At 61.0% G+C, this 111,487-nt stretch carries 117 protein-coding genes and 2 pseudogenes (2 of these 119 running past the window's edge); 63 read left to right on the top strand and 56 right to left on the bottom strand.

The features are described from left to right. The 15 genes from LOZ77_RS01760 to LOZ77_RS01830 all read left to right on the top strand — a co-directional run. Positions 1-688, top strand: a protein-coding gene (locus tag LOZ77_RS01760; RefSeq protein WP_230279141.1) for an IS630 family transposase whose coding sequence is annotated in 2 segments (ribosomal slippage) — positions 1-78 and positions 78-688 — 948 coding nt in all; it begins 259 nt to the left of the window's first position. Because the reading frame shifts where the segments join, the coding sequence is not laid out codon by codon here. 60 nt (positions 689-748) lie between these two features. Next, positions 749-1,108 carry a hypothetical protein gene (locus LOZ77_RS01765; protein WP_230280509.1) on the top strand — a complete coding sequence of 120 codons (360 nt, stop codon included), beginning with the start codon at positions 749-751 and terminating at the stop codon, positions 1,106-1,108. A gap of 151 nt (positions 1,109-1,259) precedes the next feature. Further along, the gene (locus LOZ77_RS01770) at positions 1,260-1,889 is read left to right on the top strand and encodes a hypothetical protein (protein ID WP_230280510.1); all 630 of its coding nucleotides are present in this window, start codon (positions 1,260-1,262) and stop codon (positions 1,887-1,889) included. A gap of 2 nt (positions 1,890-1,891) precedes the next feature. Beyond that, positions 1,892-2,128 carry a hypothetical protein gene (locus LOZ77_RS01775; protein WP_230280511.1) on the top strand — a complete coding sequence of 79 codons (237 nt, stop codon included), beginning with the start codon at positions 1,892-1,894 and terminating at the stop codon, positions 2,126-2,128. 45 nt (positions 2,129-2,173) lie between these two features. Continuing rightward, positions 2,174-2,488, top strand: coding sequence for a hypothetical protein (locus tag LOZ77_RS01780; protein WP_230280512.1), 315 nt, complete (start codon positions 2,174-2,176; stop codon positions 2,486-2,488). Positions 2,489-2,578: 90 nt separating this feature from the next. Next, a complete protein-coding gene (locus tag LOZ77_RS01785; RefSeq protein WP_230280513.1) occupies positions 2,579-3,484 on the top strand; it encodes a hypothetical protein in 906 nt (301 codons plus the stop codon). A gap of 198 nt (positions 3,485-3,682) precedes the next feature. Then, positions 3,683-4,315 carry a hypothetical protein gene (locus LOZ77_RS01790; RefSeq protein ID WP_230280514.1) on the top strand — a complete coding sequence of 211 codons (633 nt, stop codon included), beginning with the start codon at positions 3,683-3,685 and terminating at the stop codon, positions 4,313-4,315. 29 nt (positions 4,316-4,344) lie between these two features. Next, positions 4,345-4,854: a hypothetical protein gene (locus LOZ77_RS01795; protein ID WP_230280515.1), complete on the top strand. Its 510-nt coding sequence runs from the start codon at positions 4,345-4,347 to the stop codon at positions 4,852-4,854. Between the two features lie 46 nt (positions 4,855-4,900). After that, a complete protein-coding gene (locus LOZ77_RS01800; protein ID WP_230280516.1) occupies positions 4,901-5,299 on the top strand; it encodes a hypothetical protein in 399 nt (132 codons plus the stop codon). Positions 5,300-5,349: 50 nt separating this feature from the next. After that, positions 5,350-5,592, top strand: a complete 243-nt coding sequence (locus tag LOZ77_RS01805) for a hypothetical protein (protein ID WP_230280517.1) — start codon at positions 5,350-5,352, stop codon at positions 5,590-5,592. 5 nt (positions 5,593-5,597) lie between these two features. Further along, positions 5,598-6,191: a hypothetical protein gene (locus LOZ77_RS01810; protein ID WP_230280518.1), complete on the top strand. Its 594-nt coding sequence runs from the start codon at positions 5,598-5,600 to the stop codon at positions 6,189-6,191. A gap of 73 nt (positions 6,192-6,264) precedes the next feature. Next, positions 6,265-6,516 carry a hypothetical protein gene (locus tag LOZ77_RS01815; protein WP_230280519.1) on the top strand — a complete coding sequence of 84 codons (252 nt, stop codon included), beginning with the start codon at positions 6,265-6,267 and terminating at the stop codon, positions 6,514-6,516. Between the two features lie 59 nt (positions 6,517-6,575). Then, positions 6,576-8,066 (top strand): IS21 family transposase, encoded by a 1,491-nt coding sequence (istA, locus tag LOZ77_RS01820; RefSeq protein ID WP_081261070.1) that lies wholly within the window; start codon positions 6,576-6,578, stop codon positions 8,064-8,066. Continuing rightward, a complete protein-coding gene (istB, locus tag LOZ77_RS01825; RefSeq protein ID WP_048578302.1) occupies positions 8,063-8,830 on the top strand; it encodes an IS21-like element helper ATPase IstB in 768 nt (255 codons plus the stop codon). Before istA ends, istB begins: the two co-directional genes overlap by 4 nt. 75 nt (positions 8,831-8,905) lie before the next feature. Further along, on the top strand, positions 8,906-9,370 hold the full coding sequence (locus LOZ77_RS01830) for a transposase (protein WP_370638038.1): 465 nt from the start codon (positions 8,906-8,908) through the stop codon (positions 9,368-9,370). A gap of 181 nt (positions 9,371-9,551) precedes the next feature. Here LOZ77_RS01830 and LOZ77_RS01835 read toward each other — a convergent pair whose 3' ends face one another. Beyond that, on the bottom strand, positions 9,552-10,151 hold the full coding sequence (locus LOZ77_RS01835; protein WP_230281962.1) for a hypothetical protein: 600 nt from the start codon (positions 10,149-10,151) through the stop codon (positions 9,552-9,554). Here LOZ77_RS01835 and LOZ77_RS01840 point away from each other — a divergent pair. After that, positions 10,083-10,376, top strand: coding sequence for an AlpA family transcriptional regulator (locus LOZ77_RS01840; protein ID WP_255671149.1), 294 nt, complete (start codon positions 10,083-10,085; stop codon positions 10,374-10,376). The two genes, LOZ77_RS01835 and LOZ77_RS01840, sit on opposite strands and share 69 nt — an antisense overlap. A 120-nt stretch (positions 10,377-10,496) precedes the next feature. On the opposite strand, the pseudogene LOZ77_RS01845 reads toward LOZ77_RS01840, so the two are convergent. The 9 genes and pseudogenes from LOZ77_RS01845 to LOZ77_RS01885 form a co-directional block, all read right to left on the bottom strand. Further along, positions 10,497-11,723 (bottom strand): annotated as a pseudogene (locus LOZ77_RS01845) (IS256 family transposase). Positions 11,724-11,744: 21 nt separating this feature from the next. Further along, positions 11,745-12,712, bottom strand: a pseudogene (locus LOZ77_RS01850) (IS701 family transposase). A gap of 121 nt (positions 12,713-12,833) precedes the next feature. Beyond that, the gene (locus LOZ77_RS01855) at positions 12,834-13,997 is read right to left on the bottom strand and encodes an acyl-CoA dehydrogenase family protein (protein WP_230280520.1); all 1,164 of its coding nucleotides are present in this window, start codon (positions 13,995-13,997) and stop codon (positions 12,834-12,836) included. 14 nt (positions 13,998-14,011) lie between these two features. Beyond that, the gene (locus LOZ77_RS01860; protein WP_230280521.1) at positions 14,012-14,287 is read right to left on the bottom strand and encodes a hypothetical protein; all 276 of its coding nucleotides are present in this window, start codon (positions 14,285-14,287) and stop codon (positions 14,012-14,014) included. 248 nt (positions 14,288-14,535) lie between these two features. Then, positions 14,536-16,134, bottom strand: coding sequence for an NAD(P)/FAD-dependent oxidoreductase (locus LOZ77_RS01865; RefSeq protein WP_230280522.1), 1,599 nt, complete (start codon positions 16,132-16,134; stop codon positions 14,536-14,538). 3 nt (positions 16,135-16,137) lie between these two features. Next, on the bottom strand, positions 16,138-16,974 hold the full coding sequence (locus tag LOZ77_RS01870) for an SDR family NAD(P)-dependent oxidoreductase (protein ID WP_230280523.1): 837 nt from the start codon (positions 16,972-16,974) through the stop codon (positions 16,138-16,140). A gap of 501 nt (positions 16,975-17,475) precedes the next feature. Beyond that, a complete protein-coding gene (locus LOZ77_RS01875; protein WP_230280524.1) occupies positions 17,476-18,774 on the bottom strand; it encodes a cytochrome P450 in 1,299 nt (432 codons plus the stop codon). A 144-nt stretch (positions 18,775-18,918) separates the two neighbouring features. Beyond that, on the bottom strand, positions 18,919-19,677 hold the full coding sequence (locus LOZ77_RS01880; RefSeq protein WP_230280525.1) for an SDR family NAD(P)-dependent oxidoreductase: 759 nt from the start codon (positions 19,675-19,677) through the stop codon (positions 18,919-18,921). Beyond that, a complete protein-coding gene (locus tag LOZ77_RS01885) occupies positions 19,677-20,888 on the bottom strand; it encodes a cytochrome P450 (protein ID WP_230280526.1) in 1,212 nt (403 codons plus the stop codon). Before LOZ77_RS01885 ends, LOZ77_RS01880 begins: the two co-directional genes overlap by 1 nt. Before the next feature lie 148 nt (positions 20,889-21,036). Here LOZ77_RS01885 and LOZ77_RS01890 point away from each other — a divergent pair, with 148 nt between their 5' ends. Both LOZ77_RS01890 and LOZ77_RS01895 read left to right on the top strand, forming a co-directional pair. Continuing rightward, positions 21,037-21,396, top strand: a complete 360-nt coding sequence (locus tag LOZ77_RS01890) for a helix-turn-helix domain-containing protein (RefSeq protein WP_230280527.1) — start codon at positions 21,037-21,039, stop codon at positions 21,394-21,396. Next, a complete protein-coding gene (locus LOZ77_RS01895) occupies positions 21,396-21,971 on the top strand; it encodes a malonic semialdehyde reductase (protein WP_230280528.1) in 576 nt (191 codons plus the stop codon). Before LOZ77_RS01890 ends, LOZ77_RS01895 begins: the two co-directional genes overlap by 1 nt. A gap of 66 nt (positions 21,972-22,037) precedes the next feature. On the opposite strand, the gene LOZ77_RS01900 is transcribed toward LOZ77_RS01895, so the two are convergent. Genes LOZ77_RS01900 through LOZ77_RS01925 form a run of 6 tightly spaced genes read right to left on the bottom strand, consistent with a single transcriptional unit; the run spans position 22,038 to position 27,874 of the window. Then, the gene (locus LOZ77_RS01900) at positions 22,038-23,261 is read right to left on the bottom strand and encodes an acyl-CoA dehydrogenase family protein (RefSeq protein ID WP_230280529.1); all 1,224 of its coding nucleotides are present in this window, start codon (positions 23,259-23,261) and stop codon (positions 22,038-22,040) included. 21 nt (positions 23,262-23,282) lie between these two features. Continuing rightward, entirely contained in the window at positions 23,283-23,906 is a 624-nt protein-coding gene (locus LOZ77_RS01905; RefSeq protein WP_230280530.1) for a TetR/AcrR family transcriptional regulator, read from the bottom strand. After that, complete coding sequence (locus tag LOZ77_RS01910; protein WP_230280531.1) at positions 23,903-24,718, bottom strand: SDR family NAD(P)-dependent oxidoreductase; 816 nt, start codon at positions 24,716-24,718, stop codon at positions 23,903-23,905. The genes LOZ77_RS01905 and LOZ77_RS01910 overlap by 4 nt, the downstream gene beginning before the upstream one ends. After that, on the bottom strand, positions 24,715-25,881 hold the full coding sequence (locus LOZ77_RS01915) for an NAD(P)/FAD-dependent oxidoreductase (protein ID WP_230280532.1): 1,167 nt from the start codon (positions 25,879-25,881) through the stop codon (positions 24,715-24,717). Before LOZ77_RS01915 ends, LOZ77_RS01910 begins: the two co-directional genes overlap by 4 nt. 5 nt (positions 25,882-25,886) lie before the next feature. After that, positions 25,887-26,468, bottom strand: a complete 582-nt coding sequence (locus LOZ77_RS01920; protein ID WP_066849467.1) for a 3-phenylpropionate/cinnamic acid dioxygenase subunit beta — start codon at positions 26,466-26,468, stop codon at positions 25,887-25,889. Between the two features lie 17 nt (positions 26,469-26,485). Then, positions 26,486-27,874, bottom strand: coding sequence for an aromatic ring-hydroxylating dioxygenase subunit alpha (locus LOZ77_RS01925; RefSeq protein WP_066849469.1), 1,389 nt, complete (start codon positions 27,872-27,874; stop codon positions 26,486-26,488). 117 nt (positions 27,875-27,991) lie between these two features. Between LOZ77_RS01925 and LOZ77_RS01930 the strand changes: the two genes are divergently transcribed. Together LOZ77_RS01930 and LOZ77_RS01935 are read left to right on the top strand one after the other, a co-directional pair. After that, positions 27,992-28,204, top strand: coding sequence for a ferredoxin (locus tag LOZ77_RS01930; RefSeq protein ID WP_066849472.1), 213 nt, complete (start codon positions 27,992-27,994; stop codon positions 28,202-28,204). Positions 28,205-28,329: 125 nt separating this feature from the next. Then, complete coding sequence (locus LOZ77_RS01935; RefSeq protein ID WP_230280533.1) at positions 28,330-29,409, top strand: 12-oxophytodienoate reductase; 1,080 nt, start codon at positions 28,330-28,332, stop codon at positions 29,407-29,409. 9 nt (positions 29,410-29,418) lie between these two features. On the opposite strand, the gene LOZ77_RS01940 is transcribed toward LOZ77_RS01935, so the two are convergent. The 5 genes from LOZ77_RS01940 to LOZ77_RS01960 are packed head-to-tail and all read right to left on the bottom strand — an operon-like array spanning position 29,419 to position 34,059. Beyond that, on the bottom strand, positions 29,419-30,138 hold the full coding sequence (locus tag LOZ77_RS01940; protein WP_230280534.1) for an SDR family oxidoreductase: 720 nt from the start codon (positions 30,136-30,138) through the stop codon (positions 29,419-29,421). Then, positions 30,138-30,584, bottom strand: coding sequence for a nuclear transport factor 2 family protein (locus tag LOZ77_RS01945; RefSeq protein WP_230280535.1), 447 nt, complete (start codon positions 30,582-30,584; stop codon positions 30,138-30,140). Before LOZ77_RS01945 ends, LOZ77_RS01940 begins: the two co-directional genes overlap by 1 nt. A 39-nt stretch (positions 30,585-30,623) precedes the next feature. Beyond that, the gene (locus LOZ77_RS01950) at positions 30,624-30,923 is read right to left on the bottom strand and encodes a putative quinol monooxygenase (protein ID WP_230280536.1); all 300 of its coding nucleotides are present in this window, start codon (positions 30,921-30,923) and stop codon (positions 30,624-30,626) included. A gap of 23 nt (positions 30,924-30,946) precedes the next feature. Further along, a complete protein-coding gene (locus LOZ77_RS01955; protein ID WP_230280537.1) occupies positions 30,947-32,437 on the bottom strand; it encodes an aldehyde dehydrogenase family protein in 1,491 nt (496 codons plus the stop codon). Beyond that, positions 32,434-34,059: a GMC family oxidoreductase gene (locus tag LOZ77_RS01960; protein WP_230280538.1), complete on the bottom strand. Its 1,626-nt coding sequence runs from the start codon at positions 34,057-34,059 to the stop codon at positions 32,434-32,436. Before LOZ77_RS01960 ends, LOZ77_RS01955 begins: the two co-directional genes overlap by 4 nt. 131 nt (positions 34,060-34,190) lie before the next feature. Here LOZ77_RS01960 and LOZ77_RS01965 point away from each other — a divergent pair, with 131 nt between their 5' ends. Continuing rightward, positions 34,191-35,330 carry a sulfotransferase gene (locus LOZ77_RS01965; protein WP_230280539.1) on the top strand — a complete coding sequence of 380 codons (1,140 nt, stop codon included), beginning with the start codon at positions 34,191-34,193 and terminating at the stop codon, positions 35,328-35,330. Continuing rightward, the gene (locus LOZ77_RS01970) at positions 35,327-36,490 is read left to right on the top strand and encodes a hypothetical protein (protein WP_230280540.1); all 1,164 of its coding nucleotides are present in this window, start codon (positions 35,327-35,329) and stop codon (positions 36,488-36,490) included. The genes LOZ77_RS01965 and LOZ77_RS01970 overlap by 4 nt, the downstream gene beginning before the upstream one ends. Before the next feature lie 10 nt (positions 36,491-36,500). Here LOZ77_RS01970 and LOZ77_RS01975 read toward each other — a convergent pair whose 3' ends face one another. From LOZ77_RS01975 to LOZ77_RS01995, 5 genes are read right to left on the bottom strand one after another with little or no spacing between them, the layout of a single operon-like run. Further along, positions 36,501-37,277, bottom strand: coding sequence for a hypothetical protein (locus tag LOZ77_RS01975; RefSeq protein ID WP_230280541.1), 777 nt, complete (start codon positions 37,275-37,277; stop codon positions 36,501-36,503). Positions 37,278-37,282: 5 nt separating this feature from the next. Then, positions 37,283-38,116 carry an SDR family NAD(P)-dependent oxidoreductase gene (locus tag LOZ77_RS01980; protein ID WP_230280542.1) on the bottom strand — a complete coding sequence of 278 codons (834 nt, stop codon included), beginning with the start codon at positions 38,114-38,116 and terminating at the stop codon, positions 37,283-37,285. Beyond that, positions 38,113-40,476, bottom strand: a complete 2,364-nt coding sequence (locus LOZ77_RS01985; RefSeq protein WP_230280543.1) for a membrane-bound PQQ-dependent dehydrogenase, glucose/quinate/shikimate family — start codon at positions 40,474-40,476, stop codon at positions 38,113-38,115. Before LOZ77_RS01985 ends, LOZ77_RS01980 begins: the two co-directional genes overlap by 4 nt. A gap of 27 nt (positions 40,477-40,503) precedes the next feature. After that, positions 40,504-41,280: a hypothetical protein gene (locus LOZ77_RS01990; RefSeq protein WP_230280544.1), complete on the bottom strand. Its 777-nt coding sequence runs from the start codon at positions 41,278-41,280 to the stop codon at positions 40,504-40,506. Further along, positions 41,277-41,729 (bottom strand): nuclear transport factor 2 family protein, encoded by a 453-nt coding sequence (locus LOZ77_RS01995; protein WP_230280545.1) that lies wholly within the window; start codon positions 41,727-41,729, stop codon positions 41,277-41,279. Before LOZ77_RS01995 ends, LOZ77_RS01990 begins: the two co-directional genes overlap by 4 nt. Positions 41,730-41,922: 193 nt before the next feature. Between LOZ77_RS01995 and LOZ77_RS02000 the strand changes: the two genes are divergently transcribed. Next, the gene (locus LOZ77_RS02000) at positions 41,923-42,453 is read left to right on the top strand and encodes an ester cyclase (protein ID WP_230280546.1); all 531 of its coding nucleotides are present in this window, start codon (positions 41,923-41,925) and stop codon (positions 42,451-42,453) included. Positions 42,454-42,554: 101 nt separating this feature from the next. On the opposite strand, the gene LOZ77_RS02005 is transcribed toward LOZ77_RS02000, so the two are convergent. The 15 genes from LOZ77_RS02005 to LOZ77_RS02075 all read right to left on the bottom strand — a co-directional run bounded on the left by LOZ77_RS02005 (position 42,555) and on the right by LOZ77_RS02075 (position 55,597). Beyond that, a protein-coding gene (locus tag LOZ77_RS02005) for an IS630 family transposase (protein ID WP_230279791.1) occupies positions 42,555-43,615 on the bottom strand; the annotation gives its coding sequence in 2 pieces (ribosomal slippage) (positions 42,555-43,123 and positions 43,123-43,615; 1,062 coding nt in all). Between the two features lie 87 nt (positions 43,616-43,702). Then, positions 43,703-44,455: an SDR family NAD(P)-dependent oxidoreductase gene (locus LOZ77_RS02010; RefSeq protein ID WP_230280547.1), complete on the bottom strand. Its 753-nt coding sequence runs from the start codon at positions 44,453-44,455 to the stop codon at positions 43,703-43,705. After that, on the bottom strand, positions 44,452-45,300 hold the full coding sequence (locus tag LOZ77_RS02015) for an alpha/beta fold hydrolase (RefSeq protein ID WP_230280548.1): 849 nt from the start codon (positions 45,298-45,300) through the stop codon (positions 44,452-44,454). Before LOZ77_RS02015 ends, LOZ77_RS02010 begins: the two co-directional genes overlap by 4 nt. A gap of 1 nt (position 45,301) precedes the next feature. Beyond that, on the bottom strand, positions 45,302-45,850 hold the full coding sequence (locus LOZ77_RS02020) for a VOC family protein (protein WP_230280549.1): 549 nt from the start codon (positions 45,848-45,850) through the stop codon (positions 45,302-45,304). 16 nt (positions 45,851-45,866) lie between these two features. Then, positions 45,867-46,268, bottom strand: coding sequence for a MaoC family dehydratase (locus LOZ77_RS02025; RefSeq protein ID WP_230280550.1), 402 nt, complete (start codon positions 46,266-46,268; stop codon positions 45,867-45,869). Beyond that, positions 46,265-46,717: a hypothetical protein gene (locus tag LOZ77_RS02030; protein ID WP_230280551.1), complete on the bottom strand. Its 453-nt coding sequence runs from the start codon at positions 46,715-46,717 to the stop codon at positions 46,265-46,267. Before LOZ77_RS02030 ends, LOZ77_RS02025 begins: the two co-directional genes overlap by 4 nt. Before the next feature lie 12 nt (positions 46,718-46,729). Beyond that, a complete protein-coding gene (locus LOZ77_RS02035) occupies positions 46,730-47,893 on the bottom strand; it encodes an acyl-CoA dehydrogenase family protein (RefSeq protein WP_230280552.1) in 1,164 nt (387 codons plus the stop codon). Between the two features lie 50 nt (positions 47,894-47,943). Then, positions 47,944-48,708 (bottom strand): SDR family oxidoreductase, encoded by a 765-nt coding sequence (locus tag LOZ77_RS02040; protein ID WP_230281951.1) that lies wholly within the window; start codon positions 48,706-48,708, stop codon positions 47,944-47,946. After that, positions 48,708-49,433 carry an alpha/beta fold hydrolase gene (locus LOZ77_RS02045; RefSeq protein WP_230280553.1) on the bottom strand — a complete coding sequence of 242 codons (726 nt, stop codon included), beginning with the start codon at positions 49,431-49,433 and terminating at the stop codon, positions 48,708-48,710. The genes LOZ77_RS02040 and LOZ77_RS02045 overlap by 1 nt, the downstream gene beginning before the upstream one ends. Next, on the bottom strand, positions 49,433-50,374 hold the full coding sequence (locus LOZ77_RS02050) for a VOC family protein (RefSeq protein WP_230280554.1): 942 nt from the start codon (positions 50,372-50,374) through the stop codon (positions 49,433-49,435). Before LOZ77_RS02050 ends, LOZ77_RS02045 begins: the two co-directional genes overlap by 1 nt. A 30-nt stretch (positions 50,375-50,404) precedes the next feature. Beyond that, on the bottom strand, positions 50,405-51,244 hold the full coding sequence (locus LOZ77_RS02055; RefSeq protein WP_230280555.1) for a fumarylacetoacetate hydrolase family protein: 840 nt from the start codon (positions 51,242-51,244) through the stop codon (positions 50,405-50,407). Positions 51,245-51,264: 20 nt separating this feature from the next. Then, positions 51,265-52,038 (bottom strand): SDR family NAD(P)-dependent oxidoreductase, encoded by a 774-nt coding sequence (locus LOZ77_RS02060; RefSeq protein ID WP_230280556.1) that lies wholly within the window; start codon positions 52,036-52,038, stop codon positions 51,265-51,267. Between the two features lie 10 nt (positions 52,039-52,048). Continuing rightward, the gene (locus LOZ77_RS02065) at positions 52,049-53,755 is read right to left on the bottom strand and encodes a class I adenylate-forming enzyme family protein (RefSeq protein WP_230280557.1); all 1,707 of its coding nucleotides are present in this window, start codon (positions 53,753-53,755) and stop codon (positions 52,049-52,051) included. 64 nt (positions 53,756-53,819) lie between these two features. After that, positions 53,820-54,599, bottom strand: coding sequence for an SDR family oxidoreductase (locus tag LOZ77_RS02070; RefSeq protein ID WP_230280558.1), 780 nt, complete (start codon positions 54,597-54,599; stop codon positions 53,820-53,822). Then, on the bottom strand, positions 54,596-55,597 hold the full coding sequence (locus LOZ77_RS02075; protein ID WP_230280559.1) for a zinc-binding dehydrogenase: 1,002 nt from the start codon (positions 55,595-55,597) through the stop codon (positions 54,596-54,598). The genes LOZ77_RS02070 and LOZ77_RS02075 overlap by 4 nt, the downstream gene beginning before the upstream one ends. Before the next feature lie 312 nt (positions 55,598-55,909). Between LOZ77_RS02075 and LOZ77_RS02080 the strand changes: the two genes are divergently transcribed. From LOZ77_RS02080 to LOZ77_RS02120, 9 genes are all read left to right on the top strand, one after another. Continuing rightward, on the top strand, positions 55,910-58,660 hold the full coding sequence (locus LOZ77_RS02080; RefSeq protein ID WP_230280560.1) for a LuxR C-terminal-related transcriptional regulator: 2,751 nt from the start codon (positions 55,910-55,912) through the stop codon (positions 58,658-58,660). An 82-nt stretch (positions 58,661-58,742) separates the two neighbouring features. Next, positions 58,743-59,672, top strand: a complete 930-nt coding sequence (locus LOZ77_RS02085) for a 3-keto-5-aminohexanoate cleavage protein (protein ID WP_230280561.1) — start codon at positions 58,743-58,745, stop codon at positions 59,670-59,672. Between the two features lie 105 nt (positions 59,673-59,777). Then, positions 59,778-60,779 (top strand): LLM class flavin-dependent oxidoreductase, encoded by a 1,002-nt coding sequence (locus LOZ77_RS02090; RefSeq protein ID WP_230280562.1) that lies wholly within the window; start codon positions 59,778-59,780, stop codon positions 60,777-60,779. A 6-nt stretch (positions 60,780-60,785) separates the two neighbouring features. Then, complete coding sequence (gene cofH, locus LOZ77_RS02095) at positions 60,786-63,098, top strand: 5-amino-6-(D-ribitylamino)uracil--L-tyrosine 4-hydroxyphenyl transferase CofH (RefSeq protein WP_230280563.1); 2,313 nt, start codon at positions 60,786-60,788, stop codon at positions 63,096-63,098. A 22-nt stretch (positions 63,099-63,120) separates the two neighbouring features. Next, entirely contained in the window at positions 63,121-63,771 is a 651-nt protein-coding gene (gene npdG, locus LOZ77_RS02100; protein ID WP_230280564.1) for an NADPH-dependent F420 reductase, read from the top strand. 2 nt (positions 63,772-63,773) lie between these two features. Further along, positions 63,774-64,529 carry a coenzyme F420-0:L-glutamate ligase gene (gene cofE, locus LOZ77_RS02105; protein WP_230280565.1) on the top strand — a complete coding sequence of 252 codons (756 nt, stop codon included), beginning with the start codon at positions 63,774-63,776 and terminating at the stop codon, positions 64,527-64,529. After that, complete coding sequence (gene cofD / locus LOZ77_RS02110; RefSeq protein WP_230280566.1) at positions 64,526-65,452, top strand: 2-phospho-L-lactate transferase; 927 nt, start codon at positions 64,526-64,528, stop codon at positions 65,450-65,452. The genes cofE and cofD overlap by 4 nt, the downstream gene beginning before the upstream one ends. Continuing rightward, on the top strand, positions 65,452-66,015 hold the full coding sequence (gene cofC, locus LOZ77_RS02115) for a 2-phospho-L-lactate guanylyltransferase (protein WP_230280567.1): 564 nt from the start codon (positions 65,452-65,454) through the stop codon (positions 66,013-66,015). Before cofD ends, cofC begins: the two co-directional genes overlap by 1 nt. Before the next feature lie 77 nt (positions 66,016-66,092). Continuing rightward, positions 66,093-67,013, top strand: a complete 921-nt coding sequence (locus LOZ77_RS02120; RefSeq protein WP_230280568.1) for a TIGR03619 family F420-dependent LLM class oxidoreductase — start codon at positions 66,093-66,095, stop codon at positions 67,011-67,013. Positions 67,014-67,032: 19 nt separating this feature from the next. On the opposite strand, the gene LOZ77_RS02125 is transcribed toward LOZ77_RS02120, so the two are convergent. Both LOZ77_RS02125 and LOZ77_RS02130 read right to left on the bottom strand, forming a co-directional pair. Continuing rightward, positions 67,033-67,872 (bottom strand): SDR family NAD(P)-dependent oxidoreductase, encoded by an 840-nt coding sequence (locus tag LOZ77_RS02125; RefSeq protein ID WP_230280569.1) that lies wholly within the window; start codon positions 67,870-67,872, stop codon positions 67,033-67,035. Then, a complete protein-coding gene (locus LOZ77_RS02130; protein WP_230280570.1) occupies positions 67,851-69,002 on the bottom strand; it encodes an ecdysteroid 22-kinase family protein in 1,152 nt (383 codons plus the stop codon). The genes LOZ77_RS02125 and LOZ77_RS02130 overlap by 22 nt, the downstream gene beginning before the upstream one ends. Before the next feature lie 174 nt (positions 69,003-69,176). On the opposite strand from LOZ77_RS02130, the gene LOZ77_RS02135 reads away from it, so the two are divergent. Genes LOZ77_RS02135 through LOZ77_RS02150 form a run of 4 tightly spaced genes read left to right on the top strand, consistent with a single transcriptional unit; the run spans position 69,177 to position 72,475 of the window. Then, positions 69,177-69,989: a nuclear transport factor 2 family protein gene (locus LOZ77_RS02135; protein ID WP_230280571.1), complete on the top strand. Its 813-nt coding sequence runs from the start codon at positions 69,177-69,179 to the stop codon at positions 69,987-69,989. 11 nt (positions 69,990-70,000) lie between these two features. Beyond that, complete coding sequence (locus tag LOZ77_RS02140) at positions 70,001-71,662, top strand: FAD-dependent oxidoreductase (RefSeq protein WP_230280572.1); 1,662 nt, start codon at positions 70,001-70,003, stop codon at positions 71,660-71,662. Continuing rightward, the gene (locus tag LOZ77_RS02145; protein WP_230280573.1) at positions 71,587-72,294 is read left to right on the top strand and encodes an SDR family NAD(P)-dependent oxidoreductase; all 708 of its coding nucleotides are present in this window, start codon (positions 71,587-71,589) and stop codon (positions 72,292-72,294) included. Before LOZ77_RS02140 ends, LOZ77_RS02145 begins: the two co-directional genes overlap by 76 nt. Further along, positions 72,257-72,475 (top strand): hypothetical protein, encoded by a 219-nt coding sequence (locus LOZ77_RS02150; RefSeq protein ID WP_230280574.1) that lies wholly within the window; start codon positions 72,257-72,259, stop codon positions 72,473-72,475. Before LOZ77_RS02145 ends, LOZ77_RS02150 begins: the two co-directional genes overlap by 38 nt. 45 nt (positions 72,476-72,520) lie before the next feature. Here LOZ77_RS02150 and LOZ77_RS02155 read toward each other — a convergent pair whose 3' ends face one another. The 3 genes from LOZ77_RS02155 to LOZ77_RS02165 are packed head-to-tail and all read right to left on the bottom strand — an operon-like array spanning position 72,521 to position 75,610. Beyond that, complete coding sequence (locus LOZ77_RS02155) at positions 72,521-73,579, bottom strand: LLM class flavin-dependent oxidoreductase (RefSeq protein ID WP_230280575.1); 1,059 nt, start codon at positions 73,577-73,579, stop codon at positions 72,521-72,523. Continuing rightward, a complete protein-coding gene (locus LOZ77_RS02160; protein ID WP_230280576.1) occupies positions 73,576-74,643 on the bottom strand; it encodes an oxygenase in 1,068 nt (355 codons plus the stop codon). The genes LOZ77_RS02155 and LOZ77_RS02160 overlap by 4 nt, the downstream gene beginning before the upstream one ends. Before the next feature lie 31 nt (positions 74,644-74,674). Beyond that, complete coding sequence (locus tag LOZ77_RS02165; RefSeq protein ID WP_230280577.1) at positions 74,675-75,610, bottom strand: Rieske (2Fe-2S) protein; 936 nt, start codon at positions 75,608-75,610, stop codon at positions 74,675-74,677. A gap of 146 nt (positions 75,611-75,756) precedes the next feature. Between LOZ77_RS02165 and LOZ77_RS02170 the strand changes: the two genes are divergently transcribed. Next, positions 75,757-76,425, top strand: coding sequence for a TetR/AcrR family transcriptional regulator (locus tag LOZ77_RS02170; RefSeq protein ID WP_230291466.1), 669 nt, complete (start codon positions 75,757-75,759; stop codon positions 76,423-76,425). Positions 76,426-76,446: 21 nt separating this feature from the next. Here the strand turns inward: LOZ77_RS02170 and LOZ77_RS02175 are convergent, their stop codons facing one another. Genes LOZ77_RS02175 through LOZ77_RS02190 form a run of 4 tightly spaced genes read right to left on the bottom strand, consistent with a single transcriptional unit; the run spans position 76,447 to position 79,467 of the window. Continuing rightward, positions 76,447-77,478 (bottom strand): LLM class flavin-dependent oxidoreductase, encoded by a 1,032-nt coding sequence (locus tag LOZ77_RS02175; protein ID WP_230280579.1) that lies wholly within the window; start codon positions 77,476-77,478, stop codon positions 76,447-76,449. Then, entirely contained in the window at positions 77,478-77,858 is a 381-nt protein-coding gene (locus LOZ77_RS02180) for a limonene-1,2-epoxide hydrolase family protein (protein ID WP_230280580.1), read from the bottom strand. Before LOZ77_RS02180 ends, LOZ77_RS02175 begins: the two co-directional genes overlap by 1 nt. A gap of 2 nt (positions 77,859-77,860) precedes the next feature. After that, positions 77,861-78,178 (bottom strand): 2Fe-2S iron-sulfur cluster-binding protein, encoded by a 318-nt coding sequence (locus LOZ77_RS02185; RefSeq protein WP_230280581.1) that lies wholly within the window; start codon positions 78,176-78,178, stop codon positions 77,861-77,863. A 20-nt stretch (positions 78,179-78,198) separates the two neighbouring features. Further along, entirely contained in the window at positions 78,199-79,467 is a 1,269-nt protein-coding gene (locus LOZ77_RS02190; protein ID WP_230280582.1) for a sulfotransferase, read from the bottom strand. A gap of 133 nt (positions 79,468-79,600) precedes the next feature. Here LOZ77_RS02190 and LOZ77_RS02195 point away from each other — a divergent pair, with 133 nt between their 5' ends. Genes LOZ77_RS02195 through LOZ77_RS02245 form a run of 11 tightly spaced genes read left to right on the top strand, consistent with a single transcriptional unit; the run spans position 79,601 to position 88,323 of the window. After that, positions 79,601-80,386: an SDR family NAD(P)-dependent oxidoreductase gene (locus LOZ77_RS02195; RefSeq protein ID WP_230280583.1), complete on the top strand. Its 786-nt coding sequence runs from the start codon at positions 79,601-79,603 to the stop codon at positions 80,384-80,386. Between the two features lie 11 nt (positions 80,387-80,397). Further along, the gene (locus LOZ77_RS02200) at positions 80,398-80,904 is read left to right on the top strand and encodes a VOC family protein (RefSeq protein WP_230280584.1); all 507 of its coding nucleotides are present in this window, start codon (positions 80,398-80,400) and stop codon (positions 80,902-80,904) included. 2 nt (positions 80,905-80,906) lie between these two features. After that, positions 80,907-81,689: a tyrosine-protein phosphatase gene (locus LOZ77_RS02205; RefSeq protein WP_230280585.1), complete on the top strand. Its 783-nt coding sequence runs from the start codon at positions 80,907-80,909 to the stop codon at positions 81,687-81,689. Continuing rightward, on the top strand, positions 81,686-82,549 hold the full coding sequence (locus tag LOZ77_RS02210) for an NAD(P)-dependent oxidoreductase (protein WP_230280586.1): 864 nt from the start codon (positions 81,686-81,688) through the stop codon (positions 82,547-82,549). Before LOZ77_RS02205 ends, LOZ77_RS02210 begins: the two co-directional genes overlap by 4 nt. A gap of 30 nt (positions 82,550-82,579) precedes the next feature. Continuing rightward, complete coding sequence (locus LOZ77_RS02215) at positions 82,580-82,963, top strand: carboxymuconolactone decarboxylase family protein (RefSeq protein WP_230280587.1); 384 nt, start codon at positions 82,580-82,582, stop codon at positions 82,961-82,963. Between the two features lie 6 nt (positions 82,964-82,969). Next, entirely contained in the window at positions 82,970-83,794 is an 825-nt protein-coding gene (locus tag LOZ77_RS02220) for an SDR family oxidoreductase (RefSeq protein ID WP_230280588.1), read from the top strand. 4 nt (positions 83,795-83,798) lie between these two features. Continuing rightward, positions 83,799-84,602, top strand: a complete 804-nt coding sequence (locus tag LOZ77_RS02225; protein WP_230280589.1) for an SDR family NAD(P)-dependent oxidoreductase — start codon at positions 83,799-83,801, stop codon at positions 84,600-84,602. Continuing rightward, complete coding sequence (locus tag LOZ77_RS02230; RefSeq protein WP_230280590.1) at positions 84,599-85,768, top strand: sulfotransferase; 1,170 nt, start codon at positions 84,599-84,601, stop codon at positions 85,766-85,768. Before LOZ77_RS02225 ends, LOZ77_RS02230 begins: the two co-directional genes overlap by 4 nt. Continuing rightward, a complete protein-coding gene (locus tag LOZ77_RS02235; protein ID WP_230280591.1) occupies positions 85,765-86,541 on the top strand; it encodes an SDR family NAD(P)-dependent oxidoreductase in 777 nt (258 codons plus the stop codon). Before LOZ77_RS02230 ends, LOZ77_RS02235 begins: the two co-directional genes overlap by 4 nt. After that, positions 86,538-87,791, top strand: coding sequence for a hypothetical protein (locus tag LOZ77_RS02240; protein ID WP_230280592.1), 1,254 nt, complete (start codon positions 86,538-86,540; stop codon positions 87,789-87,791). The genes LOZ77_RS02235 and LOZ77_RS02240 overlap by 4 nt, the downstream gene beginning before the upstream one ends. Next, a complete protein-coding gene (locus LOZ77_RS02245; protein ID WP_230280593.1) occupies positions 87,781-88,323 on the top strand; it encodes a VOC family protein in 543 nt (180 codons plus the stop codon). The genes LOZ77_RS02240 and LOZ77_RS02245 overlap by 11 nt, the downstream gene beginning before the upstream one ends. Here the strand turns inward: LOZ77_RS02245 and LOZ77_RS02250 are convergent. Then, positions 88,320-89,135 carry an SDR family NAD(P)-dependent oxidoreductase gene (locus LOZ77_RS02250; protein WP_230280594.1) on the bottom strand — a complete coding sequence of 272 codons (816 nt, stop codon included), beginning with the start codon at positions 89,133-89,135 and terminating at the stop codon, positions 88,320-88,322. The genes LOZ77_RS02245 and LOZ77_RS02250 overlap by 4 nt on opposite strands. A gap of 120 nt (positions 89,136-89,255) precedes the next feature. On the opposite strand from LOZ77_RS02250, the gene LOZ77_RS02255 reads away from it, so the two are divergent. The 5 genes from LOZ77_RS02255 to LOZ77_RS02275 all read left to right on the top strand — a co-directional run bounded on the left by LOZ77_RS02255 (position 89,256) and on the right by LOZ77_RS02275 (position 94,497). Beyond that, on the top strand, positions 89,256-90,026 hold the full coding sequence (locus tag LOZ77_RS02255) for a hypothetical protein (RefSeq protein ID WP_230280595.1): 771 nt from the start codon (positions 89,256-89,258) through the stop codon (positions 90,024-90,026). Further along, complete coding sequence (locus LOZ77_RS02260; protein WP_230280596.1) at positions 90,023-91,348, top strand: MFS transporter; 1,326 nt, start codon at positions 90,023-90,025, stop codon at positions 91,346-91,348. Before LOZ77_RS02255 ends, LOZ77_RS02260 begins: the two co-directional genes overlap by 4 nt. A 173-nt stretch (positions 91,349-91,521) precedes the next feature. Then, positions 91,522-92,268, top strand: a complete 747-nt coding sequence (locus LOZ77_RS02265) for an electron transfer flavoprotein subunit beta/FixA family protein (protein ID WP_230280597.1) — start codon at positions 91,522-91,524, stop codon at positions 92,266-92,268. A 36-nt stretch (positions 92,269-92,304) separates the two neighbouring features. Continuing rightward, on the top strand, positions 92,305-93,234 hold the full coding sequence (locus tag LOZ77_RS02270) for an electron transfer flavoprotein subunit alpha/FixB family protein (RefSeq protein WP_230280598.1): 930 nt from the start codon (positions 92,305-92,307) through the stop codon (positions 93,232-93,234). A gap of 30 nt (positions 93,235-93,264) precedes the next feature. Then, positions 93,265-94,497: an NAD(P)/FAD-dependent oxidoreductase gene (locus LOZ77_RS02275; RefSeq protein WP_230280599.1), complete on the top strand. Its 1,233-nt coding sequence runs from the start codon at positions 93,265-93,267 to the stop codon at positions 94,495-94,497. Between the two features lie 46 nt (positions 94,498-94,543). On the opposite strand, the gene LOZ77_RS02280 is transcribed toward LOZ77_RS02275, so the two are convergent. After that, a complete protein-coding gene (locus LOZ77_RS02280) occupies positions 94,544-95,416 on the bottom strand; it encodes an alpha/beta hydrolase (protein WP_230280600.1) in 873 nt (290 codons plus the stop codon). A gap of 121 nt (positions 95,417-95,537) precedes the next feature. Here LOZ77_RS02280 and LOZ77_RS02285 point away from each other — a divergent pair, with 121 nt between their 5' ends. Together LOZ77_RS02285 and LOZ77_RS02290 are read left to right on the top strand one after the other, a co-directional pair. Then, complete coding sequence (locus tag LOZ77_RS02285; protein WP_230280601.1) at positions 95,538-96,725, top strand: DUF1214 domain-containing protein; 1,188 nt, start codon at positions 95,538-95,540, stop codon at positions 96,723-96,725. A 26-nt stretch (positions 96,726-96,751) separates the two neighbouring features. Further along, entirely contained in the window at positions 96,752-97,975 is a 1,224-nt protein-coding gene (locus LOZ77_RS02290; RefSeq protein ID WP_230280602.1) for a cytochrome P450, read from the top strand. A gap of 27 nt (positions 97,976-98,002) precedes the next feature. Here the strand turns inward: LOZ77_RS02290 and LOZ77_RS02295 are convergent, their stop codons facing one another. Next, positions 98,003-98,461: a nuclear transport factor 2 family protein gene (locus LOZ77_RS02295; protein WP_230280603.1), complete on the bottom strand. Its 459-nt coding sequence runs from the start codon at positions 98,459-98,461 to the stop codon at positions 98,003-98,005. Between the two features lie 120 nt (positions 98,462-98,581). Here LOZ77_RS02295 and LOZ77_RS02300 point away from each other — a divergent pair, with 120 nt between their 5' ends. From LOZ77_RS02300 to LOZ77_RS02310, 3 genes are all read left to right on the top strand, one after another. Then, positions 98,582-99,655 (top strand): TIGR03857 family LLM class F420-dependent oxidoreductase, encoded by a 1,074-nt coding sequence (locus LOZ77_RS02300; RefSeq protein WP_230280604.1) that lies wholly within the window; start codon positions 98,582-98,584, stop codon positions 99,653-99,655. Further along, entirely contained in the window at positions 99,655-100,776 is a 1,122-nt protein-coding gene (locus tag LOZ77_RS02305) for a phosphotransferase family protein (RefSeq protein WP_230280605.1), read from the top strand. The genes LOZ77_RS02300 and LOZ77_RS02305 overlap by 1 nt, the downstream gene beginning before the upstream one ends. Positions 100,777-100,886: 110 nt before the next feature. After that, positions 100,887-102,218 (top strand): MFS transporter, encoded by a 1,332-nt coding sequence (locus tag LOZ77_RS02310; RefSeq protein WP_230280606.1) that lies wholly within the window; start codon positions 100,887-100,889, stop codon positions 102,216-102,218. Between the two features lie 29 nt (positions 102,219-102,247). Here LOZ77_RS02310 and LOZ77_RS02315 read toward each other — a convergent pair whose 3' ends face one another. After that, a complete protein-coding gene (locus LOZ77_RS02315) occupies positions 102,248-103,120 on the bottom strand; it encodes a MaoC/PaaZ C-terminal domain-containing protein (protein ID WP_230280607.1) in 873 nt (290 codons plus the stop codon). A gap of 353 nt (positions 103,121-103,473) precedes the next feature. On the opposite strand from LOZ77_RS02315, the gene LOZ77_RS02320 reads away from it, so the two are divergent. After that, positions 103,474-104,565: a CaiB/BaiF CoA-transferase family protein gene (locus tag LOZ77_RS02320; protein WP_255671158.1), complete on the top strand. Its 1,092-nt coding sequence runs from the start codon at positions 103,474-103,476 to the stop codon at positions 104,563-104,565. On the opposite strand, the gene LOZ77_RS02325 is transcribed toward LOZ77_RS02320, so the two are convergent. After that, positions 104,552-105,547 carry an NADP-dependent oxidoreductase gene (locus LOZ77_RS02325; protein ID WP_230280609.1) on the bottom strand — a complete coding sequence of 332 codons (996 nt, stop codon included), beginning with the start codon at positions 105,545-105,547 and terminating at the stop codon, positions 104,552-104,554. The two genes, LOZ77_RS02320 and LOZ77_RS02325, sit on opposite strands and share 14 nt — an antisense overlap. A 158-nt stretch (positions 105,548-105,705) precedes the next feature. Between LOZ77_RS02325 and LOZ77_RS02330 the strand changes: the two genes are divergently transcribed. From LOZ77_RS02330 to LOZ77_RS02345, 4 genes are all read left to right on the top strand, one after another. Then, a complete protein-coding gene (locus tag LOZ77_RS02330; protein WP_230280610.1) occupies positions 105,706-106,911 on the top strand; it encodes an acetyl-CoA C-acetyltransferase in 1,206 nt (401 codons plus the stop codon). A 4-nt stretch (positions 106,912-106,915) separates the two neighbouring features. After that, positions 106,916-109,093 carry a 3-hydroxyacyl-CoA dehydrogenase NAD-binding domain-containing protein gene (locus tag LOZ77_RS02335; protein ID WP_230280611.1) on the top strand — a complete coding sequence of 726 codons (2,178 nt, stop codon included), beginning with the start codon at positions 106,916-106,918 and terminating at the stop codon, positions 109,091-109,093. 6 nt (positions 109,094-109,099) lie between these two features. Continuing rightward, the gene (locus LOZ77_RS02340; RefSeq protein ID WP_230280612.1) at positions 109,100-110,257 is read left to right on the top strand and encodes an acyl-CoA dehydrogenase family protein; all 1,158 of its coding nucleotides are present in this window, start codon (positions 109,100-109,102) and stop codon (positions 110,255-110,257) included. A gap of 256 nt (positions 110,258-110,513) precedes the next feature. Further along, positions 110,514-111,119: a gamma carbonic anhydrase family protein gene (locus LOZ77_RS02345; RefSeq protein ID WP_230280613.1), complete on the top strand. Its 606-nt coding sequence runs from the start codon at positions 110,514-110,516 to the stop codon at positions 111,117-111,119. On the opposite strand, the gene LOZ77_RS02350 is transcribed toward LOZ77_RS02345, so the two are convergent. Beyond that, positions 111,116-111,487 carry the end of a flavin reductase family protein gene (locus LOZ77_RS02350; protein ID WP_230280614.1) on the bottom strand. 585 nt of this gene lie beyond the right edge of the window, so only the last 372 of its 957 coding nucleotides appear in the window; its start codon lies beyond the right edge, outside the window — the gene reads right to left on this strand; its stop codon occupies positions 111,116-111,118. The two genes, LOZ77_RS02345 and LOZ77_RS02350, sit on opposite strands and share 4 nt — an antisense overlap.

Consider the following 111,487-nt stretch of genomic DNA (forward strand, 5'->3'; position numbering starts at 1 on the left):
GCCTGGCGCTGACCGAAGTTGGCCTGACCGTCTCCGTGGCCGGGCTGCATCGCTTCTTCGCGCGCAGGGGGATAACGCGCAAAAAAAGACTGGCCATGCAATCGAGCAGGACCGGCCCGACGTCCTGAAGCAGCGCCGGGAATGGTTCGAGAGCCAGATCGATCTGGAACCCGAACGCCTCGTGTTCATCGACGAGACGTGGACCGCCACCAACATGACCCGCAGCCATGGCCGCTGCCCGAAAGGCGAACGGCTGCGGATGGGTTTCCCGCACGGCCACCGCAAGACCACGACGCTCGTCGCCGGTCTACGCTTGACCGGCATGGTCGCGCCGATGGTGCTGGACGGTCCGATCAATGGCGACTGGTTCGAAGCCTATGTCACTCAGGTGCTCATTCCCGAACTGCGTCCCGGCGACATCGTCGTCATGGACAACCTGTCGAGCCACAAACGTGCGGCGGTGCGGGAAAAGATCGAGGCGGCAGGCGCGACACTGCGCTTCCTCCCGCCCTACAGCCCGGACTTCAATCCGATCGAGAAGGCCTTCTCACGCCTCAAGGCCATGCTCCGCAAAATCGGCGAGCGAACCGTCAGTGGCCTCTGGGACCTGATCGGCAAACTCGTCGATATCTTCCAGCCCGGCGAATGCGCCAACTACTTCAGCTCGTGCGGTTATGACCCGGAATGATCGAAAACCGCTCTAGCCAGCCCAATCGCGTATGCCCGCGAGGTGTCGCTTCGCTGTGACATGGATCCCACGGTCTTTTCATCAGGAAGGCCTGAGCATGATCGTGCCGTGAACTCGGATACCTCGCGCGGAGTGAGGCACTACCTTATCGACGAAGATAGCAGCCAGGTCTGGATCGTCGCCAACGGACGCAAGCGGAATTATTGCGATCCGAATGAGCAGTGCCATGTCCAGTTTTCGAAGTCGGTCATCTCCGGAAGAAAGGATGCCGATGGCTACGACAGTGGCTTTCGAATTGATCGCGTGACCGGGGATCTTACCGAAACCCTGAATACCCGCGATCAAAAAGGTAACTGGCTAGCCACCCTCGATCTCTCTGGTCAATGCACGCCAGATACCGAACTAAGACCCAGATTTTGATCGCAAATCCAACCTGATCGATCAAAACCCAGTCAAATAAATCGCTACCCCGCAAACCCACGGTTTTGCGGGGTTTTTCGCGTCCCGGGAAGCGCAGAACGCCATTCGATGGGCAATCCAATCAAATAGACAACGTCGAAGGAAAACAGCGATGCCTTTCGGAACCGAATACACACCCCTGATCGCCCGCGTCGCACGCAACAAGAAACGTCCTGAGCAGGTCGTAGGTTTCATCAAGTTCGGCGACCGCGAACAGCTCTGCTTCTTTGAACGAAACAGCGAGCAGCCCAAGGCTGGCACCGAAGTCGAGGTGATGATTACGGGCCCGGTCCATCCCTATGAGGATGGCGGCTACCCTGACACTGAAACCCTGAAGGGCCTGCGCGTCAGGGCCGTCGACCAGGCCCAGCACGTCCTTGTCGCCATTGACGGCTTCGAGATGGCCGGCAGCATGTGCCGCAACCTCGCCATGGGCGCGCTGACGCTCGGCTTAGGCGAGATGAACGTCACTCTCGCCAAGCAGATGTCCGAGCCCACCAAGGGCCTCATCCCCGTCTCGCCGGGTCGCACCGGCGCTCGCTTCGCCGACAACGTCAATCCCCGCTTCTATGGCCGCGAGTATGCAGCGCCGGTGCCGACCAACGTCTGGATCGAACGCAATCCGGCGAACGGCTTGCCGGTCAAGCAGCCTGGCGGCACTTGCCGCGCAATCGGCCTGACGCGCATCGAAGATCTCGAATGCGCTCATCTCGTCGAGCGCCAGTTGAAGCGGGCGGCCTGACCATGGCCACCCGCTACGGCCCCGAAGTCGGGTTCTTCCAGAACGCATGGAACAACCCGCCAGCGCCCTTCAATCCGCTGTTCGACCCTGGTGCGACAGCGCGCCGCGCCAAGGTGACCTCAAGCATGGAGGCAGATGGCTTCTACAAGAGCCACACCCGCGAGGAGTGCAAGGCTGAATGGCATCGCCGATACAACGCTGCCCTCAGCGATGAGAAGGCCACGCATAAGAGCGAATGAGACGAGCCCTTTGGGCGAGAGAAAAATCAAACAAGGACGATCATCATGCAGAACGCTCTGACCATCATCGACTTCGCCCAGCTCGCTACCAAGACCAACGGCGCCGATGTCATCGTCATCGAATGCGTCAATGGCGGTTCTGACTCGCGCTTCTCGCGCAACTTCCCATCGATCGAGAACGCCTGCGACCTCGGCGATGGTCCGCTGGCCCTTGCTCCCGCCAGCAAGGAAGAGGCACTCTCCACCTTCGACAAGATCGTTGCCGACTACCAGGCCGCCGGCGGCGAACTGCTCAATTCGACGATCCTTCACATCTCGGCAGGAGAGATCGTGAACCGGTTCGAGCCAAGCTACTTCTGATCGGTCACGGTCGGAATTTTTGGGCCCGATCCTCTTCCATCCTAAAATCTCCAGGGCGCTGGACCTCCAGTACCCGACAGGAGCCTTAGAATGACCGATATTTCAGAATCCAGCATCGACGCTGAAGCTGAAGCTCAAGCTCAAGCCGAACTCGATGCCAAGTTGACCCATCCGGATTCCGTCTGGAACGTCGTTTACGCCGCGGTCGACGAGGTCAACGAACGGTACCGGCTCCCCAAGCATTACGCGCTTCGCGCGCAATACGAGCCCGGAGAAGTATGGGTCGCGTGGGGCAATCCGCGCCAAGCTCCGAACGGCCATAGGACCATCCTTTGGCGGCCCGAAATCGAGACAGACGAAGAGATGAAGGCCCGTCTTCGCCGTGAAGTCGATCGCACCGGTCTCATGGCAGCTCTGATTGTCGGCCGAGACCAGGAACTGCGCAACCAGGGCATCGACCCAGCCGATTGCCCGATCTGGGCGAGGGCAGGGACGCCCATGCTCAAGCTGCTCGTCGAACGCATTCTCGAACGCGGCGACGATCTCCACCTGATCGAGCGAGGCGCGATCATGCATCCCCTCAACTTCGTCAGGGTAGCTGACCGATGCCAGTATTTTTTCAGCTGGTGGCATGACGTCGAAGGCTTCGTCATTCCCTCGCCTCAGAACGAGCTCGTGCGATCCGGCATCGTCGGGGCGCCGCTCGAGAAGATCATCGATAATGGCGGTGAGATAAGCTTCGGCCCCATCATCGAAGTCAAATCGGTCAGCATCGGGGACACCGACCTTTCACTCGATCGCCCAGACGACCCGGACGATGAAGAAGACGAGTTTGGCCAGTGGCACCTCAAGGCCGCTCTTTCCGGCCTGGTGCGCTTTGCAGAGCCGCCTGAGGGCATCGAACCCGATCCCGTCAAGGCATGGCTGGCCCTAACCGAAACCGCCAAGCCAGCGCCCATGCAGTTCAAGTCGGGCCCGGAACCTCTTCGGCTTTGAGACATCAAGGATATTGACCATGCCTCATCTCTATCTTGGCGACAGCCGCTGGCGCCAAGGACGCGGCTTTCGCCGCTTCCGCCACAGCGAGATGCTGCCCGGCCGCCGGTCTTGGGCCGACTGGTTCGCCACGCGTTCCAGGGTCAACCAAGCCGAAAAAAGGCGCGCTAGGACCGCCACGACCTAAAGGGAATTCCCGTGCGCTATCGCTGCCTCATCCTTACTGCTGCATGTGCTATTGCGGCATGCGATAACACAAGCGAACCCCCGGCGCCTGCCGAAACACATCCCACGCCAGCCGCCAAGCCGATTGGCCTTGAGTGGGAACAAGGTCCCGACGGCAGCCAGGTCCATCTCCTAGGCGATATTGCCATCAAATGCTGGCCGGATAGCCCCTACCAGCGATGCGTTCAGATCATTGGCTTCAGCATCGACGATGATCTTAAGAGCAGTCCCACCAGTGGCCCCGGACAGGTCAGCATTACCTACGCCCACTTCGACGGCTTGCCGCTGGACTATATTGCGCCTGCCAATGAGCGCGCGGTGAAGGTGAAGCTCATCTGCAAGAGCCTCGCTAACAATCGCTTCCACGAGGATCGCCGAAGCGAGATCCTGACGATCCGCGGCAATGAAGCTGAGCGCAATGAGATTGCCGCAGCCTCTTCCCGGCCATGGACCAGGCAGTATATCGAGACATTCGCCAACAAGAACTCGCCGGGACAGCCAAGCCCTTGGTTCGACTGCCTCGAGATCGCTTCCATCATTCACGAAGAAGGCCTGAGGGTCGCTCTAACCGATCGCATTTCAGCCGACATGGTCGGGCTCGACTAAGCCTGATCCAGCTGAGACAAAGGAAAATCATGCATCACGTCTTTGCCGCCACCGAGGTCTTCCCTGTCACTATCCGTTTCTCGAACGGGGCTACGCTCACCTGCAAGGTCCCCGAAGATGATCGCGACCGCATTCTCGTGATGGCATCAAAAAAGCTCGAAGACCGCCGCCAATTCATTGTCGTCGAGACCGTTGAATCGCTGATCGCCATCAACACCCATGGCATCGGTTCGGTCTCATGCGCCCGAGATGGCGAAGTCCCCACGATGGTCAGCCCAGAACATGCCCCAATGTGCCATCTTCTGATGACCAGCGGACAGTCGGTCGAACTCGACATCATCCAGGATGTCATCACCGAAGAGAACATCGACGAGTGCGGCGACCTCGAATATCTCCTCCAAATGCTGGAGGAGAGCCCCGACTTCGAAGATGCGATCAACATCAAGGGAGCGGTCAACGACCATGCTCTGACAGCGGACCAGATCATGACGCTCAGCTTCGCTCGCGATCTGGTGAACAAAGTCGTCATCAACGACTGAGGAGGGACTTTTGCTTCGAATAGCTGCTTTGACCATTACCGCGGCGATGAGCCTTTCCAGCATATCGCCCCTGCGGGCGCAGGAAATGGTCTCGGTCGACCGCATCAACGCCTGCGTCATGCTCGAGCAGCAATGGATCGCGACAGAGAAGGAATTTGCCTACCAGCACGTCCTTCGCCTCGCAGGCCGTGTACCTGACGACGATGATGGCGAAATGCTGATCCTCATGGGCCAAGCCTCGCAGATAATCGATCTTCTCGGCCATCATGATTGCGACTGGTATCCCGATCATGCCTTGCGCGACGATGCCTACCACTATGCAGCGAGCGCATGCATTGAGGCACGGAACGGGCGGGTCGATCCCGATGCTCCGCCCGTTGAACAACTCTGCGACCGCGGGCAATGGGAAGACAATCTAAGCGAACCTGGCTACCCGAGGTTCTGACGTAATTTCGTCGATCCCTGGAATCGAACTGATCGAAGGGAACGGAAAAAATGGTCATCACCCTCTTCCACGACGCTGGCGACGACACCTACGCTTTCGCTACCGAAGGCGATTTTTATCCCACTATCGAAAGCCTGGGCTTCAGCCCGGCCGTGTGTGGCCAACGCATTTCCATTGAAGCCGTCGAAGCTCGGTCGACTACCGCCAGCGGCGGCAAGCTCGACCATTTCCAGCTCTTCACGTTCCTGGACGCAGCCAAGGCGGCTGGCGCCAAGAAGGTGGGCTGGTACTAAGACTGATGGCTGCCCATCCTATCCAATCCAGCGAAGAGAGCGGGGACCTCGTCCTCCCGCTCTTGCGCCTGGACAATCAGTCACTCGCCCACGCCCTTCAAGCCATCGGCATCCCGGTCACATTTTGCCTTGATGCCGAAGGCTTTCTTGAAGACGTGCGGATCGAAGCTGGCGGTCTTCGGTGCAAGCCCGATGCTGATCCAGCAAACATCCTTCATGAAGCTGGCCACCTTGCCATATTGCCGCCCGTTCTGCGCTCACGTGCCAATGACGATCTTGGCGAGATCGTCGAGGCCCTTGAGGAACTCTACGAGGCCAAGGCCAACGATCCCGAATGGATCGACAGTCCCCTCATGCAAGCAACCCTCCAGATTTCCGATCCTGAAGCCACAGCCTGGGCCTTCGCGTTCGGCACCGCCTGCGGTTACTCGCCTGACCAGATCATCCAAGACGATCAGTACGACGGGGAAGGCGATGGCGTCCGATTCATGCTGGTCCAAAACCAGTACCTCGGAGTCCATGGCCTACGGGCTGCAGGCTTCATCGATCGCGTCAGCCAGTACCCACATCTGAAGATGTGGACGCAGGACGCGGCCTAACCGCTCCTGCATGAAAGGCTGACAAGCAGCCTATCATGGCACCCAATGCGCAATCCCCAAGAGGGCAGGGCTGGTGAGCTACCAGCTGAAGGAAAACCGCATCATGCAACTCGATCCGCGCATCATCATGCACATCCCGGCTGACGAACCGTTTTACGATCGCCAGCTGCGCGCCGAGAATATCGAAGATATCTGGCTGCATAAATCCGGAGGGCAGCACCTCGTATTTCTGACCGAAAACGAGATCGCTTACCTTCCCAATGAGAACGGCGGTGCAAAATTAGACCACGGTAGCGGCGGCGAAGTGCTGCTGCGGGCGGCGTAAAAGTCGTCCACTTTTTCCCTTTTCGCGATGCTGGCGAGGAGGGATGAGGGATTTACACCGTGGAACTTTACCTGAAGGTTCGTCTTGCCTGCGCGGGCGGCATGAGCGCCCGGGCGGCAGCGAAGCATTTCAACATATCGCGCGACACGGTCCGCAAGATGCTGTCGTATTCCGAGCCGCCCGGTTACCGTCGCAGCGCCCCGGTGCGGCGACCGAAGCTGGAAGCGTTCATACCGATCATCGACGGCTGGCTGGATGGGGACCGGTCGGTCCCGCGCAAGCAGCGCCATACGGCGAAGCGTGTGTTCGATCGCCTTCGCGAAGAGCATGGCTTCACCGGAGGCTACACGATCATCAAGGATTACATCCGGGATCGGGATCAGCGCAGCCGGGAGATGTTCGTGCCGCTGGCACACGCACCCGGCCATGGGCAGGCAGATTTTGGAGAAGCTCTGGTCGAGATCGGCGGGGTGGAGCAGAAGGCGCACTTCTTCGTGCTCGATCTGCCGCACAGCGACGCCTGCTACGTACGCGCCTATCCGGCTGCCGTTGCCGAGGCCTGGATGGACGGCCATGTCCACGCCTTTGCGTTCTTCGGCGCGGTGCCGCTGTCGATCGTCTACGACAACGACCGCTGCCTGGTCTCGAAGATCCTGCCTGACGGGACGCGGCTGCGCGCGAGGCTGTTCAGCGCCTTCCTGTCGCACTACCTGATCCGTGATCGTTACGGCCGCCCCGGCAAGGGTAACGATAAGGGCGGCGTTGAAGGCCTTGTCGGCTATTGCCGGCGCAACTTCATGGTGCCGATCCCCCGGTTCCCGACATGGGAGGCGTTCAACCTGTGGCTCGAGGAGCAATGCCGCAAACGGCAGAACGACCGGCTGCGGGGCGAGAGTGAGACGATTGGCGAGAGGCTGCGGCGCGATCTGGCGGCGATGCAGGAACTGCCGGCTTCCCCCTTCGAGGCCTGTGACCAGACCAGCGGCCAGGTCTCATCGCAGGCGCTGGTGCGTTACCGGACCAACGATTACTCGGTGCCGGTGCGCTTCGGCCACCAGGAGGTGTGGATCAGGGGCTATGTCGACGAGGTGGTGATCGGTTGCCGGGGCGAGATCATTGCCCGCCATGTGCGCAGCTACGAGCGCGAGGATGTGATCTTCGATCCGATCCATTACCTTCCCCTGATCGAACAGAAGATCAATGCCCTCGATCAGGCCGCACCATTGCAGGGCTGGGACCTGCCCGAGGTATTTACAACGCTGCGCCGGCTGATGGAGACGCGCATGGGCAAGCATGGCCGGCGCGAATATGTGCAGGTACTGCGCCTGCTGGAGAGCTTCGCTCTGGCCGATCTGCATGGCGCGGTGAAGCAGGCCCTTGATATGGGCGCGATCGGCTTCGATGCGGTGAAGCATCTCCTGTTATGCCGGGTGGAGCGCCGCCCGCCCCGACTGGACATGGCGATCTATCCCTACCTGCCCAGGGCCAGAGTGGAGACAACATCGGCGCGCTCGTACATGCGGCTGTTGACCGGCGGAGCAGCGGCATGAGCAGCCAAGCTCCCGAACTGCTGCTCGCCAGCCACCTCAAGACGCTCAAGCTGCCAACCTTCCTGCGCGAGCATGACAAGCTGGCCCGGCAATGCGCAGCAGAGGGCGTAGATCATGTCCGCTACCTTGCTCGGCTTGTCGAACTGGAACTGATCGACCGGGAACGCCGGATGGTCGAGCGCCGGATCAAGGCCGCGCGGTTCCCGGCCGCCAAGAGCCTCGACAGCTTCGACTTTGCCGCCATTCCGAAGCTCAACAAGATGCAGGTGCTCGAACTGGCGCGTTGTGACTGGATTACCCGTCGCGAGAACGTCATCGCCCTTGGCCCGTCGGGGACCGGCAAGACCCATGTCGCGATCGGTCTTGGCCTGGCGGCCTGCCAGAAGGGCCTGACGGTCGGGTTCATCACTGCTTCCGCGCTGGTCAGCGAGATGATGGAGGCACGCGACGAACGCCGCCTACTGCGCTTACACAAGCAGATGACCGGCTATAAGCTTCTCATCATCGATGAGCTGGGGTTCGTGCCCCTCTCCAAAACCGGCGCGGAACTGCTGTTCGAGCTGATCTCACAGCGCTACGAACGCGGCTCGACGCTGATCACCAGCAACCTGCCGTTCGACGAATGGACCGAGACGTTCGGTTCCGAGCGCCTGACAGGCGCGCTCCTCGACCGGCTCACCCACCACGTCAGCATCCTCGAGATGAACGGCGAGAGCTATCGCCTGGCCCAGAGCCAGGCACGCAAAGCACGTCCCAACCCCTGACAGAAACGGCAATCCGGGTGTTGGCGACCCCCGCTCGGGCTACGCCCTCCCGGCGCTCGCCAACACCCGGATCAAGTGGCCTGGTTTTGCTCCGCCCAATGGACGACTTTTACGCCGCCGTTGACAGCCAGTACGATGGGCATGGACATCCGCTATGTCGTCACTTCGCTGACCGAAGGCTCGGCCGAGCACATCTATGATACGCTCTACTGCGCGCGCGGTCAGGCCGAAAACCTGATCAAGCTGCACAAGACCCAGCTGGCCAGCGATCGCACCTCGTGCCGCTCTCCCAACGCCAATCAGATGCGCCTCATCCTGCACACCGCCGCATACTGGCTCCTGTGGCGCATTCAGCAGGAAATCCCCAAGGCAGCCTCGCTCGCGACCGCCGAGTTCGCAACGTTGCGCCTCAGGCTGCTCAAGGTCGCTGCCCGCGTCATTGAGAGCGCCACTCGCATCCGTGTCGCCTTCGCGTCAGCCTGTCCCGATGCCTCCGTTTTGAAAGCCATCGCCACCAATCTCAGGCCTGCACCTACTTAGGCGGTGCGGCTGTGCCGCCGAACTCCGAGCTCCATTCCATCAACCTCGAAAAGCCCATTGATCCTGACGCGGTGAAAAATGCCGTCGAAGACGCTCGCCCGGACTACGCCGCCAACGTCAGATCAAGGCCCATCCACTTCGCTGCTGCGGCCTCATGAATAAACCGGGCTAGCGCTCCACCTCATTCTTCAAGGAGTCTCTCGTGCACCAGACCATTGTTACCTGCGGCAATGCGGATGCCAGCCTCGCGCATGTCCTGACCCACGCTATCGAAACCTCCGACAAGCCTCGGCATCAGATCGCCCGTGAGATGGGCATGCATCGCGAAACCTTGTTGCGGGTCATGCGCGGCGATCGGACCGTCAGTCTGGATGAGGCCGCGCGCGTCTTCGAACTGTGCGGCGCGTGCCCGCGCGCCAGCCTGATCCTGACGCTCGCGGGGCAGGAGAATCTGGCCTGCGAATGGATGCGTTGCGAAATGGGCGCTTTTCTCGAGGAGTTTTTGACCGCGCTGCCCGGACAGCTTGAACGCACATTGGGCAGTCGAGTTGCCGACCTTAGGCCGCGTTGGGCGAATGGCACTTCGCAGCTGATCGCGCGGATTCTTGCCAAGCATATCGACGATTTTGCCAGTCGGGACATCGGTTTGGCGCTGCCGCGATAGAGGAAGAAATCCAGGAGGGGCAGTTAAATTAATCTGATAGGATTGATCATGAAGATCCACGAACAGCCCGCCGATGAAGCCTGCACAAACGGTGATGCAGTGCATCAGATAGCGCAACCGTCTAGGCTATTGCGATTGCCCGAAGTCATGGATCGGGTGGGCTTGCGCCGTTCAGCCATCTACCAGAGGATGAAGGAAGGTCGGTTTCCAAGGTCTCGGTCGCTCGGACCGAAATGTACGGTATGGGTTGAGACCGAAATTGACGCGTGGGTCCAGTCTGTAGAACAAAGCCCATCTAACAAGGATGTATGTTGTCAAATATCGTGCGATGGTCGCCTCTAGGATTACCGAGTGAGGTCGGTAAGTGCATTTAGCCCTACCTGATCATATCGAGGCAAGTGAAGTGTCGTCCGCCTTCGCCGCCGGGGACTGTCAGGAATTTCGTGGGCGGGCGGTTGACCCTTACGCCGCCATGGCTTTGATAAAGCGCTCACCGAATATGACGGCGAACTGGGCCTTTGCCATGGTCCACTCACGCGGCGGCATTTTCCACTCTTTCTCCGACCGATTCAAGATCAGATAGAGCAATTTCGTGGCGGCCTCGTCGCTCGGGAAGTGCCCCCTGGCCCTGACGGCTCTGCGAAGCTTCGAGTTGAGGGCTTCTATGGAATTCGTGGTGTAAACGATCCGGCGGACCTCGTCCGGGAATGCAAAAAACGGAATGACCTCGGTCCAGGCCCGCCGCCAGCTCTGGCCGATGGCGGGATAGCGCTGGCCCCAGGGGCCAGCCTCGAACGCGGTGAGCGCCTCCTGTTCGGCGGCCTCGGCGCTGGGAGCGCGGTAAATGTCCTTGAGCGCCGTCGCCAGCCCTTTGCGGTCCTTCCAGGACACGAAGTCCGTCGAATTGCGCAGCAAATGGACGATGCAGGTCTGGACGATCGCCTCAGGGAAGATGGCGGTGATGGCCTTGGGGAAGCCCTTGAGCCCATCGACCACGGCAAGCAGGATGTCTTCTGTACCGCGGTTCTTGAGTTCGTTCATCACCCGCAGCCAGAACTTGGCACCTTCGTTCTGCTCGAGTCACAGACCGAGCACCTCCTTCGAGCCATCGGCGCGGACACCCAGCGCGATGTAGATGGCCTTGTTACGAACCATGCCTTCATCGCGGATCTTGACCCGGATCGCATCGAAGAGGACGAGCGGGTAAACCGGATCCAGCGGCCGCTGCTGCCAGCTGGCGACTTCGTCGAGAACGGCGTCGGTCACGGTGCTGATCAGGTCTGGCGACACGCCGATGCCATACAGATCATCTAAATGCCCGGTGATCTCCCGCGTGCTTATGCCGCGCGCGTACATCGATATGATCTTGTCATCAAAGCCGGGGAAACGGCGCGGGTACTTCGCGATCAGCTGCGGCTCGAAGCTCGACTGACGGTCGCGCGGGACATCGATCTCCAGCTTGCCGGCATCTGTGGTCACGCTCTAGCGGCCATAGCCGTTGCGCGTGTTCCCGGCCCCTTGATCGCTGGTCAGATGGTGATCCATCTCCGCATTCAAGGCCCGCTCGGTCATCGTCTTCTTCAGAGAATCCAGCAAGCCGCCTTGTTCGAAAGCGGCACTGGCAGCATCGCCAGCCCAAAGCTGGTCCAGCAGCTCATTCGGTATCGCAGGTTCTTTGCGTCGGGACATAGTGGGACTCCTTCTTACCCATTATGCCCGCCCACACACGGAATTCCTGACAGTCTCCCTCGCCGGGCAGATGCTGCGCACCCATGTCTTGATACGCTGGGGCGGGCCATCTGCGACACGGACGCGAACGGCGGCGAAGCGGGCGACAAGTGGGCCCTTCGTCCCGCGCCGCCAACTGACCTTCCACTTCGCCGTCTCCAGCATCGCCTTGGCAGATATCGATTTGGCATCGGGGATGGCGTTCTTGCGGGGGCGGCCTTTCCCGGTGACCGGAAAGATCATCGCGACATCGTGCATGTAGGCCGTCTGTCTGGACGGAATACCGACCGCCCAGGCAAGGCCACGTTCGGAGAGCCCCTGTCGAAACGGCGCGGACATGCCATACCCTGCATCGGTCAGGACACAGGCAAAGGGGACACCGTGCCGCACGGACCCCGGTCAATCTCGGCCAGCGCGATCTCGGGCTTGGTTCTGTAAGGGTGGCAATCAGCGGGAACGTCAGTTCGTGCCATTCGGGCCGCATCGCTGGTCCAGCATTCGGGAAGAAACAGACGCAAACCGACCATGACCGGCATTTCACCTGATGCCAGCGCTTTCGACACCAGTGTCTTACATTTGGCATTCTTGCCAAGCGGCGAGGCATATTGCGGCGACACGCCAACCGCATGGCATCCCTTCTTGGCCACGGCCGCGGCCTTATCGTCGATAATCAGCCAAGCATCGTTGCCGCCCACCTGCCTGTCGGCTTCGACCTGCAGCTCCGGCTCAAGCGGTTCCTGGTCCCACACACCGCTCGCGAAAAAATGATGCAACCGGTCGTAGCTGACATCGCTCCCGCGCGCGGCCATCGGCTGTATGCTCTTGCGATCCCCCGGACCGATCAGCCCCGCAATATCTGCTGGACACATCCAGAAGCGCGTCTTGTTTCGCAACGCCACTACAAACGGCGCCAGCCACTCTTCCAGTTCGTCACGCCAATCCGTATCCATCACCAGCCTCCCTAAAAGCTGGCTCTCTATGGAGCCGTAGGCGTGCGAATGCACAATCACCGGAATCCTCGCCAAAGAATCCCCTGCGCAAACCCGTCAACAAATATCTGCCGAAGTAGTGCTAGAACGAGCGGGGCAACCCAAGGCTTTCCGCAATTCCGTTGCGTACCATTTCATTAGTGATCGGACCGATCCGCCACAAGCGACTGTCGCGCCAATAGCGTTGCATGTCAGTTTCCGCCGAATAGCCCATGCCGCCAAGAATCTGGATGCCGAGATCGGCGGCCTTGTTGGCGTTTTCCGATGCCATCAGCTTGAGCATGTTGGCCTCAACGCCGACCTTCTCGCCCCGCCTCTGCTTGTCCGCACAATAGTGAAGCATCAGCTCTGTCGTCTTTTGCATCGTCGCAATATCGGCCAGATAATGCTGCAGGCTCTGGAAGCGCCCGATGATCCCGCCGAACGCCTTGCGCTGCTGCATGTAGTCGAGTGCGTCTTCTAGCACGCCGTCGATCACGCCGAGGCAGAACGCGCCGACCATGATGCGCTCGTTGTTAAGGGTTGGAAGCAGCATGTACCAGGCCTTGTCCGGCTCACCCAGTACGGCGTCATCGGCGACGAACGCATTGTCGAAGTGGATGGAGCAACTGCCCATCGAGCGCATGCCAAGTTTGGCCAGAGGCGTGATCTTCATGCCGTCGGTGGTGGTTGGGACCCAGAACAAGGTCAGGCCCTGATGCTTCTTTTCCACCGATTTGTCGCTGCGCGCGATGACGAGCAGATAATCCGCGACATGCGCGGAAGAGCTCCAGATTTTTTCACCATTCAGAACCCAGCCCCCATCGACTTTTTCCGCCGTGGTGGCCATTGCGCCGAGCAGATCAGTGCCGCCAGCCGGTTCGGTAAATGCGATCGCGGCCTTAAGACGGCCGTTGGCGATTTCCGGCAGGAATTTCGCTTTTTGATCCTCGCTACCGTAGAGGCCGATGGATTTCGAACCGGCGAACGAGGTGATGCCCCAGATCCAGGCAAGGCCGCCCAGCGTCCGCGCCAACTCGCGAGCCAGTAGCATCTGCATCACGACATCGCCGCCCTGGCCATCGTAATCTTCCGAAATTCCTACCCCGTGAAAACCGGCTTCAGTGAATTTGTCCCAAAGGGCGAATGGGTAGTTATGCTCGTCCATTTCAAGGTTACGGGCCCAGTCCTTGGGCGCCTCGTTGTCCACCCAGCGGCGAACCGTGTCCCTGAAGGCCTGATACTCTTCGGGAAGTTCGAAATCCATTGTGCTCTCCTCAATCAATCTATCAACAAATTGTCTTTGGTTACATGTTGGCCCAAGGCTCTACTCGTAACTGGTAGAAACTTCGGGCTCAGACCAATGTCTCCGGCGCTGGCCATGGCCAGCAATCTGGCCGCCAAACCATCAAGCTGGATCAACACGCCGTCGGCGTCGCCACGCTTGAGGCAGACCAAATTCGCCTTATGCTTGCGGGGGAATTCGATCGTTAGTTCGGGGCTGATACTGAGGTAGAAGGTGACTTCGATTGTAATGTGTCCAGCAATCAATATCATCTATTCGCCGTAAGTCTTGGCATCGAGGATACGTACACCAGTGACGGATGCGGATGGAGTTGCGGTCGCCAGCAAAGGATTGATGTAGTCCGGCGTAATCCCGTCGGTTGATGTAGGGGCTAGAGCCATGATACTTATCCTTTTTCGCGCCTATCCGCGTAAACGGCCATCAATGCTTCGAGCGCCGTAGAGGGAGTTCGCCACCTATTCGCCCATCGAAGTGACGATCGCCGTCATCATGGCCCCGCTTATTTCATCTTCTTGAGTTCGCGCATCGCGCGATTGGCTGCGATGCGCCCGGCGATACCCGATACGCCGCCGCCCGGATGGGCGCCCGCGCCGCCGATAAGGAAGCCCGGGAACGGCGGTTTGGGTCCGCCGAAGCCGGTAGCGGGGCGATGCACCCCGGCGCGCAGGGCTCCGAAATCGACATGGGTTACGCAACCGTTGGTGACGTTGAGCCGCCTTTCGCGCTCGCGCGCGGTTTCGACGAAGCGGCCCACCTCGCTATCGAGACCGTCGTAGAACTCACCCAGCTGTGTCTTGATCGACGTCATCGTGCGGTTCTTGAGCTGCTGCGACCAGCCCTCGCGCGCATCGACTGCGATGCTGGGCAGGTAGACATAGGCCAGCGAGCCGCCCGGAGGAGCCTGCGTCGGGTCCGAGTTCGACAACGGCGTCACCGACACGGCATGGCGGCGGGGAATATCGCCGCGGCGGGCGGCGGCGAAGGATTCGCGCACTTCGTCGGGCGTACCGATCAGGCCCACCGCCTTGTTGAGATCGGCATTGTCGTGACGCAGGTCCTGATGCTTCTTCAGCGTCAGCGGACCCGACATCGCCAGATTGGCGAGGAAGGGGGCGGCATTGGAACGGTTCGCGGGCGCATGTTCGATGCGCTTCATCAGCGTGCGAGGCACGCCACCGGGCGTGGTCAGGCGCATGGCCGTGCGCGGATCGCAAGTGGCGATCACCATCTTGGCACGAATGACCCGGCCATCGTGCAGCCGCACACCTTTCGCCGCGCCATCATCGACGATGATCTCGGCAACAGGGGCATTGAGTTCGATCTGCGCGCCCGACGCCTCGATACTCCGCGCCAGCGCGTCGGCAAATGACTGGAGGCTGCCGATGGGCTTGCCCGTGCCATATTTGTGGGTAACGGCGAAAATCATGTAGGCCGCCGCGTTGCCATCGTCATCGACGGGGCCGGCGCCCGCGGCAATGCCCAGCAGCAGGGCGATGGTCGCCGGATGTTCGAAACGCTCGCACGCGACCTGGTCGGCGGTGGCCTTGGACAGCGCCACCAGCTCGTCCTTCAGCCGCACGTTGCGTACCGCGCTGCCGATCATCTTGGACATGTTCTTCACGTCCGGCCGACCGGGTTCCGACATCATGATCGGAAAGCCGATATCCATCATGACGTTCAGCGTCTTCATGAACTCCAGATAGGCCTTGCCGTCATTGCGATTGATGCGCGCAATGTCTTCGGCGGTGCGGCGATAATCGTAAAACAGCGCGATCGAGCTGCCATCGGGATGGAGATAGGCATAGGTCGGATCGGGATCGACCGTGCGCAACCCGTATCTCGGCAGGTCGAAATCCTCGATGATCCCGGATTTGCGGGCGAACAGCAGTTCCACGGCGCATGGCGTGACGAGGTGTCCGGGCGCCTCGGGGATCATATAGCCCGAACTGGTCATGCCGCCGACCTTGTCGAGCCGCTCTACGACGAGCACTTTCTTGCCCTCGCGTGCCAGATATCCCGCAGCGGCCATGCCATTGTGGCCGGCGCCGATCACGACAACGTCGAACAGATCGGCTTCGATGTTAGGGTGCGTTGCCATAGTTCAGGCGTCTGCAGTTGCGGTATAGGCCTTGCCCCATTCGGCCAAGGCCAGCAGGCGGGTCTTGCGATCGCTCTGAATCTGCGGAATTTTCGCCTCGTCCGGGCCGTCGGGCACCAGCACGAGCGGTTCCTTGCCCAGACTGGCCAGCGCCAGCGCGCACACGTCGTCAGGGTCATAGGCCATGGTGTAATCCATCCCCAGCCCCTCGGTGGACTTGCGCAGCGTAGGCGTATCCATGATCGGTGCGCCCATGCCGAGGATGTCGACATTCTGCCCGTCAAGCTCGGCCCAAAGCGATTCCACGAAGTTCAGTTCGAACGCCTTGGTGGCGGAATACATGACGAGCCAGGGCTGGCCGCCAAGTCCGGCACCCGAGGACATGACGATGATGCCGCCCTTGCCGCGCTTTAAGAAGCGGTTGCCAAAGCCGTGGGTGGCTTCCAGCACATTGGCGGCATTCATCGTCAGCAATCGCAGCGACCGTTCGACCGGCGAGGCGAGGAAGCCGTTGCCCGCCCCGTCCGCACCGGCATTGGAGATGTACAGACCCACGTCGAGATCGGCGGTTTCCTCGACAATGCGGCCACCAGCGCCCTGCTCGGTCAGATCGGCAACAAGCGCGCGGAATTCGATACCGTATTCGGAAGCGAGCTGCTTTCCCAGCGCGTCGAGCGCCTCTTGCCGGCGCGAGATGAGGACGAGGTTGATGCCCATGGCGGCTAGCTGCCTGGCATAGCACGCACCCGTGCCGTCGGAGGCACCAGCGATGACGGCCCAGGGACCATATTTCCCCGAAAAGGCGGCCCGGTCGAAATCGGGCAGGTCGATCTTGCGCATAAGCTTTTCTGTTCCTTTCAATTGCCGCAGGCGCGTGCTGGCCCCGGCGATGCTGTTTGCGGCGCAGCCTATAGATACGTGAAGTGGCGCCCGCCTATCGAGGGGAGGGCGGGCGGGAAGGCTCGGAGCCTGCCGGCCCGCTCAATGTTCGCGGTCTTGCCGGTGACGACTCCGGTATAATTTCCGACCGCCGCGCGTGTATAGAGATAGGCGAAGCGGGCGCGGTCCGTCGCGCCCTCCATTGGAATCGCAAGTCCTGCCGCTTGCGCCCAATCGTGCGTGGCGGTTCAGGCCGCGATGTTGGGCTGGCGATAGCCGATATAATGCAGCGCGATAGTGCGATCGTTTGGGACAGGGCATCGATAGGTCTAGGCCATGCGAAGCGAGGTTCTATCAGCACAGCCTTTCGCAGATCTAGGTGCGAGTGCGTGCGGATGATAACTGGATTGCCCTAAAGATCGCGGAATTCTTCATACAAGTCGATTCCCACCGTCAAATCCCCTACGCTCCGTCGACATCCCACAGCACATGCAGGGCATCAGGCCCGCGCATGTTCAGGCCGCGGATTTCTGGCTTCGGATAGTCCGGGTCGAAGCGCAGGCCCGGAAGGTCGAGTATCTCTTCCAGCGCGACCTCCATCTCGGTCAGCGCCATGTGCATGCCAAGACACATGTGCGGCCCAAAGCCAAAACTCAGCAGCGGCCGCATCGGGCGCTTGAGCCACAGCCGGTCGGGATCATCGTACACTTCGGGATCGCGGTTGGCGGAAGCGATCGAGCATAGCACCGCCGTTCCCTTGGGTATGGTCATTCCGCCGATTTCCATGTCGCGGGCGGCAATACGGGCAACCGCGCCGGCCGTGGGATCGCGGCGCATGGTCTCCATGACCGCCTTCGGCACAAGGCTGCGATCCTGGCGCAGTTCCTCCAGCACGTCCGGCTCTTCCAGCAACTGTACCATCATATTGGCAAAGCTGCGGGTCGTCGTTTCGCCTGCGGCCAGCAGCAGCATGCGGATGAAGTTCGCGATATCCTCGTCGCTGAACTTCTCGCCCTCATGCTCGGTCGTCATCATATAGCCGAGGATGTCGTTACGCATTTCACCGCGCGCGCGATATTGCTGCACGATCGGCATCAGCGTTTCGAACATGGATTGCCCGGCGACCATCGATTGGGGGATGGTGACCTTGGCGACTTCGGGATCGGTCTGCGGGGCGGCGACGACCTGAATGGCCCAGCTTGCCAGATTGCCCAGCAGGTCTTCGTCATGCGGAAAGCCGAAATAGGCATACATCGCGCGAATGGGGAAGGGCAGGGCAAACTCGCGCAGCAGGTCCGCCTTGCCGTTGGGGCGCAGTTTCTCGACGAATTCGTTCACAACCACCGGACGGATCAGCGTTTCCATCAGCTTGCGGATCTGGCCGCGCATGAACGGCTTTTGCAGCGTCTTGCGATATTTTGTGTGTTCCTCGCCATCCATCGCGGTGAGCAACAGATTGTCGACAGCGGCCCCGAACCCGTCACCGACGATATAGCTGAGCCAGTCGTCGGGGTTCATCAACACCGAATGGATGTCGTTATAACGATACAGGGTCACCACAGGGCGGCCTGTCATCATGTAGTCGGCCATGCTGGGAATGCTGTTTTCCTGCAGCAGGTCGCCGTGCATTACGGGGCACTTGGCGCGCTTTTCCTCGAACATCGGATAGGGGTTGGCGGGTGCGACACCCGAATATCCGTGCGTGACGAGCGAGTAATCCCTGACCATCTGGTCGAGCATTGCATTATATTTGCCGGTCATTTCACTTTCCAATCCATGCGGTGCAGCCAGCTTTCGCGGAGGGTCCGAACCGTTTACGGAGATGGGCGCCCAGCAGCAGGCTTTGACGACAGTAGAGCCGTCTGGCATCGCGGCTCCACCTATCGCAGGAAAGGGAAGGCGGGCTTAACCGGCGGTGATGCCGCCATCGGCAACATGGCACGCGCCGTGCACGGATCTCGCGCGATCCGATGCCAGAAACAGCAGGGGCTCCACGATATCCTCGGGCTGCGACGGTGGGCGCAGGCCAAAATAGCGGCTGTAGAGCGACTGGTCTGCATGCTTGGGAATTTCAAGGCCATCGGCCATGCCGGTCAGCATGCCGCCGGGCGCCAGCGCGTTGATGCGGACGGGCTTGTGCATGAACTCCATCGCGAGCGACTTTGTCAGGCTGAGCAGCGCCGACTTGGTCGCGCCATAGGGCGCGGTATAGGCCTGGCCCAGAAACGCCGCGCTCGACACCACGTTAACGACATTGCCATGGCTTTCCACCAGATGCGGCATGGCTGCCTGCATCATGAAGAACGGGCCCGATACATTGGCCGCAAACAGCGTGTTCCAGTCTTGCGTCGTGACATCCTCCAGCGCGTGAAAGCGCAGGATGCCCGCGATATTGCACAAAACCTCGAGGCGGCCGAAGGCGCCGACCGCTGTTGCGACAGCCTGTGCGCAAACCGCCGGATCGCCCAGATCGCCCGCCATGCTGGCGCATTCGCCTCCGGCCTCCTCTATCCGCCGCGCGGTTTCCGCCAGCCCGTCGGCATTGATGTCGACAAGGCATAATCTGCCGCCTTCGCTGGCGAACCGAATGCTGGCGGCGCGGCCAAGGCCCGATGCCGCGCCGGTGACGAGGACGACCTTGCCTGCGAACTCGCCAGCGCTCACTACACGTCCCAGACGAGCGGCAGGGTAACCGGCTGGATCATGCCCAAATGATATTCAAGCTGGTGGCCGGGTTTGACACTGAACTGCGGGATGCGGCCGAGAAATTCCTCGAGCGCGATCCGCATTTCGCGCTTCGCCAGATGCATGCCGATGCAGGTATGCAGCCCATAGCCGAAAGAAACGTGACGCGGCCTGCGCCCGAAATCGACTTTATCGGGATTGTCGAACTCTGCCGGATCGCGCCCGGCCAGCGTTGTGCTCATCGCCACCTTGTCGCCGGGCATCATCTTCACGCCGTGAAATTCCGTTTCGCGGGTGCAGGTGCGGAAAGTTGTCACCGCCGCATAGGCGCGCATCAGTTCGTCGATGGCATGCGGGATTTCCTCTGGGTTTTGGCGCAGGAATTCCTGATCACCGTCTTCGCGCGCCAGATGGGCGAATTGCAGGCCCATGTTGGTGGAAACGGTGTCCAGCCCGCCGATGAAAAGGTTGAAGGAAAATCCGACCAGCTCGTCATCATTAAGTTTCGCACCCTCTACGTCGACCGCAAGGGCATAGCTGATGATGTCGTCGCGGGGCGATTTGCGCCGGTCCTCAATCTGCTCGCGCAGGTAGTCGACAACTTTTCGGGTCGCTGCAGCGATTTTCCCCAGATCGGAGGCGTGGAGCAGGTCGTACTCCCATTCAAGGAACTGCCGTGTGTGATCGAGCGGGAAATCCATCAGTTCGAGGAAGACCTTTATCGGGAATTCAAAGGCAAATTCCGCCATGAATTCACATTCGCCTCGTTGGCGAAAGGCTTCCACATAGTCCACAGCATATTGCCGGATCTTGCCATCGAGCGAGGATACCGCTTTCGGCGTGAACAGCGGATTGGCCATCTTGCGATATTTGGCGTGGTTTGGCGGATCGACCTCTGCCGGAGTGTTGGTCCAGTTTTCACCGATCAACTTGGCAAAGGGAGAGAAGTCCTTGCTGGAGAAGGTGTCGGTGTCGAAGTAGATTTCGCGAAGATGGTCCATGCGGCGCACCACCCACGCCGGTGATCCACCGGGATAGGCGTGGGGCGCATAGAAAATGTCGGGCCCTTCGGCGTGGACTTTGGGAGCCCACCCCCGATGTGGTTCCTCACGCGTCGTCATGCCGAAAATATAGGGAAAAGGCTTCACGAGGTTGGCAGGCACATGCGTCGGAATCACTGCTTCGGGCATTTCTGGCTGCATTTCTGGCTCCCAATCTTTGGCGACACGATCCACCTGCGCGGTGTGACCGGCCAAACCTCTATTTTCAAACCGGGGACTATAACTTACACCTAATTTCAACAAGTAGGATCACCTTTATGGGGTTAGTAACCTTTATATGACCGTTACCGATGAAGATCCTGTCGACCGCGGCGTCAGTCCCAATTCGCACGATGCGCTGCGCCGCGCATTGACGATGATTTCGGGCAAGTGGAAGCTTGAGATATTGTGGCTGCTGTATCATCGCACCCATCGTTTCGGGGAATTGCAGAAAACTATTCACGGTGTTTCGCAGCATGTGCTGACCAAGCAGCTGCGCGAGCTTGAGGCCGACGGGCTGATCACGCGCAAAATCTATGCCGAGGTGCCGCCCCGCGTGGAATATTCGATGACCGATGCCACGCGTGAGCTTGAGCCGACGATCCAGTCGCTGATGCTCTGGTGGGAAAACCATGGCAGCAATACGAGGGGTACATGATGGCGGCAGATCTCGAGACGATTTTTGCAGAGGCACGCACTTTCAACGGCTATAACGAAAGGTCCGTGCCCTCTGCATTGCTGCGGGAATTATACGATCATCTGAAATGGGGTCCCACCTCGGCTAATTCCTGCCCGGCGCGGTTTGTCTTCGTTACTTCGGGCGAGGCGAAGGAGCGGTTGCTGGCCTGCGTGAACGAGGGGAACCTCGCCAAGGTTCGCTCCGCGCCGGTCACCGCCATTGTCGCAGCGGATACGCGATTTTACGAGGAGATGCCCAAGCTGTTTCCGTCGCGCGATTTCGCGTCGGCCTTTGCGGGAAAGACCGCGGTTATCGACGATCTGCTGGCGCGCAACGTGCCGCTGCAGGGAGCGTATATGATTGTCGCGGCGCGCGGGTTGGGATTGGATTGCGGGCCCATGTCGGGCTTTGATGCAGAGGCGCTGAACCGGGCCCTCTTTCCCGAAGGCCGCTGGAAGGCAAATTTCATCTGCGCATTGGGATATGGCGACAGGACGAGCCTGTTTCCCCGTAACCCGCGATTGCCGTTCGAGGATGCCTGCCGGATCGTCTGACGCGGATTACACAGACAGACGACCATCGCCCGGCCTATGACCGGGCGATGGATTTCGTGTCCCGCCTTAGTAGGAACCCGGAGGTGCTATCGGATCGCCACCGGCAAGGGCTCGGCCCTGAATTTCATAGCCGATCGTGGGAATGTTCTGGATGTGCCGAAGCGCCATCGAAATGTCGCGCCAGTAACGGTTGATCGGCTTATCGAGCGAAAAGCCCGACGAACCGGCCTGGAACATGAGCGATTCACTGGCCGCGTGGATCGATTCGACGATCTGGCCGCCCATCGCACGATGGCGAACCTTTTCCTCAGCCGTGAACTCTTCACCCATTCCGACCCGATCGAGCTTTGCGGCAAGGCTGAACAGGATGGTCTTGGCAGTTTCGACCAATGCGGCAGCTTCACCCAGATCGCGCATATATGCACCCGATCCAGTGCGCGGTCCGATCGTCGTGGTAAGGACGGGTTTGCCCGATTCCGCTGTCACGATCTCAAGCATGGCTTCGACCGCGCCGATAAGCTGGGCAAGACCGGTGGTCCGCACCATCGGAACTGCGGGAACAAGGTCCGACGGCGCGCCGAAATGTTTCTTGGTGGGATCGATTTGTCCGGTGCGTTCATTCATCAAAGCCATCTGGCTGTCAGGGATGAAAACGTCCTTTGCAATCGCGGTGTCGGAACCGGTGCCCTGCATGCCGCTGACGAACCAAGTATCCTTGATCTCGAATTCGCTCATCGGAATGTAGCACATGTTGATGCCGGGTACGACGGGGCCGTCATAATCCTCGAGAACGACGCCCTGTTGCGTCCAAGTCGCCTGTCGCGAACCCGACATATAGGGCCACGCACCATTGATAATCCAGCCGCCGTCAACCTTGCGCGCCTTGCCGGGCGGGTTATACGCGCCGCACACCGGCTGCGGTCCGTCGGCAAAAACAGCGTCCTGCACGCTGTCCGGCGCAAGGCTGGTGACCCAGGTAGTGCCATTGATGATCTGCATGACCCAGCTTACTGCCGGGTCGCCTTTGGCGATCTCCATCTGGACGCGGGAGAAATCGGTGGGCGAAAGGCCAAAGCCGCCGAGGCGTTGCGGCACGATCAGTTGCAGGAAACCTTCTTCCTTGAGCATCCGGTCAACCGCTTCGGTCGGATTGCGGCGCTTTTCGCCTTCGGGTGCCTGTTCGGTTAGAAACGGGCGTAGTTCCTTTGCCCGGGCGACGATCTTGTCGGCGACCGACTTGTCGGCCCATGCGCCAACTTGCCCAACAGGTGCTTTTGCCAAAGTAGCCATTTCATGCATCCTTTCGATTATTCAGACAGTCTGGTCGGCGGTTTCGAGTAGCCATTTTTCAAGGCTGTCCGCGCTTTCATTCCAGAGCATCAACCAGTTCTCGTCGGCTGGCACCAGAAGGGTGCTCAACTGGAGGCGAACAAGTATTTCAACGAAAGCTATGGCATTTATAGTCTTGCCAAGCTTTACCTCGATATATTTGAAGGTAGGTTCCAACGCCGAATGGACGGCCAGCTTGTATCGGGCGAACCTACTGCGGAAGAACGACAGGTGAAACCGCGGTTCGACTTCGAAAACGCGATCGGGGGAATTCTCATTGGTGTAGCGCGCATAGAACTGCATCACCTGCCGGAACCGTTCGATCGGGTCATCGATGCCTTCCGCCGCTTCGCGAATGCCATTTTCGAACCCGATGCAGACAAACTCTGCGACTGCGGCAAGTACGTCGTCCTTGCTGGAGAAATAGCGATAAAGCGTGCCGCGCGAGACGCCGCTCGCTTCGATGATGTCGCTCATCGAAAGGCGCCTGACGCCGCGCTCGGCTATGGCATCCAGCGCTCCCGACAGGATCTTTATGACGCTGGGAGACATAACAAAATCGTCTCCTACCTCGGCAGAGGCGGCAAATTCAGGCTGGAACTTCATGTTTCCCCCTTTTCAAGTTCTTTGAGATTGTGGGGGATGCTGACATAGCCGGGCAGGTTCTGTCCGCCATCGACATTGATCATTTCACCTGTGACGAAGCGCGACATGTCCGAAGCAAGAAATGCGACGACCGGACCAATGTCATTTTCAGGGTCGCCCGCGCGCTTGAGCGGATTGGTCGCAACGACATTTTCAAGAAAGCCTGGAACCTCGTCGACCAGCTTTGCGAAGATCTGGCCAAGGCCGGTCGGAGCGATGGCATTAACGCGGATATTGAAGCGGCCCCATTCAACCGCGGCACTACGAGTCAACCCGACGATGCCAAGCTTGTTGATGTTGTAGTCGCTGTGGAGCCACGCCCCGGTCTGCGCGTCAATGGAGCTGAAATTGACAACCGAACCGCCGCCACGTGCCTTCATGTGCGGAAAGGCGGCCTGCATGGCCCACCAGTTACCCCAGATGCCAATTTCCAGCGTGCGCTTGAGCATCTCGTCCGTCTTGTGCTCCAGCAGGACACCGTCAGACAATAACGAGGCATTATTGACCAGAATATCGAGGCCGCCGAATTCATCCACCGCGCGCTGCACCATGGCCAGCACGTCATCCTTGATGCCCATATCGGCGGACATGCCGACTGCACCGGTTCCGAATTCCTTGCGGATCTCTTCGGCCACCCGTTCGGTCGCTACACCGTCGCGCCCGGTAATGAGTAGCGAAGCGCCTTCGCGCGCCAGACGACGCGAAATGCCATGGCCAAGGCCCTTCGCCCCGCCCGTTACGATTGCCACTTTACCTTCGAGCATTCCGCTCATGCCATTTCCCCCACCAATTTATCCATTTCCATGCGTTGTTCGCATTTTCCCTGTGTCAGGACGTAACCCTGAACCCTGTTGTCGCTATCGACGAACAGATGCTTGTCGCCCTCTGCGTCGCTTTCCACCTGCCGCCACTCGCCCCGCAAAGCCACCGCAGGCGGCAGCAGGTTGATCGGGAACACGGTCGTCTTCACCTGCACCGAAAGCGGCGGGAACCTGATCTGGGTCGGCGTGCCCAAGGCGCTGGGCGCAATCCCGCGGGCCGCTGCCATGATCGGCGTGACATAGGCGGCAAGGCCGTTGGGATATTCGGCGCAATCGCCGATCGCGTATATGTCGGGGTCGCTCGTTTGCCCGTATTCATTGACCTTTATGCCGCGGCCGATTTCCAGCCCGGCTTCGCGGGCCAGCTCGACGTTGGGGCGCAGTCCGACGGCGGACAGAACGATATCCGCCTCTACCCGCGTACCGTCATCGAGTGTGGCGACATATCCGGGTGAGGGCTGGCAATAGTCGATGGCGTCGACCTTGCGGCCAAGATGCCACTCCACGCCCTTTTCCTGCAGCGTATCGCGCACCTTTTCGCCCACTGCGGGCGGGACAAGCTGGGCGAGGGGATTATCCAGCATGTCGACGACAATCGGCCGGTAGCCATTGGTGATCAGATCGTTGGCGAATTCGGTGCCGACCAGACCTGCGCCCATGATCAGAACGCGCGCGCCCTCCGGCAATTCCTTCCGAAAGCGATCGTAATGTTCGAGCTGGTTCACCGAAATGGCGCGATGCGCGGCATCGCCGCCGATCTGCGGTCGAACCGGCTCGGCGCCGGTTGCCAGGATCAGGGAATGGTACTGGATCGGTCCGCCAGTGGTCAAAAGCGCCTTGCCGGCACGGTCGATGGCCTCTGCCTCGCGCCCGATGCGAGCATCGAGCTTGAGATTGGCGATCATCTTTTCGGCCGGGGTCGTGACCAGCGTTTCGCTTGTCTTACCCTTGGCGAGCGCCGTGGAAAGGGCGGGCTTGGAATAGAAATGCCCGTCCTCCAGCGTCACCATGACGAGCCGGGCCTCGGGCGAGAGCCTGCGCAATTCGCGCAGGACCCCGAAGCCCGCAAGGCCGCTACCGACGACCACCACAGTAGATGTTGCAGACGTGCCCATGCAATTTACAGGAACACCGCGAAATTGGACATGCCGAGCACCGACTGATCGACGATGATCTCGCGGCGGGCCAGCCTGTATTCGCCGTCCACTTCGCGCCAGACATCGCGGCGTTCGGCGGTGGTATTCTCGTTTTCCGGACTGTCGCCGCGGCTACGTTCGAGAAAGAGATAGCTGACGACTTCATATTCGCCCGGCGTGTCGAGCTCGCCCACGCGGACATTGGTCACGAAACGGCGACAACGCGACGGCGGATCTTCGGCCCATGCGCTTTTCTGCAAACGCCCTGAACGCATCACGAGCGAATCGTAATTCTCGTCGAAATGGAACATCGTGCGCATGACGTCACGGTCGCGGTTCGGACCGGTACGCGTCAGGCGGATCGGCGCCTGATAGATGATGTCCGGCGCAAGCATCGCGATCCAGTCATCGATCCGGCGCTCGTCGAGAGCGGCGGCTTCGTCATACAGCGTCTCTAGGAGCCGGTTATAGATTTCCGAGCCCAGCGGCACGCGCTTCTTGGAAACCAGGCCGCGAAGGATCGTGGTGGAATCGGGGGCGGCGGTCGATTTGGTAATCCAGGTCATGTCTTGATCTCCCCCGCTCAAACCGCGTCCATCAGGTCGTAATAGGCCAGCCACCAGTTCCACTGCGTGTCGTCCTTGGTGAAGCCGGGATAAAGCAAGCCTTCGCCAACCCAGCCTTCGGGCCGTTCGTGGCCGTGAAGGGCCTGATACTTGAGCGTCATGTCCTTGCTGACCGCGCCCCGCGCATTCTTCATGATTACAGGCCAGACGTCGGCATCATCCTGTTCGATCACGCCGGAGGTGCCGGTATTCCAGATCGAGTTCTGCAGCATGTCGCGCTTCATCTGCTCGGGGGCGTCCTTTTCCGCGAACAGATAATTCACGAATTCCACCTTGTCCGGGCCCTTGGGCACATAGGCATGCAGCGAAAGCGCACCCGACGATCCGCCATCCGTGCGCGGGGCGAAAATGAAGGCGATCAGGATGTTGGGGAACATGCCGCCGACCTGCGGCGGAATGGTTGCCAGCTGGGCAACCTGATCTTCGGTCAGGTTCTCGAAAAGTTCGGGGATCATGTCCTTGGTGATGCCCGGCGGGGTGAGCAATTCCAGACGCTCGCGCGTGGACTTGCCTTCGAACGGCACGTCCGCGAACATCTTGAAGGTCTTTTCCGCCTCAAGGCAGCGCAGCGAATGGCCCTGCTCGCATGAAACATCGACGCCATACATGCCGGGTGCCTGATCATAGATCGTCTCGGCCGTGCCGCCCATGACCCCGCCTTCCATCAGCGAGCGGTGCAGGGTCAAGGTGTGGAAGCCGTCCGAACCCGATTGCTCGCCGGGAACCTTCCAGTTGCAGGGGAGGGTGAAACGCTGCGGCGGGCCGAGCAGTTCGAGGCCGCGATTGGTGCGGCAGAAAAGCTGGTCCATGTAATATTTGATGTCGCCGAGATACTCGTCGAACGAAGGTCCGTCGACGTTCCAGGTGGCGAAGATCAGCCCGCCGTAGAGATGCACCCTGGCCTTCTTCAGACCCAGCGTCTTCTTGTCGACGTCATTGCCATGCATCTTTTCGCGTTCGACCGGCGCACCGATGAAATCGCCGTTCGGGCGGAAGGCCCAGCCGTGATAGATGCACTGGTGGACGCGCTTGTTGCCTGCTTCGCCAAGACACACGCGCATGCCGCGGTGCGGGCAGACATTCAGGGAAACATGAACGTCCCCGTCCTGTCCGCGGGCCACGATGACGTTGTCTTCGGCCATGTCGCGTACGATGAAATCGCCCGCCTCCGGAATCTCGCTTTCGTGACCGAGCAGCAGCCAGGTCTTGGCGAAAATCTTCTCCATCTCAAGCTTGTAGAGCTCTTCGTCGGTCATAACGCGGAGCGAAACTTCGTTGCTCTCACGCATGATCAGATCGTCAAGCGAGGTTCCGTCGCGCAACACGAGTTTGGATTTCTGGAGCATCGCAGCCTTCTCTCCGTAGCAAACATTTTCTGATTGATTCGCGTTATACACATTGAATAATATTTGTTCAATATGTAAAAGGGGGTTAAAGGCAAATCGAGGAGATTGGAGAGGTCGATGTCTGGAAACGGTAAACTCAAGGTCGTGATCAACAAGCCCGCTTGCTGCGGCTATGGCGTCTGCGCGGAAATCTGCCCGGAAGTGTACAAGCTCGACGAACATGGCATCGTCTATGTCGATGACGAGATCGTGCCAGAGGGTCTGGAGGACAAGGCGCGCGAAGGGGCCGATGCCTGCCCGCAATCCGCATTGGCAGTGGTCGACGCCTGAGGAGAACAGGCTGAGGAGGGGGTGCGCGCTTTCTCCTCTGCCCCCTTGATGAATTTCCCTATCGGTTGACAGGGCAGATATGCCTTGGCCTCGGCGACGGTCGCCTTCAGAAAAGGGGGCGAGCGATGCGTACCGAATTGAATCCGCTGTTTTCACCATTCTCGTGCAAGACGTTGCAGGTGCCTAATCGCTTCGTAATGTCGCCGATGACGCGGCAGTTCAGTCCCGGGGGCATTCCGGGTGAGAATGTTGCCGATTATTACGCGCGCCGCGCGGCCAGCGATGTCGGGTTGATCGTAACCGAAGGGATCGGCGTCGATCATCCTTCGGCCATCGGTGAGGGCAGCATGGGCGAAAAGGACATTCCTGTCCTGCATGGCGATGCCGCCCTGCAGGGCTGGCGCAATGTCGTTGACCGGGTGCACAAGGGTGGTGGCCGGATCGTGCCACAATTGTGGCACATGGGCGCCGTGCGCAAGGACGCCAGCCCGCCCCAACCCGAAGCGCGCTCGCTCCATCCGGGAAACATGGATGAAGACGATATCGCCGATGTCGTCGCTGCCTTCGCACGCAGTGCAGCCAATGCCAAGGACGTGGGTTTTGACGGGATCGCGCTCCATGGCGCGCATGGCTATCTGCTCGACAGCTTCATGTGGGAGCAGATGAACAACCGCGATGACGATTGGGGCGGGGACGTCGCTCGCCGAACGCGTTTTCCTGTCAAGGTTGTCGAGGCGGTCCGCGAAGCCGTCGGCCCCGATATGCCGATCATATTCCGCATATCGCAATGGAAGCTGCAGGATTACGATGCGCAGCTTGCTGATACGCCCGAAGGCCTTGGTGTTATCGTTAAGGCCCTGGCCGAAGCCGGGGTCGATATTTTCGATGTCAGCACGCGGGTATTCTCCCGCCCGGCGTTCGCCGATTCCGACATGGGGCTTGCCGGCTGGATACGCCGCCTGTCCGGTCGCCAGACCATGACGGTCGGCGGCGTCGGCTTCGATAAGGAACTGGCAGCCAGTTTCACGCAGCAGACCACCGTTCTCGACAATCTGGACGAGGTTGTCCGCCGGTTCGAAGCAGGCGAATTTGATCTGGTGGCGATCGGTCGGGCCTTGCTGATGGACCCGCAATGGGTGGTAAAGGCCAAGGAAGGCGAGGCTTTCAAGCCCTTCGACATCTCGGCCTATGCACGACTGGAGTGAAGCTGCGCGTCAGAACGTTTCCGACGTGGCATAGATGTGCATGCGTGCGGCATTGGCATTGCCCGTCTGCTCGCACATGAAGCGGATTGCGCGGGCAATATCCCCGGCCTGCATTGCCGGTAGAAATTCGTCCCAGCCGGGCTGGCCCCTGGACTTCATGTCTTCGAAGATCTCGGTCGATGTCGTGCCGGGCGAGACCAGCCCGACCCGGACACCGGAACCGGCAAGCTCGACCCGCAGCACCTCGGTAAAGCGCTCCAGCGCCAGTTTCAGCCCCCCGTATATGCCGGTACCGGCTGCGGCGATGCCGGCGCCAATGCTTGACACGTTCACGATCTGGCCAGTTCCCTGCGCCTTCATATGCCGGGCGAACAATATGCTGGCGCGGACGACGGCCGAATAGTTCACCGCGATCATCCGGTCGAGTTCGTCCAGATCGAAATCATCGTGGTGACTGGTGCGCAGGATCCCCGCATTGTTCACAAGGATGTCGACCTTGCCAAACGCTGCCAGCGCATGGTCCAGCAACGCGCTCGCGGACGACGGATCGGACAGGTTGAGCGCCATGAATTGCGCAGCATCCCCGATTTCCTGCTGCAACGTTTCAAGCCGGTCCTGCCGCCGCGCCACCAGCAGAACCCGCGCTCCAGCCGATGCGAGAATATGTGCCGTTGCGGCGCCGATCCCCGCAGAGGCACCGGTCACCACTGCGACTTTTCCATCCAGCATTATACCTGATCCCTCTCCGATCCGATGATCAATGCCGTGAAAGTGCGCCGCGCGATCTTCCAGCCATCTACCGTCCGGACGAGGAAGTCATCGTATGAGCCTATGCCGCGATGCATCGGACCCTGCTTGTTTTCCGGACTCAGCAGCGCATCGACATAGCTGGTTGCATTGGCACCGCCTTGGGCATTGGTCAGCTTGATATTGCTGATCCGGTGCAGCGTCGGGCCCAGCCGCGCATGGGCTTCCCGCATGAAATCGGTAAGGTCGGCGATATTCTGCCAGCTGCCAAAATCACCGTAATCGGCTTGGCAATCGGCGATGAAGCAACTGCGGAACAAGTCCCAGTCCCGCAAGTCTATGGCGCTTGCATAGGCGATCAGTACGGCACTGATCGAGCGTTCGTCCTGGGCGCTGAGCCCGGTATCGATCCCGCAATTGATGTTCATGTTTTCTGCCTCTCCCCCAATTTCACAGCCACGACCGGATCACACGATGTTCCGGTCCCAATATTCCGTCCGTGGCGGGCTGGTCAGCATGGCTGCCATTTGGTCCATCACGCCGCTTTTGGTCCGAAATGCGACATAGGCTTCATGGTCGGCCCGCGACGCCCATTCCTCGATAAAGATGACGCGATTGGGATCGTCGGCATTGTGGCGAATGCTGATATCGACAAAGCCCGGAAACGCCCTCGTATCCTTCAGAGCTTCGGGGATTTGCTCGCAGAAATCGTCGACAAGTTCGGGCTTCAAGGCCAATTCCAGTGTCACGATGACTGTATCTTGCATGGCGCTTTCTCCGTTCGATCGCGTTATCGGCCAATCGGATAGAAAATCGATTTTTCGTGCTGATATTCGCGCAGCCATTCGGGACCATATTCGCGCCCGATGCCGGACCGCTTGTATCCGCCGATGGGGGCGTCGCTCATCGTGCCCGTCCCGCCATTCAGCGACACGCTGCCGGCCCTGATCTGCAAGGCCATCTCGTATCCCTTTGCGGCATCGGCCGTTTCGACCGCGCCATTCAGGCCATAGCGGGACTCGTTGGCGATGCGGATGGCCTCCTCGTCCGTGGAGAAGCCGATGATGCAGCCGACCGGTCCGAAAATCTCTTCCTGCGCGATGGCCATGTCGTTGGTCACGTCGTCGAATAGGGTAACCTCGGTAAAATATCCCTTGTCGAGACCGGCAGGACGGCCTCCGCCACACACAAGCGTCGCGCCGGCGGACTGTCCCAGCCCGATGAAATGCTCCACCTTGCTGCGTTGGCTTTCGCGGATCAGCGGGCCCATGCGGATCGAAGGGTCGGCCGGATTACCGATGCTGATCTGCGCGGCGACGGCAGCCGCGGTGGCGGCAAAAGCAGGTCGCAGGCTTTCGTGGACGAGGAAACGCGTGGGAATGGCGCAGCCCTGGCCGGCGTTGATGGAAATAAGGGTTGCGGCCATGGCGGCGGCGCGCTCGACATCGGCGTCCTCGCGCACGATCAGCGCCGATTTGCCGCCCAGTTCCAGATGGACCTTCTTCAGCGTGGGCGCGGCCTGCCCCATGATCTGGGCGCCCACTCCTTCCGATCCAGTGAAGGTCACCATATCGATCCGCTCGTCAGTGCAAAGCAACCGGCCTTCTTCGATCCCGCCGGTCACGATGTTGACCACGCCGGGCGGCAGGCCGATCTCGTCCGCCACCTCGCCGAAGAGCAACGCCGAAAAAGGCGTGAACGGCGACGGTTTCAGCACCAGCGCGCAACCGGCGAGCAGGGCTGGGCCGATTTTCGCAAGGTTGAGCAGGAACGGAAAATTATAGCCGGTTATAGCGGAAACGACGCCGATCGGCTCGCAAACCACCGTTGTTCCGCCGATCGAGCGTGGACCATCCGGGACGAAAGGATTGGGTGTGATATCTATGGGCAGCCGTTCGGGACGGTCGCGCCGTGCATGGCCGATCGCAGCTTCTAGCAGGCGCAACGGATTGTCGACCTGCATCAGCTGGGTCACACCTGCCGCGCAGCCGACTTCGGCCACGATCAGCTCGGCGATGCGGCCCTGTCTTGCCCGCAGCGCGTGCGCCATCTTCTCGATCATGTCGGCGCGCTCGGCCATCGACATCTTGGGCCACGGGCCGTGGTCGAAAGCTTCGCGGGCGGCAGCAATGGCCAGTTCGACCTGTTGTGCCGACGCGACGGGCGCATGGGCGAGGATTTCTTCGGTGGCGGGATTGATCACAAGCTCGGTTCCGGCCTCTGGCGCGTGCCAGCCGCCATCGACATAGAGCTTCGAAATATCGGTAAAGGCGGTGCTCATCGGTTTGTGTCCCTGCCGAGAATCATGTCCGCGGCGTTCATGGCGATGGCCATCGCCGGTGCATTGGTATTGCCCGAGACCAGCGTGGGCATGATGGAGGTGTCGCAAACGCGCAGACCGGTCACGCCGCGCACGCGCAATTGCGGATCGAGCACGCTCCCTGCTTCGGCGCCCATCGCCGCCGTGCCGGCGATATGGAAGGACGTCCCGCCAAGCTGGAGCAGGTTTGCGAGGATGTCCTCGTCCGAATGGACCTGCGCCGCAGGTCCGACCTCCTCGACGATCCATGGCGAAAGCGCGTGCTGGCCCCCGAAACGGCGTATCCATTTGAACAGGGCCAGCGCCTTGTCGCGGTCCAGCTGCTCGCTGAAATGATTGGCATCGATTTGCGGCGGGGCATCGGGGTCGGCCGACCGGATATGCGTCGATCCGCGGCTCTCGGGCCGGGTGAAATAGCCCAGCAGGCGCATGCCGGGAAAATCGTCCAGCACGACCCTGCCGCGCGCATCCTGCTTCATGGTGACCATCATCGAACCAATCTGCGCATCGGGACGGTCGAGGTCCGGCGCAGTCTTGATGAACCCGCCGACCTCATGCGCGGCGTCGGTCATCGCTCCCCGGCGCAGCAACAGATATTGCATGACCGAGGATATCAGACCGATTCCGCTCAGCTTCTGGTTGGAACTGTGGCCGCGGATGCGCCAGTCGATCGCGACATAGCGATGCTCGCGCAGGTTTTCCCCCACAAGGGGGCTATGCGCCGCGACCGTGATGCCCAGAGACTTCAGCCGCTGCGCATCGCCGATGCCGGAAAGCTCCAGCAAACGGGGCGATTCGACCGCTCCGGCGGAGAGGATGATTTCACCCTCGCAGCCGATGGTCCTGCCTTCGACCACGATGCCCACGGCGCGGGTGCCTTCGAAGGCGATCCTTTCGGCGGATTTGCCGGTCAGGACATAAAGGTTGGGCCGTTTGCGGGCCGGGTCGAGAAAAGCCCGCGCGGCAGAGAAGCGCTCTCCCTTCCACGTGGTGGTGGCCTGATATCCCATGCCCTCGTCCGCGACGACATCGACCGCGTTCACATCGCTGACGGTCGGAACGCCCATTTCGGCGCCCGCGCGCAACATCGCATCGGTAACCGGATTGCCGTGCCTTGCCACCGAAATGCGCAATGGTCCGCCCGTGCCGCGCCACGCGGCCGCGCCCAGCGCGTGATCCTCCAGCGCGACGAAATGCGGGCCCATGCGGTCCCAGCCCCACCCGTCGCAACCGGCCCTTTTCCAGTCATCATAATCCTGCGGTGCGCCGCGCATGTAGACCATGCCGTTTACCGAACTGGAACCACCAATACCGCGGCCCTTCAGCCATGTTTCCTCGGGCTGGTTGCCAGCCGGGGTGACGCCATAGGCGAGGACGTGTGGATTGGCCGGATCGAGCAGCTTGCCCACACCGCGCGGCATGCGGATCAGCGGGCTGTTGTCATCGGGGCCGCATTCGATAAGCAGCACCCTGTTGGCTGGGTTCGCGCTCAGCCTGTTGGCAAGGACGCAGCCCGACGAGCCGGCACCGACCACGATGTAATCGAATGACATCCCGTCCATCATGGCAAGCGTGCGATTCATTTTCTCTCCCGTCGATCAGGGATGTGTCGCGCTTGGGTGCCAGCCTCTGTCCTACCCGCTGACAGGTTGGTGCTTTTTTTGCGCTCCTAAGCTGGCGTGAAACCAGAAAAGACAAAGAGAGGAACGCGCAGATGGGTGATCCGACGCCGCAGCAATTGATCGACGAAGCGGGGCTGGACCAGGAAATGGCCGCCGGTGTCATGCCCGGCCTTTCCGCCGCGCTGGCCGCTCTTGGGGAAGAGGGCGGTCTTTCCGAGTCCGGTCATCAGCGAGCCCTTGCGCAGTTTCGCGACAATCTGGCGCGCCTTGCCGCCATTGCGGCTGACCGCAGGGCGCATCCGGAGATCGCCGATGTCGAGATTGTGCGCCCAGTCTTCATTCTGGGCCTTCCGCGCTGCGGAACGTCGATCCTTCACGCGCTGATCGGGGCGGACCCGCAGATCCGCACTCCGCTGCAATGGGAGGTTGCCGCGCCATCGCCGCCGCCCGATGCCGCGACCTTCGATACCGATCCGCGCGCGGACGGGTTCGACGCTTATGTGCGAGAGAATTTCACCGGCGCCTGGGCTGATGTGCTGAAGGCGCATCCGATCGGATCGCGCATACCGCAGGAATGCGGCATGATCCTTGAGACTGCGTTTCAGGGGATCAACCCGACGATGCTGTTCCGCTTGCCATCCTATTACGACTGGTATCGCAAGACGGATACGCGGTTCGGCTATGGTGTGCACAAGATGTGGCTGCAGCATCTGGCATGGAAGAATCCGCGCAAGCGCTGGGTGCTGAAGGTGCAGGAACATGCGCACCACCTTGCCGAACTGCTTGCTGTCTATCCGGATGCGGTGCTGGTTCAGCCGCATCGTGATCCGGTTACGGTCATGGCGTCGATCTCTCGCCTGATCGAAGTGATCCGCTGCGTATCTTTCGACCGGATCGACCGTGACGAACTGGGACAGGAATTGCTGCACCTGTGGCACGACGGGCAGGCTGCAGCGCTTGCATGGCGTAAGGCCAATCCGCAGGTGGAGGTTCTCGACCTTGCCTTTCGCGACCTCATCGCGGACCCGGTCGATGCGGTGCGCAAGGTTTATGGCCATGCCGCTATCGATTTCACGGGCGAGAGCGAGGAAGCGGTATCGCGCTGGTGGCGTGAGCATCCTGCGGACAAGCACGGGCAGCACCGCTACGAGCTGGCGGACTATGGCCTGACGCGCGAGCAGGTCGAGGGTGTTTATGCCGATTACATTTCTGCCTACAGGCCATATCTGTGAGCCGCTGGGCCGATTATCTGGCGCAGCTTTCCTCGGCAGAGGACGTGCTTGCCATGCTTCCGGACGACGCCGGTCCGGCTGATGTCGCCGAAGCGGAGCGCATGCTTTTCATGGCGCTCGCTTCGGGTTGGCTGACCGCCTTTGCGGATCGCGACAACCCCGATTTCGTTCCGGCGGTCGGCACCCATTTCAACCTTGTCGGCACCAATCCCGATTTCATTTACGCGGCGGCCTCCATCGATGGCGATGGCAGCTACCTGCTAACGGGCGAGCGCGGTGAAAGCCTTTTCGTGCAGATGGATATCACGGCAGGCGGCCTAGGCGTGATGGATGCGTTGGGGCCATCGCTGGGGACGGTCGATTTCGACGATCTTGCGGTGGATGGGGAAGGGCGCTTTTCCCTGATGTTGAGCCATGAACGGCCTGCGGGCTGGAGCGGCGACTGGCGTCATCTCGATCCCTCGGCTCGATCGCTCTCCCTCCGTCAGGCCAGCTATGACTGGGGTGCGGAAAGGGAAGCGCGAATTGCCATTGAACGGACCGACATCGCCCATTCTCCCCGTCGGTGGACGCAAAGGGAAATCGGCGAGCGGCTGATGGCGCTATGCGGGTATCCCAAGCGGATCGGGACCATGTCCCTTGGCTTTATTGCTGCGCAACAACAAAAGGGTTTGTGGAACGCGGTCGAACATGACGACTGGGCGGGACGCGGCGGCGTTGAGGGGCAGCATTATTACCAGGGCCTGTTCCGGCTAGAACCTGGTAGCGCCCTGTTGCTGGAAAGCGCATTGCCCGATGCGGTGCGCTACTGGAACGTGCAATTGAACGACATGCGCTGGAACACGATCGATTGGATGAACCGTCAGTCGAGCCTGAATGGCGGGCAGGCGAGCATCGATGCCGATGGCAGGTTTCGCGCAGTGATCGCCTTGGATGATCCGGGCATCGCCAACTGGCTGGACCCGGGCGGTTATTCGGAAGGCTCGATCATGCTGCGCTGGAGCGGGGCGAGCAGTGGGCCGGAGCCGAGCCTGACCGTCGTTCCCCTCGACAAGCTTGATGCGCGGCTGCCTCCGGAGACGCTACGGATTTCGCCAGCGGAAAGGCAAGAGGCCCAGCGCGCGCGCCGCCGTTCCGTGCAGATGCGCCGCCGTTGGTAGCAGAGCGCCGTCAGGCCGAGCCGAGCTTCTCCGCGCCGCCCGTCAGCACATCGTCGCCCATGCGCGCACGGGCCTGTTCCTCGTCCGCAAGGCCTTGGGCGGTGGGGTGCTGGACATCGTCCTTCGTCAACCTGCCGGTCAGCCTGTCCCAATGCGTGACCAGCAGGTCGTCGCGTTCGACGAGGTCTGACAGCGCAAGTTCCGGCGCGTCTTTCCAACCCTGCCAGCTGTCGGAGGAATTGACCTTGTAGATGCCGACATAACTATATCGCGGCGTGGTGGGGATCATCTGTCCATGGCTGCGAAACGCCAGCAGGGCTGCGCTGTGAACGCCCGGACGGCGCACGGCGGCAGGCAGATAGCTGTCGGCATACCATTCGCGCAATTCGGCGTCCTTGCCCGGTGCGGCATTGAACTGTTCGAACACGACGCCGCCCGAATGTTCGATTTCGGGGTTGTTCCGGAATGCCAGCGGATAATAGTGATAATCCTCAAGCACGCTGTCATCGATGGCGGTGGTGACCATCATGCGGCTGGTCAGCGCATTCTCCCAATGCTCGCGCGAAAAACGTTCGGGATCGAATACATCGTACAAGGCGAAATACTGCCAGTCATATTCCGGCGGGATGTCCATCGGCTGATGCGGACTGCGGGAAAAACGCTGTGCCGTTACAGAGCCTCGAAAACGCAGTGCGTCGCGGATGTGGATGTTGGTGTACCAGTCGTCGAGGTCAGCCTCGCGCCCCGTACGCGCCTTGGTCAGTACGACGAGGACCGCTTCGATCATGCCTGCTATCCGCCAACGCGGGTAAAGGGCATCTGCGGCGCTCCCATCGTTTCGCGATAGGAAATCGGCTGCTTCCCGTCGAGATCGCTGACTCCGTAACGCGCGCCCATTTCGGCCCCGATCAGCGCCTGCCCGGTGAAGGACATTATCCTGGGGTCGGCGTACAGGGCTTGCAGTACGCGCGCGGCGAATTCGGGCGTCTCCCATTGGGGAAGGCTTTCGCGCATGTCGGGGGGCAGCATGTCGGCAGGCATGGCTTTCACGGCATCGGTCAGGATGAAGCCCGGCCAATAGGAGATCGCGGCCACGCCATGGGGGGCAAGGTCGACCGCCATGTCGGCCATCATCTTGTCCGTCCCGGCCTTGGCCGCGCCATAGGCGGCCCCGTGGAAATAGGACACCGCGCCATAAAACGAGATGCTGGCGATCAGGCCCTTGCCCGCCTTGGCCATCATCGGTGCAGCATGCCACGAAGAGACATAGTTGGAGCGCAGGCCGACATCGATCATGTCGACAAGGTGCAGCGGCTTTTCCCAGAACGGTCCGGGCGCGATCAGGTCCATCGCATGCACCGCCGCGGCATTGTTCACCAATATGTCGATCCGGCCCGCTTCGTCCTCGATCCGCGCGAAGGCTCTAGCGACCGATTCGTCGTCCGCATGGTCGCAGGCGATCGCGATCGGTTTGCCGCCGCGTTCCGCAATTTCATCGGACACCGCCGCCAGATCCGCCTCGTTCCGGCCCGTCACCACCACGGTAGCGCCATCGGCTCCGAACTCGCGGGCGATACCCCGGCCAAGGCCCCTTGTTGCTCCGGTAACGACCGCGACAATGCTCATTTTTTCTCCCCCTGTACCCGAGTGCCCTGCGGCAACGCATAGGCGATCAGCTCGTTGCTATATCCCGACAATATGCCGCCATGTCCGCCGGCGGCGATCACAACGAATTGCCGACCGGACCGGTCGGACCAGTAGGTCATGGGCGTGGCATTGCCGCCGGCCGGTAGTCGTCCATGCCAAAGCTCCTTGCCCGACCGAAGTTCATAGGCGCGGATCATGTGTTCCTGCGTGGCACCGATGAAGGCCAGTCCGCTGCCCGTGACCACGCCGCCGCCGATATTGGGCACGCCCATCGGAATCGGTATGCCAAGCGGCATCATCAGCGGGCCGCTATCGCGCGCCGTGCCGAACGGCTTTTGCCAAAGCAGCTTGCCCGAAACGAGATCGACAGCACTGACGAGCCCGTAGGGCGGCTCTGTACAGGGCGCGACGAGCGGGGACAGGAACGGTGCAACGGCGGCCGCATAGGGAGTCCCGGTCTGTGCCACCGGCCCTGCAACGTTCTCGTAACTTGGGACCGCCACGGGCTTCAGTCCGATCCTGTCGGCTTCGTCGCGCGCTATCAGACGGTTGTAGTTCAGGACATGCGACGAATTCACGAATGCGATGCCCTGTACCGGATCGACCGCGATGCTGCCCCAGTTGTTGCCGCCCAGAGAGCCCGGCCAGATAATCGACGCGCGGTCGGTCTCAATCGGAGTCATGTGCCCGTCGAAACGCGCCTGCCGGAACTTCAGGCGGCACCAGACCTGGTCCACCATCGCCATGCCCCACATGCTGCGCTCGCTTGGCCGCGGTCCTTCGAAACTGGGCAGGCCGACCGAGAATGGCTGTGTGTGCGCTCCGCGATCGCCTTCTGCCTTCGAAGGCGTCACCGGCAATTCGGCAACCTCGGTGATGGGCTCTCCCGTGCGGCGATCGAGCATGAAAAGCTCGCCCCGCTTCGTCGGTTGCAGCAGGGCAGGGCGGCCGTCGGGCAGGTCGAACAGGACAGGCTGCGATCCGACGTCGTAATCCCAGATATCGTGATGGGCCGTCTGGAAATGCCATCGCGGCCGACCAGTTTCAGCATCCAGCGCAACGACGCTGGTCGAGTATCTCTCCATTTCCGGCGTGCGGTGCAGCCCCGTATAATCCGGGGTGGCATTGCCCATCGGTACATAGACCATGCCCAGCTCTTCATCGGCGCTCATCACGCTCCAGCTGTTGGGCGTACCTGGGGTATAGGTCTCGCCCGGCGCAGGCTCGCCCATCCGGTCGGGGGCGCCCATATCCCATGCCCATGCCAGCTTTCCGGTGATGGCATCATAGGCGCGGATCACGCCTGAAGGCTCGCCAACCATCTGGCCGTCGGTGACCCAACCGCCGATCACCAGCTTCCCCGAAACGAGCGTGGGCGGTGAGGAAACGTGGTAATAGCCCGGCGGGGCCTTGCTCATGCCGCGTAAAAGATCGACTTCACCTTCTTTGCCAAAATCGGTGCAGGGCTGCCCTGTCTGCGCGTCGAGGGCGATCAGGCGGCTGTCAATAGTCGCGGTGTAGATCCGCGCGGCACAGCTTACGCCGGCTGCCGCATCGGGCGCCGCGAAGTAAGTGACGCCCCTGCATGTCTGGCCGAAAACCCCGGTCGCGTCGGCATGGGCTTCAAAGCGCCAGATCTGCTTACCGCTTTCGGGATCGAGGGCGATGACGTCATTATAGCCGGTGCAGACATACAGCCGATCGTCGACCATCAGCGGGGTTGCCTGAAAAGGCGCGGGCTGACCGTTCGGTTCTCGCCCGGTCGAATAGCGCCACACCTCTTGCAGCGCACCGACATTGGCAGGGGTGATCTGGTCAAGGGGCGAAAAGCGGCGTCCTGCCTGCAAATTCCCGTAATGATGCCATTCGCCGTCGCGCGCAGATGCGGGCGCTCCGGCCAGACCGGCAAGATCGGTGCCGCCGGTGATACGGTCGTTCCAGAAAGTCCACGAAAGCCCCGCAACCAGACCCAGAAGCGCCACGCCCAACAGTCCGCCGCTGATCCGCGTGACGGGGACGACGCCCAGCGATCGCCGCACCCATGGGGTAAGCAGCCAGATGCCGATGACCGTAAGCAAGCCCATCCGGCCCAGCAGTGGCCAGAAGGCGAAGCCCGCTTCCCAAACCGACCATGCCAGCGAAAGGGTCCATATGGCGGCATAGACATAAAGCGCTCTTGCCGATTGACGCCAAAGCAATCCGGCGACGGCAATGAATGCCAGACCGCCAGCCACATAATATGGCGAACCGCCCGCCAGCAGAAGTTGTGCGCCGATCCAGATCAGACTGATGCCCAGAAGGAGCACCAGTATTGCCAGTAAACGATTCAACCAGGTCACTTCGTTGCAATCTCACTTTTATGCGGATCAGGGCACAAGTGCACTGGGGCCACCGAACGCCATGCGTGCGATCACGGCGGGGGCGATATTGATCGCAAGAAAGGTTGCCTGAAACAGTAAGATCATACCCCACAGCCGCGTCCATTCCCGGTCAAAGCCGGCGGGCCTGGCCGCTGCGCCGAGGCGAACCTCGTGCGCCATGAACCCTTGTGTATCGCGATCGGCAAGCATCCCGACGAACCAGCCAGCCCACAGGCCAATGAGCAGAGGGAAAACAAGCGGCAACCGTCCCTGTTCGCTTTCCAGCGCCGGACCGACCACCGAATCATACGTCCACCAGCCGTTGGCGACCGAACTGCCCTCGACATAGATCTGATAGGCAAGGAAAAGCGGAAACGCGGTCATGAACGATAGCGCATAGACCGACCGCGCAGGGAATTTCCGCTTGAGGAACAGCACGAGCGAGGTCAGCAATGGTATCGAGACGGCAAACCACCATCCCCAGCTGAACGGCATGAACAGCGGCTTCACTGGCGTCGTATAGGCCATCTCGCCCCAGAAGGGCAGGCGCGCAAAGTCGGGGTTCCAAGCGACATAGGCGCCCCAGTCACCGAAAAATTCCTGCCAGAAGCCGCTTGAGGCTGCGATCAGCATCAAGCCGAAAAGCGGGATGCGGCGGTTCTTCACCGTAAGGGCCGTGGCCGCCAGAAGCAGCGCACTCCACAGATAGATGCTGCCGGTTTCCATCACCCATGGATTGACTGGGTCGCCCATCGTCTGCGCGGCGAGCGCTTCGGGGCTCATCGCGCCATCGCCTTGATGTGCTCGGGCAGATTGTGGTTATAGCATTTCTTTTCGTAGAGGCCGGAAATGCGCCAGCCGTTCTGGGTGCGGCGGAACTGGTGGATGTACCACAGGCCGAAGAAGATTGTCTGGGGCTGCCCATCATCGCCGGGAACGACCATCGGGTTTGTGCAGACCGACCGCGTTTCGCAGCGATCACCGTCAAAGCTGTATTGCGTGGTCGAAACCGCATGCTGCGACATCGGCACGGACCCAAGACTGGCTGCGAGGAACGACTTGATATCGGCCAGCGAACCTTTGACGCCGACCATTTCGCTATAGTCGATTACGGCATCATCGGTGAAATAGCCGTCAAGGGCATCGAAGTCCTTGTTGTCCACGGCATAGCAATATCCCACCATCAGGTCCTGAATCTCGAACCTGTCCGACATTTCTTCGATCGAAAGCACGGCAGTCTCCCTTCTGTCCGCTTATGCCACATGAATGTGCGGGTAATCGCCGGTCTGTTCCTGCCGATTGGTAGGTTGCAGACCGCAGCATGGAATTGAAAAGGGCCGCGATCGACGGCCGCATCCCTCTTCGGGCCTGGTCAGACGTATCCCTACGCTGCAAGATCGCAGCTCGACATAATGGAGAGTTTTTATGGCTGGACGGATCCCGCCCTTCACACTGGATGATTTCAAGCTTTCGCCCGAAAAGCGTGCCGAGATTTGCGAAGGCCTGACCGAACGTCAAACGTTCATGGTCAACCAGTGGATGAACCTGCACGACAAGCTGAACGTAGGCGACTGGTCCGGATTCGACGAGTTCATGGACAAGGACAAGATGACCTACGACAATCCGAACCGGCCCGATCTGGGGACGTTCGAAGAGTGGAACAGCTCGCCCCGCGCGCTTTTCACTACGTTCCCGCCGTCGGTCTACCGCACGCTCAAGGCATGGGGCCGTGGCGACGACGAGATTTGCGTCCTGTGCCACCACCACGGCAAGCACACGGGCGGCCCCTACATGGGTGTTCAGCCGACGGGCAATCAGCTCGACGTGCTCTGGTTCAGCTGGATCAAGTTCAACGGCGACAAGATCGTGCACATCTATTCCATCTCGGACGTGCTTTCGATGCTGATCGACCTTGAAGTGATCGAGGCTCCGCAGCCGGTCGATCCCTACAAGTAAGGCAGCGCCAGTCATGACGCGAAAGGGGGGCAATTCTGCCCCCCTTTTTTCGCGTCATAGCGCGACCGGCCGCGTCGCTGGGTTATACCAAGGCGCGCTGATCAGAACCCATGAGCCCATTGTCGCATTCCAATGGACATGATGCGCCACGGCTGATCGACGAGCTTGTTCCATGCGAAGCAGCAGTGGTCGACGATATCGTCGTAGGATTTGAAGATGCGGTTCGACAGCCAGTTGTCGCGCATGAACTGCCACAGGTTCTCGACCGGGTTCAGTTCAGGGCATCGTGGCGGCAGCGGCATCAGCGTGATGTTGGGCGGAACGATCAGTTCGGCCGATCCGTGCCATCCAGCCTGGTCGAGGATCAGTACGGCGTGGGCGCCCGGCGCGATATGGAAGGCGATTTCCTCCAGATGCATACTCATCGCTTCGCTGTTGCACCGGGGCATGACGATGCCGGCAGCCTTGCCTTCAGCGGGACAGATCGCGCCGAAGAGCCAGGCTGAAGAGCGCCGCTGATCTTTGGGCGCCGACGGTCTCGTGCCGCGCTTCGCCCAGCGCCGCGTGAGCTTGGTCTGCTGACCGATACGGGCTTCATCCTGCCACCATAGCTCTACAGGCGTTCCTTGCGGGAGGCTGCATCTGATTTGCGCCAGGCGGGCAGCGAACTCTTTTTAAAAATGGCAATGTCTTCACGCTTCTGGCCGCGATGGCGGGGTCGGGCCGAGAGCTTGCGATAACCCATCGCACGCAGTTCGCGCCCAAGAGTGTGGCGCGTGACCGACAGTTCGAATTCGTCCCAGACCCACTGCGCCAGATCACACAGCCGCCAACGCACTACGCCATGCGACGCGGGGATCGGGCCCGCCTCGACGATCTCGGCCAGCCGGGCGCGCTGATCGTCATTCAAGATCGAAGCCCGCCCCGGAGCCTTGCGAGTGGCAAGACCGTCGGGGCCACCCTCGTTGAAGCGCAGAACCCAGTCGCGCACGATCTGCAGCGTCACGCCGGCAATCTTCGCCGCTTCGCTGCGGCTCCCGCCGTCAAGAACCAGCGCAATGGCCAATAGGCGCCGGACCTGATCGGCATCATCGCATCGTCGCGCAAGCCCTCGCAAATCCGTCGAAGTGTAGTCAGATCTAATCTCAATCGCTGCCGCCATCGCAAGCCTCCTGTGCTTGCCATGGTGAATCAGAAAATCATCAACTTGGGAATCCCCGGCGTGAGTCAGCCTCAGCGCGCCTTGGTATTAGAGGCTGAAACCGCCATCCACGATGATCGTCTGGCCAGTAATATACGACGCCCGGTCCGAGGCGAGGAAGCGAACCGCTTCAGCCACGTCCTCACCGTTGCCAAAGCGGCGCAGGGCGATCGTCTTCTTCTGCTGTTCCCAGATTTCAGGCGTGTAGAGCCTCTTGACGAATTCTGCGCCAAGGCCGGCGTCGATGATTCCGGGCGCCACCATATTGGCGCGGATACCAAACTTGCCTTCTTCCTTGGCGATTGCGCGGCCCAGCGCTTCCATGCCTGCCTTGGGAACCGAAGATAGCGCATCGCCGGGCGGGAAGGTGTAGTTTGCGACCGACACAACGATCACGAAATTACCGCTTCCTTGCTGGCGGAACACGGGCAGTGCTGCTGCAACGACGCGCATCAGGCCGAGCAATTCGGTCTCGATCACCTCGCGCCACTGGGGTTCCTCAATCCGGCTGACGAAAGGCTGTTCGATGGCGACACCCGATGCGAATACCACCGCATCGATCCGCCCGAAACGATCATTCGCCGCCGCGATAGCGGAACTCACGGATGCAGGCTCCGTCAGGTCGCACGGCACCGGCCAGCCCTCGCAGGATTTCGGCAATTGATTGGCAATCTCTTCGGCGATGGTTCTATTCGACCGGTAGGAAAGCGCAATTCCACCGAAATCTTGAGCAAGCGCGCGCGCGCAAGCCCGGCCGAGGCCACCGGTCGAGCCGATGACGAATGCCGTCCTGCCACTCATCCGGCGGCATCATCAGAATAGCGGTCCAGCCTTTCAAGTAGTTTTGCGGCAAACTCGTCATTCCGATCTGCGGTGAACATATGGCCCGCGCCCTTGGCGGTCAGGACTTCAAGTTGGGGAGCGAGCGTCTGGAATCGCGCCGTATTCGCATCATTGACTAGATGGCTCCTTTCTGCACGGACCATTACGATAGGCGACGTAACCCGCGATGCAGCCGCAACAACCGCCTCGTTCTCACTTGGGGGGTGAATGAATTCCTCCTTGCCAGAGGCAGGATCCCAATGCCAGTGCCATCGACCTGACGGATCTTGCCGCATTGAACGGACTAACCGCGATGCATCTCGGATGCGCGGTTGGTCCAGATGGTGAGCCAAAGCATCTGCCGCCGCTTCGAGACAGGGATAGCCATGCGCTCCTTCGGCAAAGAAGCGGCGGATTCCATTGATTGCATGGTCCGGCATGTCTGGCGCTACGTCGGCCAGCATGATCAGTCGCACCCTGTCGGGATGGCGCGATCCGGCAATTAGGGACGCTTGGCCACCACGCGAAGCTCCAACAAGGGTTACACGATGGTCGAACTGTGAAAGCAGGCATTCGATATCGCGGGCAAATGCATCAATATGATAGTTGCGGTCTGGTGCCCAATCGCTTTCGCCATGGCCACGGAGGTCGAAGGCTATGCCGTAGTACCCGGCTTTGCTCACTTTTAAGGCAGAGCCTCGCCATGCGTTACGACTTTGGCCTCCGCCATGGAAGAAGAAGACGGGTGGAGCCTGCGGGTCGCCAAAGGCTTCACCCGCAAGCTTCAGTCCGTCTCCTCGAAATCGGACTGTCTTGCCGTGCATGTTAAACCGATATGGGCACGGTTTCGGCGTGGCTCGGGTGTTCACCAGGTCCCTTGTAGGCAAACTTGCCAGGAGCATGGTGCCACTTGCCATCATCGCGGCTTTCGTACGGAGATGCCACTTCAATCAGGCAGCCATGGGTGCTTTTGGGACCGACCCAACTCCACTTCTGCCAAGTCATGTCAGGATCGTTGAACGTCTCACCATCGCCCGGAAGATGCAGCCCTTCAGCCTTCATTTTTTCCATGGCGGCGGGGACGTCATCGGTGCTGAAGCACAAGTGATGGACATGCTCACCAACTTTGTCGAGCCGCTTGCCGAGCGGCGTTCCGGGGGTGGGCTGGATGAACTGAATCTCGGTTGAGTATTCGTTGACGAAGGTTGCCCACTTCATGCCGGAATCTTCGCCACTTGAAAATTCATCATATTTCACAATTGGCTTTTCAAGCGATTGCGGGTCGAGAACGCGAAGGATCTTGGTCCAGTCCTCGATCGCCTGATCGAGATCGCGAACCAGCATGCATACATGGGCAAAGGGACCGCTGGGCATAGTTGTTCTCCTTGGATTATATCAAAATCGTGGCGGTGCCGGCATTGACTGTGCCGCGCCCGTCCACATCGAGCTTCAGATCGCAAGTTACGCGGTTCCCCTCGACGGCGGTAACTTCGCCTGAAGCAAAGACGCGGTCGCCTTCGTAGACATTGTCGAGAAATCGCGAATCCATCGTCTCGATCCGGCAACCGGGAAAGGCCGTCATCAGCATGTTCATCATATAGGCAACGTTGATCGGACCCTGATTGATCCGCTTGTCGCCAAGCCCTTTTGCCTTCACCACCTTTACATCGAGGTGGATCGGGTTTGGGTCGGCCAGGAACACGGACCAATCGCGCATGGCGTCCGGACTTACCGATTCGATCACGAAGGGGGGAATCGTGTATCCCGTCTTAATGTCTTCTGAAACGCTCATGCGGCAAGCTCTTTGCGCGGCAGGACCCAGACATTGTCCGTTTCCAGTACGGCATCGCCACCTGCGGCCGGATGCAGGCGAAGGCGATAGGTGAGGACGTCCATCACCCCCAGCTTGCGGCTTTTCTTGCGCACGAGGCTGAGGATTTCGCCGGTGACCCGGTAATCCTGCCCGACCATGAGCTGCCCTGCAAAGCGCACGCCGGAGGAGCCCATCATCGGGCCGTCCTCCACGTCGAATTCGCAAGTTTCGCACACGCCGGCCACGGTCTTGCCCATGGCGACCTGCGTGGCGATGTAATAATAGATTGGATGCGCGCTGCCGTCAGGCAAGGGCTGCACGCCGGTTGACCGGCACAGCGCCGCATTCTCGTCCATGCTGATCGAGAATATTGCTGTGCCATCTAGCGAAGTGCCGGCGACATCGGGAGCGGGGGGGAACTCTTCCATCTAAGCCCTCCTTCAGAATGACCGGGGCAGGCCGAGGTTTTCTGCGATCGAATTGCGCACCATCTCATTGGAAATTGGCGTCATGCGCAAAATGCGGTGGTCGCGCCAGTAACGTTGCATGTCGGTTTCGGCCGAATAGCCCATGCCGCCCATGATCTGGATCCCCATATCGGCGGCTTTTACCGCGTTTTCGGTGGCGACCATCTTCAGCATGTTCGCCTCGTTCCCGCAGGGCATGCCATTGGCTTGCATCCATGCGACATTGAATAGCAGCAGTTCGGTCAATTTCTGCGACGTGGCGATATCCGCGACATAATGCTGCAGGATCTGGAAGCGACCGATTACGCCACCAAAAGCCTTGCGCTGCATCATATATTCCAGCGCGTCTTCCAGCACGCCGTCGATCGCGCCCAGACATTGCGCGCCGACCATGATGCGCTCATTATTCAGGCTGGGCAGCATCGCGCTCCACGCCTTGCCGGGTTCGCCCAGAACATCCTCATCGGGGACGAACACATCTTCGTAATGCACCTCGCAGCTTCCCATGGCACGCATGCCAAGCTTGGGAAGCAGGTTGGTTGTGATGCCCGGCGATTTGGCGTCCACGAACAGCGCGATCAGACCGTGATGTTTCTTTTCCGCATTGCGGTCGCTTCGGGCCAGTACGAGCAGGCGGTCGGCGACCTTGGCGCCGGTGGTCCACATCTTTGCGCCGTTAAGCTTCCAGCCCCCGTCGACCTTGTCGGCAAAGGTCTTCATTGCACCGAGCACGTCGGTGCCGCCATCGGGTTCGGTCATCGAAAGCGACACGCGCAGATTGCCTGCTGCCATTTCGGGCAACCAGCGCTGCTTCTGCTCTTCGCTACCGGCGATCGCAACGGAATGGGCGCCCCCGAACGATGTAAGGCCCCAGACCCACAACAGGCCGCCAGCGGTGCGGGCCATTTCGCGCGCGAAGATCATCTGCATGACCACGTCGCCGCCAAGACCGCCATATTCTTCCGGAATGCCGACGCCGAAGAAACCCTGTTCTTTCAGCTTGTCCCATACCTCGAAGGGATAGTTTGCCTCATCCGCTTCAAGCTTACGCATGAGGTCCTTGGGCAGCTCGGCATCGACCCAACGCCTTACGACATCGCGGAATGCGATCTGTTCTTCAGTGAGATTGAAATCCATACTGGCCTCGTGCTTTCGGATGCTGTGTTTGGAACCTATCGAACGATGGGCTAGATCGACAGCCCGCCTTCGACCGGCAGGACCGAACCGGTGACATAGGAGCCTGCAGGGGATGCCAGGAAAATAGCCGCGCCGGCCATGTCCTCGGCCATTCCCGTCCGCCCGCGCGGGACCATGGATTCGACCATCTTGCGCATTGCATCGTCGGTGATCACGGTCATGTCGCTCTCAAAGAAGCCGGGCGCGATGGCATTGACGGTGATATTGTCCGATGCGAGATTTTTGGCCAGAGACTTGGTGAGCCAGTGTATTGCACCCTTCGATGCCTGATAGGCATAGACCTCGCGCGGACCGACCTTGAGCGCGCCGACCGACCCGATATTGATCACGCTGGCCGGTCGTTGTGCGCTGCCCCCCGCGCGCAGCAGCGGCAACAGCTTCTGCAACAGGAAGAATGGGCTCTTCAGGTTGAGGTCGAGGACGCCGTCCCAATCGGATTCCGTAAATTCGTCGATCGCGGCGTCGGACAGAGTGCCTGCGTTGTTGACGAGCACATGCAGAGCTTTCTCGCGGCCCGAAAGCTCCGCTACCAGCGCCTTGATGCCGTCGATGGTCGAGATATCGGCAGCGATGCCGATGACGTCGCCGGGGATATTCCCTGCCACGGCAGCGACCTTTTCGGCATTGCGGGCACAGATATAGACCCGCGCACCGGCCGCGGCGAGCCCTTCGGCGATCATCCGGCCGATACCGGCGCTGCCGCCGGTGACCAGTGCGACACGGCCCTTTATCGAAAACAACGTGGTGGCATCGATCATGCCACGATCTCCAGCATCATGTCGGCAAGCCCTTCGGGATCGCCTACGTTGAAAGCATGGTCGCCCGGATGCTTGTGCATCGTCCAGCCCAGCTTTTCGGCCCGTTCGTGCATCATGCCCATGATGGTGTGTTCGGCAGCGATATAATCCACCGGATGGGTGATCGATTCCGCGCCGACGGGAATGACGCAGCTGGTGGCGCGCATTGGCTGGTCGGACAGGTGGTCCAGCAGCCATTTCTCGCGGTCGCGATCCATCATGTGCGGATGGTCCTTGGCCATCGCGCGCTGTTGTTCATGCACGCCCGACCCGATCGGGCCCTCTCCGCCATCCAGCATGGCATCCAGTCCGGCGGCTTCCTCTTCACTCGCGAAACCCATCATCGATGCGATGCGTTCACCCGCATGGGGGACGATCGCGTCGAGATAGATGACGCGCCGAACGCGGTCGCCCGCCTGCGCCAACACGCCCGGCGCGACGGTGCCGGCATAGGAATGTGCAACCAGGATCACGTCCGACAGATCTTCATACTTCAAGACGTTCACAATGTCGGTCACATGGACCGCATTGCCGACGTCGCGACCGATCAGATGTTCCCGTTCGCCAAATCCGGTGAAGGTGGGGGTGAACACCGTGTGCCCCTTGGACTCAAGCGCCTCACGCATGAATTTCCACGTCCAGCCGCCCATGCCGCCGCCGTGCATCAGAAGAAAAACAGCCATTATTCGGGCGCTCCGGGTTCAAGGTTGAGGACGAGTTCGGGGGGCACGTCAGGGCCCCACAGGTAAAAGCTGTCATCCGGCGAGTGCTGGGCCGCAGGCCATTCGCAGTCTGCCGGGATGAAATCGATATCGGCCGAAAATTCGGCATAGCTGCCCCACGGGTCGCGGGCGTAATAGAAGTAATTGCCGCCAAGAACGTGGCGGCCCACACCCCAGCCTTCCTTGTAACCGGCGCGCATCATCTGCGCCGATCCAAGGCCCACTTCCTGGAACGAACCGACATCCCAGCTGCTGTGGTGCATGCCGCGATGCGTTGATCCGACCAGCGCAAGCAGGTGATGATCGCTGCCATGCGGGCCGTGCAGGAACGCGACAACCGGGCCGCTGCCGTCGGACAGGCGCAGGCCGAGATTTTCCTCGTACCATTGGGTCGCCGCCATCACGTCGGTGGTGAAGATCGCAAAATGGGAGAGATTGCGCGGCTTGGTCTTGGGCGCTTTGGAATTGAAGATGGCACCCGACTCGCCAGCGGCAGACGAAATCGTCTGAAACTGCGTCTTGGCATCGGGCGAACATTTTTCGGCGACCGCGAGTTGAATCGGCATGTCGTCGAAGCCAAGGATCCAAGTACCGCAGTTAGGCGCCTTTGCGGGCGCTTCGATGCGCTTCACGCCGTTCTCATCCAACCGGGCGAGCAGCGGCGCTTCGTCTTCTTCGTACACCCCGAAGCTGATGTAGCGCAGCTGCTTCACTGGACCTTCCACGATCCGCGCCCAGCACTGGTCGTGGCCAAAGGTATAGAGTTCCAACCCGGCATCGGTCTCGCGCACGTCAAGCCCGAATGCGGTGTAGAAGTCCTTTGCCACAGCCAGATCGGGCACCTGGAGGCCGAAATGGTCGATCGAATGCACGCCAAGCGCGCCTGCACGTTTATGTGCCATGTTTCTCTCCCATAACAGTCGAGCTTCAGCTCATTCTGCGACGACAGGATTACTCAGCAATCCGATGCCCTCAATTTCCACTTCGCAAATGTCTCCGTCCTTCATCCAGACCTTTGGATTGCGTGCCACTCCAACACCGCCGGGGGTGCCCATCACAAGCACATCGCCTGCTTCGAGGGTCATGAATGTGGAAAGCAATTCGATCGTGCTGGCAACGGTGAAGATCAGATTGCCGGTGTTGGACGATTGCATGACATTGCCATTCAACCGGCATTCGATCTTCAGTCCCGAAGCGCCTGCCGGGACTTCATCGGGCGTGACCAGCCACGGGCCAAAAGCGCCGGTGTCGTCAAAGTTCTTGCCCGCGGTCCATTGCGGCGTTCGCAGCTGGTAATCACGTAAGGAGGCATCGTTGAAAACCGAGTATCCGGCCACGTGATCGAGGGCATTTGCCTCGGAAATGTTTTTTCCTCCCTTGGCCAGGACAACCGCCAGTTCGGCCTCCCAGTCAAGCTGGCTGGAGATTTTCGGTAGGATAATGGGCGCGCCATGACCTATAAGGCTGGATGGGAAGCGGCTAAACAGGACGGGAAAATCAGGAATGTCAAAGCCAGATTCTTCCGCGTGGTCGCGATAGTTCAGGCCCATGCAGACGATCTTCGAAGGTCGTGTGACCGGGGGAAGGAAGGTCAGCGAAGCCTCATCGACGACCTCGCCACCTGCCGCGACCTTGCCGGCAGATGCCAGTGCTCCCTCGAAGATCTTTGCGTCAAGGTCGGCTAGGCCACTGTCCCAGACAACTCTGATTTCACCATTAATGCTCGCGGCGAGGCCGATCTGGCCTCCCTTGGTTACCCGTGCAATGCGCATTTCAATCTCCTATCGTGAATTTAGTTGCTGGCTCTCTGGCCGGTTCCGCCACCCGTGGCAGGCATAAGGTTATTGCTCATTCCGCCATCGACCAGAATATCGATGCCGGAGATGTGACTGGCTTGCGGTCCCAGCAGGAAGATGATCGCATTCGCCACGTCGTCGGCCATCCCCAGCTTGCCAAGCGGGATCATCGATTCGCGCTGGGCCCTGCGCTGCGGGTCGTCATAACCGGCCTGCGTCATCGGCGTGTAGGTAGGACCCGGCGAAACGGTGTTGCAGCGAATGCCATCCGGCCCCCATTCAAGCGCGCATTGCCGCATCAGCATCAGCAGCGCCGCCTTGCTCGACGAATAAAAGCCGAGTCCCGGGGTCGGCTGCGTCGCCGACATGGAGGCGGTGGCGACAAAGGCCCCGCGGGAACGGGCGAGATAGGGATAAGCCGCCTGGCCCAGCAGCCATGTGGCGCGCGTGTTGATCGCGAACACGCGATCGAACTGCTCGATCGTCTGATCGACCAGCGGCGCGCCGGAGATAATGCCCGCATTGCTGACGACCCCGTCGATTCCGCCCATGAAAGCGGCGGCAGCGGCGATGATGTCCTTTCCACAGTCGGGAGAAGAGAGATCGGAGGCAAAAGCGCGTGCCGCAGGTCCAATGGTGGCGGCCACGGCCTTGACGCCGTCGCCGTCCCTGTCGGTCAGCAGCATCTGGTGCGCTTCATCCTGCCTCGCCAGCAGTTCCGCAACGGCCTTGCCAATGCCGCTGGCTGCCCCAGTAATCACGACTTGCATCACAAATTCCTCATTCGCTGATCCCGAGTTCTTCCATCAGCCTCTGCCGCAGCTTGAACTTCTGGATCTTGGATGCCGACATGGGCCATTCGTCTACATAGCGGATGTGGCGGGGAACCTTGAAGGATGCGATCCTTTCCTTGGCAAAGGCGATCAGCTCGGCTTCGCTTGGCCGGAAACCGTTCGCCAGCTTGACGAAGGCGGCAGGCACCTCGGCCAGTCTCTGGTCGGGGATGCCGATGACCTGCGAAAGTTCCACAGCCTCGTGCGATTCCAGAACGGTCTCGACTTCGGCGGCTGCGACGTTTTCCCCGCCCACCTTCAGCATGTCCTTGAACCGGCCATGGAAACGCATGTGGCGGTTGCAGTCGAGCGAACCGATATCCCCGCTGTGATACCAGCCATCGGCATCAATGGCCTCGGCCGTCTTGACCGGATCGCGGTGATAGCCGTCAAGCATGTTGTAGCCCTTGATAAGGACTTCGCCCCGCTCTCCCGAGGGCAGATCCTTGCCGGTTTCGGTGTCGACGATGCGAACGGAAATCCCCTTGAGTGGATAGCCCAAAGTCTCAAAGCCCAGTTCGGGATCCATGTCATAGCCGCCTGTGCTGACAATCCCGCTGGCCTCTGACATGCCGAACGTGCCGACCTGAAGCGCATTCGGCATTTTTTCGCGATAGGCATCGCCGATCGCCTTGGGCATCTGGCTGAAACAGCTGTTCATCAGGCGCACGCTGCCCATGTCGGTCCTGTCCCAATCGGGATGTGCGATCATCGACTGGTGAAATGTGACGAACGGCAGGAAGATCATCGTCGCCTTTTCAGCCTCGATCTGGCGCAGGCTTTCGCCCGGATCGAAATGGGGCTGGCCGATGAATGTGCCGCCCACCTCTATCGCGCCCAGCATCGCCAGCATGGCCGCGATATGGAACAGGGGCATGGGCGACCAGACACGCTCGTCATCCTGAAAAGCCCACCGGTTACGCGCAAGATTGCTGGCTTCGCGGCAGATCGCTTCATTCGATAGCAGGCAGCCCTTCGGGTTTGCGGAGGTCCCTGAGGTATAAAGGACCATGCATGTATCGCGCAGCCGGACCGAAAGCCGTGCTTCGTGAACGGCTTCCTCCTCAACGGTGGCTGCTGCGGCATCGAAGGCGGACTGGTCGATAAAGCCTGCTGCCTGCTTCCCTCCGTTCAGGATAAGGCGGCGCAATCGCGGGGCCTGCGCAATGTCGAGCGCCATGGGGTCGGCACATTGGCCAATTTCCGGAAAAGCCTCTGTCAGGCGGGTCGTGAAATCGACGAAATCATCGGCCTCGCTATTCGTTATGACAGCGCACAGTTCGGCATTCTCGACGACATAGGCGATTTCGGGAGCGCGATAGCGAGCATTCATGAGGACCGATACGCCGCCCACCATGGAGACGGCGAACAGGGTTTCTACGAAGTCTATACCGGATGGCAGCAGGATGCCGACATGGTCGCCCTGCTTGATGCCAAGGCCAAGCAGCCCGCGGGCCCGATGCAGTACCGATTGCACGACATCGTCATAGCTGCGCCGTCCCGACGGGAAGACGAGCGCTTCCTTGTCGGGATGTGCGTCCCATGACTTTAGCAACATGTCGGCAAGCGGACTTACACTGACCCGAATACTGGACGCATCTTCGCCGTTAGCGGACACGCAGGCCTCCTCCATTTTCTGGCTTACTTCGCGCATCTCTGTCCCGCCTCAAGGCACTCGCGTGCCCTTCCTAAGGATAGGCCTCCACACATTGCGCAAACTAACCGCAACCGGCGACGCCGCCGTCGACAGGCAGGGCGACACCGGTGATATAGGCGCCCGCACGCGACGCCAGGAACACGACCGATCCGGCAATCTCGTCCGGCCGTCCCAGTCGGGCCATCGGAATTTGCGACAACACCGCAGGGTCCACTTCGTCATCGTCGCGCAGATGTGCCGTCATTTTCGTGGGGAAGAAGCCGGGCACCAGCGCATTGACGTTGATATTGCGGGCCGCCAGATCGCCGGCCAGATCGCGGCTCAACATATGAATGGCCGCCTTGCTGGCCGAATAGGAATAGGCGCTGAGGCGTGCCGTCTTCAGCCCCGCGATGGAGCCTATGTTTATTACCCTTGCCGGATCGTCGGGAGTCCCGGCGGCTTCCAGCGCACCAAGCAATTCGCGGACCAGCGTAAAGGGCGCCTGCACATTGACCATCATCACGCCCGGCCATGCCTGGTCGGGATAATCGTCGATCGGGCCGCCCCACGTCTTGCCGGCATTATTGACAAGAATGTGGAGCTTGTCGCCGCAAGCGGTGCGCAGCCGCGCGGCAAGGTCTACCGCAGCTTCGGGGCTGGAAAGATCGCAGGGCAGGGGGATGCAGTTCCCGAGCGACGACATTTCCATTGCTGCCGCGTTGCAGACGTCTTCCTTCCGCGACGTGATCGCGACCGTGGCGCCTGCCTTCAGCAGACCCTCGGCAATCATGCGTCCAAGGCCTTGCGCGCCGCCGGTGACCAACGCGACTTTTCCGCTCAGATCGAAAAGCCCGGTCATACGGTAATCGCCACCTTGCCGAACTTGTGATCTTTTTCGAGGTAGGCCAAAGCCTTGTCAGCTTCGGCCAACGAAAACGTCTTCTCGATCACGGGCCGGATGTTATGCTTGTCGATGAATTCCAGCATGTTGCGGAAGTCTTCGGGATCGCCGACCTGGCTGCCGACAATGCTGGCGCTCTTCAGGAAAACGCCGGTTGCAGTAATCTCGAACTTGTCGCCTGCCGTCGATCCATAGATGACGATGCGGGCGCCCGGTTTTATGGCGCGGATGTAATTGGCATAGCTTGGTCCGGGCGCGCCATCGAGCACGACGTCGATGCCGCCGGTCATCGGGCCGACCTTCTTGCGCCATTCGGGATCGGTGTAGAGCAGGCCGTCGGTCGCGCCCATGCTCTTGGCGCGTTCGATGACTTCTTCGCTTTCGCCCGTGACATAGACCTTGCAGCCAAGCGCCACCGCATAGGCGAGACCAAAGGTCGCTACGCCGCCGCCGACGCCGCTGATCAGGACGGTGTCGGTCGGCTGGAGCTGCCCCTTGAACATCAGCGCGCGCCATGCCGTCAGGCCGGTCAGAATCGATGCGGCGGCCTCTTCCCAGCTCATGCCCGCGGGCTTGGGGGCCAGATTTTCGGCCGGAACGCAGACATATTCAGCGATGGTGCCGGGGAGCGGCATGCCCAGAAGTCCGAATTCGGCCTGCGGGGCATGACGGTTTGGTCCCCAATCGCGGCCGGGATACAACACGACTTCGTCGCCAATTTCTACGCCAGTGACGCCTTCGCCGATCATATCGACGACGCCGGCTCCATCGCAGCCCATCGTGCAAGGTGTGACCATCCCGGGGTACAGCCCGCGCGAGATCCACATTTCCCGGTGGTTCATCGACGCCGCCTTGATCGCGACCCGCACTTGTCCGGCAACAGGTTCCGGCGTGTCGACATCCGCTACGCGAACGGCTTCTGGACCATCCGTGGATTCGAGCAATAGAGCTTTCATAGGTCGGAAATCCTCTTTCTATAATCAATTATTGGCGCGGATGGCCAAAGAGCGGCAGCGCCATTTCTGACCGTTACGGTGGTAATGGATGCGACCGGGCGGATGCGTGTGTCATGCGTGGATTCTTGCATTCGTCCGCTGCCGGACGAATCCCCGCGAGGAATGGCGCACTCGCGGCGATTTGAAATTCATGCCCCCACTCCCCCTGGCTGCAAGATCATCGTCCTGCGCGCCGATAGCTTTATCGGATTGTGGGGTTATCGTCGCGCAAGCTCGTCACAACCTATCTGCGGATAGGAAATCCGACTTGCCATGACGGATGCGCTGCACGATAACAGCCGCATCGTCGGCATACGACCGGCAGGGAGAGGTGAAGAGGTTAGCCACATGGGCTTAGTGCAAACCACGATCGTGCCGCCGCGTTCGGCGCACGCGTATGTGAAACGGGCCAGGATCGAAGGCCTGGCGGAAAAGATCGCAGGCTATCGCGCAGTCACGGTTATCGCTCCGGCCGGTTTCGGGAAGACAACCGCCATGCTGCGATGGGCCGATCTGCTGGCCGAACGAGGGCGTTCCGTTCTTTGGATCGCGGCGCGCGCCGGTGTCGACAGTCTCGACACCTTTCTCGAGGCGCTATCACAGGCCTGTGTCGTGTCGGGTCTTGGCATCGCTTCCAGCGACCCGCGTGCATGGTTCGTCGAGCTTGCCAAGCGATCGGGCGCAGCGCCGATCCTGTTCATAGACGATGCCCAGTTGCTACCCCGCGAGGTGCATGATTTCGTCGAGCAGCTGATTTTCAGTTCACGCGACGGATTGACGAGCGTCATGGCCTCGCGCGGTGAAAATGACATCAATCTCGCTCGCCTGCGATCGCTGGGATACCTGATGGAAGTCAGGATGGCGGACCTGTGTTTCGATGCAGAGGAAGCAAGCAGCCTGCTGCGGCAGGAAATCGGGGCAGAGCCCACTGCGGCGCAGATCCAGCGCATGATATTGGATACACAGGGCTGGGCCGCCGGCCTGATTCTGGCTTCCCAGACGTGGCACAAGGATAGTTTGCACGCGGAAATGCCTGAGCGGGCGGCCAGTCGGCTGCGTTACGAATATGCCAGCTATTTTCACGAGGAAGTGATCGAGGGCCTTCCGCAGGAATTGCGGAACTTCATCATCGACACCTCGATCCTGAAAGAACTGTCACCGTCTGCCTGCGCTGCGGTGATCGGCCAGAGCGAAGCGCGCAAATATCTCGACGAGGCTTTCGAGCGCGGCCTCTTCCTGATCGAACTGGACCGCGAGCAGGGCGAATATCGCCACTACAAGCTGTTCCGCGATATGGTTCTGGGGCGGCTCATGAAGCTGGCACCTGAACGCGCAGCCGAATTGCATCGGCGCGCCAGCCGCTTCTACGCTGAGGCCGGCAATTACCACCTTGCGCTGGAGCATGCCGAGCAAAGTACCGACCAGGAATTCCTTGCGTCGCAGATCGAAACCCTTGCCGAACAGATGATCTACGCGGGACTGATGCAGCGGCTTGACGAACTGGCTAGCCGGTTGCCGTGGCAGGTGGTCGAGGACAAGCCAGCGATCCTGCTGGCCATGTCATGGCGACGCAGCAGGCGACTGGCATTCACGTCCGCCGAACGCCTGATCGAATCGGCTGAAAAAGCCATCGAAAGTAAGATGGATGCCGGCGAGCTGGATGACTACGCAGCGCGCCAGCTGGATTTCCATGTGCGCCACCGCAAGGTTATGCTGCATGCCGCACGCGACGACATGGTCGCGGTTGAGGAGGAATGCGGCCCGCTGCTGGCCGATCTGGGTGACGATCACCCATATCTCAGCTGCACCCTGCTGGCCCAGCTGCTTTCCGCCCGCCGCGAACTTTTTCACTTCCACGACATGCTTCGGCTGGAAGGTGAATTGCGCAAGGCATTGGCGCGACCGGGTTCGGCCTTCGCATCGATTGCGCTCAAGTCGTCGGTCGCGCCAACGCTGGTCGCACAGGGCAAGACGGAAACCGCAAAGCAGTTCCTGCATGAAGCGCAGGAAATCGCGCGCCAGCGTGAAAGCGAGGTTGCGGGGCTGGGCGCGCTGCCGGCACTTCCGCTGGCCGAGATATTATACGAATGCGGCGAACTGGACGAGGCAGCCAGGTTGGTCGACCAGTATATGCCTTCTATTCGCCAATGGGGCTTCGTCGATCAGGTCGCGTCGGGATATCTCGTGCGCGCCCGGCTGGCGGCCGCCGATGGCGACCTCGCCTCGGCGCTTTCGGTGCTGGAAGAAGCGCATCTTGTCGCGATCGAATGCGGGCTTGACCGTTTGCGGGCCATGGTCGTGTCGGAACAGGTGCGCATTTTGATCAAGAACGGGCAGCTGGAACAGGCCGAAACGCTGTTCTATTCCTGCGACCTGGTGGGCGAAGGAGAACCTGTCCCCACGCTCAATCCGTCGCGGCTCAACGAATGGCTGGCGATTGCCTGGCTGCGGATCGAGATGCACCGGTTCCGGCTGGTGCGCTCGCGCAAGGTGGCGAAGCGCTGGCTGGAACTGGTACGCCGCCGCGGCGCCATCCGTTCCGCCCTGTCGTTCGAACTGCTTCTGGCCGAAATTGCGGTGCTGGCCGGCAACCGGTCCGAGGCGCGCCGCTCGGTGCGCGCTGCCGTGGAACTGGCCGAGACAGGTGGCTGGCTTCGTCCGTTTCTCGACGAAGGGGAAGCGATCGCAGCGCTGATCGTCGACGCCTATGGGAAGGGGCCGATCCTCGACGATCCGGTCGACAGGTTTGCCCATGGTTTGGTGAAGCTGCTCAAGGGAAATCCGCAGATTGATCAGGACGAAGAGGACGATGACGAGTTCGGCCCCAGCGGCGGCCTGTCGCTGCGCGAGATCGAGATTCTCACCCAGGTGAGCGGCGGCTTGCGCAACAGGGAAATCGGCGACCGCCTCGGCCTGACGGAAGGCACCGTCAAATGGTACATGCAGCAGATATACGACAAGCTGGGCGTTCGCCGCCGTCCGCAAGCCGTCTTGCGGGCAAGGCAGCTGGGAGTTTTGTCGTGACACCCTATCGAAGGTTAGATTGCGCCTGGTGCCGGAGGTTCTAGCGAAGGAGAAACTATAGCATTCGTGGCGGGAGAATATTGTGGCCAAGGGCAAGGTAATCATCAGCTGCGCGGTGACCGGCGCGATCCATACGCCGAGCATGTCGCCGCATTTGCCGGTGACCGCTGACGAGATTGCGGAAGCGGCCATCGGCGCGGCGGAAGCGGGCGCGGCCATCATTCATTTGCACGCCCGCAATCCCAAGAACGGGCGACCGGACCAGAATCCCGATCTCTACGAACCCTTCCTCAAGGTCATCAAGCAGCGGACCGATGCGGTGCTGAACATCACCACCGGCGGCCATCCCTCAATGACGCTGGAGGAAAGGTTGAGACCGGCAACGCGTTTCGCACCGGAAGTCGCCAGCCTCAACATGGGTTCGATGGGGTTCGGCCTGTTCCCGATGCTGAACCGCTACAAGGACTGGAAATACGACTGGGAGCCGGCCACGCTTGAGGCATCGCGCGACCTTGTATTCAAGAACACCTACAAGGATATCGAAGGGCTGCTGGAACTGCTTTCCCCGCTGGGCACGCGGTTCGAGTTCGAATGCTATGATACCAGCCATCTGTACAATCTGGCGCATTTCCTCGATCGCGGGCTGGTGAAGGCTCCGCTGTTCGTTCAGACCTGCTTCGGCATCCTTGGGGGCATCGGCAGCCACCCTGATGATATCCAGCACATGAAGCGCACGGCGGACAGGCTGTTCGGCGACCAGTATGAATGGTCGGTGCTGGGGGCCGGCGCACGGCAGATGAGCATCGTCGCCATGGCGGCATCGATGGGCGGCAATGTTCGCGTGGGCCTTGAAGATTCGCTCTGGGCCGGGCCGGGCCGACTGGCGGAAACCAACGCGGAACAGGTCGCGACCGCAAAGGCCATCGTGGAAGGCATGGGCCTGTCCGTGGCAACGCCTGACGAAGCGCGCCAGATCCTTGACCTCAAGGGCGGCGACCGGACCAATATCTGAGCAGGAAATGACCCACGCAGGACCAGGACGCCACAGGGGACGCGGCGATAGTCAGCGCAGTCAATTTGCGCCGCCGGTCCGTTGCGTTTGCTGGGAACGCGATCGATGAAGCTGGGTATTTGTTCGATGTGGGGAACCTCGCTGGACTTGTTCCGCAGCGAGGTGAGGCTGGCGGCAGAGCTGGACTATGATCTGGTCACGGTCGGGGATTCGCCGTCCGGCTGGCATGAAATGGTCACCTCCATGACATTGGCGGCACTGGAAGCGCCCAAGGCGCTGATCGGCTCGCTTGTGACATCTCCGTTCATGCGCCACCCGCTCGTCGCGGCCAGTGCCTTTGCCACCATCAACGATTTGACGGGCGGGCGGGCGGTCATGGGATTTGCGACAGGGGGCAGCACGGTCCTGGCCGTGGGGCGCGCACCGGCCACGCAAAAGGAAGTGCGGGCCGAACTGGTCGCCCTGCGCCAGCTTTTCGCCGGCGAAGAGATCGAGTGGGAAGGGCGGCCCGTCAAATCGCTTCGCTTCGCGCGCAAGGTTCCGATCTATTATTCCGCTTTCGGCCCTAAGGCGCTCGCGCTTGCAGGAGAGCTTGCCGATGGAGCGATCCTGTTTGCAGGCGATCAGAGCCTCGATGCGCTGGAGCATAGGATTGACGCGCTGCGCGATGCCGCCACCAGGGCGGGCCGCGATGCCGATGCGCTCGACATCTGGGTGACCAGCTATATTTCGGTGCGCGAGCAGCGGCAGCAGGCCATCGACGACCTGAAGGCTTTTATTGCCGTCAATGCGATGGCCTTTCGTACGCCCGAGACGTTGGCGATGCTGCCCGATAATGTCCGCCCGCTCGTCCAGGCTTTTCAGGCACGTTATGATCCATCGGAACATGTCGTGGTCGGCGGACGCAACGTTCGGCTGATGGACGAGATGGGGCTCACCGAATTCCTGCAGGATTTCGATACGATCGCGGGACCTGAAGACCACGTGGCAGGGGTCATGGCCAGGATGGAAGCGATGGGTGTTTCCACGCTTATCGCCGCACTTCCCGGGCATGCCGATCCGCTCACGACGATCCGCGGCCTCGCAGCCGCAAGAAAGAGAATGTAACGCGATATGGCACAATGGTGGAACAGGACCGAAGCGCGCGATTGGCTGGACAGGCTGGAGCGTTTCTCGCTGGACGAACTGGCCGCAGAGGCCGAGGCCAAGACGATTGCGGCGCATGGCGCGGTGGTCACCTATTCGCGCAAGGTTTTCATACCGCTGACGAAATTGTGCCGCGATGTTTGCCATTACTGCACGTTCGCTCACCGCCCGTCGCAACTGACGGCGCCGTTCCTCGAACCGGAAGAAGTGCTTGAGATCGCCCGCGCAGGCGAACAGCGCGGTTGCCGCGAAGCATTGTTCACTCTGGGCGACCAGCCCGAGGCCCGCTATTCCGCCGCCCGCCGGTGGCTGGATGAGCGTGGCTTTGCGAGCACGCTGGACTATCTGGCGCATGTCGCCGCGCTTGTCCCCGAAGAAACGAGCCTTCTGCCGCATCTCAACCCCGGGATCATGACGGCTGCCGATTACGAAAAGCTGCGCCCAGTTTCGGCTTCGATGGGATTGATGCTGGAAAGCACGTCGGACCGGCTGTGCGGCAAGGGAATGCCGCATTACGGGTCGCCCGACAAGATACCGGAAGTCCGCCTGAAATCCCTGCGCGATGCTGGCGAGGCAAAGGTGCCCTTTACCACCGGCCTGCTGATCGGGATCGGCGAAACGCGGCTGGAACGGGTGGAGGCACTGCTTGCAATCCGCGATCTGCATGCGCGCCATGGCCATATCCAGGAAGTCATCATCCAGAACTTCCGCGCCAAGACCGGGACGCTGATGGCAGCAACGCCCGATATCGGGCTCGACGAACATCTCTGGACGACCGCCGCTGCCCGCTTGATCCTTCAGGCGGAAATGGTGGTGCAGGCACCGCCCAACCTGCAGCCGGGACAGCTGGGCAAGCTTATCCGTGCGGGCGTCAACGACTGGGGCGGGGTTTCGCCGGTCACGCTCGACCATGTGAACCCCGAAGCGCCCTGGCCACATCTTGAGCAGCTGGAGACCCAGACCGAGGAGGCCGGTCGGCACCTGCGCCAGCGGCTTGCCATCGGCCCGGCATTCGCTCGTGCACCCGGATTGTGGACGGACGAGGCGCTTCAGCCGCGCATTCGAAGGGCCATCGATGCGCGCGGACTACCGCGAGACAGCGACTGGCATCCCGGCACCGGCGGGGCGATACCTGAAGGGCCGATGTCCATCGGTATCGGAGGGGACAAGGAAATCCGCATAGCCCTGGGCCGGGTCGAGCACGGCGAGGAGCTTGGCGCGTTCCACATCGAAAGAATGTTCGGGGCCGAAGGCCGCGATTTCGAGCGGATCTGCCGCGTTGCCGACGAATTGCGGCATGACAGGGTGGGCGATACCGTCACCCATGTGATCAATCGCAACATCAATTATACCAATATCTGCCTCTATCGCTGCGGATTCTGTGCCTTTTCCAAGGGCAGCACCAAGAGCGAGCGCGGCCCGGCGTACAATATCGACCATGCCGAAATCGCCCGCCGCACGGTCGAAGCGCGCGAACGCGGCGCGAGCGAGGTGTGCCTGCAAGGGGGCATCCACCCCAGCTATGACGGCAACACTTATCGCGGGATCGTGCAAGCGGTGAAAGATGCGGTGCCGGACATGCATGTCCACGCGTTCTCGCCGCTGGAGGTGCATCACGGCGCCACCACGCTGGGGCTGGATTACGAAGATTACCTCGCCTCGCTGAAGGAATGCGGGCTGGCGACATTGCCGGGAACCGCGGCGGAAATCCTGTCGGACGATATCCGCGACATCATTTGCCCCGACAAGCTCTCGACCGGCGAATGGCTAGCGGTGATGCAGGCTGCGCACAAGGTGGGGCTGAAGACCACATCCACGATCATGTTCGGCCATGTCGAAACCTATGCTCACTGGGCCACGCATCTGCTGCGCCTGCGCGAATTGCAGATGGAAACGGGTGGATTCACCGAATTCGTGCCCTTGCCGTTCGTCCATATGGAGGCGCCGAACTGGCGGCGCGGGCAGACCCGCTCTGGCCCGACATGGCGCGAAACAGTACTGATGCATGCCGTTTCCCGTATTGCGCTCGACGGTGCCATTCCGAATATTCAGGTCAGTTGGGTAAAGCTGGGTCCGGAGGGCGCGGCCCGCATCCTTCAGGCAGGGGCAAATGATCTGGGCGGGACGCTGATGGACGAATCGATCACGCGCGCTGCGGGCGGCGTCAACGGACAGGAATTCGGTGTTCCCGAAATGCGCGCGCTGGCGCATGGCATCGGTCGCCGTCTGCAGGAACGCACCACGGTTTACGGTCTGGCTACAGGCGAGACCGTCGCATAATTTGACAGGATTGGAATAGTTTATGAGCCAGACGATCGCAGTAGTCGGCGGCACGGGCAATCTGGGCAGTGCGATAGCATGGCGGATTGCCAAGGCAGGGCATCAGGTGATCATCGGATCGCGCTCTGCCGAAGCGGCCATTGCCCGGGCAGAGGAACTCGGCCACGGGCTGACCGGCATGGCCAATGCCGATGCGGCGCGAGCGGGTGACATCGTGCTAGTCACCGTGCCCTTTTCCGCCCAAGCGGCGACGCTGGCCGATATCAAGCCGCATGTCGCCGGCAAAATCGTCGTCGATACGACGGTCCCGCTCGTTCCGCCCAAGGTGATGCGCGTCCAATTGCCCGACGAAGGTTCGGCGGCAGTCTGCGCTAGCAATCTGCTGGGCGACGATGTCCGGCTGGTCGCGGCGTTCCACAATGTCGCGGCGCATCGCCTGGCAGAGGATGGCTTCGTCGATTGCGACATTCTGGTGTTCGGTGACGACAAGGCGGCACGTGCCGAAATCGTCGCACTGGCAGAAGCCATCGGGCAACGCGGAATCCATGCCGGCCCGCTGGTCAACGCGGCGGCTGCCGAGGCGATGACCTCGCTGCTCATCTTCATCAACAAGAACTACAAGGTGGACGGCGCCGGAATTCGCATCACGGGCGAATTGAACGCCCCCGATTGACGATGTTCAGCGTACATCCCGTCGGCGATTTGCCCGAATTCCTTGGTGGCGATGACCTGCCTTCCATTTTGGCGGATCGACTCGCCCAAGGCGATCCCGGCCTTGCGCCCGGCGATATCCTTGTCGTCACGCAGAAAATCGTATCGAAGTCGGAAGGCAGGATGGTCGCGCTCTCGTCGGTCGAATTTAGCGACAGCGCGCGCGATCTTGCCCGCCAGACCTGTAAAGACCCCGCGCTGGTCGAGCTGGTGCTGCGCGAATCCAGCGACCTGGTGAGAGCGGTGCCCAATGTGCTGATAACGCGGCACAGGCTGGGCCATGTGATGGCGAATGCCGGCATCGATGCCTCCAATCTGGGTACCAGTGGCGAGGAAAAGGTGCTTTTACTGCCCGAAGATCCCGATGCTAGCGCGGCCCGCATCGCCCATGCATGCCACGCCCGAACCGGCATCAGGCCCGGTGTTATCATCTCCGACAGCTTTGGCCGTCCATGGCGGATCGGGACGACCAATGTGGCGATCGGCGTGGCTGGTCCTCCCGCCGTGATCGATGAGCGTGGCAAGCCCGACAGGGACGGGCGGATCATGCAGGTGACGCAAATCGCCTTCGCCGATGCCGCAGCGGGAGCGGCCGGGCTTGTGATGGGCGAGGGCCCCGAGGGCTTGCCGGCCTGCGTGCTGCGCGGCCTGCCATGGCAGCACGGCGACCAGACCAGCCGGAACCTGCTGCGTCCGGCGGGCGAGGATTTGTTCCGATGAGCGCACGAGTCACTGTCCTGACCGGAGGCGTGGGCGGCGCCAAGCTGGTCGAGGGCTTGCAGCAGATCGTGCCCGGCACTCACCTGACGGCGATCGTGAACACTGGCGATGATTTCGAGCATTTCGGCCTGCCGATTTCGCCCGATATCGACACCTTGCTCTACACGCTGGCCGGGCTGTCCAATGCCCGTCTCGGCTGGGGCCGCGAAGGTGAAACATGGTCATTCATGGATGCGGTAAAGAGCCTTGGCGGCGAGGACTGGTTCAACCTCGGCGATGGCGACCTCGCGCTGCATGTCATGCGCCGGGCGGCCAGGGACGCGGGCCAGCCTCTGTCTGAAATCGTGCGGGGTTTTGCCCTCCAATGGGGTCTAGGCCTGACCATCCTGCCGATGAGCGACGATCCCGTCGCGACTTGGCTGCAAACGGACGAGGGATTGTTGCCCTTCCAGCGCTATTTCGTGGCGCGGCGGTGCGAACCGCGCGTCAATGCGATCCGCTTCGAAGGTGCCGATGCCGCCTTGCCGGCACCGGGCGTGGTGGCGGCCATCGAAGCCGCCGATATGATCCTGATCGCGCCATCCAACCCGTGGCTCAGCATCGATCCCATATTGGCGGTTCCCGGCCTGCGCCAGGCGCTGGAACGCAGGAATGCGCCGCTGGTCGCGGTGTCGCCGCTGGTGGGCGGAAAAGCGGTCAAGGGGCCGACGGCCAAGCTGATGGACGAAATGGGCCTTTCGGTGACGAACCAGACGATTGCCGAACATTACGGCGATTTGCTGGATGCGATGCTTGTGCACCAGGGCGACCCTCACCCTTCCGACCCTCCTTGTGCCGAAACCGACACGCTCATGAACTCGGCGCAGGACAGGCACCTTGTCGCGGTTGCCGCTATGGATCTGGCCGAACGATCGTCGCGCTGATGGCATGGACGGCGCTAGTCCCGATCCGCACCGGCCCTGCGGGCAAGTCCCGGCTGAAAGGAGTGCTGGATGCCGACGCACGCGGGCGTCTGGCATTAGACATGGCATGGCACGTGATCGACGTTCTGGCGCAATGTCCGGCGATCGACCGGAGAGTCGTGCTTTCGAATGAGGCCTTCGACCATCCGGCGACCGATTGGGCCAAAGACGGCGGGCTGGGGCTTAATGCCGAGATTTCGGCGTTTCGGCACGGGTTCGGTGCGTCGCCGCTGCTTGTGATCCACGCAGACCTGCCCTTGTTGGCGCGGGACGATGTCGACGCTCTACTTGACGCGGCAGCTCTCCATGGCGCGGCCCTTGCGACGGATCGATTGGGGCAGGGCACCAATGCATTGGCACTGGCTGACGGTCGGTCGTTCTCGTTCCAATTCGGGCAGGGCAGTCGCATTCTTCACTGCGCCTTGGATGTTGCCATGCCCGTATTTCAGCGGACGGGCCTGTCGGCCGATCTCGATACACCTGCCGACTTGGAGTTCCTGCAGGAACGCGGACTGCGTGTCTAAACCGCCTTTCTTCCGGCAGGTAGTTTGACCGCGCCGGACTGTTATCCGCCCGGCACACCAGCGCAGGAGAGGCAGTCATGAAACTGAGTATCGGTATCCCCAAGAGTATGAAGGTTGCCGCCATGGTCCAGCCATGGGAGGATCCGCTGACCGGAGCCGATGTCGGGGAACTGATGGCGGTCGCGGACCAGCTCGGCTTCTACAAATGCATGCTGGGTGAACATTTCGTCATTCCGAAGGAACATATCGAGCTGTCGGGCGACTGGTATTTCCACACTGCCGTGGCGCTCGGGTTTTATGGAGGGCAGACGAAAAACCTGCGCCTTGCGTCCTCGATCTCCATCCTGCCGCTGCAAAGCCCCATCGTGCAGGCCAAGGCATGGTCGACGCTCGACTGGCTGACGGGTGGTCGGGCAGAGCCGATATTCGGCGTCGGCTGGCTGAAGGAAGAATTCGACATGCTGGGCGTGCCGTTCGAAAAACGCGGCGCGATGGCGGATGAATATATTGCGGCGATGATTGAACTCTGGACGAAGCACGATCCGGAATTCGAGGGCGAATTCGTCAGCTTCAAAAATTGCGGTTTCGCGCCCAAGCCGCTTCAGAAACCGCACATGCCGATCTGGTTTGGCGGCGATGCGCCTGCAGTTCAGCGGCGGGTGGCGAAGTTCGGCAATGGCTGGTCCCCGTTCCGCACACCGCCCGAAAGCTTTCCCGACTGCATCGACTACATCAAGTCACAACCGGAATATGACGGTAGGCGGCTGGAGATGTTCTTTGCCCTCGAAATGCTGAACGTCGGTGCGCATCACGAAATCCTGGATGATGCCCGCGCGCCGGGGACAGAGGACAAGCAGAAGATCATCGACCAGATCGGCTGGCTGAAGGAATTGGGCATTACCGAAACCATCGTGCCCTTGCCGCCGGGCCTGTCGGGAAAGCAGGCATGGATTGACCGCCAGCACTGGGTCGCCGAGGAAATCATGCCGGCTATCTGACCGATAAGGTTTCTTCCCGTTACCCCGGCATTGCTGCGAACATGTCCAGCATGTCGGCGTAATGGGGCTGGTGGTGAGCGATGCCGCCGTCGGCCGAGATGATCTGGCCGGTGACAAAGCCCGAAAGATCCGACGCCAGCCACAGCACGGCGCCCGCGATATCATCCGCGACGCTTTCGCGGGGCAGAAGCACGTGGCGCTGGATCATGGCGAGTTGATGGTCGGTCATTTGCGCGCGCGCCACGGGGCTGAGTACGAGGCCGGGCAGCACGGCATTGCAGCGGATATTGGCCCGCCCGAACTGCGTGGCCGTATTGCGCGTCAGCGCATTCACCGCGGCCTTGGACGCGCTATAGGCAGGATTGAGCACGTCGCCGAGCAGCGAAACGCCCGAGCTGGTGTTGACGATCGAACCGCCGCCCGCTGCGATCATGTGCGGAACGACATGCTTGGTCACGAACATCGTGCCGCGCACATTGATGTCGAAGGCCGCGTCCCACACTTCGGACTCCATTTCGGCCAGCGAGCGGTCACGTGTCATCTGCTGGGCGCCGGTATTGGCCGCATTGTTGTGGAGGACGTCGATTCTGCCGAATTCGTCGACCGCCGCGGCCACCATTGCAGCGACGCTGGCTTCGTCGCCCAGGTCGACCTTCAGGGCGATGGCATTGCCGCCGGTCGCAACAATCGCGGATGCCACCCGCCGGGCGCCTTCGTCGTCGATATCGGCAATTGCGACCGACGCGCCGTTCGCGGCCAGCATGCGGGCGCAGGCTTCCCCGATATTGGCGGCGCCGCCGGTAACGATGGCGATCTTGCCCTCGACCAGACCCATTCCTATTCCCCCAGAAGCTGCCATGTGCCGTAATCCTCGGCGGCCGTGAAAAAGCGTTCGTTCATGGGAAGGCCGTTCTGTCCCCACTCATCGAGATTGGCGACCCAGGCTTGCAATCCGTACATCACGAAAAGCCGCGTCTGTTCCCATGCCTCATCAAAATCGGGAACGCCCTGCGCACCGGTCGCGATCAGATATTCGCGATATTGCTTCACTATGTCCTTGTGATGCTTGCGACGCTCCTCGATACTGAGCGCGCCGATCACGAAATAGGTCAGGTCGCGCCATGGGCGGCCGCGACGGACCAGCTGCCAGTCCAGCCAGAGCCGGTCGCCGTCGGGCAGGATATAGGTATTGCCCTGATGGCAGTCGCCCAGCACGATGCAATGCGGCGCATCATAGGCCCGCTCAAGTTCGCCCAGACGGTCGAATGCGCGCTCCACCTTGCGCGGATCGTCAAGGTAATGCTGCGGCGCGATGGCGCGAAAAGCGGGATCCTCCAGATTGGCTTCGATCCATTGCCACATGATCCGCACCTGATCGCTGTCGACAGGCGTGTCCATCTGGGTCTGGAGCCACGGTGCGTTGGCGGTGCTGATTTTCTCGCTCCCCCAAAGGCTGCCATGCAGCCTGGCGAGGCCTTCGAGGTTGTCGATGATCATATCGACGCCATTGGCATCGGTGCTGTGGCCGAACTTGCCGCCGCGCTGCACCAGGTCTTCCAGCACCACGAAGCCGTGCGCACTGCCGTCATCGTCCCAATCGGCGTAATAGCATTTGGCCGTCGGCACTTTCATCTCGCCGATCAGGAAGTGGTAAAAGCGCGCTTCGACGGCGTGAATATCGACATTGTCGAACGATCCCGACCAGTTCGCCTTCATGCAGACATGCTCGGGCAGTCCCGCGGCCTTGCCCGCATCGTTCCAGTCGACTTTCACGCGCCATTTGGTCGTGTGGCTGTTAAGCAGTTGGACGGTTTCCATGCTGCGCGCCGCGACGCCCGGATATTTATAGCTCATCATCCGGCCCAGCCACTCGGCGTCGACATCCTCCAGACTTGTCGGCAGCTTGTCGGTGCGCGCGGGATAGGGACGCGGCACGCAATTCGTGTCGACGACGGCGCTTTTATATTGGGCGGGGGCGTGCGGATCCAACGGTCAGCTCCTTGCGATCTGTCTGTTTTCAAACCTTCGAACCGGCGTCGCGATGTGCGGCATGGTCCTCTCTTGTCGCCATGCTTCGCAGAGTGCCTGATGGAGCAACCTGTCCAAGGAAAGGGGCGGGACGGGACGGGCAGGGGGATGAAGCGGCGACGGGGAGAGACCGAAATGACTCAGAACGAACAGAACAAGGATATCGTGCGCCGCTTCCTCGGCGCGGTCGAAACCGGCGAGCTTGAAGTAATCGAGCAATTGCAGGCGCCAGAATGCACGTGGTGGATGATCGGATCGGGCGAAATATCGCGGGAAGCCTATACCGACGCGGTCAAGGGCATGCTGCTGACCGCTTCGTACCGCAAGGTTCGCATCGTGGGCATGGTCGCGGAAGGCGACACGGTTGCGGCAGAGGTGCGGTCGGAAATGCATTTCGGCGACCGAGTCTATGCCAATGAATATCACGATCTATTCGTGATCAAGGATGGTTTGATCGTCCACGGACGCGAGTATTTCGATACCGGCAAGGTCGCCGCCTTTTTCGGCGCGCAGGTAAGGTGCAGCATGAACGCCGAAACCGTCGTCCGGCAATTCCTGTCCTTGTTCCACACCCGCAAGCTGGATGTGGGGGCAGTACGCGCGATGCTGGCTGACGATGCCCGGTATCAGCCGGTCGTGCCGATCGCTCCGCTAAGGCATGGCGCGGACGCCATTTGCGAAGAGCTGGAGCGACAATACGAACTGTATGACGAATGCGCCTGCGATATTCGCAATGTCGCCGCTGCGGGATCGACCGTTTTTACGGAACGGGTCGACACGTGCCGGCAGCTGAAGGACGGACGGGAAACCACCACCCATGTCGTCGGCGTGTTCGATCTGGATGATGCCGGCCGGATCGTCTGGTGGCGGGAATATTGGGACGGGCTCGATTGCGCGGGCCAGTTGGGGATCGACGACAAGGCCATGCGATCGATCATGTGTGCGTGAAGGGAAATTCGATGCAGTACGACGTCGTGGTGATGGGTTCCGGCGGTGCGGGGCTGACGGCAGCGCTGGTCGCCGCAAAAGCGGGTTGCAAGGTGGCCGTGCTGGAAAAGGCGCCGCATTTCGGCGGGACAACGGCCATTTCCGGTGGCGGGGTCTGGATACCCGAAAGCCCGCAGGCCGTTGCGGCGGGGGTGGACGACAGCAGGCAGAAGGCGCTGGATTACTCGCTTGCCGTCGTCGGCAACCGGGCAGAGCGCGAGCTGATCGAGGCCTATATCGAAACCGGTCCGGAAATGGTGAAATGGCTTGAGGCCAATAGTTCGGTCCATTTCCTCCTCTCGCCCCCGTCAAGCGACTGGTACCCCGAGGTCGAGGGCGCGATGCACGAGGGGCGGTTGCTCGCTCCGGCCGAATATGATGCCAAGCAGCTCGGCTCAGATTTCGACAATCTGTCTAAGCCGCGCGAGGAATTCAACGCGCCCGGCGGGATGATGATCGATTTGTTCGACCTGCCCTATATCGCCAAACTGCCGCAACCCGGTGCGTTGTGGTACATGGCCAAGATCGCCGTTCGTTTTGCTTTCGACAAGAAGAAGCTGGGACGCGGCTCACGCTTGACGATGGGCAATGCGCTGATGGGCAGGCTTTACCGTTCGGTGCTGGACGCGGGGGTGGACCTCTACGCCAGCGCACCGGTCGAAAGACTGCTTACCGATCGCGGCAGGGTCACGGGCGTCGTCGCGACCATAGACGGCAAGCAAGCCGAGATTTCGGCCGACAAGGGCGTCGTTCTGGCGGCTGGCGGTTTTTCCGCCAACGAACAGATGCGCAAGGCATATCTGCCCTATGCCGAGCAGCATGTTTCCATCCTGCCGTATCATAATACCGGAGACGGCATAAATGCGGCGACTGCTTCGGGAGCCGTTCTGGGCACCGACAACCATGCCAATGCGGTCTGGGCCGTGGTATCAAAGCGGACGCGCGATGATGGCTATGTCGAACGCTACGCGCATCTGATCGACATGTCGAAGCCCGGCTGCGTCGCCGTGGGCAAGGACGGCAAACGCTTTGGCAACGAAGCCGGGGTCCATTTTGTCGAGGACATGCACGCGACCGGCAATGTGCCCGCCTGGATCATCTCGAACGCGAAGAACGTCAAGAAATACGGCATGGGCCTGTCACTTCCGGGGGGCAGCAAGATGAAGGAACTCGTTGCGTCCGGCTATATGAAAAAGGGCAATACACTGGCCGAACTGGCCGCCCGGATTGGGGTCGATCCCAAGGCGCTGGAAGCAACCGCCGCGCGGGTCGATGCCGATGCGAAAACCGGGCGCGACAGCGAATTCGGCAAGGGCGACACGCTGATCGACCAGGAAATCGGCGATCCCGCTCACAAGCCCAATCCATGCTTTGGGCCGATCGGCGCGGGGCCATATTACGCGGTCCAGATCTTCCCCGGTGACGGATCGACGACCGTTGGCGTGAAGATCGACGCGCAATGCCGCGTCAAGGATGAGAGCGGTCAGCCGATCCCGGGCCTCTGGGCCGCCGGGCTGGATGCCAATTCGATCTGGCAGGGCAAGTCTCCGGCGCATGGATGCAATGTCGGTCCGGCACTGGTGACCGGCTTCATCGCAGGCAGGAGTATCACGGCATCAAAACAGCAGTCGTAACCGGAGCAAGCTCGGGCATTGGCCTGGTCGTCGCGCGTGAACTGGCGCGCGACGGCTGGCGGGTGATCGCGCAAGGCCGTCATCCCGCGCGCTGTGAAGCCGCGCTTGCGGAAATCCGCTCTGCCGCGCCCGGGGCGCAGGTCAACATGCTGAGAGCCGACTTGTCGATCATGGACAAAGTGGACGCGTTCGCATCGCAGGTCGCAGCATCGACCGACCGCATCGACCTGTTGGTGAACAATGCAGGCGCCACGCCGTCGAGGCGGGTGGAAACCGCCGACGGATTTGAACAGACCTTTGCCGCCAATCACCTTGCCGTTTTCCTGCTGACCGACCGCCTGCTGCTCTTACTGAAGGCGGCGGCACCCGGATCACATGTGGTCACGACCGCATCGGTCGCGTTCAAATTCATCAAGGACATGAAGTGGGACGATCTGCAGCAGGTGCAGTCATTCAGCGCCAGCGATGCCTATACCCAGTCCAAGCTCGCCAATATCTTGTTCACGCGGGAAATGGCGAAGCGGGTCAAGCATGCGTGCATCCCGGCGTCGTGCAAGCCAACTTCGACAGTCACGGCAATCTTGCGTCAAGCTGATGTATTTCTTCGCAAAACCGTTCTCGCTGACGCCTGAACAGGGCGCGGATACAATACTCTGGCTTGCAAGGGGCGGGGCGCCAGATGCGACCGGCCAGTATTTCTCCAAGCGCAAGCCCGCCGGATTGTCGGTCGCTGCGCAGAGCGAGCAAGGCGCCGCACGCTTGTGGGACATCAGCACGGAGCTGGCCGCCAAAGCCGGCCAGGCTGTCGGCTAAAGCCGGGAAAGGCGGGGTGGGGCTTTGCCGCCCCGCCTGCCGGTTCTACTTTTCGCGGCGTTTCGCCTCGGCCACCATCGCGAACAGGCCCTCATTATACTTGGTCAGCTGTTCCATGGTGAGATTGCGATAGGGCGTCATCGGGCAGAGCGAATCCACCACGCCCCAGAAGGGTTCCAGTTCTTCGAGCACTTCGTCGACCGGCCCGCATTTCACGAAGGCCTGCACCATTTCGTCGCTGACCTTGTCGATCACGCCCGAAACGTCGCCATGTTCGCCAGCGGCCAGCTGGCAATCGCGTGCGAGATCGCCAAAACCGATGGAATTGAAAAAGTCTTCGTATTCCTTGTAACCGGCATAACCCGCCACGGTGGCACGGCTGTCGTCGATCGCCTGCTGCTTGTCGTCATTGATGGCGACCCATGGCCATGCATTGATTTCGACATCCGCGCGTTTGCGGCCGAAGCGGGCCAGTTCCGAATGGATGAAATCGTTCTTCTGAACCGTATAGTCGACGGTCCAAAGCGCATGGACCATCAACCCGTCGGCGATTTCCAGCGACATGCTGGTCAGCTTGTCCTTGAGCGCGGCGATCCAGATCGGAATATTCTCGCGCACCGGGGGCGCGGTCATCATTTTTTCCGTCCATTCCAGATCGTAATACTCGCCGTGCAGCGGTTCCATGTCCTTGTGGCTGTTCGCGTTCACATAGCGCACGATCTTCACCACTTCGCGCAGGTGGGTCAGCAGCTTGCGGTGCGGCTCGCCATAGATCCCCTCAAGCGCGCTGTGCAGCGAGGTGCCCAGACCAAGGACGAAACGACCCTGGCTGATCGTGTCGCATTCGATCGCGCAATAGGCGGTTTCAACCGGACTGCGGGTTCCCGCAACCGCAATGCCGGTCGAAACCTTCAGCGTATCGGTCATCGCCGCGACGGCGGCCATGGGCACAAAGGGCGCGCCATAGATCTGAAGCGAAAAGACCCCTTCGAATCCCACCTGCTCCATCTGTTTTGCCATGCCGCCCATCACCGGAGCGGGCAAAACGGGCATCACGCCCCACCACTTGCGCTCACCCCCCGTCGCATTGGTCAGTGTGGTCATGCTTTTTCATATCCTATAATGTCGCTGCAATCAGAGCTGACATTATCGCGATAGGTAAAATCGCCGCGCGCCTGTCTTTCGGCCAGTGCCAGCATCAGCACGCGATATTTCTGGCCCGCTTCGTCCAGCGGCGAATGCAGGTCCTTGCGCTTTTCTGGCCGCATGTAACGTGGGCTCTGCGGCGAGGTCATGGAACTGTCCTGCCGCGAAACCTTGTAGCTCGCCTTGGGCATCATATAGCGGAAAAGATTGGTCTTTTTCACGTTCGACGTGTTCATTGCATAATCCAGCCGGGTCCGGTCGCGCGTTTCCGGAACGCAGGGGTGGAACAACTGGACATTGTCGCCCGGGCTGAAACGGCCATAGGCGATCGCGGCATGGCTGCGAAGGTAGATGCGGATAACCTGCCGTACCTGCTGCACATCGTCGCGCACGCCGCCAAAGATTTTCATGATCGGCGCGACGGACTTGTTCACGCAGGTCCGCACCATGGTGATGGTCTCGCTGTCGTGGAACACCTCGACCGTTTCCTTGTCCATCTTCTCGTCGCCCACGACGTCGGCGTGGATGAAGTCGGCATGGGTAAGGTCGATCAGGTTTTCGAGGCTGAGTGGCGCGCAGCAATCGAACCGCACGGTGCCCAGCATGTGCAGCGGCAGGCCGCCGTCCTCTGGCAGATAGGGAATGCTGGGAATATGTTCGGGCGCGGCATTTTCCGGCTTGCCGAGCCAGCCCCAGACATAGCCGTACTTCTCGATCACCGGATAGTGACCGGCCTCGTCGGTATATTCGCTCTTCCTCGCGGCAAGCTGGTCATTCGGGTGCGTTTCCGCGGCCACGACGCTGCCGTCGGGCTTTCGCCAGATGAAATAGGCGTGCGAATAGACCGCGCGCCGAATGGGTTTCTTGGCGACAGCGAAGCTGTGGGCCAGCGGAAACCATGCATCGGTCAGCATGATATCGTGCGGCAGCCAGGAATTGACCTTGGCCGCGAACTGGCGCGGATCGGCCGCGATCGGATCGTCATAAACCTCGGGAGCCGGATTGTCTTGAACGTCGAGCATGATCTGTTCCTTGTTCTCAGTTGGGCAGCGGTCAGGCAGCGGCTTCCTGCGTGGAGGGCGATCCGGATTGGCGCCCGGCAATGCTTTCGCGCAGGTCCGAGGCGTGGATGGACGCCGACGGCTTGAGGACGCGCAGCGCCGCTCCGTCGACATGGTCGAAAACCCTGAACGGCGTGCCGATGCCCATGGCCTTTGCCATCAGATGGTGGCGTCCGGAGGACAGGGAGGCGCGCCAACGCACCTGCGTAACGCCGCGCGCGGCCTGAACGGGCGCCAGAACCGCGCGGAACAGGGCCGTGAACTCGTCGTCAAGCAGGGTCAGGTCCGTCTCGCCGGTTACCGGATCGGTGGCGATGCGCAGGCTGATCGGGAAATCGGACGTGAAGGGCGCGGGCCAGTGCGGCGATGCCCATTGGCATGATCGTTCCAGCACCAGCTTGCCTTGCTGTTCGGACAACTCGGTCAGCAGATAGGGTGAAAAGCGCACCCCCTTGATCGACAGCACCAGCGAAGGATCGTCGAACAACGCGGCGATCCAGTGTTCGTGATCCAGCGCCACGATCGATGTGCCCGAAAGCGGCAAGACGCGATCGTCAGGTGCGGGGGCAGCGGCCTTGGCGTCCAGACAGACCCGTACAAAGCCCGCATCCTCGTGAACGGCGAATGGCCTTGCCTTGTATACAGGAGGGAATTTGCGATCGCTTTTCAGATTGGGAATGTCGATCAGTCGCCCGCTTGCCCCGTCATAAGTCCAGCCGTGGTATCCGCACTGGATCGCGCCATTGCCAAGGATGCAACCCAGCGACAGGGGCGCCCGGCGATGCGGGCAGCGATCTTCAAGCGCGCGCACGACCTTCTTGTCGTCGCGCCAAAGGACGACCGGTTGGTCGCCGATATCGACGTTGTGCGGTTTGTCCGCGCTGATCTCTTCGGAGCGGGCAACGGCCCACCAGACTGCCTCGGTCATACTCGACTCGCATCTCCCAGTACGCGTTATGCAATTAAATTGACGCATGACAATTTAATTGTCAATCTATGCCGATGGATGCAGCCAATGTAAATTCAACCGCGACCTCTCGAGATGGCAGGGCAGCGGAACGGGGAACGGGCCAAATGAAAGGCCATCTTACCCGCAGGGGTGAGAGGAGCCGGGGGCGTCCACGCGCAGATGCCGGTGAATCGGTTGACGAGGCATCGCTGCTACGGACCGCCTTCGCCATGTTCGCCACGCATGGCTATGGAGCCGCGACAATGCGCGCGATGGCCCGCGAACTGGGCGTCAGCCACAATTTGCTCAATGTGCGATTTGGCAAGAAGTCGCAGTTATGGAAGGCTTCGGTCGACTGGCGGCTCAAGGAAGCCGCCCGCGAGGTTGAACTGGCCTTCGACCCGTCGCACCCTCCGGAAGAACAGTTGCGGGACCTGATTCATCGGTTTTGCCGCTGGGCGATCATCAATTCGGACATTGTGGCCATGAGCCACCTTGAAGGGCGCGAGCCGAGCTGGCGGCTCGACTATATGACGGAAAGCTTCACCCTGCCGTTCCAGCGCCGCCTTCAGGACCTTCTGGAACAGGTAGGATCGGGCACGGCGCTGCGCCCGATCGATTCCGGTGCATTATTGGCGCTGCTCGTTCACGGGGTCGGATCCTATTTCGCGCTTGCCCCGATGCATGACCGGCTTCTGCCCGATTCGCCTGGTGATGGCGCCGCCAATCCGTCGCCCGAGGACCGGGCCGATGCGATGGCGCGGTTTTTTCTGGCAGGTTTGTTCAGCGCCTAAGACTCGATAATCCGCGCGGGATCAGCTTGGCGCCGGGAAGAAGAGATCGGCGATGCGGTCCCGATAAATGGCGGCCTTGGCTTCATCCATCCCGAATTGCGGCACGACGGGCGTGATCGAATCGGCAAAGCATGCCCGTTCGATCACCTGCGCCTTCACCTCTTCCGCCGAACCCAGAATCGTGATGGCGCTGACCATTTCGTCGGGGCAGGCCGCCTCCATCGCGGCAAAGTCCTGCCGGGCAAACGCATCCTGAATCGCCGCTGCTTCCTTCTCGAATCCGATAGCCTTGAAATAGCGCAGGTACTGGGGCGACTGCGTATAAAACGCGATATTCGCGCGGGCATCCGCAATGGCCGCATCGCGATCGTCGTTGATGACGGTAAATATCATCAGGTTCAGATCGAAAGCCGACCGCTCCCGTCCGGCCCTGTCGAGACCTGCCTGCAAGTGCGGGGCGACCTTTTCCTCGATCCAGCGGGTCGTCCACAACGGATGGCCCAGCAGTCCTTCGGCGATCTCTCCGGCCTGCTCGCACGCCTTTTCGAAAATTGCGGGCAGATAGACGGGGATGTCAGGGCGCCGTGCTGGCGCCGTCAGCCGGAAATGCGACAGGTCAAGCGTTGCATATTCGCCGGGAAGCACCTTTAATTCGCCGGTGTGGCCCCTGGCGATGACCGCCCGCACCTGTTCCACAATTTCGCGCATATGCGCCAACGGCTTGCCATAAGGCATGCCGAAGCTGCCTTCGATCTGGCTTTGCGCGCTTGAACCCAATCCCAGTACCGCACGGCCACCACTGATGTGGTCCAGATCGATGACGCTGCATGCCGTCTCCAGCGGACTACGCGTGAAGGCCAGCGCGATGCCGCTGCCTAGCTTTATCCTGCTGGTGACGGCCGCGGCTGCCGCAAGGGTGACGAAAGGGAGACCGAAGATCTGCGGGACCCAGACCCCCTCAATGCCAGCCGCTTCCCATTGGCGGACCAGCGGCACGAGTTCGTCTGCCGGAAGGACCGGCAATTGCGTCCAGATCTTTTTGCCGGCGAACACTAACCGAATCCCTTGACCGTATCGAAGTAATCCCGCCACGAAACGATCTTGTCGCCGTTCATTTCGATAATTCCCATCAGCTTTATTGAGATGAGCAGGTTGCCGTCCTTGTCCCGAAAATTATCGGTCCGTTCGGTCAGAACGATGTTCTCGTTTGACGCAATGTGGTGAACGATCACCTCGCCGGTTTCGATCGGATACATCTGCGCAAAGCCGTCCATGAAGGCCTTTGCTTCGGCAAAGCCGGTTGTTTTCGATATGCCGACATTTTCCCAGACTGTCCGATCGGTGAAGCGACGCTCCATCGATGCGACCATGTGGCCCAGCGTCGGCTTCCACTCTTCGAAGAAGGCCAGCACTTCGGATTGCGCATCGGCCATTCTCAGTCCTCCGGCGCGATGGTCACGGTCACTCCGTCGAGCGCGTCAGTCATCTCGATCTGGCATGACAGGCGAGACGTCTCGTTGCGGTGATCCGAACTGTCGAGAAGATCGCTTTCGTCTTCGCTCATCTCTGGCAGCTTGCCTGCATAGGATGGCTCCACAAAAACATGGCAGGTCGCGCAGGAGCAACAGCCCCCGCACAAGGCCAGGAGTTCATCGAAACCCTCGTCACGGATGATCTCCATCAGGGTAAGCCCGTTTTCGGCTTCGACTTCCTTGCGGCCACCCGAGCGGTCGATCACATTGATTTTCGGCATTTCTTACTCCGTTACGTAGATTATCTGACTTCGACTTCGACCGGGAAGCGGTCGAAATAAAACTGGAAATGCTGGCGGATATCCCCGGCCGTCAGGCCGAAATCGCCTTCAAGGTCGAATTTCACCTTGCCGTTGACGGCCGGATCGTGATCCCGGTGATACTGGTGCAGGGCCTGCAAGGTATCCTCGTCGAGCGGCAGGTCCGCCTTGGCATAGATCTGCCTTAGGATCGGGTCGGGGTTCTTGATCCATTCGTGGAAATAGACGTCGATCGCCTGGTCTTCCGGCAGGCAATCGCGATCGCGCACGCAGCGCGACAACAGCGTCTTGTACCGGTCGATCCAATAGCCCTTGGGCTCCTCCGGGTCGCTTTTCGTGCGGAGCACGCGCGAAGCATAAAGCGCCATCGACAGTGTCGAGCGGATCGAACCCACCGGATCGCGGTGCGTGATCACGAAGGTCGCGTCCGGAAAGGTTCTGTACAGAACGGGGAGCTGTTCCATGTGCTGAGGGCATTTGATCACCCAGCGATTCGGCCCCTTCAGGAAGGTCAGAACCTGCAGCCCCTTCTTCAGATAGGCATAGGTGCCGCTCTGGTCGTGGCTGAGGTAATAGTCGCGCCACCTTGGAACATAGGCCAGCCATTCGATCAGGTAGGATGAGAAATCGAGGGCCTGCAGTTCGATATCCTCGCTGATATGATCGGGCGAGAATTCGTGCATGTAGCGCATCATCGGCAGGACCGCGTCCTGCTGTTCCCACCCGGCCTGCGCCTTGGTCCAGCGGGGATTGGGATCGCTTTCCGTCGGTGCGTCCTCGGCGGTCGGGACGGGCGCGATGGCTTCCCACCAAGGGAGCGAGCGAAGCCGCGTGTCGGCAGAGAGCAGGCCTAGTAGATGGGTGGTGCCCGAACGCGGCGGGCCGCCGACGATAATCGGGCGGTCGATTTCGATGTCGAGGATTTCGGGGTGGCGTTTGCACAGGTCCTCTACCCGCAGGCGGGTCGCGGCGTAGCGCACAAACATCGGCCACAGACCGGCGCGGCCCACCGGCGAGAGGAATTCGTCTTCCTCCACGCATTCGCACCACAAATCCAGCCTTTCGACGAAGTCCATCTCGCCAAAGTCGCTCAGGCCGGTTTGGGCCTTCGCGGCTTCGAGGATCGCTTTCGACGAAAAGTCGAAGTTGACTTGTGCAGCGGCTTTCAGCGCAGCCTTTTGCGCCTCGTCGAGCACGGGAGCGCGCATGTCGCCAACTCTAAAAACCGGGCCGTTTTGCTTCTGCGCCATAATCGCTCTCCCTTGTGAATGCCCGCGTTTGCGCATCCGTAAAAGCGGGACGACCGGAACTTTGCCCTACCGAAAGATATGCGGCGCATCCGGCAACAGCAGTTAGGTCGGTCGCGGAGAGGATGCTGGCGACATGACGGAAAACTTGTTCGACCTGACCGGGAAAGTAGCGCTGGTTACGGGCGCCAATTCAGGCCTTGGCTTTGCCTTTGCCGAAGGGATGGCGCGTGCGGGCAGCGATCTCGTCATCTGGGGAAGGCGCAAGGATGCCAACGACAAGGCGGCAGAAAAGCTGCGAACCTTTGGCGTCAAGGTGCATTCCGCCGAAGTGGACGTCACCGACGAAGCGCAGATCGTGGCCGGCGTAGCCGATGCGCTTGAGGCGATGGGCCGGATCGACACGGTGGTCGCCAATGCGGGCATTGCCAATCCGGTCCCGTTTATCGACATGGATGCCGATAGCTATAACGCGTTGATGAACGTCAACCAGCACGGTGTGGTGTTCACCTTGCGCGAAGTGGCCAGGCACATGGTAGCCCGCGCCGAGGCGGGCGATCCCGGCGGGTCCATGATCCTGTGCGGCAGCGGATCGATTTTCCAGGGCGTGCCGACGCTGGTGCATTACGGAGCGGCCAAGGGCGCTCTTGCGGGGCTGGCGAAGGGGCTGGCCGCGGAACTGGGCCCCCATGGCATTCGCTGCAACGTGATCGCGCCCGGTTTCATCATCACCGAAATGACCATGAAGGACCCCGAGATCGGCCAGATGATCGCCGATGGCGTAGCGGCCCGTGCCCCGCTCGGCCGCGCGGGAATGCCCGACGATCTGTGGGGCGCGGCGGTTTATCTCGCCAGCGATCTGTCCCGCTATCACACCGGCGATACGCTGGTGGTCGACGGCGGGAAAATGATCAACAACTAGGAGCGCAGATCATGTTTTCACGGCCCGGGGCAAGGCATAGCCAGAACGCCTATGTGACCAGCGATCTCGATCGCGGGATGGCCATCTGGCGCGACGAATTTGGCGTTTCCCGCTTTCACGTGTTCGAAAACGATGCGCCCGGACTGGTCTCCTCGCCAGAGTACCGGATGAAAATCGCGCTGGCCAATGTGGGCGGGGTCGAGATCGAACTTATCGAGCCTTTGCCCGGACAGGCGCCGCTTCATGCAGAGGTGCTACCCACGGACGGCAGCTTTGCCATGCGTTTTCATCACGCGGCCTTGCGGATCGACGGCGATCTGAGCGATTTCGAAGCCTATATGGCTTCGCTCGATCCGGCGACGCATCCCGTGGTGTGGCGCGGAGAGCTGGGCGATGTGATGCGCTATGCCTATACCGACGAACGGGCGACACTGGGCCATTATCTGGAACATGTCTGGTTCGACCCGGCCATGTATGAACAGATGGCTGCGGCCATTCCGGTCTATCCGGCGCCGTGACGATGGATCTGGCTAATCTCAATTTCCGCGACCTGGGCGGTATACGCACGGATGGCGGTGCCGTTCGCGGCGGGGCACTCTTTCGCGCCGAAGGTCCGGCCAATTTGTTGCCGCAACATCATGCACAGCTCAAATCGCTGGGGATCGGATATATCTTCGACCTGCGCTCTAGGCAGGAGCGAGAGACGCATCCGCATGATTGGCAGGACGCGAACTGCCGCTGGCTGGGACTGGACGTGAATGCCGACCTGCGCGTTTTCGGAAACGATGGACGCGAAAGGCTGAGCCTTGGCGGTGATGAGCGGCTGGCCATCGACATCATGAGCGAGACATACCGGGAAATTCCCGATGCACTTGCGCCGCATTGGAAAACCGTGGGCGATTGCCTGCTGGAGGGCAAGCCGGCAATAGTGAACTGCACTGCGGGCAAGGATCGCACGGGCGTCGCGGTTGCCATACTGCTGGAAATGCTGGGGGCATCGCGGGACGAAATCATGCGGGACTATCATCGGTCCGTTGTGTTCGGCCAGAATCTTCGGCGCGGCGGGACGCTGGAAAGCGATATCCGGGCCAGCTTCGGTTTCATGCCAAGCGCCGAACAGGTGGATGCGCTGATAGGCGTCCGAAACGAATATCTGCAGGCTGCGTGGGAGCGGATCGAGAACAGTCACAAGACTGTACCGCACTATCTGGCGGATGCGGGGCTGGAAGAAGCAACACAATCTGAGCTGCGGCGCCTTTTCGTGATCCGCGACCACGCCGAGACAATTCAAGGAGAACAATGATGAAGAGCGGTGGTGTAATCGGCCTTGGCGGCATTGGCGGCGGGGTTGCGCAATGCCTCCAGCGATCCGGCCAGCTTTCCGCTATCTATGACGTGGTTGCCAAAGCAGCAGAAAAAATTCCCGGAGCGCCCCCGATGTCGGCGACACCGAGGGACCTGGCGGCAGCGTCGGATTGCGTGCTGATCGCCGTTCTGAATGGCGCACAGACGATCGCCGTGCTGTCGGGGCCCGACGGCGTGCTCGCAGCCAACAAGGCCGGGCAGACGGTGATCCTGTTGTCCACCATTTCGATGATGGAACTGGAAACCGCGCAAAAGCTGTGCGCCGAAGCGGGCGTGACCCTGATCGACTGCGGGGTGACTAACGGCCCGAAATCGGGTGAAAATGGCCTTATCTGTCTTGCGGGTGGTTCTGACGAGGACATGGCGAAGGCAAAGCCCATTTTCGACGGATTTGCCGGACAGGTCATTCACATGGGCGGCCCGGGCGCCGGCATGGCCGCAAAGATCGCCCGCAACGCCACCTATTTCGGCTGCATGCGTGCCGGTTACGAAGGCGCTGTGATCGCGCGGAACTATGGCGTCGATCTGGACCAGCTGCGCATGGCTCTGTCGGGCGATCCGAATTCGGGAGGCGGATTGGAAGGCGCGCTTGCCATGATGGTGCGCCCTGATCCTGCAGGAAACGAACAGGAATACGGTCTGCGCAATTACTTCAAGGGACTGATGATCAAGGATCTTGAAGTCGCCATCGAAGAGGCGGCGAGATTTGGCGTGCGGCTGCCGATGATCGAGCTGATCCGCGATAACGCCGATTCCACCTCTGGCCTGGAATACCCCAAAGGCCAGCCGATCGCCTGAGCGACGCCACCAGACAAACGAGGAATGACAATGAGCGACAATGCCTGGGAAAATGGACTGAAAGTCTTCGACGCCGTCTATGGCGAGGGCTTTTCAGCGATGATGAAGGGGCGGGAGAACGACCGCTTCAACCGCGAGATCGTCGAGAACCAGTTCGGCAATCTGTGGGCCGATGATGCCCTCTCCATCAGGGAAAAACGCCTCATGGTGCTTGGCGCCACGACCATGCTGGGCAGACAGGACCTGATCGAGATCCAGATGATGGGTGCACTGGCGAACGATGAATTTACCGAGGAGGAGCTGGCGCTGATCCCCCATTTCCTGCTTTTCTATGCCGGTGCCGGGAATTGCACCGCGCTGATCCGCGGGATCGAGGCCGCCAAGGCCCGCTTCGCCGAAATGAACGGGGGCTGAGACGCCATGCGCGACCTTCCGCAACGTCCGATCGACAAAACCGCCTTCCTCGAACGCTACGGCCCTTGGGCCGTTATTGCAGGGGCATCCGAAGGAACCGGGGAATGCTATGCGCGGCAACTGGCCGCCATGGGCATGAATCTTGTGCTGGTCTCCCGCAGGCAGGAAGCGCTTGAAGGGCTAGGCAGGGACCTGGCAGCGGAATTCGGGATCGGATACCGGGCCTGCGCGCAGGACCTGACCGAAGACCAGGCGGGATCGAAGATTGTCGAGGCCGCGTCGGACCTGGACATCGGGCTGTATATTTCAAACGCCGGTGCGGACGGTTTTTCGGCCTTTTTCGAAGACAGTACCGAAGCAGCACATCGTCTGGTCCGGATGAACATCACGACTCTGATCGATGCCGCCAACGGTTTCGGCAAGCGCTTCCTGAAGCGGGGCAAGGGCGGCATTATCGTAATGGCGTCGGGCGCGGGGCTGGGCGGTCAGCCCAATCTGGTGATGTATGCTGCCACCAAGGCGTTTGAGATCAATTTCGCAGAGTCGCTCTGGGCAGAATATCACGAACGGGGCATCGACGTGATCGGCATTGCCGCCCCGATCATGCGCACTCCGACATTGCTGCGAATTGTTCCTGCAGATTTCGACACATCACGTGCATTCGATCCTGCCGACGTGACCAATAACGCGCTGGCCGGATTGCTGGCCGGGGAACCGGTGCAGATCATCCCCGACGGTCCCGGCGCCGAAAAGCTTCCGCAGGTAGAGGCCGACCGCAGGCAGCGGCTGATCGGATTCGTCGAATTCAATAAAAGCTTTACGAGAGGATAGCGGGATGCGCAGGCTTGAGGGCAAGGTCGCCATCGTCACGGGCGGCGGCGGCGGTATCGGTTCGGCTGTCGCCCGGCGGATCGTGGATGAAGGCGGGCGGGTCGTCATCGCCGACCTGTTCGAGGATAGCGCAAGGGCGGCCGCGCAGCCGCTGGGCAATGCCGCGCTTGCAGTGCAGTTCGACGCATCCGATCCGGCATCCATCGAAGCGATGGTGACCGCTGGGGCCGATCATTTCGGCGGGATCGATATCCTTCACAACAATGCCGCCATGACCGATCCGGCGAAGCATCCGCTGGACACCACGCCGGTCGATATTCCGATCGAGATCTGGGACGAGATCATCGACATCAACCTGCGCGGCTATCTGCTGGGCTGCAAATATACGATCCCGCACATGATCGCGCGCGGCGGCGGATCGATCGTCAATACCGCGTCCAACAGCGGTATCGCGGGCGACCTTGCCCGGGTCGCCTATGGCGCGTCGAAAGGCGGCATCATCACGCTGTCGAAATATGTCGCCACCCAATACGGCAAGCAGAACATCCGCTGCAATTCGATCTCGCCCGGCGTTGTCCTGACGCCAGCGCTTGAGGCCACGGTCCCGGGCCTTAAGGAAGTGATCCAGCGCCACATACTGACGCCGGAATTCGGCACGTCGGACGATATCGCCGCGCTGGTCGCCTTTCTCGCTTCGGACGAAAGTCGCTATATCACCGGCGAGAACATCTCGATTTCGGGAGGGGGCCTGTCCCATCAGCCGCATTACGCCGACCTGCTGGCCATGATGGAACAGCAATTGTCATGACCGAACCGCTGAGCGTAGCCGGACTGGAAACCGCCGCTCGCGATGCCACGGGGCTGACCGACTTCGGGCCGGATACGGGGTGGCGCGAAGGGTTCGAAAGACTGGTCGCGGCGGTGGAGGCGATGGGCCCGAACGACCAGCTGCGCCGTCTGGCGACCCATAATATCGTAGGCCAGCTTTCCACGCGGCTTCGGTTTGTTGAGGATGATCGCAACCATCCGGAAATCGCGCAGCAGGATGTCGGCGATCCGCTGATCGTGATCGGCCTTCCGCGCACCGGAACCACTATCACCTATGACCTCTTGTGCCTTGACCCAGAAGCCCGGGCACCGCGCGAATGGGAATGGTATTTACCATGGCCGCCGACCGAGGCAGCGACGTTCGACAGCGATCCGCGCATTGCGCAGGTCACCGCCATGTACGACAAATGGCTTAAGCATGCGCCGCAACTGCTCGACATTCAGCGGTTCGATTGCACCCAGCCGGGCGAATGCAATCACGGGATGCAATATCACTTTGCCAGCACCAATTTCCCCGCGGAACTGGGCGTGCCCGACTATGCCGACTGGCTGCGCACGAATGAGGTGCCCGGCCAGTATGTATCGCACAAGCGGCTGCTGCAGAACTTCCAGTGGAAGGGGCCGCAAGGGCGCTGGACGCTGAAATCGCCGCAGCATCTGTTCGACCTGCCTGCGCTGCTGGAGGCCTATCCGGGCGCGATGCTGGTATGGACGCACCGGGATCCTGCGCTGACATTCTCATCGCTCTCAAGCTTCATTGCCGGGTTCCTCGCGGCGTTCGGCGGCGACAAGGACAAGGCCGCCATCGGGCGCGACGTGGTGGAAACGTGGATCGCGGGCATGAACCGCGCCCTGTCCGCGCGTGCGGACCCCAAGATCGACGAGCGGATCATCGATCTGGCGCACAAGGATGTGGTGGCCGACCCGAAAGGGACGATCCGGCGCATCTACGACCGTTTCGGCCTGCGCTTTTCCGACGAACATGCCGCCCGGATCGACCGGTTCCTGGCCGACAATCCTGCCGCCAAGCGCATGGGCAAGCACAAGCATACGCCCGAACAATACGAAATAGACGTGGCGGAAGTGCGCGCCCGCATGACGGAATATTACGACCGCTTCGGCCATCTTCTGGAGAGACCATCATGAGCGTACTCGATCGCTTTCGCCTCGACGGAAAAACCGCCATCCTGACCGGCGTCGGCCCCGGCGTGGGCGAGCATGTTGCGAAGGCCTACGCCGAACTTGGCGCCAATGTCGTCATCTCCGCACGTTCGCAGGACAGGCTGGACCGGATCGCGGCAGAGATCAACGCGGCGGACGGCGGACGGGCACTGGCCGTGGCCACCGATGCGGGCAAGCGCGAAGACCTCGTCAATCTGGTCGCAAAGGCGCGCGATGCGTTCGGACCGATCTACATCATCTTCAATAATGCGGCGGCAGGCGTGGTCTATGCCCAAGACGGCGGCCTCTGGGCGAATACCGACGAGGTGTGGAAGACCGCGATTGACGTGAACGTCATGGCCACCTGGCGCCTTGCGGAGATGACCACCGCCGAGATGGAGGCCCACGGCAAGGGCGCAATCATCTCAGTCCAGAGTTGCGGGGGCTTCACGCCAATTCCACCGGCAGTCGCCTATGGCGTCAGCAAGGCGGCGCTGTCCTTCCTGACCAGATCACTGGCCAAGGCGCTGGCGCCGCACACGCGCGTCAACGCGCTGTGCGTCGGTTCGATGAGCCCGGACGGGCAGGAGGCCGATATCCACAAGGGGCTGGGCCTTGCAGAGCGTAACGCCATCAAGCGGTTCGGCGCGGCGGACGAGGCGGTTGGCGCCGCTATCCTGCTGGCCAGCGATGCATCGAGCTATACCACCGGCAGCACCGTGTTCGTCGAAGGCGGCCGCGTGGGCACCATCTCATGACTAATCCGCTCTACACCCAAGAGCAGGAGCGCGCGGAAATTCTGGCGCTCCGCCTGATCGAACGCCCTGACGTCAGGGCGGCGCGCGAAGCGGCGCGGCGCGACATGCTGAACGATCCTGCCGCCCGCTCGACGGACGGCAATCTGGGTCTGGACCGGGCGCTGGATCAATGGGTTCTGGCGCTGGCCATGCGCGAAGCGAATGGCGATACGGCGTCGCCGGTCGTTACCTGGAACGTGTCCAATCCCCCGAGGCGATGGTTCGGCCATGTCTATCACGGTGCGGCGGTCGCGGTGGACAATCCCGATAATTTCAATCGCGAAATCCCGATCGACGGGGAAGGGAGCTATCGCATCGACCTGCGCTTTTCCGCCGACCCACCGCAATTCAGCGTAGTGATCGAGATGGAGCCGGAACATCACGCCGGGCTGGGCGATAATATCGGTGCACTGACGTTGCAGGACCTGCTGCCGCATTGCGATCGCGACCGCCGCGTCTCGGTAACCGTGGGGCCGCAAGCGGGCGGGCCGCTTCACCTGCAATCCCGTCCCGGCCGCATCCAGATCTACACGCGCGACAGCCAGTGTGACTGGAACCAGTTGCCTGCAGAAGTCTCTGTCACCCGTCTCGACCTGCCGCCCGACTGGTCGCCGCGCAGCGAGGACGAGATCGCCGCCGCAATCGTCGCCGCCATGCCCGCATGGGTGCGCTTCTGGCGCGGTTTCAAGGACAGCTTCCTCGGCTTTCCCGCGCCCAACGGGCTGGTCGGCCCTAACGGGCGCGACGGCAATTGGGGTTATCTAGCAGGCGGACGGTTCGCGCTGAAGGATGACGAAGCGCTGCTGGTCACGCTCGACCCAGCGGGCAGCTATTACACCGGCTTCCAGATCACCGATCCGTGGACCATCGCGCCCGATCCGATGCTGCGGCTTGCCAGCCTCAACAAGGGGCAGGTGGTGCCCAATGCCGATGGGACGGTGACCTATGCGATTGCGCTGGCCGATCCCGGCGTCGCGAACTGGATCGATACCTGCGGGCTGCATGAAGGCTGGATGCTGACACGGTGGCAGGGCGTGCCGGCAGATGTCGATCTGGGGCAGATGATCCGCGAGGTGCGGCTGACGACGGTCGGGAATATTCCGGCCAGGGTGCCCACGATCGACCTTGCCGGTCGCAGGGCGCAGATCGCTACGCGCGCGCATGATTTTGCACGGCGCACCAGCATGGAGGGATGGAGCGATGCAGCCTGAAGGATCGATCGTCGAATTGTGCCATGTCGTCAGGGACATCGATGCCGCGCTGGAGCACTGGACACGCGACCTGGGTGCGGGGCCATTCTTCGTAATCGACGTGCCGGTCATGCCCGGCCAGCAATATTACGGAGAACCGACCGAGGTTTCGATGCGGGTGGGGTTCGGATTTTCCGGCGGCGTCCTGATCGAACTGCTCCAGCAGACCAACGATGGCGCCTCACCCTTCCGCGATTTCCTGCAGGCACGGGGCGAAGGATTGCATCACATCATGCCGCGCGCCGACTATGACACCGCCCATGCGCGCCTGTCGGCAGCAGGCTTCAAGGTCGCCTATAGCGGCACGATGCTATCGGGAGAGCGTTTCTGCCTGTTCGATACTTTTGCATCGCACGGCTATTATACCGAGCTGATGGAAATGTCCGAAGCCATGCTGGGCAGTCTGGCGCTGATGGAAAAGGCCCATGCCGGATGGGATGGGCAGACGGACCCCGTGCGCGGCATGGACCGGCTGGCCGAACTGGCCGGTTAAAGCTTGCCGCCACCCATTTCCGCGAACATCTTCTGAAAGTCGGCATAGCTTGGCTGATGCGCGGTGACGCCGCCATCGACCGGAATTGCGGCACCGGTAATGAATTCGCTCTCGTCGCTGGCTAAAAATGCCACGAGATTGGCCACATCCTCGGGCTGGCCAAGCCGCGGGGTAAGATGGTGTGAAAGCAGGATGTCCTTCACCATCGGCGGCGTCGATTCCTGCGCAAGCGGTGTCAGGACAAAGCCGATCACCATGCAGTTCGAACGCACGCCCAGCTTGCCATACTGGGTCGCGATCATGCGATTGAGCTGGATCAGCGCGGCCTTGGACGAGCCATAGGCAGTCAGCGTCGCCTCGCCCTGCACGCCAAAGCCCGATGCGCTGTGAATGATCGATCCACGTCCATGCTCGATCATGCCGGGCAGGACATATTTGCTCATCAGCATCGCGCCCCGCACATTGACCGCCATCGCGCGGTCCCAAGCGACCACGTCGAGGTTCAGGACATCGAGATCGGCCTGCCGCTGTGCATCATTCTGAATGGCGGCATTGTTGTGCAAAATATCGATACGGCCAAGATCCGCGGTAACCTGTTCGGCGAATGCGCGAATTGAATTCTCGTCGGTCAGGTCCAGCGGCAGAGATGTTGCGCCTGGAATATCCTGCGCTGCGACCGCCGCCGCTTCGACATCGATATCGCCAAGCACCACTTTTGCGCCTTCTTGCGCGAGCCGCCTTGCGGACGCCGCACCGATACCGCCTGCGGCACCCGTCACGATTGCAATCCTGTTTTCCAGCCGTCCAGCCATGGGTTCTCCTTTTCAGCCAGCATAAGCAATGGAAGTGCGGGTTTCACAACCTGTCGCAGGACAGGTTGCGAGAGTTTTTCGCGCCGACATCCTGTTTGCACAAGGCGGGAGAGGCTTTTCATGGAATCGACGATTACACCCATGCCGGTGATGCCGGCCCCTGAACCGGCGGGTGCCATATTTCTGATCGGCACCTGTGTCATCCTTGCCGCGATCCTGGCGTGGTGGGCGCTCGGCTCCGAACGGCCCAAACGGGGCTGGGTCCTGCCCCTTGTTTTCGCCGGAACCGCGCTTTCGGCCGTGATGATCGAGCCGATCTACGATAACACGCTGCTCTATTGGTATCCTGCGGAAAACCCGCTGGCATTCTTCCGCGGCTATGAACGGACCATCCCCTGGTATGTACCGCTAGGCTATGCATGGTTCTTCGGAGGATCGGCCTATCTGGTATGGCGCGTAATCGAACGCGGGGCGCCCGTCGCCAGTGTCTGGAAGCTTTTCTTCGCGACCGCGGCGGTCGACTGGCTCGCCGTATCGATATGCGAGTGGATGGAATTGAGTGCATTCTACGGAAACCAGCCGTTCCATCTCTTCGGCTCGCCCATCTGGTTCTCGTTCTGCGATGCCACGGGCGGGTTCGTTCTGGGTGCCGCACTGGCAAAGCTGGTGCCGTACCTTGGCGGCATCAAGCGGCTGTGGCTGCTGATCCTGCCCAGTTTTACCTATGCCGCGACGCTCGGCTCCACTACCGCTCCTGTATCGCTGGCGCTCAATTCCGCCTGGTCGCCGGTCATGATTTGGATCGCTGGTGCCGCCACGATGGCAATGTGCATGGTGGCCATCCATGTCATCGCCCAGATGGCCCGGTTGCGACAGGAAGCGGTGCTGTGAGACGTTTCTCAGGTCGGGACTGGTGGTTTATCGGCCTTCTGGCCACGATCTACGCCTTCAACTTCATCGACCGTATGATCATTGCCGTGGTCGGAGAGCCGATCCGGCAGGAATTCGGGCTCAGCGATTTCCAACTCGGCATCATGGGCGGCGCGGCCTTTGCGCTGTTCTATGGCGGCATTGGCATTCCGATCGCGCGCCTTGCCGAGCGGGTCAATCGCATCGGCATCGTCGCGGCCGCGACTGCACTCTGGTCGTTGATGACGATGCTATCCGGCGCGGCCACAGGCTATGTCCAATTGTTGCTGGCGCGCATGGGTGTGGGTATCGGTGAGGCAGGGTTCACTCCGCCGGTCGTCTCCTTGATTGCAGACCGCTTTCCCCCTGAACGCCGCGCGACGGTTTTCTCGACGATTGCGGTGGGCGTGTCCGTCGGCGGCGCGATCGGCGTTCTTGGCGGGGGCTGGATCGCGCAAACCTATGGCTGGCGGTGGGCATTCGTCGCAGCGGGCGCCCCGGGCCTGTTGCTGGCACTGCTTCTCTGGCTGACGATCCGGGAGCCGGTCAGGCTCAACGCCGGGCAGGGCGCGCCGCCATTTGGGGCGGTCATTCGCCGCGTGGGCCGATCACGCGCATTCGTGGCATTCACCCTGGGCAGCGGCATGGTCGCCCTGGTAGGGTTCGGCCTAAATCTTTTCCTCATCCCGCTCCTCGTGCGCCGCTTCGGTTTCAACCTTGCAGAGGCGGCCTTGACGTTCGCATTCACCTTCAGCGCCGCCACCGCTTTGGGCGGAGTGACGGGCGGGCTGATTGCCGACCGGTTCGCGGCAGGGGCCCATCGGCGGTATGGATATCTGCCGATGCTGGCGACGATGCTGGCCATGCCGCTTTTCCTTGCTGCGATCTATCAGGACGAGTGGCGCATCATGGCGGTGCTACTGTTCGGCTCGACCTTCTGCCTCTATGCCTTTCTGCCCACGATCATGACCGTGACGCAAAGACTGGTAGAGCCGCGGATGCGGGCCACTGCCGCTGCCATCCATGCATTCGGGCAGACCGTCTTCGGGTTAGGCCTCGGCTCGGCGTTTCTGGGCTATATGAGCGATTTATTGGCAACCGCCCGATATGGCACGCGATATGCGCAGGAGTGTCTTGGCGGCGGCGCAAGCGCGTCGACAATCTGCGAAGAGGCGGCGGGTACGGGCTTGCAACAGGCACTTCTTTTGCTGGGCCTTTTCCTTTTGCTGGCGATCCTCTGCTATTGGCTGGCAGCGCGATCGATTGCCGGGGAAATCGCGATGATCGAGGGTGATGGAAGGTGAGTACCATCCCTGTAACGTCGGTGCGGGTGAGGTTCGACAGCTCACGGCAGGCTGGGGCCCGCACCACGATTTTCTCGTACGCCCGCGCTGATGCGGGCTGTGACGGAAAACATTGATCGCCCGCTGGAAGGCGGAGCCCTGCTCGCGAAGTTTTAGAACAAGGAAACCAAACCATGAAAGCGCTAGTGCCCGTAAAGCGGGTGATTGATTACAATGTGAAGCCGCGCGTGAAGGCGGATGGGTCGGGTGTTGATCTTGCGAATGTGAAGATGAGCATGAACCCGTTCGACGAGATCGCGGTGGAAGAGGCGATCCGTCTGAAGGAAGCGGGCAAGGTCGAAGAGATTATCGCGGTCAGCATCGGCCCTGCCAAGGCGCAGGAAACGCTGCGCACGGCGCTGGCGATGGGCGCGGATAGCGCGGTGCTGGTCGAGACGGATGAGGAGGTCGAGCCGCTGGCGGCGGCCAAGATCCTCAAGGCCGTGGCGGCAGAGGTCGAGCCCGGCCTGATCATCCTGGGCAAGCAGGCGATCGACGACGACAGCAACCAGACCGGCCAGATGCTGGCCGCGCTGATGGAACTGCCGCAGGGCACGTTCGCATCGAAGGTCGAGATGGACGGCGACCACGTGAAGGTAACGCGCGAAGTCGACGGCGGGCTCGAGACGGTGCGGCTGTCCACGCCTGCGATCATCACGACGGATCTGCGTTTGAACGAGCCGCGCTATGCGAGCCTGCCCAACATCATGAAGGCGAAGAAGAAGCCGCTCGAGACCAAGACTCCGGCTGATTACGGCGTCGATATCGCGCCGCGCCTCAAGACGCTGAACGTGTCCGAACCGCCGGTGCGTCAGGCTGGCGTGAAGGTCGCCGATGTCGACGAGCTGGTCGCCAAACTCAAAGCAATGGGCGTCGCCTGAGCGGATGCGAAGGCGAAGCCACAAAGGAATCGTAAGATGAAGACGCTTGTTTATGTCGATCACGACAATAGCCATCTGGGCGATGCGACGCTGGCCACGGTGACCGCGGCCTCGAAGCTGGGCGAAGTGCACCTGCTGGTCGCGGGCGCTGCCTGCGGCGCTGTTGCCGAAGCCGCCGCCAAGATCGCAGGCGTGGGCAAGGTCCATGTCGCTGACGATGCTGCCTATGAACACCAGCTGGCCGAGAATGTCGCGCCGCTGATCCAAGGGCTGATGGAAACCCATGACGCGGTGCTGTTCCCCGCCACCACCACCGGCAAGAACATCGCGCCGCGCGTCGCGGCCCTGCTCGATGTGATGCAGATCAGCGATATCGTGTCGGTCGAGAGCGAGAAGAGCTTCACCCGCCCGATCTATGCGGGCAACGCCATTGCCACCGTCGAGAGCACTGACGCAAAGCTGGTCATCACCGTGCGCGGCACCGCCTTCGACAAGGCGGAACCCACCGGCGGCAACGCCGCGATCGAAGCCGTCGCCTCCACCGGCGATGCGGGCAAGTCCAGCTTCGTTTCTGCCGAACTGGCCAAGTCCGAGCGTCCCGAACTGACCAGCGCGAAGATCATCGTCTCGGGCGGCCGCGCATTGAAGGATGCGGAGACCTTCGAGAGCGTCATCATGCCGCTCGCCGACAAGCTCGGCGCAGGCGTGGGCGCGAGCCGGGCCGCAGTCGACGCGGGCTATGTCCCCAACGACTACCAGGTCGGGCAGACCGGCAAGATCGTCGCGCCCGAAGTCTATATCGCCATCGGCATATCGGGCGCGATCCAGCACCTTGCGGGCATGAAGGACTCCAAGACCATCATCGCCATCAACAAGGACGAGGACGCCCCCATATTCCAGGTCGCAGACATCGGGCTGGTTGCTGATTTGTATAAAGCGGTGCCGGAGCTGATCGGGAAAGTTTGAATCGCGTTCAAAGACTTGTCGGAGTTAAGTGTGAAGCAAGCAGACGTCATCATCGTGGGCGCAGGTCATGGCGGAGCCGCCGCCGCTCTCGCTCTTAGGCAGGCCGGTTTTGAGGGTTCGATCGCCATGATCGGGCGCGAGAAAGAGCCGCCCTATGAGCGTCCGCCCCTGTCCAAGGAGTATCTGGCCCGCGACAAGGAATTCGAGCGGCTTTACATCCGCCCGCCGCAGTTCTGGGGCGAAAAGGACATCGACCTCCAGCTCGGCACCAGCGTGACCGAGATCGATGCGCGGGCCAAGACGGTAAAGCTCAGCAATGGCGAGGAAATGGCATATGGCCACCTGATTTGGGCAGCAGGCGGCGATGCGCGGCGGCTGTCCTGTTCGGGTGCCGAACTCGCTGGCGTCCACTCGGTGCGAACCCGCGCAGATGTGGACCGGATGATGGCGGAGATCGACGCGGGCGCGAAACGCTGCGTGGTGATCGGCGGCGGCTATATTGGGCTGGAAGCGGCAGCCGTGCTACGCAAGCTGGACATCGAGGTTGTGCTGGTCGAAATGCTCGACCGCGTGCTGGCGCGCGTTGCGGGTGAGACCTTGTCGCGCTTTTACGAGAAGGAACACCGCGACCACGGCGTGAACATCATGCTGGAAACCGGCGTCGACTGCATTCTGGGCGATGGCGAGAAAGTCACCGGCGTCCGCCTGTCCGACGGCAGCGAGATCGAGGCCGATATGGTGATCGTGGGCATCGGCATCGTTCCCTGCATCGGCCCGCTGATCGTGGCGGGCGCGACCGGCGCGAATGGCGTGGACGTCGATGAATATTGCCGCACCTCGCTGGACGACGTCTATGCCATCGGCGACTGCGCTGCGCATGCCAATGATTACGCCGACGGGGCCGTTATCCGGCTGGAATCGGTGCAGAACGCGAACGACATGGCCAAGACGGCGGCCATGGCGATCTGCGGCGACAAGCAGCGCTACAAGGCGACGCCGTGGTTCTGGTCGAACCAGTATGATCTGAAGCTGCAGACGGTGGGGCTGTCGACGGGTTTCGACCAGATCGTCGTGCGCGGCGAGCCCGAGAGCCGCAGCTTTTCCATCGTCTATCTGCGCGACGGCAAAATCGTGGCGCTCGACTGCGTGAACAAGGTCAAGGATTACGTGCAGGGCAAGAAGCTGGTCGAGCGCCATGCGGTGATCGACCCCACGCTACTGGGCGACAATGATGTGGCGCTCAAGGAAATGGGCGAGGGCTAGGCGCAAGGCGGGGTTAGAACAGCGTAGGAAGCCAGTCCCCGCACAATCAGTTGCGGTCGATCCAGTCGTTCAGATCGGCCCAGTGGCTGCGCCGTGAACCGGCGAAATTCTGGCAGTGCGCCGCATTGTCCACGATCTGCAGTTCGGTTGAAGCCGCTGCCTTGAAATAGGCGGTCTCTCGCGAGGGATCGGGGCTGGTGTCGATCGCGCTTTGTACCACGAGCACAGGTACGGTAATCGCCGCAGCCTCTTCGTGTACGACGCCAGGCGTAAGCGCGGCGCGGCCCAGTGTTGCGGGTGTGGAAGAAGCGTGCGCTTCATCCGCCTCCACCTGCGCATGCGGTACATCCGGCCAGTAAAACAGCTTGCGCATGGGTTCACGCGGCGTGGCGAGGTAGCCGCTGGGAATAAGGCCAGCACGAAGCTTTCCCATGTCGGTATCGCCTAGCACCATCGGTTCATTGGCCCAGCCCAGGACGGCAACCCGGTCGAAAACGGGATGCATGGCGGCCTGCGATATGATCATCATGCCGCCCATCGAATGGCCAATGCCAGTTACGCTGATGTCTGGCCCCAGCTCATCCACGACCAAGGCCAGCGCAGCGGCATGGGCATTCGCGATAATCGCGCGGCTCAGCTTGCTTTCGGGTTCCGGTTTCGTGCTGTCACCCATGCCCAACATGTCGATGGCGAGCACAGCCTTGCTGCGATCGGTGAACCAGCGCGCGAAGCTATAGCTTTCGTCGGCAAAAGGCGGATTCCAGTAGATACGCGAATAGCCTCCGCCATGAATGGCGAAAATCAGGTGCTTGCCGCTCTTGGCCCAATTGTCGGGCAGATGCAGGCTGGCCGCGATCTCTGTCTTCTCGCCAATCGCCGCCGCGCTGGAAACGTCCAGCATCATGTCCTTCGATTTCATCGCAGACCCTCCTTGTCGGTGATGTTCGCCGCACCGGCCATAGAAGCACCTGCCGTGAGAGAGGTTCAATCTCATATCGAACCGAGAGACTTGACGAGAAAACGGAAGAGAGGAGTTGGGCATGAGTGCAGACGGTCTGTCGTGGGAAAAGCTGGTCGATGAATTGCGACCGCTGGGCGATGCGATGCGGACGCGCGTGCCGGAACGGCTGCGCAGCGATCCGCAGATCTTGGCGGAATCGATGCGCCTGTTGCTGGCGGGCCTTGCGCGGGCGAGTTCAGATGCGCTTGTTGGTGATCGCCGCCATCCGATATTCGTGCCCGAACTGAACATTGCGCAGAACATCTTCCAGCCCAATGCCGACACGATCTACAAATCGGCGATCATCGAGAAGGGCGGCAGCTATCTGTTGCGGGGCGATCGCGGTACGGTGCGAATGATCATCCTTGCCCAAATGGGACCCGACACGCTGCGGACCGGTCAGCACAGCCCGCTGTTGGGGCAGACCGATTTCGACGATCTGACCGTCGGCGAAGACGGATCGTTCGAACTTGTCATCTCGCCGGAGCGTCCTGCCAGTTACACCGGGAACTGGGCCGCGCTGGACCCGCAATGCGAAAAGTTCATGGTGCGTATCGTGTCATGCGACTGGGGCGCTGAGCGAGAGCCCCGGTTCGGAATTGCGCGGCTTGACGTCGATGATGCCAAGGGCCGCCCAAGCGCTGACGACTTGCACGCCGCTTTCGATGAAATGCCCTTCATCACCCGCGTCTGTGCATTGGCTTTCCCAACCCATGTCGAGGAATTGCGGGACGAGGGATATCTCAACAAGCTCAAGATTTTCGATGTCTCGCAAATGTCCGGACTCAAGGGGCAATTCTATTACGAGGGCGCCTATGAGCTGGCCGACGACGAGGCACTCATTAGCGAAGTTCGCGTCCCGCAAAGCTACCGCTATTGGTCGATCATCCTGACCAATGAACTGTACGAGACGACCGACTGGTACAACAACCAGGCAAGCCTGAACGACGTGCAGGGCGTGGTCGATCCCGATGGTGTGTTCCGCACGGTGATTTCTTCGCGGGATCCCGGCGTGCACAACTGGCTCGATACGTCGGGTTATCCCGCAGGGGCCATTCAGGGACGGTGGTTCGAGGCCAGCGAAAAGCCGATGCCTACCATAAGAAAGGTCAAGATAGACGATGTCCTGTCGCATCTGCCCGAAGCAACAAGGCGCGTGAGTCCGCAGGAACGCAGCGAAGCATTGCGCGACCGCCGACTCGCAGCGCAGATGCGCATCATCTGGTGATTCCAGAGAATTGACGGAGAATGACAATGGCTTCCGCCCCGACTCGTGAAATCCCGGCGCATGTTCCTGCCGACAAGGTGGTCACGCTCGACTTCTTCAAGCGTGAGAATGTCGATGTTTGCCCGCAGGAGGTCATGCTGCCAGAAATTCAGCGGACGCTTCCGCCTGTCACCTGGTGTACGAATATCTTTCCCGGCGATCAGGGCGGATGGCTGCTGACAAAGGTGGAGGATATGCACGAAGTCCTTCGCGACGCGGACAATTATACCAAGAATGGCATGGGCAAGTTCGCCCAGTCGATCGGCGAAGACTGGCTGGTCATCCCCACCGAGACCGACCTGCCCGAGCATGGTGAGTATCGCAAGGCGTTGAACCCGTTCTTCGCGCCCCAGAAGATCGCACGGATGCGCGACGAACTTCACGAGCGTGCGGTCGCCTTGATCGACAATTTCAAAGACCAGGGACATTGCGAATTCGTCGAGGAGTTCTCGGCGAAATTCCCCATTTTCATCGTCCTCGACCTGCTCGGTTTGCCGCAGGACAGAATGCCCGAATTCCTGGAGTGGGAGAAAAACATCTTCCATACCAACGACTTCGAACTGCGGACACGCGCGGTCCAGAAGGTCGTCGATTATTTGAACGAGGTGATTGCCGAGCGTCGGGCCAACCCGGGTGATGACTACATCAGCGGCATTTTCGATTATGAGATCAATGGCCGCAAATGGAACGACAAGGAAGTTTTCGGCCACTGCTTCAACCTTTTCATCGGCGGGCTCGACACCGTGACGTCGCTGATGGGCAACATCTTCACCTTTCTGGCAAGATATCCCGATAAACAGCAGGAATTACGCGATAATCCCAAACAGATCGTTCTGGCGGTCGAGGAATTCCTGCGCGCATTCGCCCCGGTCAGCGTGTTTCGTATCGCAGCCAAGGAGGTCGAAATCCGGGGGCAGAAAATCATGCCCGGCGATTACGTGGGTATCTCGACCGCGGTCGCCGGGTATGATCCGGACTATTACGAGAATCCGCAGGAAGTGCGGTTCGACCGCAAGGCGCCGCATATCTCGCTGGGTTTCGGCATCCACAAATGCCTCGGCATGCATCTTGCCCGCATGGAGTTGCAGACCGCGCTTGAACACTGGTTGAAACTGGTGCCGCCCTTCCGCGTCGCTGATGGGTTCGACATCAAATATCATGCCGGCAACATCACCCATGTGCCGAAACTGGAACTGGCCTGGGAGGTCTAGTCCGGCTCTGGGCGCCGGGGTGAATTTTCATGCCCCATGCATGTCTACATGAAAACGCGACAGGCGAAGCGAAGTGATTTTCCATTCGCCGTCCACCCGCCGGTAGACTTCGTGGTACTGGCCATAACCGGTAATCGATTGCACGCCTTCGATAGGCGACTGGCCCGGTTGCCAGACGACCCGGTCCTGCATCGCCCATTTCACATGGGCGGTGTCCCCGCCGGCTAGGTCGATCTCCGGCGAATGAACCTGGTGGCTGGTGGCGGCGTGATCGACGGCAAAGCGGACTTGCGCAACGATGGCATCCACGCCGAACACGGGCTCCCGCCCGGTGTCCTCGTGAACGTCCATCATCGCGTCGGCTGTGAACAGCGCCGCAAATGCCGGCCAGTCCTTGGTATCGAGAAAGCGGCAATAGCGCGCTTTCACATTCTTGATCGCTTCAAAAGCGACAAGCCGGGCCAAGGGTTCTGATATGGTGTCCATGAAAATCTCCCAATGCTGCACCCTGTCACCGGATTGAATACGGTCTGCCTGCCTTTGGAGAGGTTGTCCCTCGACATTGTCAGTGAAAGCTTGGCGCAAATTTTTGATTGGAGAGTGAAAATGACGGAACCAGGTGCGCGGGCCCTGTTCGATAAGTTCGGAACCTATATCCTCCCCGGACGCGTCGACGATCCTCGTCGCGGTATCGAGGAGGCCCAAGAGGCAGAGCGGATTGGCCTTGGCGCCATCTGGATTTCCGAACGCTTCGCTCTGAAGGAACCGGCCGTCCTTGCGGGCGCCGTGGCGGAAGCGACGGACAAGATCCGGATCAACGGCACATTCTATGCCACGATGCGGCATCCGCTGGTCACGGCCAGCATCGCCAACATGATGCAGGCGATGAGCGACAACCGCTTTGGCATCATGTTCGCCCGGGCCGTGCCGGCCTATATGAAGATGATGGGCGCGCCCGCGATCACGATGGAGCGGCTTGCCGATTATATCTCCATCTATCGACGCTTGTGGGATGGCGAGACGGTTTCCTACGAAGGGATCCTCGGCAAGTTCCCCACTCTCAAGCTTACGGACCTGCATAAAGGACCAAAGCCGCCGATCATCTTTACCGCCATGGGACCGAAAAGCCTTGCTTTTGCGGGCGAGCATTGTGACGGCGTGTTGCTGCACCCGTTCGTTTCGCCAACCGGTGTGGCGAACAGCACAAAGATCGTGCGCGATGCCGCCGAAAAGGCCGGCCGCGACCCCATGTCCGTGCGCATCTACCACAATATCATCGTAGCTCCCGACCTGCCGAAGGACGAGGAGGACGCAGTGGTCCGCGGGCGGGCCATTACATATTTCGAATTGCCCGGATTTGGCGATCTGATCGTCGAGATCAACGAGTGGGACAAGGCGGTGCTCGACAAGGTGCGTGCCCATCCCAAGATCGCGTCCCTGAACGGCAAGCCGGCCGATCAGGCCTATACAAGGCAGGAACTGGTCGATGTGGGCCAATTGCTGCCGCAGCAATGGATCGACGAGGGCGCCGCCGTCGGCACCGCGTCGCGCTGCGCCGACCAGTTGATGCAATATCTGGATGCCGGGGCGGACGAGATCCTTTTGCATGGCGCTGCGCCGAAAGACATGGGCCCCCTTGCCAGTGAATTGAAACGCGCACTTGCCGGGAAGGGCCTGTGATGACGCCGTCGCAGGTTCGGGAGCGGCTGCGAGACTGGCTTGAGGCCAATGTCGATGGCTGGCGCGACGTGCGGATCGAACCGCTGGAAGTGACCACCGGATCGGGTTTTTCCGCCCAGATCTTCTTTGTCGATGTCGAATACACCAGCCCGAACGGGCCGCAATCGAAGACCCTGGTGGTTCGCCGTCAGCCCCAGGATCACGAGGTCGTGTTCGGTTCCAGTCTGGAGTTGCAGGGGCAGATGATCGCGGCCCTCGACGCATTGGGGTCGATCCCGGTTCCGGAATGGATCGGGATGGAACTGGACCCCGCAGTGCTGGAAATGCCCTTTATCGTCATGGGACGGGTGGACGGCCACGCAGCGACCCAGAATCCCAACTATAACAAGGCGGGCTGGCTGTACGATATGTCGCCCGACCAGCGCGCCGCGACATGGCGCAATGCGGTCGAAGCCTATGCGGGAATGGCGCAGATCGACTGGCAGGAAAATGGCTTTGGCTTCATGGCCCGTCCCGATTGGGGCGCGCCGGGGCTGGACCAGTATCTCGGCTATATCGAGGCCTGGTACAACGCATGCCGCAAGAACCGCGATATGCCCTATGTCGATGCCGCAATGGACTATATCCGCAAGCATCAGCCGACGGATACGCCCGTGAACGTGCTGTGGGGCGACAGCACGCCATCGAATGTGATGTTTGCGCAGGACGGCCGCGTCAACGCCTTGATCGACTGGGAGCTGGCAGCGCTTGGGCCTGCGGAGCTGGACCTTGCGTGGTGGCTGTATTTCGACGATCTGTTCAGCCGCCGCTTTGGCGTCGAACGGCTGGAAGGGCTTCCCACGCGGGATGAAACCGTGGCGATCTGGGAGGCGGCCAACGGACGCAAGGCGGACCACCTGGAGTATTACGATGTCGTGGTGGCCCTGCGCATGGCGCTGGTCGTGGTAGGGGCGTTCGACAGGCAGGTCGCGATGGGCAATATCCCGTCAACCAACAAATCGTTGAATGCCAACTTCATGACGCTGTATCTCGCCGAACGCCTTGGGATGGACCTGCCGGAACTTGGACCGGATTTCTATGCCTTCATGAGCAATATGACCCCCGTCGACCAGAAAGAGTAAATTTAGCGGCGCGGCGAAGGTCGTGTACCATCCGGGAGAGGTCAAGATCCGCGCAAGCTGAAACCCCGAACGGGATCGATGAAGTATTTGCCGGTGTCTTTGGGGAGAAGATGATGGCGAAAACGCCGCGCGAGATAGTGGACGAGGGCAGGCTGGGCGGCTGGCAGATCGCCGCGCTGGGCATGACGATATTGCTGAACGCGCTCGACGGCTTCGACGTCATGTCGATCAGCTTTGCGGCACCGGGTATCGCCGAGGAGTGGCAGGTTCCGCAGGATGTGCTGGGCTGGGTTCTGTCGATGGAACTTATCGGCATGGCGGTGGGATCGATCCTGCTTGGCGGCATGGCCGACAGATTCGGACGGCGTCCCACGATATTGGGCTGCCTGACGGTGATGGGGGCGGGCATGCTTCTGGTCCCCACCGCAACGGGCGTTGCGCAATTGTCGCTGTGGCGCCTGCTGACCGGTCTGGGCATCGGTGGCATGCTGGCTGCCCTGAATGCCACGGTCGCCGAATTTTCCAACGCCCGCTATCGCAGCCTTGTCCTGCCGCTGATGGTGACAGGCTATCCGCTTGGGGCATTCCTTGGCGGGATGATGGCGGCAAATGTTCTTGATGCCGGTGACTGGCGCGGCGTGTTCTATCTGGGGGCAGGGCTGACCATCGCGGCCATACCGCTGTCTTTCTTCCTGATCCCGGAAACACCCGACTGGCTGGTCGATCGCCGCCCCGCCAATGCCCTGCAACGGATCAACACGATCCTTCGGCGCTTTCGCCTGCCCGAAGCGACCGAACTGCCCGAACCGTCCGCTGGCCCAAGAAGGTCGTCGATTGCCGATATTCTAAGGCCGCCGTTGCTGTCGCGCACCTTGCTGCTGACGCTCGCCTATCTGACCCATGTCACGGCCTATTATTATTTCGTGAAATGGATACCCAAGCTGGTGGTGGACATGGGTTTCGATGCCAGCGCGGGTGGCGGCGTGCTGACCAAGGCCATGCTGGGCGGCGCGATCGGCGGCGGCCTGCTGGGGGTGGTGGCGCTCAGGATCGGGATCAAGAAGGCAACGGTGATCGCCCTTGCCGGCGCCTTTGTCATGCTCAACATATTCGGACAAGCGCCCGAGGATATCGCCATGCTGGGCTGGATCGCGGGCGTCACCGCGTTTTTTTCGAACGCAGCGGCGGTCGGCTTCTATGCCTTGCTGGCGATGGCCTTTCCGCCGCATGTGCGGGCAACCGGCACCGGTTTCGGAATCGGCTTTGGCAGGGCAGGGGCGGCCATGGGGCCCGCCCTTGCCGGAATATTGTTTGCCCGCGGTCTCGATGTCGAGGCGGTATCGCTGATCATATCGATCGGTTCGGCGGTATCGATCTGCGCCATCCTGCTGGTACGCATTACCGCCGGACCGCGCGCGGCGACAGACCGCCGCGACGCGTAATCATCCGATGCCGTAAGTGACGGATCGCGTCACGCAGCGGCGTGGACGATCCGCGCGAACCCGTTGTCGATCACGCGCTCCTGCGTTCCGTTGCGGAAAGCGCGGAAATGCAGTGTGTCGCCATCCTGCCAGATATGGGTGTGGATGTCGTCGCCGGGATAGACCGGCGCGGTGAAGCGCACGTTCATTTCGCGCAAACTAGCCGCCACCCCGCCACACGCGCCATGGATCAGCGCGCGCGAGACGAGTCCCATCGTGCCCAGCCCGTGCAGGATTGGCCGGTCGAAACCGACCGACGCGGCTGCTTCCGGATCGATATGCAGCGGATTCCTGTCTCCCGACAGGCGATAAATCGCCGCTTGCGCCAGGCTGGTCGGCAGTACGACTGCAAGGTCGGGATCTCGGTCGGGTATCGGGAACTGGGGCTCCGCAGGCAGGCTGCGCTCTCCGCCAAAGCCTCCGGCACCCTGAATGAACCATATCTCGGACGTTTCTGCGACAAGAAGCCCGCTTAGGGTGCGAACCTCCTTCTTTGCCCGGATCAGTGCGGGCTTGCCGGGTCCCTTGTCGGCGACATCCGTCACCTTGGTGGTCCCGATCAACGTGCCAGCCGATTCCAGCGGCACATGAATCTTCAGGCGCTGTTCCCCGTGCAGGATCGACAGCCAGTCCAGCCCCGTGGCCGGGTCCATCGCCCAGAAGCCGGGCGTACCGAGTACCAGAGCCATTGTCGGTAAAACCTGCAGATTGCGCTCAAATACCAGGCTCGTCTCGTCAATTTCGCTTGTCAGACCAGCTCCCACGCCCAGAGCGTAGATGATCGCGTCGCGAGGATCATAGTCATCATGCGTTTCCGGGATGGCATAGGAAAGCAGCTTTTCGGTATCGAGCGGAGCGGTCATGCGGCTAGGGCCTCTTCAATATGGCAATGCGGTCGCGGCGTAATCCGCCTAGCAGATTTACGCTTGGTCTAGCGCCAGGTGTCAGGTGAAATCTGTATCGGCGATACGACGATCTTGGGTGGAGAAAATGCCCTATCTGCCCAATGCGAACGGCTTCCCCTTTCGGACGATAGGTCTATGATCAGTTGCGAGCTTCGCCCGGGGTAAAAGGTTTCGATCGTAAGTTGGCGCGCCCTATCGAAGGGCAGGGGTCGTGAATCGGCTCGAGGTTAGGGCCGGAGGCAACCAACACCTGACGGGATTGCGCGCTGCCCATGCGCCGATCACCTCACCTAGGAATACGAGGGCCCCCAATGCCGCACGGACCGCTAGCCGGTATTCGAATAGTCGAAATGGACGCGATCGGACCTGTGCCGCTGTGCGGGATGATCCTCTCGGGCCTCGGCGCCGAAGTCGTGCGCGTCACCCGGCCGGGAGGGCATTCGGCGTGGGGCGATATCGGTGATGCGGTGGTCCTGCGCGGTCGCACTGAAGTGCAGCTCGACCTGAAATCCGATAAGGGGAAACAGGCGCTTCTGGAACTGGCCGATCATGCTGATGCGCTTATTGAAGGCGCGCGTCCCGGCGTGATGGAACGGTTGGGTCTGGGCCCCCCCGAATGTCTCGCACGCAATCCAAGTCTTGTCTTTGCGCGCATGACGGGCTGGGGGCAGGAAGGTGACCTTAGCAAAACCGCAGGCCATGACATCAACTATATCGCGATGACCGGTGCCTTGCATGCCATCGGGAAGAAGGGCGAGCCGCCGACCGTACCGCTCAACCTTGTGGGTGATTATGCTGGCGGCACAATGTTTATGGCGCTGGGGATCGTTTCCGCAGTCCTGTCTGCGCGCCAGACCGGTAGGGGCCAGGTCGTCGATGCAGCCATGGTCGATGGCGTGGCAAACCTGCTGGGCCTTTATCATGCATTCGTGGCCAACGGGCTTTGGCAGGACGAACCCGAATCCAACCTCCTCGACGGGGGTGCGCCGTTCTATCAATGCTACCTGTGCCATTGTGGCGGATCGGTCGCGGTTGGCGCGTTGGAGCCGCAATTCTTCGCTGCGCTGCTGGATGGGCTGAATGTGCCGCAGGACCGGTATGACCAGAATGACCGGTCGCAGTGGCCCGCCATGCAGGCAGAGTTCAAGCGGATCTTCGCATCGGCATCCCGCGACGATTGGGAGCAGCGATTTGCGGGCACCGACGCCTGCGTTTCACCGGTCCTCTCCCTTAGCGAAGCCACCCGGCACCCGGTCAACGCCGAACGCAGCGTGTTCATCGATCATAATGGGGTGATGCAGGCCGCACCAGCGCCGCGCTTCTCGGCGACGCCCGGGCAGGTGACGCCCAGCCGGTCGGCTACTGTCGAAGACATCGTCGATGCATGGACTACAGCCGGATGACGCGCTTTCCCGCGTTCTCGCCGCGGTAGAGCCCGGCAAGGGCATCCGGACACATCTCAATCCCGTCCAGCAGATCTTCGCAGTAGCGCAGCTTGCCCTGGCGCACCCATTGCGCCAGCTTCGCCACGGAGTTTTCCCAGCGGTCGAAGTGATCGAACACAACAAATCCCTGCATTCGAGCGCGTTTCACAAGGAGATGCCGCTCCACGCGCGGCCCGGTTGGCCACGGGCTCCAGCGATCTATGGCGGCGGTACCGCAATTCACCACCCGCGCATGCAATGCCAGATGCGGCAAGACCGCATCGCTGATCGCACCCGACGTATTGTCGAAATATATGTCGACGCCATCCGGACACGCCTTCGCCAGTGCCTCGTCCAGTCCTGCGGCCTTGTAATCGATTGCCGCGTCGAAGCCGAAATCTACGATGCACTGGCTGACCTTGGCTGGTCCGCCTGCAATGCCCACGGTGCGGCACCCCAGCATGCGGCCGATCTGCCCGACGGCTGACCCTACTGAGCCGGCCGCTGTCGAAACGACCAGCGTATCGCCCGCTTTCGGTTCGCCCACCATCGTCAGGGCAAGAAAGGCCGTGATGCCGTTGATGCCCAGTACGCCAAGCGCAAGGGAAGGGGAAAGATCCGGCTGTGAAACCGCGCGCACGATTGCATCCGACCCGACTGTTGCGATTTCCTGCCAGCCGAACCAGCCGAGGACGATCTGACCCTCGCGCCAGTCGGGATGGCGACTTTCCGTGATTTCGCCCACCGCCAGCGAACGCATTACGCCGCCGACGGGCACGGGATCCGAATAATTACCGGCATCTGCGATCCAGCCACGCATCGCAGGGTCAACCGACAAGAAGCGATTGGCGATACGAAGTTGACCTTCGCCCAAAGGCGGAACCGCAATCCGGTCCATCGCAAAATTGGCGGCCTGCGCTATGCCGGCCGGTCTCGATACGAGTATGACCCTGCGGTTCATTTCGACCTTTTGATTCCCCATACACCACCGAAAGCCCGTGTTTTGGATAGAGATATCCTATCGCAGGGTAGGTGATGAGATGGCCTGCGGCCCGGATGGGGGTCACCAAAAGAACGGACAGAGGTTCGTTCACGGTCGACTTCGGGAGAATCGCTCCAATGCGTGATGTATTTATCTATGACCACGTTCGGACACCGCGCGGACGCGGACGGGCGGATGGCTCGCTGCATGAAATTCCCGCCATCGAACTGGTCACCCAGTTGTTGCAGGAAATCCGCGATCGCAATGGCCTCGAAACGGCTCTTCTGGACGATGTGGTGATCGGGTGTGCTCAGCCCGTGGGCGAGCAGGGCGGAGTGCTTGCTCGCGGGGCAGTGGTGAACGCGGGCTATGCCCACAGCGTTGCCGGTCAGCAATTGCACCGCTTTTGCGCCTCTGGGCTCGAGGCCGTGAATAATGTCGCTGCGCAGGTCGCCAGCGGGATGGCCAGCGCAGGCATCGGCGGCGGCGTCGAAAGCATGAGCCGCGTGATCATGGGCTATGACAGCGGGGCGTGGGTCGCGGATCCCGCCGTCGCCCTGCAAAATTACTATGCGCCGCAAGGCCTTGGCGCAGACATGATTGCTACCCTCGAAGGATACAGCCGCGAAGCTGTCGACCAATATGCGGTTGAAAGCCAGCGCCGCGCTGCAAAGTCATGGGACGAACGCAATTTTGACCGCTCGATCGTGCCAGTGAAGGACGTGATGGGCGAAGTCATCCTGGACAATGACGAATACCGGCGGCCGGCAACAACCATGGAATCGCTCGCGGGCCTGAAGGCTGCCTTCCCGCCCTTTGCCAAGATGGGCTTCGGCCGCGTCGCCAAGGAACGCTATCCCGAGATCGAGGAAATCAATCACGTCCATACCGGCGGCAATTCCAGCGGCATCGTCGACGGTTCGGGCATCGTGATGCTGGGCGATGCCGAGTTCGGTAAAGCCGCCGGCCTCAAGCCGCGCGCCCGTATCAAGGGCTGGGCCTCGATAGGGTCTGATCCGACCATCATGCTGACCGCGCCCGCAGATGTCGCACGCAAGGCGCTGAAGAACGTGGGCATGGAGAAGGGCGACATCGACCTCTACGAATTGAACGAGGCGTTCGCCAGCGTTGTCTTGCGCTTCATGGACCATCTGGGCGTCGATCACGACATCACCAATGTGGCAGGCGGCGCAATTGCCCTTGGCCATCCGCTTGGCGCGACGGGCGCCATGATCTTGGGCACCGTTCTCGACGAACTGGAACGCCGCGACCTCAATACCGCCATGACCCTGCTGTGCGCCGGCAACGGCCTCGGCACCGCCACCATTATCGAACGGGTGTGACCCGATGAGCGAAAGCGCAAAGAGCAAAACCATGCGACACATCAAGCTGGACAAGGGCGCCGACGGCGTCGCCATTCTAACACTCGACAATGCTGATGAGAGCATGAATGTCGTTTCGGGCGAATGGCTTGAAGATATGAATGCCGCAATTGCAGAGTTGCGGGACGACGAGAGTGTTACCGGCGTCATCATCACATCGGGCAAGAAGGCCTTCATGGCGGGCGCCGACCTCAAGCTGATGGTGGCCGGTTATGAAACCATGACGCCCACGGATGCCTTTGCGTTCAGCCAGAAGGCAACGGCAATGCACCGCGCGCTGGAAACGATGGGCAAGCCGGTCGCCTGTGCCATGAACGGCCTTGCGCTTGGCGGAGGGTTCGAACTGGCACTGGCATGCCACCACCGTGTGCTGTCGGACGATCCGCGTGCCGTCGTGGGGCTGCCAGAAGTCAATCTGGGTCTTTTGCCGGGATCGGGCGGCACGCAGCGCCTGCCACGCCTGATTGGTCGCAAGAAGGGGCTCGACCTGCTTCTTTCCGGCCGTTCGGTCGCGCCGAAGGAAGCGCTGGAACTGGGCCTCGTCGACGAAATCGCACCTATCGACCAGCTGGTCGACAAGGCGCGCCAGTGGCTGGCCACCAATCCGCCCGCAGAGCGGATCTGGGACGTTAAAGGCTATGCCATTCCCGAGATGCGGGGCATGATTGTGCCCGAAGTCGCGATGGATTATTCGATCAGCGTCGCGCAGGTCGCTGGCAAGCATGGCTATCATTATCCGGCGCCCGCTGCGATTCTATCATGTGTGTTCGAAGGGTTGCAATTACCGATGGGCAAGGCGCTTTCGGTGGAAAGCAAGTACTTCGCAAATCTACTGACCGATCCGGTCGCGCGTAACATCATCCGCACAACCTTCATTTCCAAGCAGGCTGCCGAAAAGGGTGCGCGTCGCCCCGAAGGGGTGGCGAAGTCGGAAGTGAAGAAACTGGGTGTGCTGGGCGCCGGCATGATGGGTGCGGGCATTGCGCTCGTCGCTGCCAAGGCGGGGATCGACGTGGTATTGATTGACCGAGACACGACCACCGCCGCCAAAGGCAAGGCCTATAGCGAAAAGGTGTTCGGCAAGGCTGTCGAGCGCGGCAAGATGCCGCAGGACAAGGCCGATGCCGCGCTTGCGCATATCACGCCGACCGACGATTTCGCGCTGCTCGACGGATGCGATCTTGTGGTCGAGGCGGTGTTCGAGGATATGGGCATCAAGGCCGAAACCACGCAAAAGGCCGAAGCCGTCCTGCCGGAGAGCGCGGTCTTTGCGACCAATACCTCCACCCTGCCGATTTCGGAGCTTGCCAAGGCTTCCAAGCGGCCGGACCAATATATCGGCCTGCATTTCTTTTCGCCTGTCGATCGCATGGGACTGGTCGAAGTCATCATGGGCGAGCAGACGTCGGACGAGACGCTGGCCAAGTCGCTGGATTTCATCGCCCAGATCCGCAAGACCCCGATCGTCGTCAATGACGCGCAGGGTTTCTACACCAGCCGGGTCTTTCGCATGTTCATCTTCGAAGGCGCTGCGATGCTGGAAGACGGCGTGGAGCCCGCAAGGATCGAGAATGCCGCGAAGGCTGCCGGTTTCCCGATCGGCCCGCTCGCCCTGCTGGACGAGGTGACGATCGACCTGCCGTTCAAGATCCTCAAGGATGCGGAAGGCAAGGACGGGAACCTCTATACGATCGAGCGTGGCGGCAAGGTGCTCGACCGGATGCTCGAACTCGGTCGCGGCAGCCGCAAGGCCGGTGCCGGCTTCTACGAATATGCCGAGGATGGCAGCAAACATCTGTGGGAAGGTCTCGGCACGGAATTCCCGGTGTCCGACGATCAGCCTGATCAGGAGGAACTGAAGAAGCGCTTCCTCTACTCGCAGGCCAATGAAACCGCGCAATGCCTTGAGGAAGGCGTGCTCGAAACCGCGCAGGATGCGGATCTGGGTGCGATATTGGGTTGGGGCTTCCCCGTCTGGACGGGCGGCACGCTCAGCTACATCGACACGATCGGGGTTGCCGAATTCGTGAAGGATGCCAGCAGGCTGGCGGACAATTACGGCGCCCGTTTTGCTCCTTCGAAATGGTTGCAGGACCGGGCGGCCGCGAACACCGCCTTCTACCCGCCGATCAAGACAGGCTGAGCACCGATGCAGCGTACTATCTTCGAACCCGAGCACGAGCAGTTTCGCGACAGCGTTCGCAAGTTCATGCAAACGGAAGTGGGGCCCCATGCTGACCGCTGGCGCGAAGCCGGAATTGTAGACCGCGAAGTCTATCTCAAGGCTGGCGAGCAGGGCCTGCTATGCGTGTTCGCGGATGAGAAATATGGTGGTGCGGGGATCGAGGATCTCCGTTTCGACCAGATCATCATCGAAGAGAACATGCGTTATGGCGACATCGGGTTCTACATCAACCTGCATAGTGATCTTGTTGCGCCGTACATCCACAAGCTCTGCAATGATGAGCAGCGGGATCGCTTCATGCCCGGAATCGTGTCGGGCGAGACGGTCCTGGCGGTAGCCATGACCGAACCTTCGACCGGCAGCGATCTTGCCGGCATGAAGACCCGTGCGGTCGAAAATGGCGATCACTGGGTATTGAACGGGGCCAAGACCTATATCTCCAACGGCATCCTCGGCGATCTGATAGTCGTGGCGGCGCGCACCGATCCCGACAAGCCGCATGGCATCAGCCTGTTCCTTGTCGAGCGTGGCATGGAAGGGTTCGAACGGGGCCGCAAGCTCGACAAGATGGGGCTGAAGTCCCAGGACACGGCAGAGCTGTTCTTCAACGATGTGAAGGTGCCGCAGGCAAACCTGATCGGCGAGGCCGGGCAGGGTTTCAAATATCTCGCCCGGATGCTGGCGCAGGAAAGGCTGATCGCGGCCATAGGTTTCATGGCGACCGCGCAGACGGCGTTCGACCTCACGCTCGATTATGTGAAGGAACGCCGGGCCTTCGGCAAGCCGATCGGGGCGTTCCAGAATACGCGGTTCAAGATGGCCCAGATGCGCGCCGAACTCGACATGGCGCAGACCTATGTCGATCAATGCGTCATGTTGCTCAATGACAAGAAGCTGACTGCCGAAGATGCCTCGGCGGCAAAGCTTCTGACCAGCGAGCTGGAAGGGCGCGTCATGGACATCTGCGTGCAATTGCATGGCGGCGCGGGGTATATGGAAGAATACCGTATCAGCCGCATGTACACCGATGCGCGCATCAGCCGCATTTTCGCGGGCACAAGCGAAATCATGTTGGAAATCATCGGTCGCGGAATCGGACTGGACGAGCGCAAGATGAACTAACGTGGGCCTGCCCACTGGCACTGGCAGGTGATAACACTGAACAGCGCAATTACGGCAATGGCGTGCAGATCCCTGCTGAGCTAGGCGTCAGGGACATGATCCTCATGACCAGCTCGTAGCACTTGAAGGCTATGGTCTGTCGATCGTGGGAGAACAAGAGATCGATAGCGATTGATGGTACATCGGCCTCCCCACTTGCGAATTCCTCGCGAGTTCACCCCGAGAGCAGATCGCCACCGCAAGAGGATGCTGCACGATGCCGTGTTACGAATTCCAGGGCCTGCGGCCGGTGGTGGATGCCGCCAGCTACCTCCATCCGCTGGCATCGCTGATCGGCGATGTGATTGTGGGGCCGGGCTGCTATATCGGACCCGGTGCAAGCCTGCGGGCCGATTTCGGGCGGATCATCGTCGAGCGGGACGCCAGCATACAGGATAATGCCACGATCCATGTGTCCACCGAAAGGGACACGGTGATCAAGCGCGGCGCCACTATCGCCCACGGCGCCGTAGTTCACGGCTGCGAGATTGGCGAGAACTGTCTCGTCGGGATCAATTCGGTCGTTCTGGATGCAGCGATCCTCGCCCCCGAATGCCTGGTGGCGGCCATGTCGTTCGTTCCGCATGGCATGGAAGTACCCCAGCGCAGCGTCCTTATGGGTATTCCAGCGCGTATTGTCCGCACCTTAGCGGGCGAGGAAGTTTCATGGCGCAACGATGGTGACGGGGACTACCAGCTTCTTACGCGCGAAGCACTTACCAGTCTCCGCCAGACCGAGCCCCTGCGTCAGGTCCAACCTGACAGGAAACGAACTCGGATCGAAGCCAGCGCCGTGACGCTGACACGCCGGTCGTCCGACTAGTCGTCCTGATCGGTCTGCAGCGCATTCATCACTTCAAGATGCTGGGTCGAGCGGTTATCTCCGTGGTGGTCGAGCGTGTCGAGAAGCAGAGACAGCAGCGATCGCAACTGATCCAGTTCCCCAGCAGAGAACGCTTTCTGGGCGCCAGCCTCCATCGCCTTGGCCTTCGCGAAAAGTCCGATCATTGTCTCGCGACCGGCTTTTGTCAGAGCGATGCTCGCATCCTCTGACAGCTCGATATACCCTTCGGCCACCAGCCTTTGAATATCGTCTTCCCTCCATTGCCAGCCTGATGCGTCCAGCATGGAGTTGACCTCCTCGACAGTAGCCGGGCCACCCTGCATCAGTACCGAGAGCGCATAGTGATC

The sequence above is a fragment of the Croceicoccus sp. Ery15 genome (assembly GCF_020985305.1).
GTDB lineage: Bacteria > Pseudomonadota > Alphaproteobacteria > Sphingomonadales > Sphingomonadaceae > Croceicoccus.

What these genes read in the sequence shown, in the direction of transcription:
- LOZ77_RS01765 (WP_230280509.1), top strand. Translation starts at nt 749, where the DNA reads ATGGATCCCACGGTCTTTTCATCAGGAAGGCCTGAGCATGATCGTGCC.
- LOZ77_RS01770 (WP_230280510.1), top strand. Translation starts at nt 1,260, where the DNA reads ATGCCTTTCGGAACCGAATACACACCCCTGATCGCCCGCGTCGCACGC.
- LOZ77_RS01775 (WP_230280511.1), top strand. Translation starts at nt 1,892, where the DNA reads ATGGCCACCCGCTACGGCCCCGAAGTCGGGTTCTTCCAGAACGCATGG.
- LOZ77_RS01780 (WP_230280512.1), top strand. Translation starts at nt 2,174, where the DNA reads ATGCAGAACGCTCTGACCATCATCGACTTCGCCCAGCTCGCTACCAAG.
- LOZ77_RS01785 (WP_230280513.1), top strand. Translation starts at nt 2,579, where the DNA reads ATGACCGATATTTCAGAATCCAGCATCGACGCTGAAGCTGAAGCTCAA.
- LOZ77_RS01795 (WP_230280515.1), top strand. Translation starts at nt 4,345, where the DNA reads ATGCATCACGTCTTTGCCGCCACCGAGGTCTTCCCTGTCACTATCCGT.
- LOZ77_RS01800 (WP_230280516.1), top strand. Translation starts at nt 4,901, where the DNA reads ATGAGCCTTTCCAGCATATCGCCCCTGCGGGCGCAGGAAATGGTCTCG.
- LOZ77_RS01805 (WP_230280517.1), top strand. Translation starts at nt 5,350, where the DNA reads ATGGTCATCACCCTCTTCCACGACGCTGGCGACGACACCTACGCTTTC.
- LOZ77_RS01810 (WP_230280518.1), top strand. Translation starts at nt 5,598, where the DNA reads ATGGCTGCCCATCCTATCCAATCCAGCGAAGAGAGCGGGGACCTCGTC.
- istB (WP_048578302.1), top strand. Translation starts at nt 8,063, where the DNA reads ATGAGCAGCCAAGCTCCCGAACTGCTGCTCGCCAGCCACCTCAAGACG.
- LOZ77_RS01840 (WP_255671149.1), top strand. Translation starts at nt 10,083, where the DNA reads ATGAAGATCCACGAACAGCCCGCCGATGAAGCCTGCACAAACGGTGAT.
- LOZ77_RS01855 (WP_230280520.1), bottom strand. Translation starts at nt 13,997, where the DNA reads ATGGATTTCGAACTTCCCGAAGAGTATCAGGCCTTCAGGGACACGGTT.
- LOZ77_RS01860 (WP_230280521.1), bottom strand. Translation starts at nt 14,287, where the DNA reads ATGATATTGATTGCTGGACACATTACAATCGAAGTCACCTTCTACCTC.
- LOZ77_RS01865 (WP_230280522.1), bottom strand. Translation starts at nt 16,134, where the DNA reads ATGGCAACGCACCCTAACATCGAAGCCGATCTGTTCGACGTTGTCGTG.
- LOZ77_RS01870 (WP_230280523.1), bottom strand. Translation starts at nt 16,974, where the DNA reads ATGCGCAAGATCGACCTGCCCGATTTCGACCGGGCCGCCTTTTCGGGG.
- LOZ77_RS01875 (WP_230280524.1), bottom strand. Translation starts at nt 18,774, where the DNA reads ATGACCGGCAAATATAATGCAATGCTCGACCAGATGGTCAGGGATTAC.
- LOZ77_RS01885 (WP_230280526.1), bottom strand. Translation starts at nt 20,888, where the DNA reads ATGCCCGAAGCAGTGATTCCGACGCATGTGCCTGCCAACCTCGTGAAG.
- LOZ77_RS01890 (WP_230280527.1), top strand. Translation starts at nt 21,037, where the DNA reads ATGACCGTTACCGATGAAGATCCTGTCGACCGCGGCGTCAGTCCCAAT.
- LOZ77_RS01895 (WP_230280528.1), top strand. Translation starts at nt 21,396, where the DNA reads ATGGCGGCAGATCTCGAGACGATTTTTGCAGAGGCACGCACTTTCAAC.
- LOZ77_RS01900 (WP_230280529.1), bottom strand. Translation starts at nt 23,261, where the DNA reads ATGGCTACTTTGGCAAAAGCACCTGTTGGGCAAGTTGGCGCATGGGCC.
- LOZ77_RS01905 (WP_230280530.1), bottom strand. Translation starts at nt 23,906, where the DNA reads ATGAAGTTCCAGCCTGAATTTGCCGCCTCTGCCGAGGTAGGAGACGAT.
- LOZ77_RS01910 (WP_230280531.1), bottom strand. Translation starts at nt 24,718, where the DNA reads ATGAGCGGAATGCTCGAAGGTAAAGTGGCAATCGTAACGGGCGGGGCG.
- LOZ77_RS01915 (WP_230280532.1), bottom strand. Translation starts at nt 25,881, where the DNA reads ATGGGCACGTCTGCAACATCTACTGTGGTGGTCGTCGGTAGCGGCCTT.
- LOZ77_RS01920 (WP_066849467.1), bottom strand. Translation starts at nt 26,468, where the DNA reads ATGACCTGGATTACCAAATCGACCGCCGCCCCCGATTCCACCACGATC.
- LOZ77_RS01925 (WP_066849469.1), bottom strand. Translation starts at nt 27,874, where the DNA reads ATGCTCCAGAAATCCAAACTCGTGTTGCGCGACGGAACCTCGCTTGAC.
- LOZ77_RS01930 (WP_066849472.1), top strand. Translation starts at nt 27,992, where the DNA reads ATGTCTGGAAACGGTAAACTCAAGGTCGTGATCAACAAGCCCGCTTGC.
- LOZ77_RS01935 (WP_230280533.1), top strand. Translation starts at nt 28,330, where the DNA reads ATGCGTACCGAATTGAATCCGCTGTTTTCACCATTCTCGTGCAAGACG.
- LOZ77_RS01940 (WP_230280534.1), bottom strand. Translation starts at nt 30,138, where the DNA reads ATGCTGGATGGAAAAGTCGCAGTGGTGACCGGTGCCTCTGCGGGGATC.
- LOZ77_RS01945 (WP_230280535.1), bottom strand. Translation starts at nt 30,584, where the DNA reads ATGAACATCAATTGCGGGATCGATACCGGGCTCAGCGCCCAGGACGAA.
- LOZ77_RS01950 (WP_230280536.1), bottom strand. Translation starts at nt 30,923, where the DNA reads ATGCAAGATACAGTCATCGTGACACTGGAATTGGCCTTGAAGCCCGAA.
- LOZ77_RS01955 (WP_230280537.1), bottom strand. Translation starts at nt 32,437, where the DNA reads ATGAGCACCGCCTTTACCGATATTTCGAAGCTCTATGTCGATGGCGGC.
- LOZ77_RS01960 (WP_230280538.1), bottom strand. Translation starts at nt 34,059, where the DNA reads ATGAATCGCACGCTTGCCATGATGGACGGGATGTCATTCGATTACATC.
- LOZ77_RS01965 (WP_230280539.1), top strand. Translation starts at nt 34,191, where the DNA reads ATGGGTGATCCGACGCCGCAGCAATTGATCGACGAAGCGGGGCTGGAC.
- LOZ77_RS01975 (WP_230280541.1), bottom strand. Translation starts at nt 37,277, where the DNA reads ATGATCGAAGCGGTCCTCGTCGTACTGACCAAGGCGCGTACGGGGCGC.
- LOZ77_RS01980 (WP_230280542.1), bottom strand. Translation starts at nt 38,116, where the DNA reads ATGAGCATTGTCGCGGTCGTTACCGGAGCAACAAGGGGCCTTGGCCGG.
- LOZ77_RS01990 (WP_230280544.1), bottom strand. Translation starts at nt 41,280, where the DNA reads ATGAGCCCCGAAGCGCTCGCCGCGCAGACGATGGGCGACCCAGTCAAT.
- LOZ77_RS02000 (WP_230280546.1), top strand. Translation starts at nt 41,923, where the DNA reads ATGGCTGGACGGATCCCGCCCTTCACACTGGATGATTTCAAGCTTTCG.
- LOZ77_RS02010 (WP_230280547.1), bottom strand. Translation starts at nt 44,455, where the DNA reads ATGAGTGGCAGGACGGCATTCGTCATCGGCTCGACCGGTGGCCTCGGC.
- LOZ77_RS02015 (WP_230280548.1), bottom strand. Translation starts at nt 45,300, where the DNA reads ATGCACGGCAAGACAGTCCGATTTCGAGGAGACGGACTGAAGCTTGCG.
- LOZ77_RS02020 (WP_230280549.1), bottom strand. Translation starts at nt 45,850, where the DNA reads ATGCCCAGCGGTCCCTTTGCCCATGTATGCATGCTGGTTCGCGATCTC.
- LOZ77_RS02025 (WP_230280550.1), bottom strand. Translation starts at nt 46,268, where the DNA reads ATGAGCGTTTCAGAAGACATTAAGACGGGATACACGATTCCCCCCTTC.
- LOZ77_RS02030 (WP_230280551.1), bottom strand. Translation starts at nt 46,717, where the DNA reads ATGGAAGAGTTCCCCCCCGCTCCCGATGTCGCCGGCACTTCGCTAGAT.
- LOZ77_RS02035 (WP_230280552.1), bottom strand. Translation starts at nt 47,893, where the DNA reads ATGGATTTCAATCTCACTGAAGAACAGATCGCATTCCGCGATGTCGTA.
- LOZ77_RS02045 (WP_230280553.1), bottom strand. Translation starts at nt 49,433, where the DNA reads ATGGCTGTTTTTCTTCTGATGCACGGCGGCGGCATGGGCGGCTGGACG.
- LOZ77_RS02050 (WP_230280554.1), bottom strand. Translation starts at nt 50,374, where the DNA reads ATGGCACATAAACGTGCAGGCGCGCTTGGCGTGCATTCGATCGACCAT.
- LOZ77_RS02055 (WP_230280555.1), bottom strand. Translation starts at nt 51,244, where the DNA reads ATGCGCATTGCACGGGTAACCAAGGGAGGCCAGATCGGCCTCGCCGCG.
- LOZ77_RS02060 (WP_230280556.1), bottom strand. Translation starts at nt 52,038, where the DNA reads ATGCAAGTCGTGATTACTGGGGCAGCCAGCGGCATTGGCAAGGCCGTT.
- LOZ77_RS02065 (WP_230280557.1), bottom strand. Translation starts at nt 53,755, where the DNA reads ATGCGCGAAGTAAGCCAGAAAATGGAGGAGGCCTGCGTGTCCGCTAAC.
- LOZ77_RS02070 (WP_230280558.1), bottom strand. Translation starts at nt 54,599, where the DNA reads ATGACCGGGCTTTTCGATCTGAGCGGAAAAGTCGCGTTGGTCACCGGC.
- LOZ77_RS02075 (WP_230280559.1), bottom strand. Translation starts at nt 55,597, where the DNA reads ATGAAAGCTCTATTGCTCGAATCCACGGATGGTCCAGAAGCCGTTCGC.
- LOZ77_RS02080 (WP_230280560.1), top strand. Translation starts at nt 55,910, where the DNA reads ATGACGGATGCGCTGCACGATAACAGCCGCATCGTCGGCATACGACCG.
- LOZ77_RS02090 (WP_230280562.1), top strand. Translation starts at nt 59,778, where the DNA reads ATGAAGCTGGGTATTTGTTCGATGTGGGGAACCTCGCTGGACTTGTTC.
- cofH (WP_230280563.1), top strand. Translation starts at nt 60,786, where the DNA reads ATGGCACAATGGTGGAACAGGACCGAAGCGCGCGATTGGCTGGACAGG.
- npdG (WP_230280564.1), top strand. Translation starts at nt 63,121, where the DNA reads ATGAGCCAGACGATCGCAGTAGTCGGCGGCACGGGCAATCTGGGCAGT.
- cofE (WP_230280565.1), top strand. Translation starts at nt 63,774, where the DNA reads ATGTTCAGCGTACATCCCGTCGGCGATTTGCCCGAATTCCTTGGTGGC.
- cofD (WP_230280566.1), top strand. Translation starts at nt 64,526, where the DNA reads ATGAGCGCACGAGTCACTGTCCTGACCGGAGGCGTGGGCGGCGCCAAG.
- cofC (WP_230280567.1), top strand. Translation starts at nt 65,452, where the DNA reads ATGGCATGGACGGCGCTAGTCCCGATCCGCACCGGCCCTGCGGGCAAG.
- LOZ77_RS02120 (WP_230280568.1), top strand. Translation starts at nt 66,093, where the DNA reads ATGAAACTGAGTATCGGTATCCCCAAGAGTATGAAGGTTGCCGCCATG.
- LOZ77_RS02125 (WP_230280569.1), bottom strand. Translation starts at nt 67,872, where the DNA reads ATGGCAGCTTCTGGGGGAATAGGAATGGGTCTGGTCGAGGGCAAGATC.
- LOZ77_RS02135 (WP_230280571.1), top strand. Translation starts at nt 69,177, where the DNA reads ATGACTCAGAACGAACAGAACAAGGATATCGTGCGCCGCTTCCTCGGC.
- LOZ77_RS02140 (WP_230280572.1), top strand. Translation starts at nt 70,001, where the DNA reads ATGCAGTACGACGTCGTGGTGATGGGTTCCGGCGGTGCGGGGCTGACG.
- LOZ77_RS02145 (WP_230280573.1), top strand. Translation starts at nt 71,587, where the DNA reads ATGCAATGTCGGTCCGGCACTGGTGACCGGCTTCATCGCAGGCAGGAG.
- LOZ77_RS02150 (WP_230280574.1), top strand. Translation starts at nt 72,257, where the DNA reads ATGTATTTCTTCGCAAAACCGTTCTCGCTGACGCCTGAACAGGGCGCG.
- LOZ77_RS02155 (WP_230280575.1), bottom strand. Translation starts at nt 73,579, where the DNA reads ATGACCACACTGACCAATGCGACGGGGGGTGAGCGCAAGTGGTGGGGC.
- LOZ77_RS02160 (WP_230280576.1), bottom strand. Translation starts at nt 74,643, where the DNA reads ATGCTCGACGTTCAAGACAATCCGGCTCCCGAGGTTTATGACGATCCG.
- LOZ77_RS02165 (WP_230280577.1), bottom strand. Translation starts at nt 75,610, where the DNA reads ATGACCGAGGCAGTCTGGTGGGCCGTTGCCCGCTCCGAAGAGATCAGC.
- LOZ77_RS02170 (WP_230291466.1), top strand. Translation starts at nt 75,757, where the DNA reads ATGAAAGGCCATCTTACCCGCAGGGGTGAGAGGAGCCGGGGGCGTCCA.
- LOZ77_RS02180 (WP_230280580.1), bottom strand. Translation starts at nt 77,858, where the DNA reads ATGGCCGATGCGCAATCCGAAGTGCTGGCCTTCTTCGAAGAGTGGAAG.
- LOZ77_RS02185 (WP_230280581.1), bottom strand. Translation starts at nt 78,178, where the DNA reads ATGCCGAAAATCAATGTGATCGACCGCTCGGGTGGCCGCAAGGAAGTC.
- LOZ77_RS02190 (WP_230280582.1), bottom strand. Translation starts at nt 79,467, where the DNA reads ATGGCGCAGAAGCAAAACGGCCCGGTTTTTAGAGTTGGCGACATGCGC.
- LOZ77_RS02195 (WP_230280583.1), top strand. Translation starts at nt 79,601, where the DNA reads ATGACGGAAAACTTGTTCGACCTGACCGGGAAAGTAGCGCTGGTTACG.
- LOZ77_RS02200 (WP_230280584.1), top strand. Translation starts at nt 80,398, where the DNA reads ATGTTTTCACGGCCCGGGGCAAGGCATAGCCAGAACGCCTATGTGACC.
- LOZ77_RS02205 (WP_230280585.1), top strand. Translation starts at nt 80,907, where the DNA reads ATGGATCTGGCTAATCTCAATTTCCGCGACCTGGGCGGTATACGCACG.
- LOZ77_RS02210 (WP_230280586.1), top strand. Translation starts at nt 81,686, where the DNA reads ATGATGAAGAGCGGTGGTGTAATCGGCCTTGGCGGCATTGGCGGCGGG.
- LOZ77_RS02215 (WP_230280587.1), top strand. Translation starts at nt 82,580, where the DNA reads ATGAGCGACAATGCCTGGGAAAATGGACTGAAAGTCTTCGACGCCGTC.
- LOZ77_RS02220 (WP_230280588.1), top strand. Translation starts at nt 82,970, where the DNA reads ATGCGCGACCTTCCGCAACGTCCGATCGACAAAACCGCCTTCCTCGAA.
- LOZ77_RS02225 (WP_230280589.1), top strand. Translation starts at nt 83,799, where the DNA reads ATGCGCAGGCTTGAGGGCAAGGTCGCCATCGTCACGGGCGGCGGCGGC.
- LOZ77_RS02230 (WP_230280590.1), top strand. Translation starts at nt 84,599, where the DNA reads ATGACCGAACCGCTGAGCGTAGCCGGACTGGAAACCGCCGCTCGCGAT.
- LOZ77_RS02235 (WP_230280591.1), top strand. Translation starts at nt 85,765, where the DNA reads ATGAGCGTACTCGATCGCTTTCGCCTCGACGGAAAAACCGCCATCCTG.
- LOZ77_RS02240 (WP_230280592.1), top strand. Translation starts at nt 86,538, where the DNA reads ATGACTAATCCGCTCTACACCCAAGAGCAGGAGCGCGCGGAAATTCTG.
- LOZ77_RS02245 (WP_230280593.1), top strand. Translation starts at nt 87,781, where the DNA reads ATGCAGCCTGAAGGATCGATCGTCGAATTGTGCCATGTCGTCAGGGAC.
- LOZ77_RS02250 (WP_230280594.1), bottom strand. Translation starts at nt 89,135, where the DNA reads ATGGCTGGACGGCTGGAAAACAGGATTGCAATCGTGACGGGTGCCGCA.
- LOZ77_RS02255 (WP_230280595.1), top strand. Translation starts at nt 89,256, where the DNA reads ATGGAATCGACGATTACACCCATGCCGGTGATGCCGGCCCCTGAACCG.
- LOZ77_RS02265 (WP_230280597.1), top strand. Translation starts at nt 91,522, where the DNA reads ATGAAAGCGCTAGTGCCCGTAAAGCGGGTGATTGATTACAATGTGAAG.
- LOZ77_RS02270 (WP_230280598.1), top strand. Translation starts at nt 92,305, where the DNA reads ATGAAGACGCTTGTTTATGTCGATCACGACAATAGCCATCTGGGCGAT.
- LOZ77_RS02280 (WP_230280600.1), bottom strand. Translation starts at nt 95,416, where the DNA reads ATGAAATCGAAGGACATGATGCTGGACGTTTCCAGCGCGGCGGCGATT.
- LOZ77_RS02285 (WP_230280601.1), top strand. Translation starts at nt 95,538, where the DNA reads ATGAGTGCAGACGGTCTGTCGTGGGAAAAGCTGGTCGATGAATTGCGA.
- LOZ77_RS02290 (WP_230280602.1), top strand. Translation starts at nt 96,752, where the DNA reads ATGGCTTCCGCCCCGACTCGTGAAATCCCGGCGCATGTTCCTGCCGAC.
- LOZ77_RS02295 (WP_230280603.1), bottom strand. Translation starts at nt 98,461, where the DNA reads ATGGACACCATATCAGAACCCTTGGCCCGGCTTGTCGCTTTTGAAGCG.
- LOZ77_RS02300 (WP_230280604.1), top strand. Translation starts at nt 98,582, where the DNA reads ATGACGGAACCAGGTGCGCGGGCCCTGTTCGATAAGTTCGGAACCTAT.
- LOZ77_RS02305 (WP_230280605.1), top strand. Translation starts at nt 99,655, where the DNA reads ATGACGCCGTCGCAGGTTCGGGAGCGGCTGCGAGACTGGCTTGAGGCC.
- LOZ77_RS02310 (WP_230280606.1), top strand. Translation starts at nt 100,887, where the DNA reads ATGATGGCGAAAACGCCGCGCGAGATAGTGGACGAGGGCAGGCTGGGC.
- LOZ77_RS02315 (WP_230280607.1), bottom strand. Translation starts at nt 103,120, where the DNA reads ATGACCGCTCCGCTCGATACCGAAAAGCTGCTTTCCTATGCCATCCCG.
- LOZ77_RS02320 (WP_255671158.1), top strand. Translation starts at nt 103,474, where the DNA reads ATGCCGCACGGACCGCTAGCCGGTATTCGAATAGTCGAAATGGACGCG.
- LOZ77_RS02325 (WP_230280609.1), bottom strand. Translation starts at nt 105,547, where the DNA reads ATGAACCGCAGGGTCATACTCGTATCGAGACCGGCCGGCATAGCGCAG.
- LOZ77_RS02330 (WP_230280610.1), top strand. Translation starts at nt 105,706, where the DNA reads ATGCGTGATGTATTTATCTATGACCACGTTCGGACACCGCGCGGACGC.
- LOZ77_RS02335 (WP_230280611.1), top strand. Translation starts at nt 106,916, where the DNA reads ATGAGCGAAAGCGCAAAGAGCAAAACCATGCGACACATCAAGCTGGAC.
- LOZ77_RS02340 (WP_230280612.1), top strand. Translation starts at nt 109,100, where the DNA reads ATGCAGCGTACTATCTTCGAACCCGAGCACGAGCAGTTTCGCGACAGC.
- LOZ77_RS02345 (WP_230280613.1), top strand. Translation starts at nt 110,514, where the DNA reads ATGCCGTGTTACGAATTCCAGGGCCTGCGGCCGGTGGTGGATGCCGCC.